Below are 110,629 nucleotides of genomic sequence, written 5' to 3'. Positions count from 1 at the left end.
AGGCCGAACCGATCCAGACGTCCGGCAGGACGGCGTAGTCGACGGTGCCGTCGAGGCCCAGCGACGCCTTCAGCAGCGGGTCGGTCGCGAAGCTCGCGAAGTCACCGGTGGTGGGCGGCAGGATGCTGCTGTCCTTGACGAAGTCGCCGACGGTGGGGTCGGCGTAGAAGCGGGTGACGAGCTGTTTGACCAGGTCGATCTTCTCGGGCGAGGCGCCCTGCTTGGTGATCATGAAGCCGACGCCGGTGAAGCCCTGGTAGGCGGTCGGCTTGGCGTAGGCCCCGCCGCTCGCCGCCGGGAACCCGCCGAGGGTGGTGCGGGTCTCGATGCCGGTGCCGGCCGCCTTCGACTCGGTGTACGCCCACGAGCCCGCCGACATGATCGCGGCCTTGCCCGAGTAGTAGGAGGCGTACATGTCGTCGGCGGACAGGCCCGCGACGTTGTCGACGAAGACCTCGCTGTCGCGCAGGTCGGTGAACAGCTCGATGCCCTTCATGACCGCGGGGGTCGAGCAGTAGCCACCTTCCTGCATGACCTTCTGCATCGACGCGGCGTCGGTGTAGGACTGGGCGATCTGGTAGAAGAGCTTCTGGCCGGTCCAGTCGTTGCCGCCGACGGTGAGCGGGCCGATCCCGGCCGCCCGCAGCTTCTTGGCGGCGTCCTTCAGTTCGTCGGTCGTCTTCGGCGGGGCGGCGACCCCGGCCTTGGTGAGCAGCTCGGTGTTGTACCAGAGCGGCCAGCTGAACCCGGAGTAGGGCAGGCCCTGGGTCTCCCCACCGGCCGACTTCCACTCGTTCAGCGCCTCGGGCTTGATCTTGCCCTCGAGGCCCCAGTCCTTGACGTACTGGTCGACGGGGACGGTGACCCCGGCGTCGAGCCAGCCGACGGTCTTGTCGAAGAGGTTGACGATCACGAGATCGGGCGACTTCCCGGCCGCGACCGAGGTCTCCACCTGGTCGTCGATGGCCTCCAGGCCCTCGGTCAGGTTGATCTTGATCCCGGTCTCGGCGGTGAACGCGTCGAAGACGCGCTTCTGCGCCGCGGCGGCCGAGTTGCCGGCCGTCCAGCGGGTGACGACATCTATGGAACCGCCGCCGGCGGGGGCGCTGCCGCCCGTGGCGGGGGCGGCGGAAGGCTCCTCGGAGGAGGTGCCGCAGGAGGCGAGGGCGAGAACGAGAGCTCCGGCCGCGAAGGCAAAGCGACGCATGGGGCTTCCTTTGCTGATGTCCCCGGAGTTACTCAGGGGTTGCGAAGAGATTGCTGGGGTGTGCTGAACCACAGCAAACAGGACAGGAAGCCCCGGCGTCAATAAGAAAGATTAGTAATCTATTAAATGCTCGACCCTCGGACGACGAGGGCCGCGGGCACCGCCCTGACCACCTTCGCCGAGGTCCCCGAGAGGATCTCCTGCAGCTCCGCCCCGACGAGTTCGCCGAGGGCCTGCACGTCGTGGCTGACCGCGCTCAGCGGGGGTTCGGCGAGCTGGCAGAGGGCGGAGTCGTCCCAGGCGACGAGCGACAGATCACGTGGGACGTTTATACCGATTTTTCCTGATTCCTGCAGCGCGCCCAGGGCCATGACGTCGTTGTCGAAGACCAGCGCGGTCGGCCGGTCGTCCATCTGCGCGAGGGCCGTGACGGCCCGGACGCCGGCCGCCTCGGAGTAGTCGCCGTCGAAGGTGGTCGTCCGGATGCCCTGCTCGGCGGCGACGTCGTCGAACGTCTGCCGCCGGATGATCGTGTGGGCCATCTCGGCCGGGCCCGCGACGTGGCCCAGGTGGCGGTGGCCGCCCGCGATGAGCCGGGCGACGACGTCGCGCATCGCGACCTCGTCCTGCGTCCAGACCGCCGTCAGCCCTCCGGCGGTGACCGGGTCGCCGATCACTATCGCCGGCATGCCGAGTTCGCCGACCAGCTCCACCCGTTCGTCACCCGGCAGCAGGTCGATCAGGATGACCCCCTGCACCTGCCCCTGCGCCGCCCACGCCCGCATGCGTTCGGACGCCTGCGCCACCGTGGCCACGACCTGCAACAACACCGGGACCCCGAGCGGCACGAGGATGCGTTCCATGCCCGCGATGAACTCGTGGAAGAACGGCTCGGCCCCGAGCACCTCGGCGTCCCGCACCAATGCGAGCCCCACCGGTGTGCCCGCGCGCGGACCAGGGAGCATCGATGTCCTCCTCGTGAACTAACCTCGTGCCCAGATGCCGCCGGTGTGGCGGCAAGAATAGAGAGGCGGGTCGAGCGTTGGCCAGGCGAGAGTCCGCGGCTGCGGGACCGGGGAGCCGTGCGCTCGTCGTCGACCTCATCAGGTCGGCCGGCCCGATCAGCAGGGTCGAACTCGTCGAGGCGACCGGGCTGACCCAGCCGACCATCTCCAACATCGTGCGCCGCCTGCTCGACGACGGCGTGGTGCGCGAGACCGGTGACACAGTAGCGACCGGCGGCAAACCACGCACCATGCTGGTGATCAACTCGCGTTCAGCATACGGCGTGGGCATCCGCGTCGGCACCGACGCGTTGACGTGCGTGGTCACCGACACCCGGGGCGGCACCATCGGCCGCGAACTCGTCGCGGTCTCCGACGACCTGGTCGCCCAGCTCGTCGCGCTCTACCAGCACGTCACCGGCGGCCTCGGCCTCGCGCCGCAGAGCGTGGCCGGCCTCGCGGTCGTCGCGCCCGGCCCGGTCGACGTGGCGCGCGGCCGGTTCCTCGGCCTGTCCGGGCTCGAAGAGGTCGACCTGCGCCACGAACTGTCGGCGAGGCTGGGCGTGCCCGTCCTGGTCGACGGCGACGCCGCGGCCGCCGCCGTCGGCGAGTTCTGGGGCCGCCAGGTCTCCCGCGACCGCACCTTCGGCTGCCTCTACATGAACTCGGGCATCGGCTCGGGCGTCGTTCTGGACGGAGCGCTCCAACGCGGCGCGAGCTCCAACGCGGGCGAGATCGGCCACATGTCGGTGGTCCGCGACGGCGGCCCGTGCCGCTGCGGCAACCGCGGCTGCCTGGAGCTCTACGCCGCCCCCTCCGCCCTCGTCGCCCGCGCCCGCGCGACCCCCGGCCTGGCCGACCGCCTCGGCATCCGCCCCGACGACCCCTACTCACGGGCCTTCGACGTGCTCGCCCGAGCCGCCATCTACGGCGACGACCAGGCCCGCGCCCTGATCGACGAGTCGGCCTCCCTACTGGCCGACGGCGCCCTGACCCTGGCGAACCTGTGGGACCTCGACACTCTGGTGCTGGCGGGGCCGGGCTTCGCCGTCGCCGGTTCCCTGTACGTGAGCGAGATCCGCCACCGGCTCGCCACCCGCGCGTTCTCCCGCCGGATCCACCCGGTGCAGGTCGACCTGTCGAGCAACCCACGAGACTCGGCGGCCATCGGCGGCGCGGCCCTCGTCTTGCAGGGCTCGGTCGCGCCGGGCCACGGACCGCAGGTGGCTGTGCAGCCGGTCTGACCTGCTGGCTTGTGGGCGGGTTGAGAGCTCCTAACAACGTGAAGCTAGCTGAACCCGGCGCCGGTGCGGCGAGATGCATCGCCTGCATAGGCGGCACGTGGCAACGGCCAGTGGTCGGGCATCGGAGGACCTCTTAGTCGGTCTGACCTCGCCGCCTTGGGGGCGGGTGTAGCCGGTCAGGAACCTGCCGCCTGCCGCTGGGCCTCCTCCCATGCCCTCTCGGCGGCCGCGGGGTCCTTGAAGTACTCGTAAGCCCGGCTCGTGGCCTTGAGCACTGCGGGTTCGGCCGGTTCCGAGGGCCAGATCTGCAGGTAGTGGTCGTCGATGCCGCAGCGCTCTTCGTCGATGCCGCGCACGTGGTAGCGCAACCGGTAGGTGCCGGGACCGCCGGGGAGCGGCGGAAGTTGACGTGCGTCGTCGTCGCTCCAGTCGAGGGCCCAGCCGCCCATCACCAGCCGGCCCGAAGCCGAGCAGTAGTCGATCTCCACGACGTCGTCATAGCCGTCGAGATCGGCACCCGGATCACGGTCGGCGACGGTCACCGTGAACGGGATGTCGCCCCACTGGGTGGAGATCCAGAAGTCGGCGATGCCGCTGCGCACCTCGACATAGGCGACGTTCTGCTCCCCGTTGGAGGTGTCACCGAGATCATATTCGAGCAGGTGGACCTGGCCGCAGTCTTCGACGTGCAGCTCAAAGCGGAGGGTCTGCATTCCGTCTTCAGTCATGAGCACGGAGCGTAGAGGCCGCCACCGACAAACCCGCCGAGCATATTGTTGGGGTATGTCCACTGATCAGACGGTCTTACTCCAAAGGGAGAATTCCGATGCGACTCCGCTCGGGCTCCGGCCGGGAGAGGAGGCGACGTTCGGCCGGGGAAACGTCGACTTCTCCCTCGACCATCCCGAGGTCTCGCGCCTCGCCGGGGCCATCTCCGCTGTTCAGGACTTCTGGCTGCTGACCAATTACAGTCACGACGCCACACTCGTCGTGGAAAATCCGGAAGGCGGCGGCGAATTCCTCAAAGTCGCCCCCGGAAGGGCCGCCGCCCCCATTCCGTTTGAATTCGCCCGGGTCGTTCTCCCGGTCGCCGTCGGTGAATGCACGTTTCTCGTCTTCGCCTCGCAGCACAGTTTCGTCGACCGCGTCCGCCCGCGCGAAGGCGAGCCGACGCTGTCGATGTTCTCGCTGGACGAGACCGCCAAATACTTCCTCGTGCTGGTCGCCCTCTGCGAGCCCAGGCTGCGCGACTGCGCGTCGTCGGTGATCCCGACCGTGCCGCAGATCCTCGACCGGGTCGGCGCCACCGACCTGACCCGCAGCGCCGTCAACTTCCACATCGACTACCTGGCCCGTACGAAACTCCGCGTCAAGCCACCCGAGGAGACGCGGAAGGCCGACTGGCAGCGGGCCGCGCTCGTGTCGATCGCGCTGCGGTTCGATCTCGTACGTGAGGAGCACCTGAAGCTACTCGACGGCTGAGGCGGGCAGATAGCGGTCCCGCGCCTGCCTGACCTGCTCGATGTGCGCGCGGAACCGCTCGGGGATCCCGCCCTCTTTCCTGACCGTGTCGTCGGAGCTGCGGAACGCCGCCGCCCCGAGCAGCCCCGGATCGCCGGGCACCGACGCGAGGAACCGCAACCGGCTGCACAGATAGCGCCCGACCGCCGGAATCGAGTCCTCCACCGTGAGCGGCGGCGGCAGGACGGTACCGCGCCGGTCGTTCGGCAGGTAGTAGGCCAGCACGGAGGGGGTCCAGCGGGCGATGCCGTATTCGTCCTTGGCCGGGTCGGACAGCGCGGGGTCGAAGCCGCTCTCGGCCTTCAGCATCCCGGCGATCAGCGCCGGGCTCACCCCGGGCTCCTCGCACATCGTGCCCGCTTCGACGATCAGCGCCTTGTACTGCCCGGGGATGTCGGTGGCCGCCGGGTTCAACCATCGGGCGTAGGGGTCGGCGGCGATCTGGACGGTCGAGGCCGCCGTACACCCCAGCACGAACAGCGCCGCCACCAGCGACCTGACGGTTCTGAGCATCGCGGGTGTGACGGGGTCGGGCGCGCCGTTGAGCACCCGCGCCCGGTGCAGCAGCTCGAAGGCGGTCGGCCGCGACCGCACGTCCCGGTCGAGACAGGAGGCGATCCACTCACGCCAGCCGTCGGGGATCGACGCGGGCAGGTCGAGCCCCCGATGCCCCGCGGCGTACTCGGCCGCCGCGACGTAACGCCCGCGCGGGGTCGGCGCCGCGAACGGATAGCGCCCGGTGAACAGCTGGCAGGCCGTCACGCCGAGCGCCCAGATGTCGGCCGACGTGCGCACCGCCTTCCCCCGCACGGTGAGGGGTTCGCTCCAGCGCTCGGGCGGCAGGTGGTCCATCGACCCGATCGGCGGCAGATAGCCGTGGGTGCCGTGGAGTTCGGCGCTGAGCCCGAAGTCGGCCAGCCGCACCGACCCGTCGGCCATCATCAGGATGTTGCTGGGCTTCAGGTCGCCGTGCACCCATTTCTCGGCGTGCATGTGGGCGAGGCCCTCGCAGATCTCGGCCAGGATGCGCGGCGTGTGGCGTACCGGAACCGAGTCCTGGAGCAGGTCGGCCAGGGAGCGCTCGGCCCGTTCGGTGACGAGCACACAGGCCCCGTCGAGCTCGGGACGTGCGGCGTCGTCGACGGTGAGGATCTCGTGCAGGCCGATGAGGCGGTCGTGCCGGAGCTGGTCGTGTAATCGGATCTCGCGCTCGGCCATGTCCTGGAGATGGCGCACCTGGCGGCGGGTGACCGTCCCGGTCGGCAGGAACTTCAGCGCCGACACGCGGCCACAATCGCGCCGGCCTTCGTAGACGCTGGCCCAGCTCCCGGAGGCGATCGGCCGGACGACCTCCCACTCCCCCACGCGATAACCGTCGGGTACCGCGACCGCCCAGGCCTCGTCCACCGTCACCCGGTCAGTGTGCCCCGCGGAGTGGTGCCGGTCCATGTGTGACCGGACCCTGGCACATTCAGGCAACCATGTGTAATTTCTGCGGAAGATCATAGAAAAGCACCATGGGCGGGGGCACATGGCTTTATCCGGGCTGCGCGAAAACAGCCGAACCCGATTATTCACGGCGTTACTGGCCACCGCCGTGGTCGCCGGCGCGGGCTGGGGCTGGGCGCGCGGACACGCCGACGCCTCGGCGCAGCGAGACGAAAGGGTGGCGTATCGGCTCGCGTTCCACTCGGCGGAACTCCGCGACACCGAGCCCCTCCTCTCCAGACGCCTCGCCCACGCGGCATTCGAGATCCATCCCGACGCGGCGACCAGAGCCCGGCTGATCGACCGGCTGATATTCAGCCATGATCTCTCGGGTCTGGCCGGCGAGGTGGCGCTGAGCTCCGACGGGCGAACCGCTCTGATCGATGACGGCTCGACGACCGAGGTCTGGGACCTGACCAACCTGCTCGACCCGGAGAGCCGCCGGGACATCGACCCGCGGGCCGTGTTGAAGGGAGACCCCGACTGGCGAGGCGAGATCGCACTCTCCGCTGACGGCCTGACCGCGATCACCTCGGATGAGCGGAAGAAGGTCGCGATCGTGTGGGACCTCGGCGATGGGACCGAGCCCGTCCGGCTCGCCACCCTGCCCGGCGACGACGACGGCGAGGAGCACACCTCGGCCGTGGACTCGGTGGCGTCGTCCGCCGACGGGCGCAGGGTGCTCCTCAGCCATTCCGACGGTGACCTGTTCGTGTGGGATCTGACCGACCGATCACGACCGGCGCGCGTGTCGGTGACGAAAGCGCACGACACCGTCATCAGCGACATCGGCCTCAGCGCGGACGGTCGCGTGGCCGTCACCGCGGCGGACGACGGCACGGTGCGGACCTGGGATCTCGCCGACCCGGCCAAGCCCGTCAAGTCGGCCGACCTCCTCTACGTCACGGAAAGCACGGCCGACGTGGCGATGAGCGCCGACGGACGGACGGTCCTGGTGGCGACACCCATCGGGCTCGACACGTGGCGTCTCGACGACCGGTCGCCACCCAAGCGCATCGCCCAGGTCGCCCCGCCTCCGGCCCTCTTCGAGGAAATCATGCAGCTGAACACCGTCGCCGCCCTGTCGCTGACCGCCGACGGCACGACCGCCCTGATAGCGGGGAGCACCCCCACCGGTTTCCTCTGGGACCTGTCCGACCCGTCCGCCCCCGTGCACCTGGCACAGGTGAAGGCGGAGGACAGCGAGATCCGCTCGACCGCGATCAGCGGTGACGGGGGCGTCGCACTGACCTCCGGGTCGGAGGGGGTCACGCTGTGGGACCTCCGCGAGCTGGACGAGATCGTCGCCGACCCGGGCGACGTGGCTTGCGACCACAACCCCGGCGCGGACATCAGAAAAGCCGACTGGGCCCGATTCATGGGAGACACCGACTGGTCGGACTACGGACCGACCGACCGTGACTTCCTCCCACTGTGTTTCCTCCGGCCATGAGGAACGTGAGCATGCTGGCGGCGCTCGGAATCCTGCTGGCCGCCATTCCGGTTCTGGGCGTCGGCTGGCTGCGCGAACACGACGCCTCTTCGGCCCGGACGCGCGAGGCGACGGCGTATCGCCTCGCGTTTCACGCGGCGGAGCTGCGTGACACCGATCCCGCCACCGCGAGGGATCTCGCGGCTGCGGCATTCAAGATCCATCCCGACGACCACACCCGGGGCCAGCTGACCGACGTGCTGGTGTGGTGGTGGAACCGGCAGCTGCCCACGGACCTGCCCAGCGGCGTGGCCCTGAGCGCCGACGGCCTGCGCGCCCTGGCCGGGTCCTCCGTCATGGACCTGACCACCTGGCTCGGGGGGAAGTACGAGATGAACGGCCCGATCGCCGCCCTGGAGGATTACCCCTCCGAACTGTCCGCCGACGGCCGGACCGCGACGACCACCGACGACGAAGACCGCGTGACCACGTGGGACCTCAGCGACCCGGCCAAGCCCGTGCGGGGTGGCACCCTGCGAGGCGCACCGGTCGACGCGCTGGCGCTGTCGGGTGACGGGCGGCTGGCGGTGGCCGGTGACAGAGACGGCAACCTGGCCGTATGGGATCTGTCCGACATCTCGCGTCCCGAGCGCCTGTCCGTGACCAAGGCGGGCAATTTCGGCTTCTACGACATCGCCGTCGACTCCGGCGGTACCAAGGCGGTCGTCGCGAACAGAGTGGGCGCGGTCCATGTCTGGAATCTCCGCGATCCGGCCGATCCCGTCGAATCGGCCGACCTCTCCAGTCCCACCGGCACGCAGACCCCGGTGGCGATGACCCCCGACGGGCGGACCGTTCTGGCGGGCCGGAAGAGCGAACTCGACCTGTGGCGCCTCGACGACGGGTCGCCGCCCGTGCAACTCGCCGAGTTCGAGGTGCCGTTGGAGTACGTCGAGAACCTGTCCCTGACCTCGGATGGCAAGACCGCCCTGATCAGCGGTGCGTACAGGTCCGCTTTCGTCTGGGACCTGTCCGACCCGGCCGACCCGGCCCGCCTGCTCGAACTGAACGGAGAGGACCGGGAGATCTCCTCGGCCGCCCTCAGCGCCGACGGCGGCATCGCGCTGACCTCCGGAGCGACCGGGAGCACCCTGTGGGACCTCCGCGATCTGGCCGAGATCGCCGCCGACCCGGGTGAGTGGTTCTGCGAGGGCCCGCGAACCGTCAAGATCGGCCAAGACGACTGGAACCGCTACGTGGGAGACGCCGACCTGCCGGAGTTCCGGTCCTACGACGAGGACGGCTACGAGTTCTGTCATCAGAGCTTCTGATGCAGGGACAGCCACGACAGCCCGTCGCTCGGCCCGTCGGGCCGCCAGGCGATCGGCATCTGGATCAGCACCGACAGACCTCGCCCCGACGACGGCTCGATCTCCACCGTGCCGCCGTGCAGGACCACCTGCTGGTGGATCAAGGTCAGCCCCAGGCCCGTGCCCGGGCTCCCCGCCCGGCGGCTGAAGCGGTTGAAGGCCTCCTGGTGTAGCTCGGGCGGCATCCCCGGCCCGTCGTCGGCCACCCGCAACAATGCCACGGTCCCCTCGACCCGTACCGTCAGATCGACCCGTACCGTCCCCCGGGGCCCGACGCCGTGGACGGCCGCGTTCTCCAGCAGGTTGTCGACGATCATGCGCAGCCCGTCGGGCCACCCCCGGACCATCGCCGATACCGGCAGATGCGCGACGAAGTGGGCGTGCCGGTGCCTGCGGGTCGCCTCCTGGACGGCCACCTCGCTCACCCCCGCCAGGTCGACGTCCTTCAGCGAGTCGGGTTCCATCAGCTCTCCCCGCGCGAGCTGCCGGAGCATGGTGATGAGCCGTTCGACCCGGGCCTGTTCCATCGCCAGGTCGCGGATCACCTCGACCCGCTCCCCGGGCGGGAGGTTCGGGTAGCCGAGCAGGGCGATGTTGCCGCCCATGCTGGTCAGCGGGGTCCGCAGTTCGTGGGCGGCCGTGGCGGCGAAGGCGCGGGCCGTCTCCAGAGCTTCGGCGGTGCGGTGGACGGCCTCGTCGCGGCGGTCGAGCAGGGCGTTGACCAGCCCGGCCAGTTCGTCGATCTCGCGGGCGCGGGTCTTGCGGGTCAGGCGGCCCTTGCCGGCCTTCATGTCCTTGGTGAGGCGGGCCAGCGGGCGGAGGGCGAACCGGCCGAGGGCGAGGCCGGCGAAGGCCCCGGCGGCCAGCGCGATCAGGGTGACGATCAGGAGCTGGTCGTACAGGTCGGAGATCTGGGCTTCGAGAGGGCCCTGCTCCTCGAAGACCCACAGGCGGCCCCGGCGGCCGAGGTCGGTGCTGAGGTAGCGCCAGGTTCCGGCCGTCGCGGGGGACGTGGAGGGGGCCGGCAGCCCGCCAGGCACCGCGCCGACGACCAGCGGCTGGCCGCGTACCGGATCGACGTAGGCGCCTTCGGTCAGGTCGCCCTCGGCGGGGCGGATGCGGACCGGGCGCGTCACGTAGTTGGTGGCGAGCGGGGTGAGCGCCTGGAGGCGCTGGGTCAGGCGCTGGTCGCGGGCGGTGTGCAGGTCTTCCACCGACAGGTGGACGACCAGGAGGCCCGGCAGCCCGACCAGCAGCGGCACCAGCAGGGCGACGCACAGGGCGAACCTGGTCGACAGTTTCATGATCGGATCCGGAGGACGTATCCGACGCCGCGGACCGTCTCCAGGATTCTCGGCTCGCCCTCGGCCTCGAGTTTGCGGCGGAGGTAGCCGATGAAGGTCTCGACCGCGTTGGCGGTCACCGCGAAGTCGTAACCCCAGACTCTTTCGAGCAGGGTCTCGCGGGACAGCACGATGCCGTTGTTCCTGGCCAGGACCTCCAGGAGGTCGAACTCCCGCCGGGTGAGGCCGAGCGGGCGGCCGTGGAAGACGGCGTCGCGGCCGTCGGTGTCGAGGACCAGGCCGCCGACCCGCACGCCCGAGCCGACCGTCGCCGGCCCCGACCGGCGCAGCAGCGCGCGCAGCCGCAGCGCCAGTTCGGTGAGGTCGAACGGCTTGACCATGTAGTCGTCGGCGCCGGCGGTGAGACCGGCGACGCGATCGGCGACCTCGTCGAGCGCCGACAGCATCAGGATCGGGACTTCCGAACCCCGCCGGCGCAGTTCGGCGCACACCTGGATGCCCGTCACGCCCGGCATCGAGACGTCCAGGACGATCGCGTCGACGTGGTCGGCGACCTCCAGTGCGGCCTGGCCGCCGCCGGCCGCCTCCACGGAGAAGCCTTCCAGCGTGAGCCCCCGCCGGAGCACCCTCAGGATGGCCGGGTCATCGTCGACGGCCAGGATCCGGTGTGCGCCCATACCGCATTTACCTCCTGGACCTGGGAGCTTAGGCCCTGCGGTTCACCGTGAAGGGGATGGTGGCCGGGTGGGACTTGGTCTTGCCCAGGTAGACCTTGCCGGTCGGCAGGACCTTGGTGTTGATGGTCAGGCCCGAGACGGTGAGGGTGTCGGCGCAGGAGGTGCGGAAGGAGAAGCCGTCGAGGCGGCCGTGGTTGACGACCTTGAAGGTGACGGTGAGCTTGTCCTCGGACAGCACGACCGAGTCCTGCTTCGACTCGAGCTTGACCCACTTGAAGTCGCGGATCGGGGTGTTCGAGGTGATCGTGCCGGTGTAGACCGTGGCCTTGCGCGGCGCCTTCTGCGTGATCCGCATGTGGAAGCCGTTCTTGTCGTGCCAGAAGTAGTTGCCGGCGCGCGAACCGGCGGTGAGGCCGGCGGGCTTGCCCTGCACCTGGCCGATCCACGGCGCCTTCTCGCACGGGTTGGCGTTGGTGGCGGAGGCCGGAGCGACGCCGACCAGGGTGGCGCCGGCCAGGGCCGCGCCGAGCAGAGCGGGAACGAAGGTGCTACGCCGCATGGGAGGGATTCCCTTTCGTGTGACCGGATGTGGCGATCGGGACGATAGGGACCCTTCTTGGCAAGATCCTGAGATTTCAGTCGACGAGCGAGTTCTCCGCCCGCCAGGTGTTGCAATCGGCCAGGTCACGCGTGGTGAAACCGCCGTTCATCCAGTACGTGGTGTCCTCCGGCGATCCCCAGTGACGCTCCTTGGACCTCTTCGCCACCGCGGCCTTCCAGTCGGCCGACTTACGCGGCATCGAGGCGTAGACACTGCCGGTGAAGGCGGCGGCGAAACAGAGGGACTGCTGGTAGAGGCGGCGGATGATCTCGTCTTCGGTCTCTTCCGCGCCGAGGTCCTCCGAGTCGGGGAGCGCCCGCACCCACGCCTTCTCGATCCCGGCGAGATACTGGACGTGCTCGGAGTAGAGCGTGGCGACCAGCGTGAAGAGCGACAGGTCACCCGGCGTGCGGCCGGTGAGCCGCTTGTCGAGGACGATGGTGATCGTCCGGTTGTCCGCGCAGTAGCCGTAGGACCACTGCTTCTCCCATTTGAGGTCGCAGTCCCAGATGGGATTCTTCGCCAGCAGCCGGAACTTCGGCTTCTTGAACCTGAACTTCGCCTTCCCCAATTGCTTGGCCCAGACCCGGTCGAGGCAACCGGCGACGACCTCGACATAGGCCTTGGCGGTCGGAAAGTGGTTCTTCCGCCTGATCGGCTTCTCCGCGCACTTCGCACGCGGAATCGGCCCCGTCGAATAGAGGGCGTTCTCGGCGAGAACGGGGTCGGAGGAGGGGTGCGCGTTCGCGGGCGCGGAAAGGCCCGTGACGGCGACGGCCGCCACCAGACCGGGAATGAAGATGCGTCTCACAAACCCAAGATCGTGGCGGCCCGCCGTAGGTCGCACAAGACCTTTCACGCCACCAGTCGATCGGAGACGACCCAGGTGTTGCAGTTCTCGGGGTCGCGGGTGTTGAAGCCTCGGTTCATCCAGTAGGCGATGCTCTTGGCCGTCCCGTTGTACCAGCTCGCCTCCCGGCCCTTGATCCGGACGATGAACTTCCAGTCGGCCGAGTTACGCGGCATCGACCGGTAGACGCTACCGGTGAAAGCGCCCGAGAGGCAGAACGACTGCAGGTACAGGCGGCGGACGAAATGGGGGATGATCTTCCTCTCCTCGTTGGGCACGATCTCCCTGAACGCGCCGAGGATCCCCATGTGCCGCTGGACGTGGTTGCCGTAGAGATTGCCCATGAGGGTGAAGATGTAGAGGTCGTCCGGCTTCTTGCTGAGCATTTTCCAGTCGAGGACGATCATGATCGTCCCGGTGCGGTCGCAGTAGGCGAAGATCTGGTTCTTCTGCCAGCCGGCTCCGCAGAACGTGCGGGGATCCTTGGTGACCAGCGAGAGTTTCGGCTTCTTGAAGGTGACGCCGGCCTTGGCGAGCTGTTTCGACCAGACGCGGTCGAGGCAGCGCGCCACGAAGGTGACATAGGCCTTGGCGGTCGGCGCGTGGTTGATCCGGGAGATCGGCTTCTCCGCGCACGTCGAACGGGGAATCGGGCCCGTCTCGTAGAGGGCGTTCTCGGTGAGTCCCACGTCGTCGATGGGGTCGGCGTAGGCGGGGGTGGCCGTCACCAGGGATAAGAGCAGGGCGAAAAGCAGGATGCGTCGCACGGGTCACGCCACCAGTCGGGTCGGAGCGGTCCAGGTGTTGCAGTTCTTCGGGTCGCGGGTGTTGAAGCCGCGGTTCATCCAGTGGGCGATGTTCTCGGCGGAACCCGCCTCCTTGCTTTCGATCGTCGTCCATTCGCCCACGATGTATTTCCACTCCGACAGCCGTCGCGGCGTCGACCGGAAAACGCTCGCGGTGAAGGCACCGGTGAGGCAGTACGTCTGGAGGAAGACGCGGCGGAGGACCTCGTTCTGGGCGGCCTCGTCGTCCGGCCACGCCTTGTCCGTGGCCCGCTGGATTCCGGTGAGGTACTGCACGTGCTCGCCGTATCTGCTGGAGACGGCGGTCCAGATCCACAGGTCGTCGGGGTCGACGTCGAGCAGCGTCCGGCCGAGGACGACCAGGATCTCCTTGTCGCTTTCGCAGTAGTCGTCGTAGGCGCCCTTCTCCCACTTCCACCCGCAGTAGCGCGCCGGGTTCTTCGTGAGGAGTTTGAGCCTGGGTTTGGTGAACCTGATGCCCGCCTTGGCGAGCTGTTTCGACCAGACGCGGTCGAGACACCCGACCAGGAAGGTGACGTAGGCCTTGGCGGCCTTCACGTCGTTGCGTTTTTCCACCGGCTTCTCCGCGCAGGCCGACCGCGGAATCACACCGGTTTTATAGAGGACGTTCCCCGTGAGCCGGGGGTCGGCGGGAGCGGCCGCCACCAGGGATAAGGCGAGAGCGGGGATCAGAATGCGTCGCACAAGATCCATATGGTGCCAGAAAGGGCCCGTGGCGCGTTTCCGCCACGGGCCCTTTTCTGTGTACGACGTCACGCCACCAGCGAGTTCGAGACAATCCAGGTGTTGCAGAATTTGGGATCGCGCGAGGTGAAACCGCGGTTCATCCAATAGGTGATGCTCTTGACGCTCCCGAGGGCCTCACCGTTGAGGAACTTGGCGTGCGCCTTCACGATGGAGTTCCACTCGGAGGTCTTACGCGGCATCGACGGGAAAACGCTGCCCGTGAAGACGCCGGAAAGACAGAAGGCCTGGAGGAAGACGCGGCGGTTGGTCTCGTCGAAGCCGGGCTCGTCCTCCTCCGGCAGGATCTTCCACATCGCCGTCTCGATGCCGGTGAGGTACTGCACGTGCTCGGCGTAGGCGTTGGAGAGCGACGTGAAGATCCACAGGTCGTCGGGGCCGAGGTTGAGGATGGTCCGGTCGAGGACGGCCATCAGTTCCCTGCTGCTCTCGCAGTAGTCGATGTCGCTCGTGTTCGTCCACTTGATCCCGCAGTAGCGGGCGGGGTCCTTGGCGAGCAGCTTGAGCTTGGGCTTCTTGAACTTGATGCCCTTCTTCGCCAACTGCTTCGACCAGATCCGGTCGAGACAACCCACCACGAAAGTGATGTACGCCCGGCCGGCGGCGGCGTTGTTGCGCTGCTTGATCGGCTTCTCGGCGCAGACGGAGCGGGGGAACGCTCCGGTCGAATAGAGGGAGTTCTTGGTGAGCTTGGGGTCGGTGGCGGGGTCGGCCGCCGCCGGGGTGGCCAGTCCCGCGAGGACGGCGACTAACGCCAAGCCGGAAATCAGGGTTCGTCTCACAAGGCCCACATCGTGCCGCTACGGGTGTAAACCGGCAAGTCATGAACGGGACCCGTGGCCCAGGAAGGCCACGGGTCCGCGCTCACCACGTACAGATCAAGGGCTGGTGCAGGTCAGGGTAGGTGTGGCGGCGGTTCCGCCGCCGGTGAAGCCGAACGTCGTGCTCGCGTTCGCGCCGAGGTTGCCGTTGTAGGTCTCGTTCTTCACGATGACGTTCTGACCGCTGCCGGAGCGCACGCCGCCCCACAGCTGGGTGATCGTCTGCGAGCCCGGCCAGGTCCAGGTCACGGTCCAGCCCTGGATGGCGGCGGTCCCGGCTCGTACCGTCACCTGACCCTGGAAGCCCTGCGGCCAGGAGTTGATCTGCTGGTAGGTGGCCGTGCACGCCCCGCCGGGCTCCGGCGACGGCGTGGGGGTCGGAGAAGGCGTCGGAGACGGGCTGGGGGTCGGAGTGGGCGAGGGCGTGGGGGTCGGCGACGGGGTGGGCGTCGGGCTGGGAGGCGGGCCGTCGGTCAGGGTCGGGGTGGTCCAGTCGCGCCAGTCGGCCAGGTTGCCCGACGCGCGCGACGAGACGCGGATCGCGCCCGGGTCGTTGGCCGTCTTCAGCAGGTGCTTGCGCAGGTTCTTGGTGAGCTGGTCACGCCACTCCGAGCGGTTGGCGCAGTGGGTGCCGTCGGCCACGTCCGACCAGTAGGAGATGTTGTCGCCCGCGCCGAGCGCCTTGTAGACCTCGGCGCCGGCCAGGGCCGCGACGCTCGCCGAGCGCGGGCCGAGGTTGGCGATGTGGGGGTTGTCCATCACGTACAGACCACGCGGAGCGATCATCGCCACGACCGAGTGCGTGTCGACGGGGAGCCGCGTCGGGCTGCCGGTGAACGAGGAGAACGCGTCGCCGAACCACGGCTGCTCGCCGTAGGCGCTGCTCAGGCTCTGCGCGCCCTCGCCCGGGACACCCCGCAGGATCGGCACGCCGGCCGTACCCGACTCGATGGGCATGGTCAGCGCGATGCGCTGGTCGAACGCCCCCGCGACGAACGCGCCCTTGCCGAAACGGGAACACCCGGTCACGCCGGTCGCGTCGGCCTTCAGGATGGTGCTCCCGGACGCCTCGATGACGTCGATGATCCGGGAGACGCCCCAGCCCCAGGCGGCCAGCAGACCGGTCTGGCTCTGCGCGCCGTAGATGCTGTAGAAGGCGCCCTGCTTGTTGTTGCGCGGAGTGCCCTCACGCCCGACCGAATAGGGGTCGTACCTGATGACGGCCACCCCGGCGGCCTTGATGGTGTTGATGTCGGCGCCGAATCCGCCATAAACGACCACGACGGGGAACGGCCCGCTACCGGTGGGCACCTCGACCGGCGCCGAGAAGGTCGAGCTGCGCCCCTGGTGGGAGACGTTGACGGTGATGCTCGTGCGGGAGACCGTGCCGGTCACACTCGACGGCTTGCCGGGCTTCTCGCCATAGATGAACCGCTCGGAGAGACGCTTGATCTCCTCGCGGCGGCAACGCCAGTCGGCCTTGCTGGTGATCCGGGTGTTGTTCAGCCGTCTGAAGGGGTCGGGCAGCCGGGAGTTGGTGGGCAGCGATCCGGCGTCGGGCAGGGTCACGGCGCAGTCGGCGCCCTCGTTCTCGACCGTGGAGGCGGCCGAGGCGGGTAACAGGGTGACCGCTCCGGCGACCGTCAGGATGGCCGTCGTCAACACGACGACCATCGAGCGGATGGACACAGGGCTCTCCCTTCGGGAGGGTTGGGTGGCTGGCCCAGTGTGTGAATCCGCCCGAAAGGCGTCAACGAACGAACGAAAACGTTTCAGGTGTTCGCGAAACTGCGACCTCCTGAACTGCTTCGATCTGCCTGTACGTTTCGGAGCTATCGGAAACTAGCTGAAATCATGGCCGCGAACGGTCACGTACCAGAAAGTTTTCGGTGTTCAGGCGACGAGGGACGACGAGACGGTCCACGTGTTGCAGTACTTGGGGTTGCGAGAGTTGAAGCCGCGGTTCATCCAGTAGGTGAGGCTCTTCCCGCTGCCCAGCTGCGGGAAGCGCGGGGGCTTGGAGAGCTGGCGGACCATGGAGGTCCACTCCGACGTCTTGCGCGGCAGCGACCTGTACACACTGGCGGTGAAGGCGCCCGCCAGGCAGTAGGACTGGAGCTGCGCCCGGCGGGCCAGTTCGTTCCAGGCCTCCTCATCGTCTTCGGGCTTGTTGTCGTAGACGGCCGGGGTGATGCGGACCATGTCCTGGACGTACTCGGCGTAGCGGCGCGAGACCTCGATGAAGATCCACAGGTCGTCGGGGTCGCGGGTCAGGATCCGCTTGTCGAGGACGGCGATGATCTGACGGTTGCAGTAGCTCATCACCCGCTCCTCCCAGGCCTGGCCACCGCAGTACTTGGCCGGCATCTTCGTCAGCAGGGTCAGCTTCGGCGCCTTCAGCTTCACGCCCGCCTTGACGAGCTGCTTCGCCCAGACGCGGTTGAGGCAGGTGACCACCGAGGTGACGTAAGCCTTCGCGATCGGCACGTTGTTGGGCTTGCTGATCGGCTTCTCGGCGCAGGTCGAACGCGGGATCGTGCCCACGCCGTAGAGCTTGTTCTTCGTCAGGAGGGGGTCGTCGACCGCGGCGTGGGCCGGGGGTGCGATTAAAGAGAGGGCGAGCGTCAGGAGCAGGCCGGTGACCAGGGTTCGTCTCACAAAGCGGACATTTTTCCCGGCTCTCTGACTGTGGGCAAATCAGCTCTCGTGGAATTCCCAGACCAGCCGCCCGCCGTTCACCTTGGGCTCCCACGGGCCGATCCTGCCGCCCTTCCGCAGGGTGTCGACGGTCGTCCTGAGCACCCACAGATAGGTCGGCGAAGGGCCGGGCATCGACGAGGGCACGAACGTCATCCAGCCGTTGAACTCGAATTCGCCGATGTCGTGGCCGTCCGAGTCGAGGACCAGGTGGCCGATCCGGCCGTCGGTCGCGAAGGGGATCATCTGGCCGTCCCAGCCCTGGCGGCGCGGGTCGGCGTCCTGTTTCCGGTCGGCAAGGCAGAACTGCGTCCACGTCGCCGCGATGCGGTCGGCGGGGAGCAGTGGGTGGCCGAAGAAGGACATGCCGCCGCCGTTGTGCCGGAGCAGCGACGCCCGGAGTTCGCCGGGGAACCGCCTGCCCATGACGTTCTCGGCGGTGGCGATCTGCTCGGGCGTGGCCGGTTCGCCCAGGTCGGCGTAGGTGAGGGGGGCGTTCTCCTTCAGCCACGTCTCCAGGCGCCGCCACTCCCGGTTGATCGCGGCGGTCGTCTTGCGGCCGACCGGGCGGACCTGGAGGTAGGCCGAACTCTGGGCGCAGTCCTCGTCCGGGCCCGGCACGGGATGAACGGGGTTCCGGCAGCCCTCGCCGATGCAGGGGAGGTCCTCGACGGTCTCCACCACGGCGACGAGGTCCTCATCGGAGGTCGGGCCAGGCTCGGGTTCTCCCGGGTCCGAAGCGACCACCCCCGCCGCACCGATCAGAATGACGACGGCAACCCAGCGGCGTACGTTCATGGGGCTGCGCGGATCAGGCCGAGCAGGGTCTCGTGGGTTTCCCGGTCGGCCGAGACCAGCAGGCCCTCCCCCGTCTCGAACGGCTCGCCGTTGAGGTCGGTCACCACGCATCCGGCGGCGCGGCAGATCGCGAGGCCCGCCGCGAAGTGCACGCTGTCCCGTTTGTCCCCATCACTCAGGTACGCCACCCGCCGCCCCGCCGCCACCCACGCCAGTGCCAGCGTGGTCGACAGAACCCGGGGACCGAACCGCGCGCCGAAGCCCGGCGCCGTGAACACCGACAGCAGGGCGTCGAACGGCGGGTCCATGTTCAGGTCGACCAGCTTCGAGTCCGGCGACGGCGTGAGCGGGGAATCGCCCAGGTAGGCGTGGTCGCCGTCGGTCCAGAAGATCTCGCCGCTGATCGGGTCGGCGGACGCGGCGGCGAGGTCCCGCCCCTGGAAGCGCAGGGCCACGTTGACGGCGATCAGCGGGGTCTGGGCGGCGAAGTTCAAGGTGCCGCACAGGGGGTCGACGAGCCAGATCCGGTCGGACGAACCGGTCAGGCCGCCCTCCTCGCCCAGGAAGGCGTCGCCGGGGCGGTGTTCGCGGATGACGTCGAGGATGGCCTGCTCGGCTTCGATGTCGGCGGCCGTGGCGAAGTCGACGGGAGACTTGTCGTACCGGGGCAGCGGCTTGCCGTAAAGAGAGCGGACCACGGCGGCGCCGGCCTCGGCGGCGGCGAGGGCGACTTCTGCATCGGAGAGGGCCATGATCGAAGCGTAATGTGACTTCATGGGCGACTTTCAAGACGTATATCGGCGGAGCCTGGCCGACCCCGAGGCGTTCTGGCTGGACGCCGCCAGGGCCGTCGACTGGGTCACGCCGCCCACCCGGGCGCTCGACGACTCCGCCGCCCCGCTCTACCGGTGGTATCCCGACGGGGAGCTGAACACCGCGTACAACTGCCTCGACCGGCACGTCGCCACGGGACGCGGCGAGCAGACCGCGCTCATCTGGGACAGCGCGATGACGGGTGGGGTGCGGCGGTATACGTACACCAGACTGCTCGACGAGGTCGCCCGGTTCGCGGGCGGCCTCAGGTCACTCGGGGTGGGGCGGGGCGACCGGGTCGTCGTCTACATGCCGATGATCCCCGAGGCGGTGATCGCGATGCTGGCCTGCGCGCGGATCGGCGCGGTCCACTCGGTCGTGTTCGGCGGGTTCGCGCCGCGTGAGCTGGCCGCGCGCATCGACGACGCCGCCCCCACGGCCATCGTGGCCGCTTCGTGTGGTCTTGAGCCGACACGTACCGTCGAATATCGGCCGATCATCGACGAGGCCCTGCGCCTGGCGCGGCACCGCCCCGAGGTGATCGTCATGCTCCAGCGCGACCAGGCGGTCGCCCGCATGGACGAACGCGACGTCGACTGGACCCAGCTCATGTCGACCGCGACCCCGGCCGAGCCGGTGACGATGAAGGCGACCGACCCGCTCTACATCCTCTACACGTCGGGCACGACCGGGCGCCCGAAGGGCGTCGTGCGCGACACCGGCGGCCACGCGGTCGCGCTGGCCTGGTCGATGCTGAACGTCTACGACATCGCGCCGGGCGAGGTCTGGTGGACCGCCTCCGACGTGGGGTGGGTGGTCGGGCACAGCTACATCGTGTACGCCCCGCTCCTCATCGGCGCCACCACGATCCTGTACGAGGGCAAGCCCGTCGGCACCCCCGACGCCGGCGCCTTCTGGCGGGTCATCGCCGAGCACGGCGTGGTGACGCTGTTCACCGCGCCGACGGCACTGCGGGCGATCAAACGCGTCGACCCCGACGGCACGCTGATCGGCGACCTGAAGACCTTCCGCGCCCTCTACCTGGCCGGGGAACGGCTCGACCCCGACACCTACCACTGGGCCCACGATCATCTGGGCGTCCCGGTCGTCGACCACTGGTGGCAGACCGAGACCGGCTGGCCGATCGCCGCCAACCCGCGCGGCCTCACCCCGATGCCGGTCAAACCGGGCTCGGCGACGGTCCCGCTGCCGGGCTGGGACGTCCGCATCCAGGACGACGGCGCGATCACCCTCAAACTCCCGCTGCCCCCGGGCGCCCTGCCGACGCTGTGGCACGACGACGAGCGCTACATCCGCGAATACCTGACCCGCTACCCGGGCCACTACTTGACCGGCGACGGCGGCTTCCTCGACGACGACGGCTACCTGTACGTCATGGGCCGCACCGACGACGTCATCAACGTCGCCGGCCACCGCCTGTCGACCGGGACGATGGAAACGGTCCTGGCCGCCCACCCCGCCGTGGCCGAATGCGCCGTGATCGGCGTCGCCGACCCGCTGAAGGGCCAGATCCCCTTGGGTTTGGTGGTCCTGAAAGCAGGCGCCGACATCTCGCCCGGTCGCCTCCGCGACGACCTGGTCCACGCGGTCAGGCGGGAGATCGGCCCGGTGGCGGCCTTCCGCGACGTCGCGATCGTGGCCGCGTTGCCGAAGACCAGATCGGGCAAGATCCTCCGCCGCTCGATGCGCGCCATGGCCGACGGCCGGGAGGAACCGGTTCCGTCGACGATCGAAGACCCCGCGACCCTGGAGAACCTGCGTGCGGTGCTCCGGCCTGAGGTTTCCTAGGAGAGCGTCTCCGGCAACAGGTGGAATGCGGGGGTGTGACGCGGACGCACCAGACCGAAATCCCGCCGATCCAACGTGGCTATCCGCCTGACACCGAGACGAGCAGATCTAACAAGAGCGGGTGAACCGCTCCGCCAGGACTTCCTCGAGCCGTTCTGCAATGTCGCCCTCGCCGGAAGCGCCGATCCCGGCGAGCGACAGCCGACGCTGCGGAGCGTCAGCGACAGGTCCCTCGACCACGGCGCCAGCGAGTTCGGGGTCGCCTTTCGCCAAAGGTCTTACCGCCCCATCAGCCGATAAAGGCCATAAGCGGCGACGGACGAAGCGTCCGTGATCTCGCCGCCCAGGATCATCTGCTCGAAATCCTCGCGTGACACCCACTTCTGGCGCATGTCCTGTTCGCTGGCCTCCCGCGCGTGCTCACCCTGGGTCAGCCCGGTCGCGACGAAGGCGTGCATCGACTGGTTGCTCAAGCCGTGGGAGTTGTCGAGCCGCCCCAGGAAGCGCATCTTCTCCGCCCGGAGCCCGGTCTCCTCGGCCAGTTCGGTGCGGGCCTCCTCCTCGCGGTCGGCCACCTTGGCCGAGCCCTGCGGGAAGCTCCACGACCTGCGCCTGATCGGGTAGCGGTATTCCTCGACCAGGTGGAAGCCGTCGTTCTCCTCGGGGATCACCAGGACGAAGTCGGCCCGCTCGATGTAGCCGTAGATGCCCGGCGCCCCGCCCGCGTGGATGATCTCGTCTTCCCTGACGGTCATCCAGGCGTTGGAGTAGACGACCCGGCTGGAGATCTGCTCGACCATGGGCACTCACGGTAGTCGATGGAACGTTACGCGTTCTCGGACGCCCTAATAAACCAGTCAGTACGGCAGGTTTCTCCCAGGGAACATATATGACATATCACCGTAACGGATGATCTATAGCGTCCAGCGCAATGCCGGGTTCCTCAAGGAGCACGTGGTGCGCAAAGTCCTGATCTCCCTCATCTCTCTCTCCCTCACCCTGGTCACCCTTCAACCGCAGCCCGCCAGCGCCAAGGTCGAACTCGACCTCGAAACGCTGACCGGTGCCGAGGCCATCTCCCTCATGGCCGCCGGCAAGCTGACCTCGGTCGAGCTGACCAAGGCGTACATCGCCCGGATCGAAGCCCTGAACAAGCGCGGTCCTGGCCTGAACGCCGTCACCGACCTCAACCCGAACGCGTTGAAGGAAGCCGAGGCGTACGACCGGCTTCGCAAGAAGGGCAAGTCGCTCGGCCCGGCCATGGGCCTTCCGATCCTGCTCAAGGACCTGATCGACGTCGAAGGAATGCACACGACGGCGAACAACTGGTCGCTGCGCGAGTCCTATCCGGCGACCGACGCCGGGATCACCAAGAAGCTCAAGGCGAGCGGCGTCGTCATCCTCGGCAAGCTGGGGCTGTCGGAGTTCGCCAACAGCTTCGGATCGCAGCCCTCGGGCTTCGGTAACTACGGTGGCCAGGTCCTCAACGGCATCGACGCCGACCAGAACCCCTCGGGGTCCTCGTCGGGTACCGGCTCGGCCATGGCCGCGGCGATGTCGACGCTGGGCATCGGCACCGAGACCTCCGGGTCGATCATCTCGCCGTCCGGCGCCAACAGCCTCGTCGGCCTGCGGCCGACCGTGGGTCTGGTGCCCGGGTACGGCATCGCGCCGATCTCGGCATCGCAGGACATCGCGGGTCCGATGGTCCGCACGGTCGGCGACGCCGCGCTGACGCTGGCCTCGATCGCCGGGCCCGACCCGGTGGCCGACGCCGGTTACAAGGCCATGTTCGGCGACGACTACATCGAGAAGGGCATCATCCCGCCGCTCCCGGCGACGCTGCCCGACTACACCAAGGCCCTCGACCTCAACTTCGTCCAGGGCAAGAAGATCGGCTACAACGGCACCCTGACCGAGGGCACCCCTCTCAAGATCGCGTACGACGCCCTCGTGGCCGCCGGTGCGATCATGGTGTCCCGGCCGCAGTCGACGATCCCCTCGCTGCCCGCGCTGCCCAGCGGCTACGAGCAGCACAAGAGCATCGACTCCTACTACGAGCGGCTCGGGCCGCAGGCGCCGATCAACTCGCTGATCGAAGAGGTGCAGGTCAACCAGGCCGAGGCGCACCAGGCGCTCAAGTTCGGCAACAGCAACCACCTGAACTCGTCGTTGTCGGACGTCACCCCGGGTGGCGCCAACGAGCAGGCGTACCGGACGAACCTTGCGATCCGTAAGGCCGCCTGGCACAAGGGCATCGACGACATGATGACGTACACCAACTCGAACCCGGCGCAGCCGGCCGACCCGGTGATCGCCATCCTCGGCAGCGCGCCGAGCGCCCCGCAGGCCGGATACCCGTCGGTCACCATCCCGATGGGCTACACCGCGACCCAGCGTCGCGCGCAGAGCGTGCAGATCCACGGTGGCGCCTACGACGAGTACGACCTGATCGGCGTCGCGTACGTCATCGAGCAGGCCACCAAGCTCCGTCAGCAGGCCTCGCTGGTCAACCCGAGCATGTACCGCTGCGCGAAGACGACCCCGGCTCCGCCGTTCGCCGCGCGTGGCGGCTGCAACCCCGACTACGACGCCGTCCTCAAGGTGACCGGCTACGACTCGCGTGACCTCGGCTTCTCCCTGGAGACCGAGACCGCGCAGAGCCTGATCCAGAAGCTCAACAAGGACGAGGTCTCGGCCGAGGAGCTCACCCGCGCCTACCTCGACCGCATCGCGCTGACCAACGCCGAGGGCCCGGCCACCCAGGCCGTCCGCGAGATCAACGCCGACGCGATCAAGGAGGCGAAGAAGCTCGACCAGGAGCGGTACAAGTACCGCACCGGCGAGCCGACCAGCGCCTACGACACCCGCCCGCTGCGTCCCGCCCTCTGGGGCCTGCCGGTGCTGCTGAACGACACCATCGACGCCAAGTCGCTGGCGACCACCGGTGGCTCGATCGCCCTCCAGGGCACCAAGCCCGCCGCCGACGCCGCCCTCGTGGCCAAGCTGAAGGCGGCCGGTGCGATCGTCCTCGGCAAGACCAACGTCACCGAGCTGAACGGCGTCTTCGACGCCAACCTGCCCAAGGGTTACAGCTCGCTCGGCGGCCAGGTCCTGCTCCCGAACGACACCGACAAGACCCCGGCGGGTTCGTCGGCGGGTGCCGCCGCGGCCACCGCCTCGGGCCTGGCCGCGATCACGATCGGCATGGAGACCTCGCTCGACTCGGCGCAGCTCCTCGCCCCGGCCGACGCGGCCGGTGTGGTGGGCCTCAAGCCGACCGTCGGCCTGGTCAGCACCGCCGGTGTCCTGCCGGTCGCCAAGTCGCAGGACGCGGTCGGCCCGATCACCCGCAGCGTCGGCGACGCCGCCACGATCCTCAACGTGATCGACGACGCCGACACCGACTACACCGCGGGGCTCTCCGGAACCGCCCTCCAGGGCAAGAAGATCGCCGTGGTGTCCAGCACGAGCGCGCCCTACCAGGACGCGATCGCCAAGCTCCAGGGCCTCGGCGCGACCGTGACCCAGGTGTCCATCGCCACGCCGGCCGCCGTCGACAGCGTCGTCGGCACCGAGTTCAAGCGTGACCTGAACGCCTACCTGGCCACCACCAAGCCCGGGACGACGCTCCAGAGCATCATCGACTACAACATCGCCAACCCGGTCGAGGGCCTGAAGTACCAGCAGGGTCAGCTCCTCGCCGCCCAGGCGACCGACCTGGCCGACCCGGCCGTCTCGGCGAAGTACACCGCCGACCTGGCGAACGGCAAGGCCGCCAACAAGGCCGTGCTCGACACCGTCCTGAGCGGCTACGACCTCATCCTCGTCCCGAGCGGCAGCAACGTGATCGGCTACGCCGACCGCGCCGGCTACCCCGCGCTCACCATCCCCGCCGGGTATGGCGCGCAGGCCAGCTCCTCGGGCCGCAACCCCATCGGTGTGACCCTCATCGGCGGCGCCTTCTCCGAGGCGAAGCTGCTGGCCGGCGGCTACGCACTGGAGCAGGCGATCGACGACCGCCTCGCCCCCAGCTACACCAACCCCAGCATGTGGCGCTGCGTGCCGGAGAGCACCTTCTTCACTGGCGAGTACTGCGTGACGGGCGACCGCCTCGCACCCCGCTACAAGGGATAACCACTAGAAACTGAGAAGGGCCCGCGTCTCCCACGCGGGCCCTTCTTTTTGTGTCTGTACGACAGCATTGACTTATATAAGATCAGACTGACATAGTCGGGCACGTGAACGCCTTCGACGTGTTGGGCGATCCGGTCCGCCGCCGCATCATCGAGCTGCTCGGTGAGGGTGAACAGAGCTCGGGCGCGATCACCGCGACCGTGCGCGCGGAGTTCGGGATCTCGCATTCGGCCGTGGCCCAGCACCTGCGGGTCCTGCGCGAGAGCGGCTTCGCGACCGTGCGTGCCGAGGGCACCCGGCGCCTCTACGTCGTGGACGCCACCCCGCTCAACGAGGTCGACGTGTGGCTCGACCGTTTCCGCCGCTTCTGGTCGCAGCGCCTCGACGCCCTGGAGACCGAGCTGGCCCGTACGAGGAGGAAGAAATGATCGACATAGGCTGGACCACCCGCGAGGTCACCCGCGACGACGAGACCGTGGCCGTCGTGCTGCGCCGCGACTTCGCCTCGCCCGTCGACGACGTCTGGGACGCCCTGACCGACCCCGAACGCCTCAAGCGCTGGTTCCTCCCGGTCTCCGGCGATCTCCGTCCGGGCGGTACCTTCGCGACCGAAGGCGGCGCGGGTGGCGAGATCCTGACCTGCGAGAAGCCCTTTCTCAAGGTCACCTACGGCGGCGAGACCAGCATCGTCACGGTCGGCCTGACCGGGAAGGACGAGTCGACGACGCTGGAGCTGACCCATTCGGTCCCGGTCGCGATGGCCCAGAGCGGCGCGGGCGCGCTGTGGGTCGGGCCCGGCTGGGACGAGGCCTTCCTGGCGCTGGAGGTCTTCCTGACCGGCGTCGAAGGCAAGGTGACCAAGGAATACGGGCAGGCGACGGTGGCGGCGTGGGTCGCGGCCATCGAGGCGTCGGGCACCGCGACGGCCGAGGAGATCGAGGCAGCGAGGCAGATGGCGATCCAGCAGTACGCGTCGTGAGCCTCTTCGAACGCCTTCCCTCTGCGGCGGCCTGGCGGCACGTCGAGGGCTTCGAGGTCGTCTTCTTCGAGGTCTCGCCCGAGGGGATCCGGGCCCGCGGTTCCACCTCGGCCGTCGAGGACGGCGAACCCTGGTACGTCGAGTACGACATCACGCTCGACGCGTCGTGGCACACCCGCCGGGCCGTCGTGCGCAACCGGTCGTCGCGCGGCGCCGGCGAGGTGCTGATCGAGAGCGACGGCGCCGGTCACTGGACCGTGAACGGGGAACCGGCCCCCCTACTCGACGGCCTCCACGACGTCGACCTGGAGTCGTCCGCGATGACCAACGCGTTCCCGGTGCACCGGGAGTCGGCTGAGGCGTTCGACGCCCCGGCGGTCTACGTGCGGGCGGCCGACCTGCGGGTGGAACGCCTCGAACAGCACTACACCCGGACCGGGGGCACGTCCTTCGACTACGCGTCCCCGGCCTTCGGCACCTTCTGCCGCCTCGACTACGACCCGTCGGGCCTGGTCGTGGACTATCCAGGCATCGCCGTCAGGGTAGGTACGCCGCACGTCTAGCATGATGCTCGTGAGAAGGCTGGACGAACGAGAGTGGCGGGCCCGCCAGGACGCCCACCACGCACGGGTCGACGCGTGGATCGAGCCCCATCTCGAACGCCGCAGACGATCACAGGCCCACCCGGTCGAGGACTTCCTGTTCAGCTACTACGGCTACCGGCCGAGCCGGTTGCGGCGGTGGCATCCGGGGGCGTTCACCGTGCTGGAGGGCGTCTCGGGGTTCGGGACCGGCTATGTCGCGGTGCCCGGCGGCGAGACCCTCGACACGGCCGAACTGATCGACCGGCGGCTCGAATCGATCACGTGGATCGCCGACCTCCTGCGCCGCACGGCCTCGCGCGGCGGTCAGTTCGGCTGCTTCGGCATGCACGAATGGGCCATGGTCTACCGCACCGACGAGATCCGCCACTCCTCCCAGCCGCTGCGGCTCTCCCCCGAACGGGTCGCCGCAGCGGTCGAGGAACGGCCGCTGAAGTGCACCCACTTCGACGCCTACCGCTTCTTCACCGAACCCGCCCGGCCGCTGAACACCGTGACGCTCTCACGCGAACTCCAGCCCGCGACCGAGCAGCCCGGCTGCCTGCACGCCAACATGGACCTCTACAAGTGGGCGGTCAAACTCTCCCCCTTGGTCCCGAGCGAGCTGGTGGCCGACTGCTTCGCGCTGGCCTGGGACATCAGGGCCGTCGACATGCGCGCCAGCCCCTACGACCTCCAGCACCTCGGCTACGCACCGATCCCGATCGAGACCCCCGAGGGCCGGACCGTCTACGCCGCCGCGCAGCGCGAGTTCGCCGCCCGCGCCACGCCGCTGCGCGCCGAACTGATCGCCTGGTGCGACCGGCTCAGCTGACCCGCTGGGCCGGGGCGGTCCAGGTGTTGCAGGCGGCCGGGTTGCGCTTGGTGAAGCCCTGCTTCATCCAGTAGACGATGCTGTCGCTGTTGCCGCGCAGGCGTGGGCCGCCGATCTTGTCGTCGCCGGTCCGCTCCCGCCGTTCCAGCAGCGCCGCCCAGTCTTTGGCCGGACGCTTCAGCGACTTCCACGCACTGCCGATGAACACACCCGACATGCACTCGCGCTGGAGGATCAGCCGCCGGTTGATCTCCTCGTCCTCGGCGTCGGTGAGCTTGGGGATCTGCCCGACGGTCGTGTCGTCGATGCCGACCCCTTCGAGGAACACGTGACCGGCCAGGCCGGACGCCATGTCCATCAGGAAGAGCGGGTCGGACCTCTTCAGCAGAGTCTCGCTCAGCATGATGCCGATCGTGGTGCCGCACAGGTTGCCGATGTAGTCGGTCTGCCAGTCGGTGCCGCAGACGTCCTTCTTGCCCGGGACGGTCATGATGTGGACGGTGGGCCGCTTGTAGGGCAGGCGCTTCTTCTTCGCGTACGGCCCCCACGCCCGGTCGATGCAGGCGAACACCGTGGTCAGGTAGCGCTTCGCCGAGGCGGCGTCGTTCTTCTTGAGGGCGGGCTCCCTGCACACCACGGCGGGCAGCGGACCGGCCTTGTAGAGGGGGTTCTTGACGAGTTTGGCCGGCAGGTCGGAGGGCGCCAGCAGGGTGGCGGCCAGGCCGATGACGAGGGGGGTGCTCATGGGGCAGAACGATATTGCTCAGCTCTGCACGATGACGACGGCGTTCCCCTCGTGCGCGGCCTGGGCGAAGAAGGCCCGCAGGCGCTCGTAGTGATCTCTGATGTAGTCGGCCTCGTCGTCGGTGAGATCGTGGTCGAGCGCCTCCCACGGCGTGGCGGCCAGGAAGTCGGCCGAGGCCCTGACCTGGTCGGGGGTGAGCCGGTCGCCGTCGATGACGTCGTAGGGCGCGTCGGCCAGCAGGTCGGCGAGGTCGTCGCCAGCCTTGTCTATATCGAAGTCGATATCGAAGTCGATGTCGAACCCGAGCTCGGGCACCTCGGCGTCGAGCCGGTCGGCCGGGATGCTCACGTATGCGTTGACGACTCCCACGGAACCGCACCCTAGAAGAGCGCGGCTCCGCGTGGAGAGTGGGTCAGGACCACTTCAGCCGGTCGGCCACGCTTTCGGCCGGGCGGCCGAGCAGGATCTCCAGGTCGGGCGTCTGGCGTTCCATGGCACCCGCGCGGACCAGCCCGTTGAGCCAGGCCATCGGGCCGGGCGCCGCGTCGGGGACCTCTTCGTAGGCGACGCCAAGAGCCTCGGCGACCTGCGGGTAGGTCCACAGCGGGCCGGTCAGGTCGTAGGCGCGGCCCTCGTGGTCGTCGCCGGTCAGGGCGTTGACGGCGGCCTGGGCGAGGTCGGTGCGGAAGGCGGTGTTGAGGCCGCGCCCGGCGGTGCTGCTGCGGATCACGCCGTCGGTGACCTGCGGCAGGAAGGCGTCGCCGTAGAAGGGGTTGCGCAGGAACGTGGCGGCCAGGCCGCTCTCGGTGATCAGCTTCTCGGTGGCGTGGTGGGCCTCGGTGAGGCCGGTCGCGACCGTGTCGGCGCCCAGGAAACTGGTGTAGACGATCGACCGGACACCCGCCGCCACCGCGGCCTCGACGGCGTTGCGGTGGTGGGCGATCCGGCGGGCGGCGTCGAGCTCCGGCGAGGAGATCAGCAGCAGCCGGTCGACCCCGGCGAACGCGGCCCGGAGACCGGCCGGGTCGTCGTAGTCGCCGGGCCTCGCCTCCACTCCCGGGGGGACGCGGGACGGATCCCGGACGACGGCGATCACGTCGCCCTTCAGGCGGTCGAGGATCAGACGGCCGAGATTGCCGGTGGCGGCGGTGACTGCGTACACGCCGGACAGTGAAATCGATTTCCGGCCCGGGGCGCCACTGGTTTTCACTCCGTGGGCGGGATGCGCATCCAGAAGTCGGGCGGGCCGACGACCGCGCGGTCGTCGGTGAGGTGGAGACCGGCGTAGCCGCAGCAGAACGCCTCGGCGTGGCCGTGGTAGAGGAACTTCGGCAGGTTGTCTTCGGTGGTGTCGTCTTCGAAGGGTTCGGCGTAGCCGGGGTGGGTGTCCCAGTCGACGATCTCGCCGTCGACCGCGCAGGCGCCCTGGTTGCCGCTCTTGGGGTTGGCGAACATGGCGTAGCAGCGGGTGCCCTCGCTGACCTTCTTCAGCAGACCAGGGTCGGAGGAGCGGAAGCCGAACGGCTGCATGATCACGCAGCCTCCGGGCACGTCGGTGACGCCGAAGACCCACTCCCATTCGTCGTCGAACCAGTATTCGAAGGGGTCGTCCAGGACCGGTTCCATCTCCTCTTCGGTGACGAGCGTGCCGCCCAATCGGCGCATCGCCTCGGCGGCGGTGACGCCCGCGACGCAGGCGATGCTGTGGCCGTCGTCGTCGATGGACTCGAGAGCGGCGATCACGTCGTGCGACCGGGCCACCGCCGCCGCCTCCTCGGGCGAGAGCGCGGCGTCACCCTGCGGGAACAGGTCGGGCGTCGGCCCGGCCAGGCTCAGTTTCGCCGGCGACCAGCCCGCCATCATCGGACGATACGGGTCGGCCCCCGCCTCGACCAGGACACGGGCGTTGCCGGGCTTGCCGTGGAAGACGGCCGCCCAAAGCGCGGTGTGACCGTTGCAGATCGCATCGACGTCGGCCACCCGGGCAACCAGCTCGGCCACCGCTTCGGGAGTGCCCGTCTCGGCCGCGGCGAAAATCGGTGGTTCGCCGAAGCGCGAGGGCTCGTTGGGATCGACCCCGGCCGCCAGATGGGCCCGGACCTGCTCCACGTCACTCCACGATCGATAGTCCATGTCGGACCGGGTCTCCTCCACTCCAGGGAATTCGAACTCCTGGACGTTAGCAATCACCGCCGACAAATCAGGAGTCACGTCAACCACACCGCTGAGCGGGCCGTCTAAATAAGCCCTGGCGGAATATGAGGAGTGACGGTGCGCGAGCGAGCGGCTTTATTCACGGTCATCGGCTTGTCGGGCCTGCTGTCGTTCTCCGCCCCCGCCCACGCGGCCACCGACGTCGTCGAATATTCGTGCACTCCCAAAGACGGCACCGCGCAGACGGTCCAGATCCAGGTCGAGCTCACCATGCCGGCCAACGCGCGCCCCGGCGAGCAGTTCTCCATCACCCACCGCGCCACCTACTCCGACTCGACGGCGATCACGGCGCCCAACGGCCTGCCCGACGGCGCGAAGATGTACGCCTACGTCTCCATCAGCGGTTTCCCGTCGAACCTGACCTCAGGCACCGGGGTGGGCGACGTCGTCGGGCCCGTGACGGCGGGCAACACGGTCACCCTGCCGACCAGCACCACAGCGGTCCGCTCGACGCCGAGCACGGCCGGCACCGGAACCGTGAAGCCCGGCGACATCACGTTCGGCACGACCCCGCAGGAGCGGCTGATCGACTGCGAGCCGCAGAACAGCGACGCCCTCACGACCTACGAACTCATCGTCACCGGCTCCGGCACGGACGAGACGACCACGCCGGATCCCGACGCGACCGTCACCGAGACGGTCACGACGGAGCCCGAAGAGGACGAGACGATCATCGAAGAGGACATCGACGACAACGGCATGGAGACGCCCGCCGGTGGTGTCGCCACAGGTGGCGGGGGTTCGGTGGGGCCCGACGGGCGGGCGGTCCTGCTCATCGGGGTCACGGTGCTCGCGGCCGCCCTCACGGGGCTGTCGATTCGCCGTCGCGTCTGATGTGGCGGTGATCTCCGCTGGTCGTGGCGTTGTGGGGGGTGCGTGAGCCGTAAAGAAAGAATGCTTTTCTGCTTGTAAAAGAAAAGCCGGGCCGGTCGAATTCGACCGGCCCGGCTCATGAGAACTACGTCAGATCAGAACACGCCAGCGCGTCCGGATCGTCGGCCGCCTGGGGGACCCAGCGGACGTTCGCGAACGATGCCGAGAACGCCCCTTCCGTGTAGACGAGGAACGGGGTGTTGACGTTCTCGAAGTCGAGACCGTTGGTGAAGCAGGACACCGGGATCTTCACCGTCGACTTCCCGTCACCGGCCAGGCCGGTGAACAGGTTGGTCGCGACGACCTCGGCGAAGCACGGGTAGACGCAGTGGGCGCTGATGACGGTCCGAGCGGCGGGGGCCGAGTGGACGATCGTGTCGAAGACCAGCGCGGCGTCGGCGTTGAGGTAGCCGCGCAGGTCGCCGCCGCCCGCCGGGTTCTGGTAGTAGACCTGGCCAGGGCCGGTGCCGGTCCAGGTGACCTTCAGCGCGTCGCCCTGGACGTTCACGTCGGCGGGAACGGTGTTGATCTCCGCGTGGGAGGCGGCGCCGTCGGGGCCGATCTGGGTGCCGCCCCAGTTCTCGGGCGAGCCGATGAAGCTGCGGTAGGGGTCGATGTCGGTGCGGACGAAGATCTCCAGGTCCTCGGTCGCGGTGCCGCCTCCGCCGGTGGAGGTGCACGACGGGAACTCGTGGGAGGTCTCGTCGAGCTGGCCGACATTGGAGGGCTGGCCGTTCTTGAGGCCGTATCCGGCGGCGAAGAGCGGGTTGTCGGCGGGGGTAAGCGGCGACTGGCAGGCGCTCCTGGGCCAGGAGTAGGACAGTTTGCCGGTGAAGTCGTGGCGGCCGAACAGCACGTCGGCCACGCCGCCGCCCTCGGTGCCGGGCAGCCAGGAGGCCACGAAGGCGTCGGAGCGGTTGAGCTCCTTGTTGACGTAGAGGGGACGTCCGGCGACGTAGAGGGTCACCACGGGAGCGCCCTTGCCGGCCACCTTGTCGAGAACGGCCAGGTCACCGGGGTAGAGCTTGGCGGCTTCGAGCGTGCGGCGGGTCAGGTCGCCGACGCCCTCGGCGTAGGGGGTCTCGCCGATGACGGCGATGACGGCGTCGAACTGTGACGGGTCGACCCCGTCGGCGGTCTCGCTGAAGGTCACGTTGGCGGTGCCGAGGGCCTCGCGCAGGGCGGTCAGGATGCTGGTGCCGTCGGGGAAGTCGGCGTTGGTGTTGCCGGTGCCCTGCCAGGTCAGCGACCATCCGCCGGTCTGGTTCTGGAGGTTGTCGGCGCTCTTGCCGACCACCAGGACCTTGGAGTTGCGGGCCAGCGGGAGCACGTTGCCGTTGTTCTTCAGCAGCACCTGCGACTTGCGCACCGCCTCGCGGGCCAGCTTCTCGGCGTCGAGGCGCGACTCGTCTCCGGCGAGCACCCGGGCCGAGGGCTTGCGGCCGTCGAAGATGCCCGCGCGGTACTTCACGCGCAGGATGCGGGTCACCGCGTCGTCGATGCGGGACATCGCGATCTCACCCGACTCGACCTGGGCGATCGTGTTGGCGATGAACGCCTTCCACTCGTTGGGCACCATCACGATGTCCATGCCGGCGTTGATGGCCTGCGCGCAGCTCGCGTTGGTGCAGCCCGCCACCTGGCCGATGCCGTTCCAGTCGGACACGACCAGGCCGTCGAAGCCCATCTTGCCCTTGAGGATGTCGGTGATGGCCTTCTTGCTGCCGTGGAGCTTGCCCTCCTCGTTCCAGCTGTTGAAGGAGACCATCACCGACTGGGCGCCCGCGGCCAGTGCGCCGTAGTAGCCCTGGCCGTGGATGTTGATCATGTCGGCCTCGCTGGCCGTGTTCATGCCCTGGTCGGCGCCGTTGGTCGTGCCGCCGTCGCCGATGAAGTGCTTGGCCGTGGCGATCACGCCACGGTTGCCCATGCGGCGCCAACTGGAATCCTGGAGTCCCTGGACGGCCTCGTATCCGTAGGCGCGGGTGATGTTGGGGTCTTCGGCGTAGCCCTCGTACGTCCGGCCCCAGCGGTCGTCGCGGACGACGGCGAGGGTGGGGGCGAAGGCCCAGTCCTGGCCGGTCACGCGGAGCATCTCGGCGGTGGCCTCGCCGATCTTGCGGATCAGGCACGGGTCGGCGGCGGCGCCCAGGCCGATGTTGTGCGGGAAGATCGTCGAGCCGTAGACGTTGTTGTTGCCGTGGACGGCGTCGATGCCCCAGATCACGGGGATCTTCGTCCGAGTCGTCACGGACGCGTCGTAGTAGGCGTCGGCGAGGCCGAGCCAGTCGCCGACCGCGGCGTGCTTGTTCCCGCCGGGCCACGAGCCGCCGCCGTTCAGCACCGAGCCGATGGAGTACTGCTTCACCTCGGCCGGGGTGATCGCGTTGATCTCGGGCTGGGTCATCTGGCCGACCTTCTCGGCGAGGGTCATGTCGGCGACGAGCCGGGCGACCTTCCGCTCGATGGCCGGGTCTTTCTCGATCTTGCTCTCGACCTTGGGCCAGTCGCTGTAGGTCGGGAGGGTGTCCTCGATCTTCGCGCACCCGTTCTCGAGGGCGGGCGGCCCGGCGACCGGAGGCTCGGCGGCCGTCGCGGGCCCCGGTGAGGCGACGACGGCGCTTAACAGCAGGGACAAACCACTGAGGACGGCGAAGCGTCTCTTTCGCATGGAGGGCTGCACACGCCGAATCCTGACCGTGTTACTGGATCGAGTCAATACGTTCACAAGAGCGCTCTCTCGCATTGAAGGGCCAGTACAACGCCTTGATCAAGGTAACCACATGCCATGAATTAAGTCATTGGGAGAGCGTTCTCCAGCAGGTCGGGCTGACATCGGCATAAGTCCAGGGGCCCGATGGGCGTTTGGGACACGTGATGAACCTGTTATGTACGCCCATCTTCTGAAACCCGCCGGAAACGTTCTATCGTTCCGAGATAACGTTATCTCGACCGGTCCAACCAGGCCGTGAGAGGTCTTTTGCCTGCTCAGGCAGGGGCAGAAAGGCACCCCCCATGAGAACAACCCGAGGCATCCTGGCGGCGGCGGTCGCCGCTTCCCTTCTGACGGCGCTTCCCGCGAACGCGGCGGTCCCCACCGCCGACCAGCAGTGGGCCGAGATCCAGCAGATCGTCGGCGCCGTCAAGGGCCGCTGGACGACGCAGACCTACTCCGGCGCGGTCAGCCGCACCATGCCCGACACCGCCCTCCTCGGCAACGGCGACATCGGCGTGACCTCCGGCGGCAGCCAGGGGACCAAGACCTTCTACATCTCCAAGGGCGACTTCTGGACGGCGGCCGGCAGCCCCTCCCTGGTGGCCCTCGGCAACGTCTCCATCTCCGCCGACACCACGATCACGGCCACCAACCTGGCGCTGGGGTCGACCGCGACGTCGTCCAGCAGCCACCCGTCCTTCCCGCCGTCGCGCGCGGTGTCGGGGGCCTGGGCCTCCGGCTACGAGGGCTGGGTCTCCAACGTGGGCAAGCCGCAGTGGCTGCGCCTCGACCTGGGCTCGGCGAAGACCTTCCGCCGCTACATCCTCAAGCACGACCAGGCCGCCCGGCCGGGTGAGGGCGCCAACAACGGCAAGAACTGGACCGTCGAGACCAGCACCGACGGCCAGACCTGGACGACGATCGACACCGTCACCGGCAACACGGCCGCCACGAGCGACCGCACGTTCGCCCCGGTGACCGCCCGCTACGTGCGGCTCAACCTCACCGAGCCGACCCAGGGCACCACGGCCGACTCGATCAACAACCCCCGCGCCCGCGTCGGCGCCTTCGAGCTGTACGACCAGGAGGGCCCCACCCAGCCCACCGGCACCTTCCTGGAGGAGCAGAACGTCCTCAAGGGTGACGTCGACACGTCCATGCAGCTGGGCGGCGTGCCCGTCACGATGAAGACCTTCACCGGCGCCGACAGCAACGTGGTCGTCACCTCCATCACCTCGCAGGGCACCCAGCCGGTCAGGCTCCGCGCCCAGACCGTCGCCGGCACCCCCGACGCGCGCGGCGGCATGGTGCAGACCTCCGGCGTCCAGGGCGACACCCTGTGGGCCACCCGCCAGACCCCGGCGAGCACCCGCGGCGTCTCCCGGGCGTCCCTGGCCACCCGCGTCATCGGCGGCAACCCCACCGCCGCGAACGGCCGCATCGACTTCGAACTCGCCCCCGGCGAGACCGTCGACGTCGTGACCGCGGTCGCGGGCGGCGGCGTCAACCCGGCCGACCCCGGCCCGGCCGCTCTGGGTCTGGCCGGAGCGCAGACGGCGTCGTCGGTCGACCAGCTCTACACCGAGCACCTCGACTGGTGGAAGAACTACTGGCTGCGCTCCTACGTCGACCTCGACGACGACGTGCTGGAGCGCTTCTACTACAGCTCGCTGTACTTCCTCGGCTCCTCGCTGCGCGAGGGCAAGACCGCTTCGGGCCTGTACGGAATCTGGGCCACGACGGACTTCCCGCAGTGGGGCGGCGACTTCCACCTCAACTACAACTGGCAGGCCAACTACTACGGCGTCTACAGCTCCAACCGCCCGGAGCTGGCGCTCCCCTACTTCGACGCGGTCGACGCCTTCGTCCCTGAGGCCCGCCGCCGCGCGGCCGAGGACCTGCGCCGCGTGAAGCCCGACTACGTCGACGCCCGCTTCCCGAACGGCGGCGTGAAGAGCGGCCTGCTGTTCCCGGTCGGCATCAGCCCGTTCGGCACGGTCAGCGACGACAACTACCACAACCAGGTCGCCAACGCCCTGTTCACGGTGACCCAGCACATCGAGTACTGGAACTACACCCACGACGAAGAATGGCTCCGCGAGACCGGCTACCCCTTCATGAAGGAAGTCGCCGCGTTCTTCGAGAACTGGGTCGAGGAGGACCCCGCCACCGGCGCGCTGTCCTTCTGGGGCGGCCCGCACGAGATCACCTGGGCCAAGAACCCCGGCGCCGACCTCGGCATGCTGAAGCTCCTGCTCACCACGCTGGAGGACACCAGCACCACGCTGGGCGTCGACGCCGACCACCGCTGGGTGTGGGGCAAGATGCTCCGCAACCTCCCCGCGGCTCCGACGACGGTGTACCAGGGCAAGACCGTGTACGCCCTCGGTGAGCCCGGCACGGTCAGCGACAACCGCGCGATCCGCCCCGGCGACAACACCGTCAACCTGGAGTTCATCGCCCCCGGCCGCCAGATCGGCATCGGCTCCCCCGCTACCGAGCGCCAGACGGCGATCGACACGATCAACGCGATGAACTCGTGGGGCCAGGAGAACAGCTTCCCGAAGGTCTTCACCCAGGCCGCCCGCGTGGGCTACCCGGGCCAGACGATCATCGACCGCCTGAAGCAGCAGATCAACCAGCGTCAGGTGGCCAACCTGCGCATCGCCGACGGCAACCACGGCCTGGAGAAGGCGGGGGCCATCGAGGCCCTGAACAACATGCTCCTCCAGAGCTGGGACGGCCTCGTCCAGGTCTTCCCGGTCTGGCCCGCCGGCAAGAGCGGCGCCTTCCACAACCTCCGCGACGAGGGCGGCCTCCTGGTCAGCGCCTCGCGGACGGGTGACGCGGTGGAGTACATCACCGTGAAGAGCGAGCAGGGCGGCGTCTTCGAGATCAAGAACCCGTGGACCGGCACGAAGGTCAACGTCTCGGCCGACAACGGCACGGTGAGCAACGTGGGCGCCGGCAAGGCGACCCTGCGCATCAACGCAGTGAAGGGCGCGACGTACACCTTCACCCCGGCCCAGTAACCGACTGATCGAGAGAGCCCGGCGCAGCCGGCGCCGGGCTCTCTCGCGTATGAGAGGCCGCTCATCCAGGGCTCATGGGTCGCTCACTCCCGGCCTCGAAGCTCTTCTCAGGCGGGCGGAATGCCCGGTTCAGCTGGGGAGGGGTTCCTGTGAACGCGAAGGTTCTGCTGGGTGGGGTCGTGCTGGGTGCGGTTCTCGGTGGGGTCGGGCTGGTGGCGCCGGCCGCCGCCGAGGAGAGGTCGTGCCGGAAGAGCATGCGGGCCGTCACCGTCGACAATCTGCGGGTGCCGTCGGGGGCCACGTGCACGCTGTCCGGGACGAAGGTCAAGGGGACGCTCAAGGTCGAACGCGGTGCCACACTCATCGCGCGGGGGATCAAGGTCGAAGAGAACGTGCAGGCGGAGAACGCCAAGGCCGTCAGTGTGCTCGCCGGATCCCACGTCAAGGGGAGCATCCAGGTCAAGCAGGGTGGGGCGGCGACCGTCACGTCGTCGCGGGTCGACTCGGACATCCAGCTCGACGCCAACCGGCGCTACCTGAAGGTCAACTCGAACCGGGTGGGTGGGTCGATCCAGGTCGTGGGCAACAAGGGCGGGGCGCAGATCAACCGGAACACGATGAAGGGCAACCTTCAGTGCAAGGAGAACTCGCCGCGGCCGACCGGCAACGCGAACAGGGCCGGCGGCAACAAGGAAGACCAGTGCCGCCGCTTCTAGTCAGTAGTCCCTGAGGCGGAACGACGTGTGCACCCGCGCCCCGACGCTCGACGCGGTCAGCAGCCGGACCACGGGGCCCGGGAGGCGGTCGAGCAGGCGGGTTCCGCACATCAGGGTGCGCACGGCCCGGTCGCTTTCTGGGACCAGGCGCCGGGCCGCGCCGACCGCGAAGGTTCTGCTTCTCTGTACGTATTGCGCCAGCTCCCCCTCGTAAGAGGCGAAGGCGTGGGTGGGGTCGGGGAAGCGGGAGAGTTCACCGGCCAGCACGTAGGCGCCGACCATGGCCAGGCTGGTGCTGCCGCCCACGGCGGGGCCGGGGCAGTATCCGGCGTCGCCGACCAGGGTCACTCTGCCCTTCGACCAGGTGTCCATCCGTAACTGGGTGACCGCGTCGAAGTAGAACGCGGGGGTGGTGTCGAGGCGGTCGAGCAGCCACGGCACCTCGTGGCCGAGGCCCGCGTAGTGGTCGCGGACGAGCTGTTTCTGCCGGGTGACGTCGCGGTGGTGGTAGTCGAGCGGGGCCGGAGTGCGGAAGAGGAACAGGCCCCGCTGGTTGGCGGGGTCGTGGTAGATCGCGGCCATCCGGTTCACGTCGACGACGCCGTCGACGCGGCCGGGCGGGCCGGGGTGGTCGGTCAGGGTCATCACCGCGATGTAGGCGCCGATCCACGTCGACCGCTCGGGGCCGAAGACCAGCCCGCGCACGTTGGAGTGCAGGCCGTCGGCGCCGATGACCAGGTCGAACTCCTCGGGAGCGCGGCGGTCGAAGGCGACCGTACGGCCGTGGATGGCGGAGATCGAGTCGCCGAAGACGTAGTCGACGTGGTCGCGGCCCGCTTCGTACAGGATCTCGCTGAGGTCGTCGCGCATGATCTCGACGTGGTCGGCGGTCAGGCGGTCGACGCGGATCTCGGCCGGGCGGGGGTCGCCGGGGCGGCGGAACGACAGCAGTTCGACGTGGGTGCGGCGGTCCCTGATCCGGTCGAGGACGCCGGTGCGGCGGGCGATCTCCACCGCCGGGCTGAACAGGTCGACCGCGTGGCCACCGGCTTTGCGTAGCTCGGGGGCCTTCTCCACGACGGTGACCGCATGGCCGTACCGGGACAGCCAATAGGCGGTGAGCGGCCCCGCCACGCTGGCGCCGGAGATGAGGATGCGCATCGGAAAGCTCCTTACTGAACGGAAGGTAAGTTGCTTACCTAACGGATGGTAAGTCAGGCTGAGTTCCATGGCGAGGCCGACCGACACCCGCGACCGCATCCTGGCCACCGCCAGGGAGCTCTTCCTCGAAAAGGGAGTGCGCGACACCAGCCTGCAGCACATCGCCGACCGGCTCGGGATCACGAAACCGGCGCTCTACTACCACTTCGCCTCGCGCGGCGACCTGCTGCGCACGATCGTCCTGCCGCTGTTCGACGAGCTCGAAGCCTTCCTGGACGACCAGGCCGGAGCCCCTGCCGAGGAGCTGCTGGCGGCCTATTTCGACCTGGCCTGGCGGCGGCGCGACGTGCTGGTGACGATCCTGTCCGACCTGGCCGTGCTGCACGAACTCGACCTGATCGCCCGCATGCTGGGCGTCCGCGACGGGCTCACCACGCTTCTGGTGGGGGCCGGACCGCCGCTCGACGCGCGGGTGCGGGCCACGGTCGCGGTCGGCGGGCTGTCCGACACGGTGGTGCGGTTCGCGCAGGAGCCCTACGAGCAGGTCAAAGCCGCTGCGGTCGGGGCGGCGGTCAGGGCGCTGCGGGGCTGACCTTTCGCCAGACCGAGACGTGCTGAGTGCTCTCGGCGGTGAACGGGGTCTTCGCCCAGTCGGCCCAGCGGTGTTCCAGGCGCATCCCCGCCAGGCGGGCCATCAGGTCGAGTTCCGAGGGCCAGACGTACCGGAAGGGGATGCTCCGGAACGTCGCCTCGCCCTCGCCGGTCGCCTCGACGTAGTTGCTGCTCATGGCCTGGGTCGCCACGTCGTACACGTCATAGGCGATGCCGTCGGCGGCGACCCGGAACGGGATCGCCGTCTGGCCGGGTGGGAGCAGGCGCAGGACCGGCACCCCGACCTCGACCACGAACGCGCCGCCAGGGGGCAGGTGGGCGGCGGCGTTGCGGAAGCAGTCGACCTGGGCGTCCTGCGTGGTCAGGTTCATGATCGTGTTGTAGACGAGGTAGACGAGCGCGAACTCGCCCTCGACGCGGGTGGTGGCGAAGTCGCCGAAGACCACGGGCAGGTCGCCGCCGGGTTTGTCCCGCATCCTGGCCACCATGGCGTGCGAGAGGTCGATGCCGTGGACGTCCACGCCCCGCGCGGCCAGGGGAAGCGCGATGCGGCCGGTGCCGATCGCGAACTCCAGCGCCCTGCCCTCTCCGGCCAGGTCGGCCAGGACGTCGGCGGTGCGGCCGACCGTCTCGGCCTGGAACATCGGGTCGGCGGGGTCGTCGTAGCGGGCGGCGACCTCGTCGCCGAAGTGGTCGTCCATGACTACAACAGTGCCACCACGACGGCGTCGCCGTTCTTGGCGCAGCGGGAGAAGAAGTCCCACAGGTTGGCGTAGTGGTGACGGTAGTAGGGCTCGTCGTCGGTGCCCGGATAGACGTCGGCCATGGCCGCGCCGTCGTAGGTGAGCACGCCCGGGAGTGATTCGGCAGCGATCTGGACCTGTTCCGGGGACAGGTAGCGCGGCTGGCCGTAGGCGAAGTCGTGGCCCGACTCCAGGGGCGTGCCGCCGAAGATGACGTTGACCGGGAGGTCGCCGAGCAGGTGGGCGAGGCCGTCCCAGGACTTGTCGATGTCGAGGGCGCGTTCGACGTCCTCCATCAGCTCGTCGATCCGCTGGGGCCACCGCAGGAGTGTCTCGATCTCCTCGGGCCGCACGTTGAGGTACTGGCACGTGATTCCCATGAGGTCCATGCTCCCGGACGTAGGCTCGCCGAATGGGACGAATCGAAAACGCCAGGACACTGTACGAGCAGGCCGTCTTCGCCGGGACCGAGGGCGCCCTCGACACGGCCGACCTGGAGCTCGACGGCGTGGAGGCCGATCTCATGCTCGCCCGGGGGCGCGTCACCCACGCCCGCTTCCTGAACGGCGAGGGGCCCGGCGACGTCACCGCGTTCGAGCGCGCCGCGGATCTCTACAGCTCTCTGGGTGATGTACGCGGCGAGGCCGAGGCGGTCTTCTGGATCGGCATCTTCCACCAGGTCGTCGGCCATGAGGACGACGTGGCCCTCCCGTTCTTCGAACGCGCCCGCGACCTGGCGACCGGGTGCGGCGACCTGATGACGCTGGCGTACACGCTGCGGCATCTCGCCTTCGCCTCCAAGGGCACCCCGGCCGCAAGAGAGCTCCTGGAGGAGTCGACCCGGCTGCGGCGGGAGCTGGGTTTCCTGCCGGGGGTGGCGGCGAACCTGGTCGGGCTCGCCTACGTGGCGCGCGACGAGGGCCGCGACGACGACGCGGCCGCGCTGATCGCGGAGGCGCGCGAGGTGGCGGAGAAGGCGGGCGCGCGCAAGGTCGTGGAGTGGGCCGAGGAGTTCACCGCATGACGGTTGTCACGGGTGGTCGGTGTTGACGGCTTCTGGTGGCGAAGCGGGGATCCGCTGAACCTGGTCGCATGACGACATCAGCGAATCTCCACGATCGGGACGCCCTTCTGAAGTTCGCCCGCCTGACCTCCGACTCCTGGTCCGACAGCTCGGTCGGGGCCCGTTTCGCGCAGGACCCCCGCGCCACGCTCGCCGAATACGGCGTGATCGTTCCCGCCGGAATGCCCATCCCGCCGCTCCTCGCCCGCCCCACCGACGCGTGCGCCGTCGAGGCACTCGAGAACGCCGCCTCGCCGGACCCGTTCTGCATCGCGACGATCTACTCCATCGGTTCCAGCGGCACCTACGCGTAGATCCGGACGCCCTCGCTCTCTCCGTCGGACAGGAAGGACGCGAGGGCCCGCCCCTCCTCGGCGACCTCGTCGCGTTCCGGCCCGGAGAAGGGGCGCAGCGGGGTGACGGCCACGGTGCCGGCGTCGACGGTCCAGGTCGCGGCGACGCGGCCGTCGACCAGGACGACGCGGATTCCGGCGACCGACACGTTCCGGTGGGCGTCGTCGACGATCCGGCTCCGGTCGTCGTAGCCGAGGAGGGCGTTGTCGAACGCGGGGAGGAAGCGGACCGGGGCGGGGGTGCCGGGGTCGGGGCGCGGGGCGTCGGGCAGGTCGAGGAGTTCCCGGCCACGCGCGTCGCGGAAGGAGACCAGCTCACCGCGTACGGCGGCGACGGCCTTCGGCAGTCCGGCGAGGCCGCACCAGGCGCGGAGGTCGGCGGTGGCGGCGGGGCCGTAGGCGGCCAGATAGCGGCGGACCAGGGTTTCACCGACCGGGTCCGAGCCGTTCGGAGCGGGTGGGGCGGGGTCGCGGCCCAGCCAGAGGGCGATCGGGACGTTGCGGACTCCCCCTTTGGTCCGCCACACGCCACGGGGCGGGATCTGGGCCATCGGGACCAGGGCGGAGATCATCATCTCCCCCAGCGCGCGGGGTTCCGCCGACGGCCAGCGGACGGCCATCGCGCGGGTGAGTTCGGCCATCGAGCGTGGTTCGCCGTCGGCCAGCAGGGTGCGGGCGGCCTGGGCCAGCTCGTCGAGGTCGACGTCGGCGAGGTCCTGGCGGTAGACGCCGAGGACCTTCTGCCGGAGCATGCCGTCGTGCCTGGTCCGCCAGGCGAGGACGTCGTCTGCCGTGAGCAGGTGGACGGTGCGGCGCATCAGATGGGTGCGCACGACGCCCCGGCGTACCAGCAGGTCGGAGAGCGTCGCCGGGTCGAAGGCGCGCAGCCGCGACCAGAGCCCGATGAACGGCTCCTGCGGTTCCTGCGCCTGGAGTCCGCACAGGTGGGCGACGGCGTCGTGGACCGGGAGGTCTGCGCGGTCGAGCAGCAACTGGCGGGCGAGCGTCGCCCGGTTGAGGGCCCGGGTGTCGAGAACGGTCACCTTCTGACGATGTCACCTATTGCGGCCGGAATCTGTCCTCTTCTCTCTCTGGCAGCCACTACATTACACTTGTAATGGAGGTGGAGATGAGAGAACGGTTGCTGCCCGACGCGCGCCGCACCGCGGTCGCCGATGCGGTCGGGAGGCTGCTGATGCGCGGTCACGGCACGTTTCCCGGCATGCGGGAGATCGCCGCGGAGGCGGGGGTGACGACCGGGGCGCTGCAGCATCACTTCAGCACCAAAGAGGAGATGCTGCTGTTCGCGCTGGAGCACCACTGCCGTCGGTGCGCCGACCGGCTCCGGGCCCGGTCGGATGAGGGTGCCCTGTCGCCGCGTCAGATGTTGTCGGCGATCGTGACGGAGCTGCTTCCGCTCGACGAGGAGCGCGCCGCCGAGGCGAGTGTGGCCAAGGCGTTCGTGTCACGGGCCACGACCGATCCGGAGTTCGCCGCGCACTACCGGGCGCAGCGCACGATCCTGCTCGACCTGCTCCGCGAGCAGTTCGAGCGCGTCGGGACGCCGCAGGCCGCGACGGCCGCCGTGATCCTGGCGCAGGTCATCGACGGGATGCGCACCGACTGCCTGCTCCTCGGGCCGGACGCCGTCGACGTCGGCGCCGTTCTCGACCGGCTCCTCCCTCCCTCGTAGCTCCTCGAACCACCGGGACACCGCAATGAGAACCGTCGAGTTCAGCACCACCACGACCCTGCCCGCCCCCGCCGACGTGGTCTTCGACCACCTGGCCGATCCGAGCAACCATCTCGGCCTGTCTCCGGTCAGCGTCGAGGTCCGGGACATCCGCCGGGGCCCCCACGAGGCCCGTTACACGGTGGTCGAGCTGTTCAAGTTCGGGCCGCTGAGCCGCCGCAACGTCATCGACGTGACCCTGCGGCTGGGAGACGGCGTCATCACCGGCGACGTGGTCAGCCCCGGCGGCGTCCGCATCGAGTGGGGGTACCGCTTCGTACCGGTGCCGGGCGGGACCGACCTGGTCGACCACTACCGGCTGTCGGCGCCCTTCGGGCTGCTGCGGTTCTCCATGAGCCAGGCCAAGAAGGTGCAGGTGGCACGGGGTCAGGAGCTGGTACGCCGGTTCCAGGCCTGAAAACGGCGGTGCCGCGCCCGCAGGAGAGGCGGGCGCGGCACCGATTCCGGATCTACAGGGATTCGTTGCGGGTGAAGTGGAACAGGGCGGTGTGCGACGCGGCGGCGCCCTCCCCGGTGTCGACGTGGAGCGTCAGGCACTGGTCGAGGTAGGACTTCGGAGTGCGCCAGACCACCTGGTAACCGCCGTTGCCCAGTATCTGGAGCTGGTCGGCGCCCTCGGCGGGCGTCCGTTCCTGGCTCGTGGGCAGGCCGGTCTGGCAGTCCAGGGCGCTGACGGTCAGCGCGGCCGTGGTGAGGCCGTTGACCGGGGCGCCGAAGGCGTCGGTCAGGCGCCACTTGATCTGGATGCCCTGGCCGGCCTTGGCCTTGTTGACCACGCCGTCGTTCTTGACGGGGGCGGCGAAGCCGGTGAAGACGTACACCACCGAGTAGGTCGCCGTCACCGGCGGGGTGACGTTGCCTTCGTTGTCCTTCGCCCCGGCGCAGGTGGCGGTGTAGACGCCCACCCCGGCAGGGGTTCCGCCGGTCAGGGTCAGGGTGGCCTGGGTGGCCACGCCGGAGCCCCGGTCGACGGTGACGCACTTGGCCGCGGGCACGGCGTGCAGGCGGTAGGTTGCGCCACCGGTCACGCCGGTGACGTTGACCTCCGGGCCGGCCGCGTCAGGGCCGGTCCACTTCACCGCGAGGGTCTTCTCGGTGCCTTCGGCGAGGGCGCGGCCTCCATGGTCCTGGAGCAAACCATCGACCACGACCTTGACCTCGCCGGTCCGCTTCTCGCCGGTGAAGCGGAACGCCATGGCCAGCGTGTCCGACTTCGGAGAGATGGCCGTCCACTGGCCGCCCACGGGTGCGCCGTCGGTGGTGGTGACGGTGAGGGCGCCCGAGAGTGCCTGGGCCAGCTTGATCGGCTGGGTCATGGTGACGGTGAGGCCCTCGCCGTCGGCCTCGATCGTGGAGACCTCGGCCAGGTCGGCGCGGAGCAGGCTGACGTTGACGTCGGTGTGCGGGGGCAGGACCTTCAGGGCCTTGGACTCGGCCGGCAGGTAGCCCTTCTTGGTGTAGACGACCTTCCACCAGCCTTCGGGCACGTCCCAGCCGTAGCGGCCCTCGTCGTCGGTGATCTGCGGGTTCAGGTCGCCGTAGACGGAGGCGTCGTACACCTGCCAGGGGCCCTCGGGGGCGGACGCGCGCATCAGGGTCGCGGTGACACCGGCCACCCGGCGCTCGTCGAGGCCCTCGTATAGGTAGCCCGACGGGTCGAAGCGGTAGTCGATGTCGGCGTCCGGGTAGGAGCGGCGCGGATCGGGATAGATGTCCTGGTTGTCCCAGTCACACCTCGGGTCGCTGTTGATCTGCCGCTGGAGCGCCTCGATGTCGTTGTTCAGCGGGATCTCCAGCGACTTGCCGATGCCCCAGGTCACCGCCCAGAGCGCGACGGTGCCGATGCCGAAGGTCGCCGGGGCGAGCACCAGGCCCGCGGCGGCGGAGACCCCGTTGTAGACGTCGAGCGCGATGGCCCGCGTCAACAGCCGGTCGAGCGCCTGGCGGTAGACGTCGCTCCTGACCTCGTTCATGCACCGGTTGGCCTGGTCGAGCAGCTTGTTGAGCTCGGAGTACTTCTCGAAGCCGGTGGCCGCCGAGTAGAGGGCGTCGGCGTTGCTGATGCGGAAGAACTGGTCGGAGAAGATGAACCGGGCCGGTCCGCTGATGAATCCGGCGGCGCTCAGCGACCTGACCAGCTTGGAGTTCGGCGACTGCTTCGCGAGCTCACCGAGGTCGACGATCGCCGCCACCTCGCTGTTGTAGCGCCCGGTCGCGGCGATCGCGTCGGGGTCGCTCCCCGACAGGACCGGCGCGTAGACGGGCACACCCGAGGCGCGCGAGGCCGCGTCCCCGTCGGCGTCCGGCTCATAGTCGGACAGCGGCTGGACGGTCAGCTTGAAGCGTCCCTGCGCCTCCGGGCCCAGCTTCGGCACGGGGACGGTGAACTCCTGGCTGACGGTGTCGCCCTCGATCACCGGCTCCTCGACGACCGCGGCCTGCGGGTCGAACAGCGCGTCGCCGGGGTCGGGCGCCGGGGGGATCGGCAGCGCCGGCCGGTCCTGCTTCGGCGCGTAGGTGATGGTCAGGTCGCCGACCTCGGTGGCCTTCGTCCTGGTCGTCACGCTGTAGACGTTCTCCTGGCCCGCCACGGGGGTGAGGGTCAGGTCGATCGCCCCGAGCCAGGCGTGCGGGCCGCTGACCGGGCCGCTGAACTCGGCCCGGACGGTGACGTCGTTGGCCGGGTTCCACACCCAGGGGAACCGCGCCACGCCTTCGGTCGGGTGGAAGGTCCTGGTCACGCCCTTCTGGGACATGATCACCGTCTCCAGCACGCTGGCGAACGGGTCGACGGTCACGGTCACCGGCTCGGACGTGAGCCCGGCGGCGGAGGCCCGCAGGGTGTGCCGGACCGCTTCCGCTCCGGCGCCGAGGTCCACGATCGCGTTCCACCGGCCACCGTCACCGGCGTCGGCCTCCGCGACCACGGTGTCGCCGTCGCGGACGACGACGTGGGCACCGGCGGGCGCCAGGCCCGAAGCGGTGAACCGCCCGGTCTTGCTGGAGGCCGGGGCCAGCAGCGAGACCATCCCCACCCGGATCCCGGCCGATCCCAGCTGTTCGGTGAGCTCGCCGGACGACACCGACAGGGAGAACGGGAGGTCTCCCCCGGTGGTCTGCGGCACCCGGACGTACACGTCGACGGTTCGGGCCCGCGCGGCCGGGAGCGGGATCACGACGGCGTTCGCCTCGCGGGTGAACGCCACCGGCTTCCCGTCCCGCAGCACCGCGTCGTCGGGAACGGTGACGCCCGGGGGAAGCGCCAGCCGGGTGCTGCCGCTCAGCGAGGAGTTCAGGTATTCGATGTCGGCGCGCAGGTGGGCAAGCCCGCCGGGCAGCACGGCGTCGGTGACGGCGTCGAAGCCGCTGCGCTCGCCGCGGATGAGCGTGAGCGGCGGGGCGAGCCGCAGGTCGCCCAGGTTGAGCTCCTCGCCCGCCGCGACGGTCACGACCCGGTTGATCGAACCGCTGAGCGTGTCCTTGCAGGCGATCACGGAGAGCACGTACGTGCCCGCGGCCGGCGCGGAGACCCGCAGCTGCGAATCGGAGAAGTTCGAGGTCGCCGTGGTGTCCTTGCCGTCGATCCGGGCGCAGGTGCGGCCGATGTGCGGGGTGCCGTCGGGGTTGAGGATGCGCGCGACGATCCTGGAGGTCTCGTGGATCTCCACGGTCACCGGGATGTCGGCCGCGTCCCCCGCGACGACGTCGGCGCACGCCTTGGTCAGGCCCCGGTAGGCGCCATCGACGCAGAAGGTCACCGTGGTGCCCGGGGGCACGTCGATCGGCACCTCGTTCTGCCAGACGAAGATCCGCTTGCCGCCGGCCAGGACCTCGGGCTTGAACGGGCCGCCCGTCTCGGTGTCGAAGGTCTGCTCGGTACGCTCACCGTCGATCGAGACCGTGATCAGCTTGGGCCGTACGACATAGCCGGACACGTCGGGGAAGACCAGGTCGACCGGGCCGGTGCCGGCCTCGACCTCGGCCGTCGTCTGCTGGGCGCGGGTGGCCGACACGACGGTCTTGGTGCCGCCGCCGAACACCTGGGCCGACCAGGTGCCGTCGGCGGCCGACTCGGCGCGCGTGGGCACGCCGACGCCGCCGACCGTCTGCCGCACCGTGACCGCCGCGCGGAGCGGGCGGCCGTCGGCGTCCTTGACGGTGCCGTGCACGGTCACCTTGGGCAGCGCCTCGGCGGTCACCGCGACCGCGTTGTCGCCGGGCACCAGGGTCACCGTCTTGTCGGGCACGGCGGCCAGGCCGTAGGTGGCGAGGGTCTGCGCGGGCACGGTGATCTTGGCGGTGACGTCGGTGGCCGCATCCAGCGTGCCGAACGTCACCCGCCCGTCCCCGTCGGTACGGCCCGACTGCGGACCGGTCCGGGTGGTGAGCACGACCGGAACCCCGGCCAGCACCACGTTGCCCGCCCGGCGCAGCGACAGGGTGAGCTCCGCGGGGGCGTGCGGCGCGACGGTCACGTCCACCGCCTGGCCGGAGGCGACGGGGACGGTCTTCGGCGGGGTGCCGTCGAGGCCGTCGGAGCGCCGGGTGGTGATGGTGTGGTCGGCGGCCGGGACGACCGGCACGTTGAGGGTGCCGTTGGCCTTGAGCTGGGTCACGTAGCCCGTGCGGGTGGTGTCGCTCCATACCTGGAGGCGGACCCCGTCGGGCTCCCCGCCGGGAACGGTGACGCCGACCCTGACCAGTCCGCCGACCGTGGCGGGCAGGCCGGTGACCGGCCGGGACACCGAGTGCCCGGCGCCGTCGGCGATCTTGACGGTGCCCGAGACGATCTCGGTGACGCCCTCGGGCAGCGGCCAGGAGCCCCGGTAGCGTCCGGCGGGCTCCTCCTTCAGCTCCACGGTCACCGGCTTGGCCGGGTCGTCGGCGGTGCGCACGACGAGATCGGCTGAGGCGGTGAATCCGGGGGCGCCGACCAGCGCGAACGTGGCCTCGCGGCCCAGGGCGAGCACGGTCGAACCGGCGACCTTGGGCAGGTTGGCGGCCGTCTCGGTGACGGTCATCGTGTCGATGCGCACCTGCGCGTCCTTGGTCAGGCGGATCTGCTCGGCGCCGCGCAGCACGGCGATCGCGTAGGTGTACTCGGTGTCGGCGGCGACCTTCACATCGTCATAGGTGGTGACGTCGGGAGCCAGGTCGGCCAGTTTCACACCGTCGCGCAACACCCGGTAGCCGGTCGCGGCGGCTGCTTCCCAGGTCAGCCGCACCCGCGCGCCGGGGCCGGACACCGCGGAGAGCGGCGCCTCACCCGGGGGCACGTCACCTTGCAGGGTGACGCTCTTGGTCAGCGGGGCCGAGGCGCGGCCGTCGGCGTCCCTGGCGACGACGGCGAGGTCGACGGTCGAGCCCGCGGTGAGGCCGGTCAGTACGGTCTGGGTGGTGGTGACCGTGGTGACCTTCGTGCCGTTGACGCTGACGTCGTAGGTCCGCGCGGTGGCGCTCGCGGCGGGCCAGGAGAGGTTCACGCTGGTCGTGCCCGGTTCGGCGGTCAGCGCGGCGCCTTCCGGCCAGGTGGGCGCGGGGGCGTCGGCGGGGACGGCCCGGTAGAGGTGGGAGGGCCGCGGCTCGTCCGTGCGCGGCTCGGTGAAGGCGGTGCTCCTGGACATGAAGGCCAGGCCGTTCGTGCTCATCGCGTACGAGTTCACGAAGTCGGGGAAGATCGTCTGCTCGCCGAGGACGGGGTCGGCGATGCGGCCGTCCAGGCCGGGGCTGGCCAGCACGGGCGCCTTGCCCGCCTGGGCAGGCTGCGTCCACAGGGCGCCCGAGCGGCGGAAGGCGACGCTGCCGCCGTCGGCGCTGATCCGGGCGGCGGCGGGCAGGTCATCCCCGCCGAAGTCGCCATCGCCGGAAACGTACGGCGCCTTGGCCGAGGCGTCCAGCGTCACGTCGGCCGACGGGCCGGTGACGAGGTCGGCCACGACCACGCCGGCGCCCAGACCGCCGAAAGCGGTGTGGCGGCCCGACTGGTCGAGGTTGGGGAGCCAGGCCCGGTGCTGGGGCTGGGTCAGTGCGCGCTCGCCGGGCAGCCGGTCGCCCGAGTCGGCGTCGAAGCGCAGCAGCACCCGCTGGGCGCCGTTCAGCACGTTGACCGCCAGGACCTTCCCGTCACCGGACAGCGCGAAGTTCTCCACGTTGGGCCGCTCGCCCACGAGGTCCTCGGGGCGGACGACGTGCGTCACCGGCGCGGCGTCGGCGGGCAGCGTGACCAGCAGCACGCCCTTCGGCGAGCCGATGTGGTCGTATTCGGGCAGCGGCAGCGAGATCCCCACGGCCAGCCGCTTGCCGTCGGCGCTCATGGCCAGGCCCCTGAGCGTGTGGTGCGACACCGGAATGCCGAGGTCGGGGACCTGCACCCAGGTGGTGGCACCGGTGAGCCGGTCCCGTACGAAGATCGCCTGCCGCAGGAAGGGGTCGGCGCTCGCCGGGAGCCGCAGGTCGGCCGCGTCGGTGCCGTCGGCCAGGAAGGCGACCGTCCGCCCGTCGCCGCTGATCGCGATGTCCGTCGCCTGCCGCACGGTCTGGTCTTCGAGGTCGAGGCCGACGACCTCCTCACCGCCGTCGCGCAGGTCGGTGGCGACCAGGACCGGTGGATCGTCCCCTCGTGGCGACAGATGTAACGCCGTCTCACCGTCGGCCGACAGCTCGATCTCTCCGACGTTCATTTCGAGGTCGGGCACCTCGGTCACGCGGTCGACCCGGTAGGCCCTGGGCAGCGGGTCGGCGGGCTGCGCCGCTTGAGCCGCCTGCGGCACCATTCCGAGCTGGACGACCACGCTGGCCACCAGCGTCATCGCGAGAAGTGGCAGAGTACGAAAGGGCTTTCGCACGGGAATCTCCTTTAATTGGCGATCACCGGGACGATGTCAACCAGCCCTTGGTGCGGATTTGGACGCCACTTGGCGTCCTCTAGAGGCCCGTCCCTAGGATGCCGTGATGATCGACTTCGACGCACTGCGCACCGGCGGCTCCTGGCGGCTCACCTGGTCGGGCGACCGGCTCGACGAGGCCGTCTTCCGGCTGGAACCCGGCGCGGCACAACCGGAGTCCTCGCTGATCGAGGCGCTGCTCACCGACCCGGCCTCGGCCGGGCTGAGCCGCTTGGAGCTGCATCTCACCGACGTCCATCTCTCCGCGACCGCCGCCGCGCGAGCGCTGGCCACTTGGAAGCGGGAACGGCTGACCAGCCTGTACTTCGGCCACGACTTCACCTACCTCTACGAGCACTTCACCACCTCGTCCGGGGAGAAGTTCGACCCGCTGAGCCGCCTGCACGAGGGCTTCGCCGACGACACGAGCCACCGCCTGTGGGACGCGCTACCGGCGCTCCAAGAGCTGACCGCCGAGGGCGGGCTGCTGTTCGACGACATCGACGGCGACGCGATGCCCGCCCTCACCGACCTGCGGCTGCGCGGCGCGGTGCTCGCCGAGGGCGCCGTCTTCCCCCGGCGGGCCCCCGGCGTCGTCACGCTCGCTCTGGAGACCGGCCATGACATCTTCGGCTCCGTGTGTCCCGTCGAGCAGCTCGAAGAACTCACCCCCGGCGGCTATCCCGCCCTGCGCCACCTCGACCTGGGCCTCGCCGAGTTCGACGCCGACGACCTCGACATCCTCGAAACGCTGGCGGCGTCCCCGGTCCTCCCGCAGCTGGAGACCCTGGAGGCCAGGAACCTGCTGGTCGACGACGTGGCGGCGCTGACCAGGCTGGCCCCCGCCTTCGCCCACCTGTCCCTTTCCGTGTACGGGGACCTCGACGACGCCGCGGCCGATGTGCTGGGCGTCCAGGCTTAGAGGGATTTCGCCAGGTGGCCGAGGGTCTCGGCCAGCTCGGTGCGGCCGGTCAGGAGGCGGTCGCCCACGTGCCGGAGGATGTCGCGCTGCTCTGCGTCGTACAGGCCGACCAGTTCCGCGGCGATCTGGGGCGGGAGACCGCCGTCCACCATCGCGGCGGCCCAGCCGGGCTGTGGGATCGTGACGACTTGGAGCGGCCGGCCGAGGATCGCCGACAGCTCCTCCGCCACTTGGCGTTCGGTGTAGGACGGTCCGTCGAGGTCGACGGTCTCGGAGGCGCCGCCGGGGGCGAGGAGCAGGTCGGCGACGGTGTCACCGATGTCCCGGGTCGCGACCATCGGCGTCGGCACGTCGGCCGACTCGGCGAAGACCGGGTAGACGCCCGCCTGCACGGCGCCGAGGAGCAGTTCGGCCTTCTCCTGGAAGTGGGTCGCGCGGAGCGCGGTGACCCGGGTGCCGGTCGCGCGCAGCGCGTTCTCCAAGTGGTGCAGCCAGCGGATCGGCCCGGTGCCGTCGGCCAGGTCGGCGCCGATCGACGACAGCACCACCACGTGGGGCACCCCGCTCTCCCGCACCGCGTCGGCGATCGCGTCGGCCGTCGCGCGGTGGGCGGCGTCCGGATCGGCCGCGGCCATGTCGGTCGGCAGCAGCACGAACGCCCCCGCGCAGCCGCGGAACGCCGCCGCCAGCGCCTCCGGGTCGCCGAGATCGGCCACGGCCACCTCGGGCCAGCCGTCGCCCTTGGCGGGGTCGCGGACGACCGCCCGCACCGGCGCTCCCCGGCGCAGCAGCTCCCGCGCCGCCGCCCCACCCACATGGCCGGTCACTCCCGTGATCGCGTACATCGGAACCTCCGTGTTGTCTTTGTCGGTACGACCAAGTACACGCGGATTGAGTGAGACGATCCATGTTCGTTCCGCTTGAATCCATGTCCGTTCGTCTAACCTGAAGATGTGGACCCCTTAGCCGACCTCCTCCAGGGCGTACGCGCCCACAGCGCGGCCTTCTGCAAGGCGATCCTCCAGCCGCCGTGGGCCCTGCGCATCGCCGACGGCGCCAGGCTCGCCCTCGCCTCCGCCCTGCGCGGGCACGCCTGGATCGTCCCCGACCACGGCGAGCCGGTGCTGCTCAACACCGGTGACGTCGCCATCGTCAAGGGCCCCGCCCCCTACACCGTCGGCGACGACCCGACGACCGCACCCGACATCGTCGTCGGTCCGGGCAACCGGCTGACGACACTCGACGGCGTCGACGTCACCGAGGGCCTGCGCCTCGCGCCCAACACCAGCGGGGTCTCCCCCGACGGGTCGACGACCGTGGCGAGCGGCACCTACCAGGTCGACGGCGAGATCGGCGACCGGCTGCTGAACGCGCTCCCGGAGATCGTGGTGGTGCGCCGGTCCGACCTGCCGTCCCCGATCATGGACCTGCTCGCGGAGGAGGTCAGCGGCGAGGGTCCGGGCCAGCAGATCGTCCTCGACCGCCTCCTCGACCTGGCGCTGATCGCGACCCTGCGCGCCTGGTTCGCCCGCCCCGAGGCGCGGGCGCCGGGCTGGTACAGGGCGCAGAGCGACCCGCTGATCGGCCCCGCGCTGCGCCTGATCCACGACGCGCCGGCCCATCCGTGGACGGTCGCCTCGATGGCCGGGAAGGTGGGCGCCTCCCGGGCGACCTTCGCCCGCCGCTTCGCCGACCTCGTGGGCGAGCCGCCTCTGACCTACCTGACCGGCTGGCGCATCACCCTGGCCGCCGACCTGCTCCGCCGCTCCGACAGCACGATCGACTCGGTGGCCCGCCAGGTCGGCTACGCCAACGCGTTCGCGCTGAGCGTCGCCTTCAAACGCGTCCGCGGCGTCTCCCCCAGCCATCACCGTCAACAGAGGGTTGACGATCCAGGAGGCGTCAACCTACTGTTGACGCATGAGTGATTCCTCTCCAGTGGTCCGGCTGGACGATCTCATCGCCGGGATCAAGTCCGCCAACCCCAACGTGCTCGAACAGCTCTCCGGCGCCGTGCTCATGGCCGAGCACATGAGCGACGTCGCCGACAGCCTCATCGGCCACTTCGTCGACCAGGCCCGCAAGTCGGGCGCCTCCTGGACCGACATCGGCCGCAGCATGGGCGTCACCAAACAGGCCGCCCAGAAGCGGTTCGTCCCCAAGCTCGACGACCCGCAGCAGCAGTTCTCCCGCTTCACGATGCGCGCCAAGCAGGCCATCTTCGAGGCCCAGCGCATCGCGAAGGAGTCGGGCCACCCCGAGGCGGGCCAGAACCACCTGCTCGCCGCCATCCTCCTCGACGCCGACGGGCTGGCGACGCGCGCCGTGGTCAACCTCGGCGTCGACCTCGCCGCCGCCCGGGACGCCGCGACCGCCGCCCTGCCCGAAACCGCCGAGGCGCTGACCGCCAACAGCGAACTCGGCGAGGACAACAAGCGCCTCCTGGAACTCACGTTCAACGAGGCCCTGCGCATGGGCCACAACTACATCGGCACCGAACACATGGTCCTCGCCCTCCTCCAGGTCGAGAACCCGGTGCTCGGCGACCTCGGGGTGACCAAGGAACGCTTCGAGGAGGCGGTGACCGCCTTCCTCAGAGGCTTCACGGGAAAGTGACGCCGTCGAGGTCGGGCGCCTGATCCGTCCACCCCGACCTGGTGAGCGCCGACCACTGCCGCAGCCGCTCCTCCCCCTTCGGCCCGACGAGGGTCCGGATGGCGAGCAGCCCCGCGGAGTCCTCGTCGAACATGACCTGGGTCACCTCACATCCGGCGTCGTGGCAGGAGGACTCGGCGACCACGGTCGCCGGGCGGCCGAGCGGGTCGGTCATCCGCCCGAGCGCCTGCACACCGGGCATGTCGGCCAGCATGCGGAACAGTCCGGCGCGCGCACCGGCACTCGCGGGCAGATACATGAGGATGTCGGAAGCCTGGGCGAACACGGCCTCGTCGGATCCGTCGGTCCATCCGCCCAGGGTGTCCCGCAGGTCGCCGGGGTCGGTGGGCAGATCCTGGAGATCGGCGGCGGAGACGGCCCCGCCGTTCTCCACGGGCCAGACGGAACCCCCCAGAGTGTGGATGCCAGCCTTGATCTCGAAGGCCTGAGGTCCGGCCTCATGAGTCCCCGACCAGCGCCTTCCCTGGGGACAGATCCACGCGAACCCATGGGGACGGGGGTTGGGCACCCGCATCCAGGTGCGCACCATCCACCAGCTGCGGTCCTGGGGCCGGCCGGCCGCCCAGACCTCATGCCGGCAGACGCCGACCCCTCCCACCTGCCAGTTCTCGCTTTTGGCATACCAGTAGCGGCCGTTCCCCGGCGGTGACTTCTCGGCCGTCTCGGCGGCGGCCATCAGGACCGCCCGTGCCGGGCCCGGCTCGGGACGATCCGGCACCAGCACCACTGTGGCCGCCGCGACGGCGAAGAGGGCCACCGCCAGTGGCCACCGCCGGGCCCTCGCCCGGGGAGCGGTGAACTCCGGAATCCGTCCGGGGTCGAGCGCGGCCGGGCGGGCCTCGGTCAGCAGTTTCAGCACGTCCGTCATCGCACCCGCTCCTTCGGTAGCGCCTTCTCCAGGCGTCGGCGTGCCCGGTGGAGTTTCACGAAGTAGGTCGCCGTGGTGCAGCCGAGCACCTCGGCGGCCTCCGCCGGTGTCAGCCCCTGCCACGCCACCAGTGTCAGCAGCTCACGGTCGCCGTCGCTCAGGCCGGCGAGCCCGCGCAGCACCGCCGCGCGTTCGGTCACCCCGTCGGCGACGTCCTCCTCGGCGCGCACCCAGCGCGCCATCTCCTCTTCCAGCGCCCTGCGGCGCACCTCTTCCCGGTACGTCTCCCGCACCACGTTCCGCGCCACCCCCAGCAGCCAAGGGAGCGGCCGGTCGGGTAACCGGTCGAACTTCCGCCACGCCACCAGGAAGGTCTCGTGCGCGACCTCCTCGGCCAGGCCGCGCCCGACCCTGGTCACGGCGTAGGCGTGCACCCGTGGATAGAGCCCCTCGTAGAGTTCGGTGAACCGCCCCTCGGGGTCGGCCATGTGTCCTCCTTCGCCTGCCTGCACAGGGAAGCGAGTGATCCGGCCGTCTTCTTACGCGAGCGGGCCAATCCGTCACAAGACCCAACCGCGCGGGGTGTGATGACGTCCAATGGGGTTGTGACTATGGCATTGCGGGCCGGGGATCCCCGGTCGATCGGGCCCTACATGGTGGTTTCTCGGCTCGGGGAAGGTGGTCAGGGGGTCGTCTACCTGGCCGAATGGGGTGGAGAGCCGGTCGCGATCAAGGTGTTGCGGCGGGGTGGGGACGATGCGGTGATCCGGGAGGTGAACTCCACCCGGCAGGTCGCGGGGTTCTGCACCGCGCGGATCATCGATGTGGTGCTCGATCACGATCCGGCATACATCGTCAGTGAGTACGTCGCGGGGACGCCGCTCGATCGGGTGCCGCCGCGCCGGGGCGCGGAGTTACAGCGGGTCGCCATCGGGACCGCCACGGCGCTGGTGGCGATCCATCGGGCGGGGGTGATCCATCGGGACTTCAAGCCGGGCAACGTGCTGCTGGCTCCCGACGGGCCCCGGGTGATCGATTTCGGGATCTCCCGGCTGGTCCACAGCGAGACGACCGGGCGCGCGATCGGCAGTCCGCCCTACATGGCCCCGGAGCAGTACTCCGGGGAGCGGGTCACCGCCGCCGCCGACGTGTTCGCGTGGGGCGCGACGATCGTGTTCGCCGCGACCGGGCGAGTGCCGTTCGGCGGGGACAGCATCGCGGCGGTGGCCTACCGGGTGCTGCACTCCGAGCCCGACCTGACCGGGGTGCCCCCGGCGTTGCTTCCTCTGGTACGCCGCTGCCTCGCCAAGGCGCCGGCCGAGCGGCCCACCTCGAAGGAGGTGCTGCTCACCCTCCTCGGGCACGACGACGAAGACGACCTCAAGGTTCTGGCGTCGGGTCAGGCCGAGGCCACCCGGCCGGTGACGCGGCGGCGCGTTCCGTGGGCAGGGGTGGCGGCGCTGGTCGTCGCGGCGCTGGTCGCCGGGTTCTTCTTCTGGCCGCGAGGCGACCGGCCGCCCGAGACGCAGGCCGAGCTCGCGGCGATGCTGTCGGAGGTCTACCGGAAGACGCCGACCGCCACCTTCGCCGGCGAGGGCGGGATGGGCGAGGGCGACACCTTCACGACGTCGGCGGGCACCGTGACCGTCACCGGGGCGTCCGAGCTGCCGCACGACGACTTCGTCGCCGACATCACCTACGGCAGCGAGAAGACGAAGCGCTACACAATCAGGGACCGCACGGTGATGGAGTCGGGCGCGTCGCTCGGGGAGTTCGGCGACGGGGCCAACGAGCCGCCGATCCTGGTCATGGCGACGGCCGGACTGACCGTGATCCGGTCGCTCGTCGTGCAGGCCAACGTGACGTTCGAGCGCGACGGGCGGGTCTACCGGGGGATCGTCCCGGCGAACCTGACCGGGGACACGCTGAAGCTGCTGCTCCTCGAATACGCCGGAGACGCCCTCGACCGGTCGATCGTCACCTACACGCTGACGATCGACGAGGAGAACCGGCCGGTGTCCTTCAAGCTCGACTTCGGCCGGCCGCTCGGCGACGCGGGGCTGTACACGACGACGTTCCGGTCGACGTACACCGACTTCAGGAGTCCGTGAGCGCGGCCGAGGTGTTGACGACGGCCTGGAGGTGGCGGCGCATGGCCAGCGCGGCCATCTCGGCGTCGCCCTCCTTGATGGCCTCGAAGATGGCGCGGTGCTCGGCCCTCGCCTGGGCCGCCCGGCCCGGGGAGGCGCTCACCGCCAGCGCCTGGTCCTGGAGGACGGCACGCAGGTCTTCGACCAGCCGGGAGAACAGCGGGTTGCCGGTGGCCTGCGCGATCGCGATGTGGAACAGGGCGTCGATCTTGTTGCGCTCGGCCGGGTCGTCGTTCACCTCGAAGGCGGCGACCAGTTCGGCGAGGCCGTCGAGGTCCTCCGGGGTGCGGCGTTCGGCCGCCAGCCGGGCCGCCGGGACCTCCAGGTAGCGCCGCACCTCGTTGAGCTGCGACGGGAGGTACTGCCCGCTGAGCAGGTGCGACTGGACGCGGGTCGCGGCGACGAAGGTGCCCTTCCCCGCGTACGACTTGGTCAGCCCCAACGCGTTCAGGCTGTGCAGGGCCTCCCTGATGACCGAGCGGCTGACCCCGAACGACGACGCGAGCTCCGCCTCTGAGGGGAGGCGGTCGTCGACCGCGAAGTGGCGCGACTCGATCAGTTCGATGAGCTGCGTGCGGACGTGTTCCGCCGCGCTCTTCTGCTCGACGGGGACAACCTTCATTACAGGCAGGTCCTTCTTCATCTGGGCGCCAGAGTTCTCGTCTCCCACCGTGCCACGCAGGGTCGCCCCGCGGCGATATGCATCGTACGGCCGGACACGTCCATGATCACACCGGCGATCGTCGCGGTTCGCTCACGTTCGTGCATGTCCTCGTTCGGGTGCTGGCAGACGCTCGACGGGAGGTCCCGATGGTCGGCGAGCACCTTCTTGAGGTCGTCGACCGACAGGCCGGACCGGTCGTTCAGGCTCTCGGTGACGTTGCGCAGCCGCGTGTACGTGTGGGGCTTGCGGCGCGCGTACAGATCCTCGCCTGTCAGGTCCGTCGATCGGAAGTGGTTGGAGTGGGTGATCTGGCCGTCTTCCGGTGTCAGTACCCTCACCCCGTCGGCGCGGGGGGCCGTTTCGAGGTCGGCCGCGAAGCCGGTGTCGTCGGCGAGCAGGTAGTTGGCCGACAGGGCGCGCTCGGCGCCGATGATCGTCTGGGCGGCCTCGGCGCCAGACCTGCTGTCGAGGGCGGCCCGCAGCAGCACGTGGTAGGGCACCCCCAACCGGCCCTCGTCGCCATCGCTGACCAGCGTGTTCGTGCACAGTCCGACGCCTGCGTCGTTCATGCCGACCTTGGCGAGCAGCCCGGCCTCGACGAGCGTGATGAACGACGGGCCGTCGTCGCGGGTCACCTCGAGGAGCATCGCGGTGTCCATCGAGTGGAGCAGCCAGTCCCAGTTCTGCGCGATGAGCGTGGTGCCGGTGGCCGAGCGGTCGGGCAGCAGCGTCAGTGACGTGCACTCGTGCGGGATGTCCTTGTTGCCCGCGTGGAACATGATCTCGCTGCGGGTGTTGAGGGCGAGGATCTCCTCCACGTCGACCCCCGCGCCTTCGGCGATGCCCCGCATCTCGGTCAGCGACGACGGCGCGAAGTCGCCGACGACGTCGCGGTAGCCGGCCGCGTGCGCGCGCACGGTGGCCCAGTCCCATCCGGCGTAGTGCTCGAAGACCCGCTGGTAGGCGGTGATCGAACGGTGGATCCGGGTGCGGGCCAGCGTGCCGTACTGCTTGCCGCGTTCGGCGGGTGGCCCGGCTACCCGGACCACGGGGTACATCGGGTGCATGGAACAGGCCGCTCCCTCACATGAGGCCTGACACCGTCCAGGGTGCCTGGCTGTCAGACATGTTGATTGTGGGAGTGCACGTCCAAAAGTGTCAACTAGCGGCTTTTTCGGGCATAACGCCTTGCCAGAACTCAAAACACAGGTTCATGATGTCAGGCAGCCCTACAGGTTGGAGTTGTGGTGACATCTGTGCTGATAGCCGGTGGCGCGAGCGGCATCGGGGCCGCCACCGCGGCCCGGCTGCGCGCGGCCGGCGCCGACGTGCACGTGGCCGACATCGACGCGGCGGGCGCCGCCGAGGTCGTGAAGGCCCTGGACACCCACCCCGGTTCGGGGACGGCGAGCCATGTCGACCTGGCCACGGCCGACGGACCCGCCCAGGCGGTCGCCGACGCGGTGGACGCGCACGGCCGCCTTGATGCCATCGTCTTCTGCGCGGGCCTCCTCGTCGAGACCGAATTGGCAAATTTCTCCGCGTCCGAATGGGACCGGACGATGGCCCTCAACCTCCGCGCCCCGTTCCTGACCACCCAGGCCGCAGCTCCTTTTTTGAAGGACTCACCACACGGCCGGGTGGTGCTCACCGGCTCGACCGCCGCCTTCCGCGGCGGCGGCGGAAGTTTCGCGTACGCGGCCTCCAAGGGCGGTCTCGTCGCGCTGACCAGGTCACTCGCCGTCGCAATGGGCCCCGACGGCATCTGCGTCACCTGCGTGTGCCCCGGCTGGATCGACACCCCGTTCAACGACCCTTACTGGAAGCGCGTCGGCGGCAAGGACGACCGGACACTCACGAATCTGGAGTCGCGCATCCCCCTCGGCGGCCAGGGGATTCCGGACGACGTCGCCGCCGTCATCGAGTTCCTCGTCTCCCCCGGTTCCCGCTACCTGACCGGCCAGGCCGTCGTCGTCGACGGCGGCCTCCTCGCCTCGTAAGGCCACACACATGATCCGCGCCGAATCCGTCGTCACCCTCGAACTGGCCCAGCGACTCACTCTCGCCGCCCAGGCGGCGGCCGAGAAACCCATGGCCATCGCCATCACCGACCGCCACGGCGAGCTGATCCTTGCCACCCGGATGGACGGCGCCTCGCGCGTCGCCCTCGTCTTGGCCATCGACAAGGCGTTCACCGCCGCCGCGTTCAACGCGCCCACCGACGCCTGGGGTGAGGTCACCAAGCCCGGCGCGGCCGACTGGGGTCTGACCTCGGCGCTCGCGGGGCGCATCGTCGTCATCGCCGGCGGGTTCCCGTTGCGGTCCGACGGCGAGCTGATCGGCGCGATCGGCGTCAGCGGCGCCGCGCCGCACGTCGACAACGGGGTGGCGCTCGCCGCGCTGCGGGCCTGTGCCGACGTCCTCGACTCTTTTGCCTCATCCCATCCCGCCGAATAATCTCCACCCGGACAAAACAGACATGGAGTCTCAATGTCGCTGGCCCAGCAGAAGGTCGTGGTCCTCGCGTACCCCGGCTATCAGGAGCTCGACTTCTGGTATCCGGTGCTGCGCAGCCGCGAGGAGGGCGCGACCGTGCACATCGTGGCCGCAGCGCAGGGTGCGGAGAGCATCCTCGGCTACCCCGTCATCCCCGACACCGACGCCGCCGACCTCGACCCCGCCTCCGTCGCGGTGATCATCGCCCCGGGGGTCGCCCCGTGGGACCTGCCCGCACCGACCGGCGAGCAGATCGCCCTGGTCACGGCCGTACACGCGGCCGGAGGGCACGTCGCCTCCGTCGGCAACGGCGCCTCCGTGATCGCGAAAGCCATCGGAGACGACGCCGAGCGGGTCGTCGCCGTCGAAGGCACCAACGACCTCGCCGAGTTCTTCGCCACCCTTCGCAGAGGAGTCTGACCACCGATGGAAGTCTTCAGGACCGTTCTGGGCGACGTCTCGCCGGAGACGTCAGGCCGGTTCCTCACCCACGAGCACCTCCTCTACGGCTACCCGGGCGCCGAGCTCGACCACCGGACCGTGCTCGACTACGAGAACAACGTCGCGTTCATCGCCAAGCAGGTCGCCGACGGCATGAAGGACTGGGGCTTCGGCACGCTGGTCGACATGACCCCGCCGGAGGTCGGCCGCCACCCCGAGCTGATGGCCGAGGTCGCCCGCCGGACCGGCATGAACGTCATCGCGATCACCGGCTTCTTCCCCGAGCGCATGGGCGTCCCTTACTACTGGCGACGGCAGACCGTCGAGGAGCTGACCGACTTCTTCGTGAAGGACCTGACCGAGGGCATGGTCTTCGCGTGGCAGCAGACGCCGTACAAGGCGGGCGCCATCAAGATCGCCACCGGGCAGGAGAGCGTCACGCCGCTGCCGAGCCCGATCGGGCCGAACGGCCGCCGCATCCACGAGGTCGAGGACAAGGTGATCAGGGCCGCCGGGCGGGCCTCGCGCATCGTCGGCTGCGCGATCAACACGCACACCGACCCGATGGACTACCGCGTCACCAACCCCGGCATCGAGCAGCTCGACATCCTCGAAGAGGAGGGCGCCGACCCGGCGAAGGTCATCATCGGGCACGCCTTCGTCGAGCCGAACGAGGGTCAGCTGCACGAGATCCTCGACCGGGGCGCCAACCTCCAGCTCGACCACATCGGCATCCCGTGGCGGGTCGACACCGTCGAAGAACTCGACGAGCGCATGGCCGAGGCGTTCGTCGGCCTGATCAAGGAGGGGTACACGAGCCAGCTCGTGCTCTCCTACGACCGCTGGTTCTACAACCCCCGCTCCGACGTGACGGAGTCGGACCCGCAGCTCGCCAACGAGCGCGTCGACCTCGGTTACATGTGGACCTCGTTCATCCCGCGCCTGAAGAGCAAGGGCGTGACCGACGATCAGATCGACGCGATCACCCGCGACAACGCCAGCCGCATCTTCTCCATCAAGGTCTGAGGAACATCGTGGAACTCTCACAGGCACGGATCGTCGTGCTGGTCGAAAACCTCTACCAGGAGCTGGAGCTCTGGTATCCGGTCCTGCGCTTCCGCGAGGACGGCGCGCAGGTGCGGGTCGTCGGTCCATCGACGGAAGAGGTGTACGCCAGCAAGATCGGCTACCCCGCCCGCGCCGACCTGATCCCGTCGGACATCGATCTCGACTCGGTCGACGCCGTGATCATCCCGGGCGGCTTCTCGCCCGAGTACCTGCGGCGCAACCCCGAGATGGTCAAGCTCGTCCGGGACGCCGACGCGAAGAACCTGGTCGTGGCGGCCATCTGTCACGCGGGCTGGATGCTGGCCACCGCCGGGATCGTGGCCGGACGCGACGCGACGTGCGTGGCGACCATCAAGGACGACGTCATCAACGCCGGCGCGAACTTCAAGGACGAACCGGTCGTGGTGGACGGCAACCTCATCACCTCGCGCCTGCCCAACGACCTGCCGGAGTTCTGCGCGGCGATCAAGGACGCCCTCGAAGCACGGGAACCCGCCAAGGGCGGCCCGCTGCCCGAGCTCGCGTCCCCGCCGAACTCCTCCCCCGCCTACACCGCCACGGCGATCATGAAGAACCGCGCGGCGGGCCCCGGCTCGTCCAACTACCGGGCCTACGCGGTCCTCGACTCCTAGCCATGCGCGTCGACGTCCACCACCACGCGATCTTCCCGGCGTACGCCGAGGTCCTCAGCGGTCTGGGGATCGGGGCGCAGCCGGGCATCGGCCTGCCGGAATGGTCGGTCGGCGCCTCGCTGGCGATGATGAACGACCTGGACATCGACCTGGCCGTCCTGTCGGCCGGGTCGCCCGGGTTCTTCTTCGACGACGACCAGCCGCTCGCCCGTGAGCTGTGCGAACAGACCAACGCCGACCTGGCGAAGACGGTCGCGGACCATCCGGAGAGGTTCCGAGCGTTCGTGGCCGTGCCGCTGCCGTCGGTGGGCGACGCGCTGCACGCGATCGAGCGGTGGGCCGACCACGACGCGTTCGTGGGGGTCGGGCTGCTGACCAACTACGCGGGACGGTATCTCGGCGACCCGGCCTTCGAGCCGGTGCTGGCGGAGCTGGACCGGCGGGAGGCGGTGGTGCACGTCCACCCCCAGCTGCCGGTCCACTATCCGGCCGCCGAGATCGACCTGCGGCCCTCACTGATCGAGTACGTCTTCGACACCACCCGCGCCATCGTCAACCTGACCTTGAACGGCGCCCACGACCGCTATCCCGGCATCACGTGGATCTTCTCCCACTGCGGCGGCACCGCCCCCTACCTGGCCGGACGCCTCGCCATCGCCGAACCGCTGCCGGAGTTGCAGCAGGTCGGCGAAGGCGGCATCTACCGGGCGCTGCGACGGTTCCACTACGACTTCGCCCTCGCGACCACCCCCTACGCGCTCGGTTCGGCGCTGGAGCTGGCCGGTCCGGAACGGTTCCTGATCGGCTCGGACTTCCCGTTCGTCGACGCGAACACCTTCCGGTCGTGTCTCGCGGAGGCCGCCGAGATGCTGGGCGGCGACCTGACCACCGTGGCCACCGGCAATCCCGCCCGGCTCTTCCCGACCCTGAAGGGGTGAGAACGTGCCGCAATTCGACCTCCCACTCGCCCAACTGCGCGAATACCGCTACCCGGAGCCGGAACCGGCCGACTTCGACGCCTTCTGGGCCAGGACGCTCCAAGATCAACCCGAACCAACGGTCACCTTCGAGCCCTACGACGCCGGTCTGACCACCGTCGACACCTGGGACGTCACGTTCACCGGTTACGGCGGCGACCCCATCAAGGCGTGGCTGCTGCTGCCCGCGAACCGGTCAGGCCCCGTTCCGACGGCGGTCGAATATCTCGGGTACGGCAGCGGGCGCGGCATCCCGATCGAATCCCTGGCCTATGTGTCGTCGGGTTTCGGTCACTTCATCATGGACACCCGGGGTCAGGGCAGTTCGTGGCGGGCGGGCGACACCGGCGACCCTTCGGCCACCGGCCCGGCCGTGCCCGGCTACATGACGCGGGGCATCCTCGATCCGGCCGACTACTACTACCGCCGCCTCTACACGGATGCGGTGAGAGCGGTCGACGCAGCCAAAAAGCACGAACACGTCGCCGATGTGGCCGTCACCGGCAGATCCCAGGGCGGCGCGTTGTCGCTGGTCGTGGCCGGTCTGCGCGACGACGTCGCGGGGGCGGTCCCGCACGTGCCGTTCCTGTCGGCGTTCCGCCGGGGCACCGCGATCACCGAGCGGGAGCCCTACGCCGAGATCGTCCGATGGTGCTCGATCCACCGCACGAAGTGGGAGCGGGCGTTCGCCACGCTCGCCTATTTCGACGCGACCGCCTTCGCCGCCCGCGCGACGTGCCGGGGCTCGTTCTCGGTCGCGCTGATGGACGGCGTCTGCCCGCCCTCGACCGTGTACGCCGCTTTCAACGCCTACCACGGCCCGAAGGACATGACGGTCTGGCCGTACAACAACCACGAGGGCGGCGGGCCGGAAGACCAGCTCAGGACCGTCCGCGTGCTGCGCGAACTATTCCAATAACACCAAATCGTGACAAACGGAGCCTTGTTCGGCTCTGTAACACCAGGCAACATTTCAAACCTGCCAGACAAGCAGACAGCCTGACCGGCTGCTGAGAAAGGGGTCGGCGTGAAATCAGCTCTGCTGTACGGCCACAACGACCTGCGCGTCGAAGAGGTGGCCGACCCGGTCGCGGGCGAAGGCCAGGCCGTCATCAGGATTCACGCCTCGGGGGTGTGCCCCAGCGACATCCGCAGCTACACCGCCGCCACGGCCGCCAAGCGCGACCCGTGGACGCCCGGCCACGAGATCGCCGGTGTCGTGACCGAACTCGGGAGCGGCGACACCGGAGACCTCCAGGTCGGCGACCGGGTCGCGGTCGACTGGCGCGGGGTGTGCGGGCACTGCCACCAGTGCGCGCGGGGCGCCGCCAACTTCTGCGAGAACCTCGTCAAATATCCGATCGCCGGTTTCGCCGACGCGACCGTGATGCCGGTCCGGCAGCTCACCAAGCTCGCCGACGGCGTCGGCTTCGAGGCCGCGAGCTTCGCCGAACCGCTGGCCTGCGTGCTCAACGCCCACCGCGCCCTGCCGCTGCCCCTCACCGAGAACGTGCTGGTCGTCGGCGCCGGGCCGATCGGCCTGCTGCACACCCAGGTCGCCAAAGCGCGCGGCGGCCGGGTCATCGTCACCGACATGAAGGCCGACCGGCTGAAGGTGGCGCAGGAACTCGGCGCCCACGACGTGGTCGACGCCTCGGCCGGTCAGCGGGAAGCGGTCCTCGACCTCACCGACGGACGCGGCGCCGACGTCGTCGTCGTCACGGTCGGCATCCCCGCCGTCATCGAGGCCGCGTTCGGCCTGGTCGCCAAGAACGGCGTGGTCAACCTCTTCGCCGGCACCCACCCGAAGGGAAACCTCGCCCTCAACCCGGACGTGCCGCACTACGACCAGGTGTCCATCAACGGCAGCCACGACTTCATCCCCAACGACTTCGCGACCGCCCTGCGCCTGCTCCGCTTCGGCCAGGTCGACGTCGCCCCGCTGATCAGCCACCGGTTCCCGCTCGACGCGGTCGCCGAGGCGTTCGAAACCACCAAGCAGCAGCTCGGCCTGAAGTCCCTGGTCGTCGCAGAAGGAGAGTCATGAGCACCCACTGGCCCCGCCGTCGCATGCACCACGTCTTCGCCCCCGACGGGCGAGCCGTGATCGCCGCCATGGACGCCGGGATCACCAAGGGCGTCGCCCCCGGCCTTGAGCGGGGCCGCGAAGCGGTCAGGCGCATCGTCGACGGAGGTGTCGACGCGATCCTGGCCACCATCGGCCTGGCCCGCGCCGCCGCCGACGAACTGGGCGGCACCGGCCTCATCCTGGCCCTCGACAGCGAGATCCCCTCGGCCCAGTACGGCGTCGAGCAGGCGGTCCGCTGGGGTGCCGACGCCCTGGAGCTGAAGGTGTTCCCGGGCAACCCCGAGGTCACCAAGATGGGTGAGCTGCGCGAACTCTGCGCCGAGGCCGACCGCTGGGGAATGCCGGTGATGGCCGAGCCGATCCCGATCGGCTTCAAGGCCCTCGAAGCCCACACCCTGCCCAACATCGCCCACGGCGCGCGGGTGTCCGCCGAGGCGGGCGCCGACTTCGTGAAGGCCCAATACGCCGGCACGCCGGAGGACTACGCCGAGGTCGTCCAGGGCTGCCTGGTCCCGGTGCTCGCGCTCGGCGGGCCGATGAAGCCGACCCCGCTGCACGCGCTCCAGATGGCGCACGACGCGATCCAGGCCGGGGCCAGCGGCATCGTCTACGGCCGCAACATCGTCGAGGCCGAGCGTCCCGACCGGATGGTCGCGGCCCTGGTCGAGATCGTCCACGGCGGCGCGAGCGTCGACGTCGCCGCCAAGCACCTGAACATCCCCCTGTAAGCGAAGGAGCCCGAGAGATGATGCGTGCCGCCGTCTTCCACGGCGGCCGGGACATCCGGATCGAGGAGATGGCGATCCCGGCGCCCGGCCCCGGTGAGGTGCTGGTCCGGGTCGGCGCGGCCGGGGTCTGCGGCAGCGACGTGCTGGCCTTCCGAGGTCAGGGCCCGTGGCAGCACACCGCCGACAAGCCCGGCCGCGACGGTCACGAGCTGGCCGGCGAGATCGCCGCGATCGGCGCCGGCGTCACCGGCCTCACCCAAGGTCAGCGGGTCGCCGTCGAACCCAAGCACCTCATCGCCTGCGGCCAGTGCCCGCCCTGCCTGAACGACAGGTCGCACCTGTGCCGCCGGAGGGGCTACGTCGGCGACGTCCACGTGACGAGCGAGGGGTTCGCCGAGTACGACCTGGCCCCCGCCGAACGGGTCCACGTGTTGCCGGACTCGGTCTCCCTCGCGGCGGGGGCCATCCTCGATTGCTACGCGTGCGGCGTGCACACCTACAACCTGGTCAAGACCCCCGCCGGAAGCCGGGCGGTCGTCCTGGGCAGCGGCACCATGGGCCTGACCATGGGCCAGGTGCTGCGCGCCCACGGGGTGAAGGTCCTGCTCACGGGCACCGCGAAGGAGTTCCTCGACCTGGCGCTCGAAGCGGGCGCCGCCGACGAAGTGGCCTTCGCGGCCGAGGCCAAGCAGGCGATCGAGGACTTCACCGAGGGCAAGGGCGCCGACCTGGTCGTCGACGCCGTCGCCATCCCGAACGTGACGCTCCAGCAGGCGGTCGAGTCGGTCGCCGAAGGTTCCCCGGTCTGCGTGCTGGGCGTCTATCCGACCCCGCCGCGCCTCGAACCGCACGTCGCCTACGTGCGGGAGGTCTCCATCCACTGGTCCAACAGCTACGGCCCCGGCGCGTACGCCGAGGCGCTGCGGCTGGTCGCGGAGGGCGGGGTCGCGGCCGATCCGCTGATCACGCACCGGTTCCCGCTCGACCGGATCGTCGAGGCGTTCACCGCCGCCGACGAGAAGGAGCGGTCGCTGGCGATGAAGGTCCTGATCGAGCCCTAGAAGGGGGGTGACCGGCATGCACGTCCTGGCGATCGACCAGGGGTCGAGCGGCGCGAAGGCCGCCGTCGTCGACGGCGAGGGCCGCATCGTCGCCATGACCTCACGGCGCACGCCGGTCGACCATCCCGAGACGACCGCCGCGCAGGCCGACCCGGAGATGTGGTGGCAGGCGCTGGTGTCGTGCGTCTCCCGGCTGCCGGTGGAGAACGTGCAGGCCGTCGCGATCTCCGGCTTCATGCACACGGTCGTGCCGGTCACCGACGAGGGCAAGGTTCTGGGGCCCGCGCTGCTGTGGCCCGACCAGCGTCCGGCCGGGCCGAGCGCCGCCGACCGGGTGGCGTGGTGGGCCGGGCACGACCCGCTGGCCGCGCTGACCCGGTGGTATCTGCCGGTCAAGGACTTCCTGCGGATGCGGCTGACCGGCGCGGTCGCCACCGACCGCTACGAGGCGGGCGGCACCGGGTTCCTCCGCGACGGCGCCTGGTCTCCGGCCGTGGCCACCCACGCGGGCGTCTCCGTCGACCGGCTGCCGCCGATCGGCGAACCGACCGACATCGCCGGGGCCGTCACCCACGAGGCCGCCGCCGCGACCGGGCTTCCCGAAGGAACGCTCGTCGTCATGGGCACCGGCGACTGGATGGCCACCCTGCTCGGCGCGCAGGCCGTCTTGCCCAGGCGGGCCTGCGTCTATCTCGGCACGGCCGGCGCGGTCGGGGGTTTCGCCTCTCCGGAGGCCGCCCGCGCGCTGACCGAGCCCCTGTGTTTCGCCGCCGCGACCTCGACGGGGTCGGCGCTCGACTGGATCGGCGGGCTGACCGGCAAAGGAGCCCCCGAAACGGTCGCGGCGGCGGAGTCCGTCCCGCCGGGGGCACGAGGAGTCTTCTTCCTGCCCCACCTGATGGGCGAGCGCGGCCGGGGCCACGACCCGGCCGCCAGGGGGTCTGTGCACGGTCTGACCCTCGCCCATGGCGCTCCGGATCTGGCGAGAGCCGTACTGGAAGGAACCGCTTTCTGGCTCCGGGCCATCGCCGGAGCCGCACTCGACGAACACGGCCCGGACGAGCTGGTCGCGGTCGGCGGCGGTGCGCGCAGTGACCTCTGGCTGCGGATTCTCGCGGCCGTACTGAAGCGGGACCTGACGGTCCCCGAGACGACCGAGGCCGGGATCCTCGGCACGGCGATGATCGCCGACCGAGCTCTGACCGGAGAGGTCTCCCACGAGCGGTGGGCACGGACTGCCAGGACCGTGCCCGCCGATCCCCACCTGGCGACGAAGTATGACCCGCTCTTCGAGGAGTTCCTCCGGCTGGAGGAACGCCACCGGTAGCCCTCGGGCTGCTCGACCCAAGGAAATCTCAGCGCACTTCGGGGGGCGCTCATACCTCGCTATCGCGACCGCCATTGCCAGGAGAAGAAATGCAACGACCGTGGAAAAGCGCACTGAAGATCATCACCGCCACGTCGGCGGCGGCCGCACTCATGCTCGCCTCGGCATGCGGCGGGGACGACGAGGCCCCCGCGGCCTCAGGTGAGGTCACCGGCGCCATCGACGTCTGGATGGGCGACCCGATCGGCGCCACCCAGCAGCCGACGATCATCCAGCTCGCCAAGGACTACGAGACCGCCCACCCCGGCACCAAGGTCAACCTCAGGTTCCTCGGCGCCGACGCGCACAAGACCTACCTGACCAGCATCGCCGGTGGCACCGTGCCCTGTGTCGCCCTCATCGGCAACACGTGGAGCCCGGAGTTCGCCGGTCTCCAGGCCCTCGAACCGATCGCCCAGGACCCGGCGGCGATGAAGGGCGTCTACACCCAGAGCATGATCGACTCGACCGTGCTCGACGGCGTCTCGTACGCGGTGCCCTACGACACCGGTGTCCGGGCGCTCATCTACCGCAAGGACCTGTTCGACAAGGCCGGCCTCCAGGCGCCCAAGACCTGGGACGAGGTGCTGAGCTCGGCGACGCAGGTCCAGAAGGACAACCCCGGCGTCAACGGCTTCGGCATCATCGGCGGCAACCAGTGGTACTGGCTGCCGATGGTCTGGAACTGGGGCGGCGAGATCGCCACCCAGGAGGGCGGCGCGTGGAAGGCCAAGGTCGACTCGCCCGAGGCGGTCGCGGCGTTCACCTTCTACGCCGACCTGCTGACCAAGCACAAGCTGGCCCCGGCGGGCTCGGCCACCTGGCAGGGCGCCGACGCGTCCAAGGCGTTCGCGCTCGGGCAGATCGGCATGATGGTCGGCGGTTCGTGGGACCTGAAGACGATCCTCGCGCAGAACCCCGGGATGGAGCAGCAGCTCGCCACCGCGCCGCTGCCCGCGGGCCCCGGCGGCAACAACGACACCTTCGCGGGCGGCAGCAACCTGGCCATCTTCAAGGGGTGTGACAACAAGGCCACCGCCAAGAGCTTCGTGGACTTCCTGATGAAGACCGACAACCTCGTGCCGGTCACCACCAAGATCGGTCTCCTCCCGGCGACCGTCGAGGCCCTGGAGAAGGAGCGCACCAGCGGTTCGTTCTCCACCCCCCTGCTGAAGGCCTACGCCGAGCAGGCGCCCAGCACCCGGTCGATCCCGCCCGTGTCCACGTGGGGCAAGGTCGAGGGCACCGGAGCCATCGTCAACGCGATGCAGGCGATCATGAACGGGCAGCAGACGCCCGAAGCGGCCATGAAGGAACTGGCCTCGCAGATTGACGCCGCGATCGGACAGCAATGACCTCTACCACCACCGGGCGGGCGCGGCACTCGGCCGCGCCCGCCCGGGCCGGGCTGAGGTGGGACCGCTTCGGACTCCCCAGCCTGCTGCTCGCCCCGCTCCTGGCCGTGATCCTGGGAGTGGTCGGCTACCCCATCGTCCGGACCGTATGGCTCTCCTTCCACGAGGGCGAATACCTGATGACCGGCGCCTTCAACGGCGTCGACAACTACACGGAGATCTTCGGCGACCCCTACTTCCTGGCCGCGCTCCTGCGCACCACGATCTTCGCCGTCGTCTGCGTGGTCTGCACGCTGCTGATCAGCCTGGCGATCGCGCTGGTCCTGGACGCCGGTTCGTGGGTGGCCAGGATCGTGACGGTGATCGTGCTGCTGCCCTGGGCGATGCCCCGGGTGGCCAGCGGCATCATCTTCAAGTGGATGTTCAACGACCAGTACGGCATCGCCAACTGGTTGCTGGTCTCCCTCGGGTTCGAGCAGTTCAAGGGCTACGCCTGGTTCAACGACGGGTTCGCCTCGCTGGTGGCCATCACGATCGCCGTCGTCTGGCATTCGGTGCCGTTCATCGCGATCTCGATGCTGGCCGGGCTGCGCGCCACGCGCGGTGAGGTGCTGGAAGCGGCGCGGGTCGACGGCGCGAGTTTCTGGCAGCAGCTGATCAGGGTGCGGCTGCCCATGATGAAGCCGCTGCTCACGATCCTCGGCGTGATGTCGACGATCTTCGCCTACCAGTCGTTCGACCACTTCCTGGTGATGACCACGCCGCCCGGCGGGCCGAGCCACAGCACCGAGGTGCTGTCGCTGCTGACCTGGCTGCAGGCGTTCACCGTGCTCGACCAGGGGGTCGCCGCCGCGATGGCGGTCGTCACGTTCGTGCTGCTGGCCGGGATCACCGCGATCTACGTGAAGCTGTCGAAGGAGGGCACATGACCCGGAAGCTGATCGTCTATCCGGCGATGGTGGTCATCTCCCTGGTGGCGCTGTTCCCCTTCTTCTGGATGATCATCACGTCGCTGAAGCCGGACACCGAGATCTTCACGGTGACGCCGCAGTTCATCCCGCACGAGCCGATCCTGTCGCGCTACACCGAGCTGTTCTCCGGGGCGATCCCGCGCCAGTTCCTCAACTCGCTGCTGGTCGCCGGGGCCACCACGCTCATCACCGGGCTGATCGCGCTGCTGGCGGGCTACGCGCTGGCCCGGTTCAAGATCCCGATGAAGCGCTATCTGCTGATCGTGATCCTGTCGATCCAGATGCTGCCGCAGACGGTGCTGGTCATCCCGCTGTTCACGGTGCTGCGCACCACCGATCTGCTCGGTACGTACCAGGGGCTCGTGCTGTCGCATCTGGCGCTGACGGTGGGGCTGGCGACGTACATGCTGCGGAGTTTCTTCATGGACATCCCGGTCTCCCTGGAGGAGTCGGCGATGGTCGACGGGGCCTCGCGGATGAAGGCCGTGCGGCTGGTCGTGTTCCCGCTGGTCTGGCCGGGGCTGGCGGCCAGTTCGATCTACGGGTTCATCACGTCGTGGAACGAGCTGATGTTCTCGGCGACGTACATGCAGCAGTCGTCCAGGGAGACGCTCCCGGTCGCGCTGCAGCAGTTCTTCTCCAGCTACTACTCCGACTGGGGCGGCGTGATGGCGGCCAGTGTGATCTTCACGATCCCGGTCGTCGTGTTCTTCCTGCTGGTCCAGAAGCGCCTCATGCAGGGCATGGTCGCGGGCGCGGTCAAGGGTTGAGAAAGGGTTTGGTCTGATGTTGAAGCTCGGGGTCCTCGGGGTCGGCGCGATCGCGACGGTCGGTTACGGGGTGCTGCCCAACCTGCACCACATCGCCGACAAGGTGGAGCTGGTCGCGCTCTGCGATCCGGTGGAGGAGCGCACCGCCGCGGCGGCCAAGGAGTTCGGGGCGCGCGAGACCTACGCGACCCTCGACGCGATGCTCGACGAGTCGGACATCGACCTGGTCCTCAACCTGACGCCCATCCCGGCCCACGGCGCGACGTCGCTGAAGATCCTGGAGGCGGGCAAGCACCTGGCGACCGAGAAGCCGCTGGCCACGACGATGGAGGACGCCGACGCGCTCATCGCGACGGCCTCGGATAAGGGTCTGAAGATCGTCTGCTCGCCGCCGAACATGCTCTACCCGAGCCGCATCGAGGCCGCCCGGCTGATCCGTGAGGGCGTCATCGGCAAGGTCGCGTTCGCGAAGGTCCGGGCCAGCCACGGCGGTCCCGCCTCGATGATGAACTGGCCGACCGACCCGTCGTGGTTCTACCAGGAGGGTTCGGGGCCGCTGTTCGACGTCGGCGTCTACGGCATCCACGAGATGCTCGGCCTGCTCGGCCCGGCCAAGCGCGTGACCGCGTTCTCCGGCATCACCGAGCCGACCAGGACCGTGCGCTCCGGCCCCTACGCCGGCAAGGAGATCACCGTCACGACCGACGACAACACGCTGATCATGCTCGACTTCGGCGGCGGCACCTTCGCGGTCGTCGACGGCACCTTCAACGTGAACGCCGCCAAGGGCCCCCGCCTGGAGGTCTTCGGCCGCGAGGGCACCCTGAACCTGCCCAACAACCTTCCCGTGAACGGCGGCCGGGGCATCGACCTGTTCCTGCTGGAGGCCGCCGCCGGGCTGAGCGGCTGGGTCGAGCTCGACCTCGCCCACCTGGAGCCCGCGCAGCAGCGCGTCGACAAGCTGCGCCGCGCGCTCCTGGTCGACCACCTGGCCGACGTGGTGAACGGCACCGCCGAGGAGGTCATGGGCGGCGACGTCGCCCGGCACGCCCTGGAGATCATGCTGAAGGCGCACGAGTCGGCCCGCACCGGCCAGGCCCTGGAGCTGACGACCACTTTCAGCTGGTAGTGACCGCCAGCAGGGCGATGTCGTCTTCGTGGGCGCGGACGTCGACCAGCTCCTCGACGAGCCGGTCGGCGACCGCGTCGAGATCCGCCAGCTCTCTGGTGTCCTGCCAGACGTCCTTGAGCGCGGCCATCCCGGCGTCGATCGCCCGTTCGCGGCGCTCCACCAGGCCGTCGGTGTAGAGGAGCAGGCGCGACCCGGCCGGCAGGGGTGTCTCGTGTTCGACGTAGTCGTAGTCGATCACGCCCAGCGGCGGCCCGGCGCCGTCGTCGAGGAAGCGGTAGGGGCCGCCGGGCACGTCGAGCAGCATCGGGAGCTGGCCGGCGTTGGCCCAGGTCAGGGTGGCGGTGCGGGCGTCGTAGACGGCGAGGCAGCAGGTCACCAGACGGGCCTGGTCGGCGTTCCTGAGCACCACGGCCGACTGGCGCAGGATCTCGCCCGGCGGCATGTGGCTGACCGCCAGCGCCCGCACGGCCGTGCGCATCTGGCCCATCACGGCGGCGGCCTGGATGCCCTTGCCCATGACGTCGCCGACCACGAGCGCGACCCGGCCCTCGTCGATCGGGATCAGGTCGACCCAGTCGCCGCCGACGTCGATGCCGCGCGCCGGGTAGTAGCGCCAGGCGTGCCGCACGCCGTCGACCTGCGGCAACGGGGAGAGCAGGCTGCGCTGGAGCTCCACGGCGGCGTCGCGGTGGCGCTGGTAGAGGCGGGCGTTGTCCATGGCGACGGCGGCCTGAGCGGCCACGCCGGAGGCGAGCTGCTCGTGGCGGCCGGTGAACATGCCCACCTCGGGGTGGCCGAAGAAGAACCCGCCGAGCACCTCGCCCGACGGTGAGATCACCGGCACCGCCAGATAGCTGCGCACGTCGAGGTGGCCCTCGGGCATGCCGTGGTAGGGCGGGTTCTGGCCGTAGCGGGGGTCCTGGGTGACGTCGTGGATGCGGATGACGCCCTCGCCCTGGAACGTGGGGTCGAAGACCTTCGTGTTCCGGGGCATCGGGAAGCGTTCGAACGCCTCGCGGGGGGCACCGGACAGCACGTACAGGTAGTAGCTCTGCCCCTGCATGTCGTAGACGTTGTAGAAGAACGAGCCGAAGGCGGCGCCGGTGAGCGAGGTCGCGGCGTCGCAGGCGGTCTGCACGATCCTCGGGAGGTCGAGGTCGGCGGCCAGCGCGCGGCCGACCTCGTGGAGCGTCTCGACCAGCCGGGTCTCCTCCTGGAGCCGGGCGATCAGGTCGTCGAGTTCGTTCGTCATGATCCGGCCCGATGCTCGGACAGGAGGTTCAACGCCTCCTCAGCGCTGCCGCAGACGGCCAGCACGGTCAGGCTCCCGGTCAGCCGGAGCAGCCGGTCGATCGGCCCGGTCACCCCGGCCAGCACCAGCAGCCCGCCCAGGTCACGGGCGGCCACGGTGGAGACGAGCAGCACCCGCAGCCCGCTGGAGTCGCAGAACCCGACCCCCGACAGATCGGCCGCGATGAACGGGCGGCCGGAGGCCAGCAGATCGTTGACCACCGCCTGGAGCTGCGGCGAGGTGATCGCGTCGAGATCGCCCGACACCGTCACCAGCGGCCCGGCGGGCAGGTGGGTGACGGCCACGCCGAGGCGCTGCTGGGCGCCGCCGCGAGGCTTGATCCCGTCGCCTTCGTGGACGTTCATGCGCATCTCCACCCGGGAGCCGCCGTCGCCCTGCTCGATCGTGAGCTGGTCGCAGACCTCGCTCATCAGCCACAGGCCGAAGCCGCGGCGACCGTCGAGCGAGGGCCGGGAGGGGCTGAGGTGGGCGGGGGTGAGCCGACCGGCCTGGTCGGTCACCTCGACGATGACCTGGCCGTTCTCCTGCCAGATCCGGACGGTGCCACGCCCGCCGCCGTGTTCGATGACGTTGACGACGGCCTCGTTCGCGGCGAACACGAGATCGTGGAGCCGGGGCCCGACAAGCCCGGCGCCCGAGGCGAAGGCGTCGATGCGGTCGCGCATCGACCCGACGTCGTCGGTGATCGGCCAGGCCCCGGGAAGATTCATGGGCACCTCAACGAGCATCGCACCATTTCTTGAGGGTATCGCGCGCTTCGTTACCGCACCTGAATCCCTGTCAGGACGATGGTCGCCAAGTCGTCGGCGAACCTGTCGGGAACGCCGCCCCGCTGCCGCACGGTGACCTCGTGACACGCCCCGATGATCATGGTCGCGGCGGCCTCGGCGAGGGGGTCAGCCACCCGCCGCCTCCGGAGATACGCCGCGAGCTGCTCGCGCAGCCCCAGCCCCCCGGCGGCGGGATTGCCGAGCGCCACGAACCGTTCGAGCACCTCGGGCGCCAGGTTCACGAACGCGGGCACGATCCCCTTGTGCAGCTCAAGAGCCCTTTTCGTGTACGCCACCAGCGCCACCTCGACCGCCTCCTCATCGGAGGGCAGCGGCGGCAGATCCCGCTCGACGGCCTGGACGTGACCGTGCAGCCCGAGCGCGATCAGCTCCTCCTTGTCGGCGAAGTGGTTGTAGAGCACCCCCGTCGCCACCCGCGCCTCCTTGGCGATCTCCCGCACGGTCAGCCCGGCCGTGCCCCGGCGGGCGATCAGCCGGGTGGCGGTCTCGACCAGGTGATCGCGCAACTCCCGGCCATCACCCACACCCTCGGCCCGACGCGGCGACATCACGGCCGCACCGCACTGACCAGCGGCACTCGGCCGTCTCCTGCGGCCCGGCAGGAGGACATCACGACCGCACCGCACTGACCAGCAGCGCCTCGCCGTTGAGCAGCACCCCGTCGGGGGTCTCGAAGGCCTGTAGCGCGGGATGCATCAGCTCGGCCGCCGCCTCTCCGGCGTTGTGGCGGATCGGGCCCCACGCGGCCAGGAAGGAGGCCGCGTCTGCGGCGTCGGCGCCCCAGTTCTGCGGTGCGTCGACCGGCCGGGAGACGATGTCGGTGAATCCGGCCTCCGTCAGGACGCGCTCGACGGTCGCGGGCTCGCCCAGCGCGAGTGGCCCGGCGCCGGGCGGCGATTCGGGGAAGCCCAGGGCCGCGACCACCTGAGCCAGATCGCCGTAGCCGCGCAGCGACAGGAGGGCCAGCCGCCCGCCGGGGGCCAGGGCCCGGCCGATGTTGGTGAAGGCGGCGACCGGGTCGCCGAAGAACATGATGCCGAACCTGCTGATGGCCAGGTCGAAGGCCGCATCGGGGAACGGGTGGACCTGGGCGTCGCCGTGCGTGAAGGTGACGTTGTCCTCCGAGGTCAGCTCGCGGGCCCTGGCCAGCATCGGTTCCGACAGGTCGATGCCCTCGGCGGAGACGGCCTTCCCGGCGGCGAGCCGGGTGGTGCGCCCGGTGCCGCAGCCGAGGTCGAGAACTCGATCCCCCGGCCTGACGGCGTCGAGGAGGAACGGGTTGAAGGCGTCGTTCACGCCGTTGTAGCGATCATGGTGGGCCGCCCAGTGGGCGCCCTCGTAGCCGTTCCACGCCTCGGCCTGGTGGGTGTTGACGATCGATGGTGAACGCATGTTCATGAACGTACGTTCACGATGAGGTCCCGGTCAAGTGATATGACATATCGCCATGACGACGGTGAAGACCGAGGCGCCGGTGAGGTCGCGCACGTGGCGGCGGCCCGAGCCCGTGGTCGCCGTCGTCGCGTTGGTCATCGGGCTGTGGAACGTGTGGGTGCCGTCGTTCTGGCGGGACGAGTCGGTCTCGGCGCTGGCCGCCTCGCGGCCCATCGGCGAACTGTGGGAGTTCCTCGGCCAGATGGACCGGGTGCACGCCCTCTACTACCTGCTGCTCCGCCCGGTGGCGTGGATCTCCACCTCGGAGTTCGCCCTCCGACTGCCCTCGGTGCTGGCGATGGCCGCCGCCGCCTGGGGAGTCGCGGCGATCGGCCGGCATCTGGCGTCGGCCAGAGTGGGCCTGCTGGCGGGGCTCGTGTTCGCGGTCCTGCCCATGGTCACGCGCTACGCGCAGGAGGTCAGGTCGTACGCGATCGTGACCGCGCTGGCCGTGCTGGCGACGTGGTTGCTGGTGACCAGGAAGAACCACGTCCTGTACGCCGTCGTGATCGTCCTGCTCGGGTGGTCCCACGTCTACGGGCTGCTGCTCGTGGTGGCCCACGTGTTCGTCGCGCCGGATCGACGCAGGTTCGCGCAGGCCATGGGGGTCGCGGCCGTCGGGCTGGTGCCGCTCGCGATCCTGGCGGCCGGGCAGCGGGGCGTCCAGCTCGGGTGGTTGCACTCACCCACGTGGGCGGCGCTGCCGGAGTTCGCCCAGGAGGTCATGGGCAGCAGGTGGGGCCTGGTCCCGCTGCTGGCGCTGGCGGTCTTCGGCGCGCGCGGGGCGCTGGGCCGGGTGGCCGGGGCGTGGGCGCTGATGATCCCGCTGTCGATGCTGGTCTCGCTGGTCTATCCGATCTACAGCCCCCGGTACGTCCTGTTCGCACTCCCCGGGCTCGCCCTGCTGGCCGGGGCGGGGCTCGACCGGCTGCGGCCGAAACCGCTGGCCTGGGCGGGGCTGATCCTGGTCACGGCGCTGACCGTGCCCAAGCACCTGTGGCTGAGGGCCCCCGACCACCGCCCCGACGACCTGCGGTCGATGGCCGCCGCCCTGCTCGAACGGCAGCGCCCCGGCGACGCGGTGCTGTACGTCGACCGGAACAACAAGTGGTTCGCCGCGGTCTACGACGAGGCGTACACGAACCTGATCGACCTCACCCGCACACCCGGGCGTTACGAACGGGTCTGGGTCGTGTCCGGCGGCCGCGAGCACCAGAACAGTGCCTTCGTGGAGACCGACGAGAGCTATCTGGCCCTGCAGAAAACGTACAAGGCCCGGTATTTCAAGGACTTCGGCTACTCCTGGTTCGCCCTCTACGTACCGGAATAGAAAAGGGCGCCTCCCACCGGGGAGGCGCCCTTCGCACTGAGAGCTAGACGACCGCGCGGCGGCGGCGCATCAGCATGGTGGTGCCACCGGCGGCGGCGAGGCCGAGGGCCAGGTAGAGACCGGCGCCCGAGGCGAGCGGGACCGGGTCCGGCGGGTCAAGGGTGGCCGGGCCACAGGTGGACGAGCTCAGGATGATGTCGCCGACACCCGACAGGGCGATCACGTGCATGCCGTGCACGGTCAGGCTGCCGTTCGGGTTGTTGATCTGCTCGTTGAGGCGGACCTCGATGAGCGGCAGCAGCGGCGGGAACAGGATCGTCGTGTTCGGCGCCGGGTTGGCGGCCAGGGCGGTGCCGAGGACCTGCGCGTTGGCCAGCGACGTCGAGCCGGTCGTGGGCAGGCCGGTGGTCGCCGTGCACTCCGACTGGATCGCGCCGGCGCTGATGCCGATGCCGAGCAGCGTGGCGCTCAGGCCGTCGACCGACGCACGCGCCGCCTCGGTCCCGATCGTGGTGTTCTGCTCGACCTCCACGCCGATGACGCCGGTCGACACGGTGCCGACGTTGAGCGACGCGAGCGACGCGGTCGGGGTGCCGAGGTTGGCGACCGGCGCGGGGCCGAAGGTGATGCCCAGCGGCAGGCTGATCTGCGCGCCGAAGGCGTTGACGCCTGTGCTTTTCGCGTGGGTGGTGCTCGTCATCCCCATCAGCAGCGTTGATACCGCCGCTATGGAAACAGCGAAAGTACGGCCGAGAAACATATGCACACCCTCCGCGGGCTTCCTATATCAGTCGATGCCGCTCCAAGTTATGTGCGCGCCGAGCGGGAATCGGTAAGGGACCTGTCAGTTCACTCCAGAGAGTGAGTGTCGTGGTCCCGGTCCGGCGCGATTCGCTCGTTACATTGGGCTTCGAAGAACAGGAGCATCAATGGGGACACGCGGAGCTGTCCGCCGGGAAACGTGCCAGATAGTCATCGTCGACGAGGGGCCGCTGGCGCATCTCGCGTTGCACGCCTTTTTCCGGCAGGCCCCGGCATTCGCGGTCGCCGCTTCCGCCACGACCGGAACGGAAGGCCGCCGGCTCATTTCCCGGATAATTCCGGAAATAGTGATATGCGAGACACGGATCGGCGACGACTGCGGTCTGGAGTTGTGCCGCTGGCTCGGGGTCGAGCACCCCGAGGTGATGCCCGTGGTGCTCACCTCGGTCGACGACGTCAACCTGGCTCGCGCCGCGCTCGACGCGGGCGCGCACGCCTACCTGCTGAAGTCCTCACCGCTCGAAGACCTGCTGTTCCACCTGGAGCGGGTGGCCGAGGGCCAGATCATCGTCGACGACCGGCTCGGCCGGTCGGCCGCCGGGCGCGGTGGCCACCGCACCCGGTTCGACCTGAGCCCGCGCGAACACGAAGTGCTGGAGGAGATCATCCTGGGCCTCGACAACCGGGCCATCGCCGGGCGGCTGTGCATCGCCCACGAGACGGTGAAGACCCACGTCAAGTCGATCCTGCGCAAGATCGGCGCCCGCGACCGGGCGCACGCCATCGCGGTCGTGCTCGGCGACGCCCGCGCCGGGAGCGGCTGGTGAGGCGCGCCTGCGTGGTCGTCGGCACCCGGCCCGAGGCGATCAAGCTCGGCCCGGTGATCCCGGCGCTGCGGGCGTTCTTCGACGTCGAGGTGGTCTCCACCGGGCAGCACGGCGCGGTGGTGGCCGAGGTGCTGGAGCTGTTCGGCGCTCGCGTCGATCTCGATCTGCGCAGGTCGGGGGCTTCGCTGGCGGCGCTGACCTCGTCGGTGGTGCTCGGGCTCGACGAGGTGTTCGTCTCCGCCAGGCCCGATCTCGTGGTGGTTCAGGGCGACACCACCTCGGCGTTCGGGGGTGCGCTGGCGGCGTACCTGCGGCAGATCCCGGTCGCCCACGTCGAGGCGGGGCTGCGCAGCTACCAGGCGACGCCGTTCCCCGAGGAGGCCAACCGGCGGCTGATCGCGCCGCTGGCCGACCTGCACCTCGCGCCGACCCCCCGGGCCAGGGACAACCTGCTCGCCGAGCGGGTTCCGGCCGAGCGGGTGCTGGTAACCGGGAACACCGTGGTCGACGCGCTGGCCGCCGTGCTCACCGACCGGCCCTCCCCCCGGGAGCGGCCGGTGGTGGTGATCACCGCGCACCGGCGCGAGTCGTGGGGTGAGCCCATGCGGCGCATCGCCCGCGTCGCCGACCGGCTCGCCGCCGAGCATCCCGGCGTCGACTTCGTCGTCGCCACCCATCTCAATCCGGCGGTACGCGAGGTGTTCGACCAGGTCGTCCGGCCCAGGGACAACATCCGGTGCGTGCCGCCGATGGCCTACCGGGAGTTCGCCGGGCTGCTGGCCGTCAGCGCCCTGGCGATCACCGACTCGGGCGGCATCCAGGAGGAGGCCGCCGCGCTCGGCCTGCCCGTGCTGGTCATGCGCGAGTCGACCGAGCGGGTCGAGGCCCTCGACGGCGGCGGCGCCCACCTGGTCGGCACCGACGAGGACCTGGTCGCCAAGACCGCCGGGCTGTTCCTCCAGTCGGCCGTGGCCGGCCGGGTCAGGCACGTCGCCCCCTGCCACTACGGCGACGGCCACGCCGCGGCGCGGGTGGCCCGCGCATGTGCGGAGCTTTTTTCTACGAGAACCGAGGTGTGATTGTGTACGGATCCTGGGGACACGGCCCGCGCTGGCAGACCGGTGTCCCACTCGCCGTTCTGCCCTTCACCGGAATTCCCCTTCTGGTGATCGTCGCACTGGCGGTCGTGCTCATCGTCGGCGGAGCGTTGCTGTTCCGCATGCACCATGTGAGGTAATTCGTTCCGGTGGCCCGGGAATTCACATCTCCCGGGCCACGGGCGTTCCCGCGACATGCGTTTCGGCGTTTCTCCGGGTTTTCGCCCAGCCGCTTCTGCCGCGCAGCACCCGCCAGAAGGCGCGCCATGACGTGATGTAGAAATTGTAAATGTAGAAGGCGTAGGCGACGCCGTACAGCAGGCTTTTACCGAGGCCGATCCCGGGTTCGCAGCGCCACCAGTAAAGTGGTCCCCAAACGAGGAACGGCAGAATGCCGAAGGTGCCGTAGATGGCGAAGAGAATCCAGCCGCCGTCGACCAGCCACCACGACATCCCCGCCGGGTCGGCGAGCAGCCGGCTGCCCAGATAGATCATCGGGATCGGGTAGATGAGCGTCCCGAGGAGCTGCATCCACGGCTGCGACAGGTAGTAGAGCACTTCGAGCGCGCCGAGGCTGCTGAACTTGGCCGACCGCCAGATCTCCGGCAGATACTTGGCGCACTGCATGGTCCCCTGCCCCCAGCGGGTCCGCTGGGTGATGAGCCGCCGGAACGACCAGAGGCCCTCCTGCTCGACCCACGTGTCGGGGGTGTACTCATTGCGCTCCCCTGCCAGCAGCAGCTGCACGCCGAGCTCGAAGTCCTCCAGCAGCGAGCCGCCCCACGGCCGCCGCTCCTCGCCCGCGATCTTCTCCAGCGCGCTCAGCCGCGTGAGCTGCCCGTTCCCGCCCATCGCGACGGTACCGCTGCGGCGCCGCCCGAGCTGGATCGCCGAGATCGGCCCCCGGAACTCCAGGTCCTGCATCCGGACCAGCAGGCGCCCGAACGCGTTCTTGAATCGCCCCCGCTCCGGGCACGGGTTCCGGTCGTCGCGGTTGACCATCCACACGTCGACCTGCACGGCCCCGATCGCGGGATCGGCGAACAGCTTCTCGCCCGCGCACACGCTCAGCATGTTCGGGGCGGGCCGCCCGTCGGCGTCCAGGACGCAGACCACGTGACGGGTCCGGTCGGTGTCGGGCGAGAGGAAGTCGTCGAGCGCGCGGTAGGCGGCGTTGAGCGCGTCGCCCTTGCCGGTGCGCGCCTCCGGGCTCTTGCGGCTGACCAGGTGCACCCGCGCGTCTTGCAGGGCGATCTCCTCGACGATCCGGGCGGTGTCGTCGTCGGAGGCGTCGTCGACCACCCAGATGTTGACGTGGGAGAACCGTTCGCGCAGGTAGTGCAGGGTCGCCCCGATGACGGCGGCCTCGTCGCGGCACGGGATGAAGACGTGCCACTCGAACGCCGCCGGGTTACCGGCCGGGTCGGGCCGCTGCCGCAGATAGGGCCGGACGATCGTGAGGACGTACGTGAGGAAGGTGACACTGAGGAACAGCGCGAACGCCTGGGTCAGCCCCAGCAGATAGCCCATCAGCTTTTGTCCCGCTGCCGCACACCGCGCATCGTCAGCAGCGTGTACGCCACCAGCGCCACCCCGATGCCGAACACACTGATCACCGACCCGACCATGGTGTGCCCCCAGTAGTAACCGGGCTCGAAGCCCAGCCCCTTGATCAGCACCACCACGGCGAGAATCCTGACCTGGTTGCTCGCGAACAGCACCGCGACCGCGACGGCCAGCGCGACCAGCGGCCAGACGCTCACCCTCTTGGTCAGCCAGAGGATCAGGATCGTCACCCCCAGCAGCGGCACGACCAGAAACCCCGACGTGCACTCGGGCGAGATCCACAACCCGTGCGCGTCCCCCGTCTCCTCGTTGAACGACACGATCGCCATCACCGAGTTGACCGCCGTCTCGGTCCGCGCGAACAGCGCGACCACATGAGAGGCCAGCACCGCCTCCCAGCCCCGCACCTGGTCGTCGACCAGCAGCACGGCCCCCAGCAGCAGGCCAAGCACCCCCGAAAGGGCCACCCGAAAGGCCATGTTCCCCCCTCCTGAACGACCTGCAACGTAGCCGCGCACGGGGTTCCCACCTCTGAAACGCGCCCGGCGCCTCACTCCGCAGGGTCAGAGACCGCGCGTCCTCCGGGTCCTGCCGGGTGCCCGCTTGTTACCGTGCCGCGAGTTTTCTCTACGCCCCAGAGGAGGTCCCGTGGGCACGACCCGGCTTCTCTGGGGCGGATCCGCAGCTCTCGCGCTTCTGCTGCTCTGCGCGACGGGATGCGGCGCCCCGGCGACCACGCACCCGAGCGCCTCCATGCCCGTCGGCAGCTGCCACGTGATGTCCCAGCCCGAGGAGTTGTACGCCCTGAGCGACGTGCGGCCCCCCGTCCCGTGCAGCGAGCCCCACCAGAGCGAGACCTACCTGGTGACCCAGATGACGGGCCCCCTGACCGAGGCCCCGGTCCGCCCGCCCCACGAACTCCTGGTCCCCCTGGTGACGGCTGGCTGCGACTACCGCCCGATCCGCCCCTACCTGGCCGCCGGCCCGCACGACGCCCAGTGGGGCGTGTCGGTGTGGGGCAAGGTCCCGACCCCTGACGAGTGGGCCGCCGGCGACCGCACCCTGCGCTGCGACCTGCTGGTCCCCACGACCCACCCGAACGGCGGCCCCCTGCTCACGGCCCCGCTGCGCGGCATCATGACGAGGCCGGAGTCGGCCGCGATCCGCCGCTGCCACCTGGAGGGCCGCGACGTCCAGTGCGCGGCCCCGCACGAGTGGGAGTGGGTCGAACCCCAGGGCTTGACCCGCAACCGCTGCCGCGCGAACGCGGCGATGTTCGCGGGCGGCCTGCGAGGAATCCGCGTCCGCCTGGGCCGCGACCGATCGTGCTGGGTCGGCCAGGAACGCCACCGCATCTCGGTCGGAACCCTGCGCGACGGAGTGATGGCATGACCCTCGACCAACACGACTCCCCAACGTGGGGCGACCGCTTCCCGGAACCCCCGAGCGCGGCCCCCAGCCGCCGCCGGGCCTGGTTCGGCTCACGCACGGGCAGCCACCAGCCGACCTCCAACGCTTCCGAAGTCGGCACACGCATGAGCAGGCGGACCTGGTTCACCTCCAGCGCTTCCAAGCCCGCCCCTGACTCCCGCACACGCGAACGTCGCCGACCCTGGCTCACCTCCAGCGCTTCCGAGCCCGGTCCTGACTCCCGCACGGGCATGCATCGCCGGACCTGGTTCGCCTCCGGCGCTTCCAAGCTCGGCCCTGACTCCCGCGCAGGCGAGCGCGGCCGGACCTTGTTCGGCTCACGCGCGCAGACGCGCCCCCAGGACCATCCGGCCTCCGGCTCTGGCACGGGCAAGCACCAGCCGGTCAGGTCCGATGCGCAGACCCGGCTCGCTCCCGGTTCTCGGCGAGGGCGGAAGCGGGTGGGGGTTCGGCGGTATCCGCTTTGGACGGTGGTCACCGGGGTTCTGTGGGCTGTGGTCATGCAGGTTCGGCTGTTCGCGGGGGGGCATGTCGGGCTTGCCGGGTTCGGGGAGAATCTGCCCTGTCAGCTCGGGCTGGCCAACTTCCGGAATCGGGCGCTGGCGGGGTGGGAGTTCGTACAGCCGATCTGGACCTCGCACTCGTGGACGGGTGAGACCTGCCCGCCTGAACCCTCGACGGCGCTGCTCGCGCAGGCCGCGGGCAAATGGCTGACGCCGCTGCTCGGGTATCCGGGCGCGCTCGATCTGCGGGCGCTCGGGGTGATGTTCGGGGTGCTCGTCGGGGTGATCTGCGGGCTGCTCGTGACCGTCGTGCCGGGGAGGCCGGTGGTCCGGGTGGTGTTCGCTTCGGCGGTGGGGCTCGTTTATGCCGATGCCGCGTTCGCCGGATATCTGATCTCGCCCTATGCGGAACCGGTCGCGCTGGTCGCCGCCGGGTTCCTCCTCGTCGCGCTGCTGTTCGTGTGGGAGCGGCCGACGGTACCGCGGGTGCTGGCGACGGTCGCTCCGGCGCTGCTGGTGGTCGGGGCGCGGCCCGAGTATGTGACGTTCGTGCCGGTGATCGCGTTCGCGCTGCTCTGGGTGCGGGGGCGCCGGGTGGTGGCGCTGATGGTCGCGACGTGGCTGGCCGGGATCGGGATCTTCCACACCGTCACCGAGGCGCGGTTCGACCCGCATGAGATCGTCTTCCAGACCATCCTGTACGACAACCCCACCGCTCGCGCCGACCTCACCTCACTCGGCCTGGACCCGAAACTCGCCCCGGCCGCCGGGCTGGCGAAGACCGGCGAGAACTGGGTGACCTTCGCGGACAAGTACCACCGCACCGCCCACCCCTCACCGCTGCGGATCGCCGGGTTCTACGCGACCCATCCGTGGCACGCCATTCGTACCGTCGGATGGGGTTTCCAGGGAGTCGCCGGGTTCAGCCCCCACTACCTGGGCTCCTACCCCGAGGGCGCGGGCCACGCCGAGGGCGAGCGCGAGCACCGCGTCGCCGTCTACTCGACGATCTGGGAGATGCTCAAGAGGGGCCCGCTGCTGGTGCTGGTGCTCTGGCTGGCGACGCTCGGCGCCGGTCTCCTGGTGGTCCGCCGCCGTTCGCTGACCGCCTCGGAGAAGACCCTGGGACGTCTGGCCGTGATCCTCCCGCTGGCCGCGATGGCCCAGTTCGCCGTGATCATCCTGGTGCACGGCCGGGTCGAGACGGTCCGGCACATGGCCATGACGAGCTGGCTCACCGCCCTGTGCGTCCCGGCCGTGGCCATGGCCGTCACGCTCGTCATGACCCGGCTTCGCCCGACCCCGCGTTGGCAGCACGCCGACTAATTCATGCGCATCGATTTTTTCTCAATTGCACGAAATAAAACGTTGATGCTCCGCCTCATCCCGTATGTGAGAAACTATCGGACGTCTCCCTCATAGGTGGAAAACCCAATGCCGTCCTAGAGCGAGGGCGTCATCGCGTTTCGCTCTCGGAGGTCATGAGAAATGGCACAGACGTCACTGCGTCCGCAGAAGACGGCCATGCTGGTCGCGCAGCGCATCGTGGCGGACATCAACCGCCGCGGCAACACCGTCGGCGACCGCCTCCCACCCGAACGCGCCATGCTCGACACCTATGAAGTCGGCCGCGGCACCCTCCGCGAATCGCTGCGTTTCCTCGAACTCCAGGGCGTCCTGGCCCTCAAGCCCGGCCCCGGCGGCGGCCCGGTCGTCCAGCAACCCGACGCGACCAGCCTCGTCACCACGCTGACCCTGCTCCTGCAGTTCGAGAACGCCCCGTTCCGCACGGTCGCCGAGGCCCGCGGCGCACTGGAACCGATGCTGGCCAGGCTCGCCGCCGAGAGAATCGCCGACGAACAACTCGCCGAGCTCAAGTCGAGCGTCGACAACATGCGCGCCCATCTCGCCGACCAGAGCGTCTTCCTGGCCGAGAACAAACGATTCCACGACATCATCGCCCGCAGCTCGGGCAACACCATGTTCGGCTACCTGATCGACGCGCTACTCGGAATCCTCGACTCTTCGGCCATCGGAATCGACTATCCGGAAGTGCGCCGTTCGGCCGCGCATCGCGCCCACGTGAAGATTTACGAGGCCCTCGCCGACCGTTCCCCGGAAGCGTCGGCGGCCGCCATGACCACGCACATCGAAGAGTATGTGAAATACGCCGAACGAAAATTCCCCGAGGTTCTGGACGCCCCGATCGTGTGGGGCACGGTCTAATGCACGCCGATCTACAGCCGTGAGATCCGCCCGGAGGTATCGAGCCCGAACCGGTAGTCGAGCTCGACCGGGCTCCCGGGGAAGTTCCCCTCGACCCGGCAGATGACCGTGGTGCCCTCACCCCCGATCGGGGTCGAGGTGTAGTCGAACTCGGCGGACGTCCGCCCCAGCCACTCCCTGATCTCTGCGTGACCGTGGTGGTCGCGCCCGTCATCGGTGACGTGGGCGTCGTCGGCGAACGCGACCACGGCGGCGGCCGGGTCGTCGCCGGTGGAGAGGGCGAAATAGGCGCGTACGGCGTCGGGATGCATCTGCGTCCTTTCAGAGGGTGGGAACGGTGCCGCCGTCGACCACGTAGTCGGCACCGACGACGCTGGCGGCGGCGTCGGACACGAGGAAGCCCACGACCTCGGCCACCTCGTGGGGTTCGGCGAACCTCCCCAACGGGATGCCGCCGAGGGAGTCGTACAGAGAAGCCCAGGCGGCATCGAGATCCCCGCCGAACTGGGCGGAGAGCCGGGCGGCCAGGCGATCGGCCGACGGAGTGTGGATCCCGCCGGGCGAGACCGTGTTGACCCGCACGCCGCGCGGGGCCAGTTCGTTGGCCAGGCCGAGGCTGTAGGCGCGCAGGGCGGCCTTCGCGGCGGCGTACCCGAGAGTGCCGTTCCAGAGCGGCATGCGCGCCTGGATCGAAGAGACGTGCACGACCGCGCCCCGGCCCTTCGCCAGCATGCCCGGCACGAGTGCCCGGTCGAGCCGCACCGCCGCCAGCAGGTTGAGATCGAGCTCCTGCCGCCAGGTGGCGTCGTCGAGCGCCGCGAACCCCCCGCCCGGCGCACTCGACCCACCGGCGACGTGCACCAGGATGTCGGGCGCCGGAACCTGTGCCGCGATCTCGTCCGCCGCCCCGGGCGCGGCCAGATCGGCGACGACGACGCGATCGGCCGCACTGCCCGGCGGGGCTGAGCGTGCCACGGCGACCACCTCGGCCCCGGCGGCCTTCAGCCGGTCGACGACGGCGGCGCCGGTGCCCTTGGTGCCTCCGGCGACCAGGGCCAGACGTCCGTCGAGAGAGAACGATGGCGGGTACGTCATGAGTTGCTTCTAACTTAGAAGTGACTGGGTCAGTGCTAACATAGCAGTCATGGTGAGCAAGGTCAGGCTGGAAGACCGCGAGTGCCCGCTGTCGGCCACGATGAGCATCGTCGGCGAGTGGTGGACGGTCCTGATCCTCCACGACTGTTTCGACGGCTACACGCGCTTCGACGACTTCCAGGCCAACATCGGCCTGTCATCGAGCATGCTGACCAGCCGCCTGAAGATGCTGGTCGACCGGGGCATCCTGACCCGGCGGCCCTACCAGGACCGGCCGGTGCGCCACGAATACGTCCTCACCGACCTGGGCCGCTCATTGCGACCGGTCCTGCTCGCGATGGCCGCCTGGCGCAACGCCCAACTCGGCCCGGACGACCGCGCGATGATCCTCGTCGACAGGAGAACCGGCCTCGAGGCCGAGCCGGTGGTCGTCGACGCGGTCACGGGCGAACCCGCCGACGGAGATCACTACGTCTTCGCGGCCGGCCCGGCGGCAGGCCCGATCATGCGCCAGCGCTACGAGGGAGTCACTCACTCTCCGAGTGCGAGCTGGCCTGGGTAGGGCTTCTTCGGCGTTGCCTCGTTGCCCGCTTGGGAGCGGGTTCCCGATTTCACGTAAACGACCTTCGCTCCTCGGCGAGGGCTGTCGGGGGCGAAGTCGATCAACCCTTTCCGCCGCAACCTGGTCAGCCGGTTCCTGGCGATCGCGTTGTCGCAGTCGAGATAGTTCCGGACGTCCTCGTTGGAGATGCGCCCATGCCGTTCGAGATGGCGCATCAGCTTGGTGTCCTCGGCGTCGATCGTGTCGACCCGGTAACTGATCGCGGCCCGCATCCCGGCAACGGACGCCGGCGTCAGCGTGTATTTCGGGGACTGGTTGCGCGCGGTCCCCTTGGTCGGCTGGACCAGGCCGACCTCGCTCATACGATGCAGGATCCGGTCGACATCCCCCACGTTCCGCTGAAGGCGACCCGACAGTGCGGTGGAGTTCATGCTCTTCGTGTGCCTGAGCGCGGTGAGGATCATCAGGACGTCCAGGTCACCGGAGAGATTCGCCGGGAAGCCCGGACCGTTGATGAACCGTGCGAACGCCTCGTCGCCGCGGCCTCCCGGCAGGGCCACCCGAAATCGAGGACCGTCTTCCAGGATCGGCGGTTCCTTCCCCAGCCGGGCGATCTCACGGAACGCCCGGTCCAGACCCAAGCCCGCCATCTCGGCCAGCCTGAGGCGGGACATGTTCTCGGCCAGCAGCCTGTTGCGGGGCGCCGAGGCGTCGTGAAGCAACCGGTCGACGCGCAACGTCGGCAGGAGCCCTCCGGGGCTGGTGACCACCAGCTCGTCCGGAGAGTGGATCACCTCCACCACGCCCGGAGCCTCCCAATCCCGGTGCACGAACGCGTTGGCGAACACTTCGCGCAGCGCGTCAGGTGGGTAGTCGACCAGTTCCACCTGCGCCGCGCCGACGCGGATGGTGTTCACCTTGGACAGGACCCGGACCCCCGCGATCAGTCCCTCCAGCAGGGTGACCAGCGGCTGGTCGGAGTGGGATTCCGTATGACGGATGAGGATCGTCGGCTCGCTACCCGGAGACTCTCTGGTCTGCAGAGTGACGCCCCACCCCGGAGCTGGTGGCGTGCAGGGCGTCCGGTCTGCCATAGAGCAGAATCGCCGCCCGCGTGATCTGGCCGTCTCTCAGCAGCCCGGTGGCGCGGAGGAACGCCTCCGGATCGACCTCGGCCAGGTCGGCCAGGTCGGCGTGACCGGAACGGCGGAGCAGCATGGCGCCCCGCTCCAGAGCCGCCGGAGACAAGGACTCGATCCCCACCCCCGACGGTTCGGCGGTCCAGTCGTAGTGCTCGCGCAGCGCGCGAAGCCCCTTCAGCTGATCACCCGCCAGCGGCATGCACTTGTCGTGGAGCCGGATCTTGTAGACACCTTTGCGGGTGCTGTGCACCCCCGCCCCCTTGGGCACGACCAGGATGAAGACGCGCTTGCCGGTGATTTCGCGGACCTGAGGACGTACCGTGATCGCGGGCGCGGTGTTCTCGAAGATCGACCGAACCAGCTCTTCGATTTCGTAGACGGACGGCACCCCGGCGATCGCCGATTCGACGGTGGCGGCCCGGTTCTTCACCCCGACGACGATCGCCCCGCCCTCGCCGTTGGCGAGGCAGACGGCGGTTTCGGCGAGCATCTCCCGGAAGTTCTTTCTCGCTCCCGGAGACCTGTCGTTCGCGGTGTCCGGCGTCTCCTTGAAGTCGACATTGCCCGATTCGACCGCGTCCGCGTCCCAATCGTCACCGATCAGCAGTCCATATGATGCGGCGCTACATGTCGCAGCGCATCATATGGCGCATCATATGAACGCCCTCCGGAAAACCGAACCGGGCCGGTCCATGTGGACCGGCCCGGCGGGGAAAATCAGCGTCAGACCAGGTCGTAGCGGTCGAGGTTCATGACCTTGACCCAGGCCTTCACGAAGTCGGCCGCGAACTTCTCGGCGGCGTCGTCGCTCGCGTAGACCTCGGCCAGCGCCCGGAGCTCGGAGTTCGAGCCGAACACCAGGTCCGCCCGGCTCCCCGTCCACTTCACCTCGCCGGTCGTGGCGTCGCGGCCCTCGAAGGCGGTCTGGTCTTCCGAGGTCGCCTTCCAGGTCGTCCCCAGGTCGAGGAGGTTGACGAAGAAGTCGTTGGTCAGGGTCCCCGGACGGGTCGTCAGGACACCCTGGGCCGACTGGCCCGTGTTGGCGCCGAGCACGCGCAGGCCGCCCACCAGCACGGTCATCTCGGGCGCGCTCAGGGTCAGCAGGTTGGCGCGGTCGAGCAGGAGGTACTCGGCCGGGTAGCGGTGGTTGCCCTTGCCGACGTAGTTGCGGAAGCCGTCGGCCGCGGGCTCCAGGGCCGCGAACGACTCCACATCGGTCTGCTCGGCCGTGGCGTCGACGCGGCCCGGGGTGAACGGGACCTCGATCTCGACGCCCGCGTCGCGGGCGGCCTGCTCGACGGCGGCGGAGCCGGCCAGGACGATCAGGTCGGCCAGGGACACGGCCTTGCCGAACGACGCCTGGATGCCCTCCAGGGTCGACAGCACGCTGGCGAGCTGGTCGGGGTCGTTGACCTCCCAGCCGATCTGCGGCTGGAGGCGGATGCGGGCGCCGTTGGCGCCGCCGCGCTTGTCGCTGCCGCGGAAGGAGGAGGCCGAGGCCCACGCCGCCGAGACGAGCTGCGGGATCGACAGGCCCGAGTCGAGGATCTGCGCCTTCAGGGCGGCGATGTCGTCGGCGGAGAGCGTGTCACCCGTGAAGGCGGGCAGCGGGTCCTGCCAGATCAGGACCTCGCTCGGGACCTCCGGGCCGAGGTAGCGGACGACCGGGCCCATGTCGCGGTGGGTCAGCTTGAACCAGGCGCGGGCGAAGGCGTCGGCGAACTCGGCCGGGTTCGCAAGGAAGCGGCGGGAGATCTGCTCGTAGATCGGGTCGATGCGCAGGGCCAGGTCGGTGGTGAGCATGGTCGGCGCGACCTTCTTGGACGGGTCGTGCGCGTCGGGCACGGTGCCCGCGCCGGCGCCGTCCTTCGGACGCCACTGGTTGGCGCCCGCCGGGCTCTTGAACAGCTCCCACTCGTAGCCGAAGAGGATCTCGAAGAAGTCGTTGGACCACTGGGTGGGCTTGGTCGTCCAGATGCCTTCGAGACCCGAGGTGATCGCGTCGGCGCCCTTGCCGGTGCCGAAGGTGTTGCGCCAGCCGAGGCCCTGCTCCTCGATCGAGGCGGCCTCGGGGTCGGCGCCCACGTGGTCGGCGGGGCCGGCGCCGTGGGTCTTGCCGAAGGTGTGGCCACCGGCGATGAGGGCGACGGTCTCCTCGTCGTTCATCGCCATGCGGCGGAAGGTCTCGCGGATGTCGCGGGCCGAGGCCAGCGGGTCGGGGTTGCCGTTGGGGCCCTCGGGGTTGACGTAGATGAGGCCCATCTGGACGGCGCCGAGCGGGCTCTCGAGGTCGCGGTCACCGGTGTAGCGCTGGTCGTCGAGCCAGACCGACTCGGGGCCCCAGTAGACGTCCTCTTCGGGCTCCCACACGTCGGCGCGGCCACCGGCGAAGCCGAAGGTCTCGAAGCCCATCGACTCGAGGGCGACGTTGCCGGTGAGGATCATCAGGTCGGCCCACGAGAGCGCCTGGCCGTACTTCTTCTTGACCGGCCACAGCAGGCGGCGGGCCTTGTCGAGGTTGCCGTTGTCGGGCCAGCTGTTCAGCGGCGCGAAGCGCTGCTGGCCGGCGCCGGCGCCGCCGCGGCCGTCGCTGATGCGGTAGGTCCCGGCGCTGTGCCAGGCCATGCGGATCATGAAGGGGCCGTAGTGGCCGAAGTCGGCGGGCCACCAGTCCTGCGAGGTGGTGAGCACCTCGGCGATGTCGCTCTTGACGGCCGCGAGGTCGAGGCCGTCGAAGGCGGCGGCGTAGTCGAAGTCGTCGCCGAGCGGGTTGGCGACGGCGGGGTTCTTGGCGAGGATCTTCAGGTTGAGCCGCTCCGGCCACCACTGGCGGTTGCCGCCGCCCTGGGTCGGGTGGGCCGCGCGCACGTGCGCGACCGGGCAGACGCCTTCTTCCTTCGCGTCGGTGACGATGGCGTCGTGGTTCTCGGACATCGAAATCCTTCCGGACTATCTCAGCTCACAGTGGTGGCGGAACAGTCGGGGCAGCGGCCCCAGTAAATGACCTCGGCCTCGTCGATCTGGAAGCCGTGGGCATCGGACGCGGTCAGGCAGGGCACCTCACCCACGGCGCAGTCGACGTCGGCGACGACGCCGCACGACCTGCACACAACGTGGTGGTGGTTGTCTCCGACGCGTCCCTCGAACCGGGCCGGACTCCCGGCCGGCTCGATCCGGCGGACCAGCCCCGCGGCGGTCAGCGCGTGCAGGGCTTCGTATACGGCTTGAAGTGAGACGTGACCGACGCGGTCACGGATGCCCGTGGCGATGTCTTCGACGCCGAGGTGGTTGCCACCCCGGACGGTCTCCAGCAACGCGACGCGGGCCGCCGTCACCCGCAGTCCCGCCCCGCGCAACTCCTCCGCGATGGTCTGACCAGTGGGTGCCGTCATGCGTCCAACCTATCGCTCTAAACACGAACGATACAAGTTAGCGAATCACCCAAGTCTGGGCATCCGTTAGCATCCGGGCTCATGTCCCGTCTCCGCTTCCTGATCGCGCTCGCCCTGCTCACGGGCTGCGCCGTGGCACCCGACAGCCCTCTGGCCGACCAGTGCGACACCGTCCCGCCCGGGGCCGAACGTGTCACGCTCCTGGCCGACGACGGCATCCGGCTGGGCGCCGCGGTGGTCGGCCCGGCGACGGCGACGGCCGGGGTGGCCGTCGCCCACGGCGCCGGTCACACGCTCTGCGACTGGCTGCCCGAGATGTCGGCCCTCGCGGGGAAGCTGAACGTACGAGTGATCATCCCCGACCGCCGGGGCAAGGGCTCCAGCGAGGGCGAGGAGGAGGTCGCCGCGCTGGCCGGAGACCTCCACAAGGCCCTGACCTGGCTGCGCGACGACGGCGCCACCAAACTGGCCGCCCTCGGCAGCTCCTACGGCGGCCCGATCGCCGTGCTGGCCACCCAGCGGGCGACCGCCCTGCCGATGTGCACGGCCATCGCGGTCTCCCCGCTCACCGGCATCGAGGGTGGCGTCGCCCCCCTCGCCGAGAACAGACCGGTTCCGAGCCTGTGGACGGTGGCCGAGACCGCCTTCGCCGCCAACGCGACCGCCCTCTTCGAACGCATCCCCCAGACCACGAAGGGCCAGATCAAGATCCTCCCGGTCGGCGACCACAGCCTCGGCCTGCTGAGGCAACACCCCGAAGCGATGACCTTCGTCGAAGAGGCCATCCGCAGCTGCTGACCAGCGCATATACGGCGGCGATACGGCTCCTGTACGGCGCTCCGGCAGGCTCATCCCCAGCGATCAACGAGATGGGGGCATCATGAAGAAGATCGTCCAGGCCGTCGCCGTAACGGGGACTCTCATCGCCGGGCTCGGCCTCGCCGCCGCGCCCGCGCAGGCGGCGGTCAAGTGCATCAACAAGTCGGTTCCCGACAAGAACTACCCGGCGACCGGGTCGCCGAAGGCGCAGGCGCGCAGCATCGTGGCGCGGTTCTGCCACGACCCGAGCGACGGGACCCGCTACGTCACCGTCTCGGCGCAGCTCCGCGACTCGGGGGCGGGCGACGGCTGGTGCGCGCGACTCGCCGTCAGCGCCCACCTCAACAGCGGCGCCTCCCAGGGGTCGACCACCTGGAGCGAGTGCAACGGCGTCTGGGCCGGCAAGTCGTGGACGCTGAGCAAGACCGTCGACCGGATCTTCTTCAACCTCTACACGTCGAACATCCAGTCGGCCACGGAGTGGAACATCCCCCGGCCGTCGGGCTACTGAGGTGAGCCCCCTGCCCAGCGAGGTTGGGCAGGGGGCTACTCATGTGGACCGTGCCAAAAGAGCCGAGCCTGGTCTCATCCGATCCCCTTCCAGACAACGGGAGAGACCATGTTCCGCAATCTCGTCCGCGCCGGTGCGGCGTTCGCCGCCGTCACCGGGCTCGCCCTCGCGACGGTTCCGGCCGCGCAGGCGGCGACCGGCTACTACGTCCAGAACCAGCAGACCGGGCTGTGCGCCACCATCGCCGGCGGGGTGTCCACCGCCAACAACGTCGAGGCCGTGCAGTACTACTGCGACAGCCACGGGTCGCGGCGGTGGAACCTCGCCCCCGGCGTCGGCGGCGGCGTCAAGCTGCAGAACGTCTACACCGGCAAGTGCCTGTCACCGGCCGGTGGCGTGTCGACCGACAACAACCTGCCGATCGTCCAGTTCGACTGCGACAACCACAACTCGCGGTCGTGGCTGCTCAGCTACACCGGGACGCCGGGCCTCTACAAGCTCCAGAACGTGCAGACGGGCAAGTGCCTGACGGTGGCGGGCGGGGTCTCCACCGCGCCGAACATCAGGCTCGTGCAGTTCACCTGCGACTCTCACCCGTCGCGCGCCTGGTGGGTGTACTGACGGCGGCTACCAGCCCACGGCGATCAGCAGCCACTGCGGGTTCTGGCGGGACACGAACGAACTCTGGTCGGCGTAGTCGTCGTACGGGAACCCGTAGGACAGCTTCGAGATCGAGTGGTCGTGCCAGAACTTCGAGTAGTAGTTGGCCGGGGCGGTCTGGTAGAAGGTCGCCGGGTTCGACTGCTGCGCGGGCGGCACGTGCCGGTTGATCGCGGCGCACAGCTGCGGCGCCTCCGACAGCGGCCCGGCGCAGCCGAACACGTCGCTGGTCTGGGCGTTCACGCCCTGCGAGGCGGCGTAGGCGGTCATGTAGTTCGCATATTGCCCGCCCGCGCGGAACTGCGGGCTGTTGCCGGGTGAGGGGATCCGGTACGGCGCCTGAACCGTCCCCAGGTGCTTGAACTCGGCCGGGACGGCGTCGACGAACCTCTGGAACGTCACCGCCCGGTCTTCGGCGAAGGTCGCCTGGTCCTCACCGACGGCGACGTCGTAACCGTCGGCGGCCTTGAGCCTCATGGCCAGCTTGAGGCCGAAGGCGTCCACCCGGGTCGTGTTGCCGTTGAAGACGTTCGGCCCGACGGTGAACTCGATGAAGTCCTGGTACTGGCTGTTCGGCGAGCCGAGGTAGAAGTACATGCGCCCGGCGGTGTTGACCGGCATGTCGAAGTAGGGCTGCTCGGCGATCGACCGGGTGATCCCGTTGTAGCTCCAGTAGACCTGGCTGTCGGGGTAGCGGCCGTTGGTCCGGTTGAGGATCTTCAGCATGACGACGTTCTGCTTCGGCGGGATCGTCGTGGTGTCGCCCCAGAATCCCGCCGGGTCGGGCGACGGGCTGGGCGAGGGCGACGGTGAGGGCGAGGCCGGTCCTCCGACGGTCCGGACGGCCAGTTCCCACAGCGAGTAGCCGTAGGGGGTGGCCCGGGTCGTGCCGAGGACGCGCAGGTAGCGGCCGGTTCCTGGGGCGCTCAGCGTCTGGGTGCCGCCGGTGCCCGTGGTCGTCGCGTAGGCGGTGGTCCAGGTCGTGCCGTTGGCGGAGAGCTGGATCTGGAAGGCGCTCGCGTACGCCGCCTCCCAGGTCAGCGCCACCTGGCAGACCGTGACCGAGGAACCGAGGTCGACCTGGATCCACTGGGGGTCGGCGAACAGCGACGACCAGCGGGTGCCCGGGTTGCCGTCGACCGCCGCCGACGCGCCCATCGCGGCCGACTCGGCCGAGGACGCGGTGGCCGGCCGTCCCTGGGCCGCGTTGCCGCCGCCGCAGCCGGGCGGGTTGCCGATGCCGATGGTGCCGTACACCTGGAACTCCCAGAGGGAGTACCCCCAGGCGGTGCCGCGCTGTGTCGCGTACACGCGCACATAGCGGCCCGAGCCCGAGACCGGGATGGTCTGCGTGCCGCCGGTCCCGGTGGTGGTCGAGTAGACGCTGGTCCAGGTGGTGCCGTTGGCGGAGACCTGGATCTGGAAGGACCGCGCGTACGCGGCCTCCCAGTTCAGCACCACCGAGCCGACCGTGGCGGTCTGCCCGAGGTCGACCTGGATCCACTGCGGGTCGCTGAACAGCGACGACCAGCGGGTGCCGGCCTGCCCGTCGACGGCCGCCGCCGCGCCGGTGGCGGCGCCCTCCTGGGAGGAGGCGGTGGCGGGCCGTCCCTGGGACAGCAGCGTGTCGGCGGCCTGGGCGGGGAGCGTCACGACGGCCGCGTAGGCCGCCGTCACGATCGCCAACAGAGCGATGAGCCTTCTGCGTAAGGGCATGCGTCATCCAGACGTGTGCGAGGGGTCAACGCACGGCGCCGGACGAGCCCCGACCCGGGGGAACAGAGGATGAGAGAGCGCTCTCAGAGCAGAATGCTCCGCCTCCTCCGCCCCTCCGTCAAGCCACGCGCGCTCTGCTCGCACTCCAGGTGTTGCACGACCCCGGGCTCGCCGACTTCCAGCCCCGGTTCAGCCAGAACGAGTTGTTCGGGCCGCTGCCGTGGTCGGGCGGGCCGCCGGCCTCGTCGCCGCCGTTCTTCTTGTACCAGTCGAGCTCGTACGCCCAGTTCTCCGCGATGCCGCGCACCGAGCCGCTGATGCTCCGCAGGAACGCCCCGGAGAAGCACTGCGCCTGGAGTTCGAGGCGGCGGGAGGTCTCGTTGCCCGGCACCTGGAGCGAGTAGCCCCGGATCCCGGCCAGGCCCTGGATGTGGTGACCGTATTCGTGCGCCAGCAGTTCGGCGCCCCACAGCGGGTAGCCGTTCTTGATGGGCGTGTTCCACATGTAGATGTAGATCGTCTCGGAGTTGTAGCAGTAGTAGCCCACGAACCGAGAGGGGAACTTGCCGCAGGACGTGTTGCCCCGCTTGTTCACCAGCACCAGTTTCGGCGCCCGGAATTTCTTGCCCGCCTGGGCGAACGACTTGCGCCAGGCGGTCGCCAGGCAGGTGTTCACCTTGGTGAGGAAGGTCCGGTAGGAGGTCCGGCTGCCGGCCGTCGGCGAGCCGGCGCCGCAGTTGACCGTGCCGAACCTCGTCTTGTACAGCGGGTTCGCCGTCGCCACCGACTTGGGCACCTTGGCGGCGGCCTCGGCCCGCGCGGGGGCCGCCAGCACCGCCCCCGCCGTGATCAATATGGCCGCGACAACGATATAGCGAGTAATTCTCGTCACGAGTCCGAAATGGTAGGGCTTACAGCAATGATCACAAATGTGAACGGGTCAACCTGACACATCCAGAACAGCCCCGACGATCGCGTCGGCGTCGATCCCGTGGTAGCGGTAGACCGATTCGAGGTCGCCCGACTGCCCGAACCGGGTCACCCCGAGGTGCATCGCCTTCACGTTGTTGATCCCGGCGAGGAACGCCAGCGTGTGCGGGTGACCGTCGAGCACGGTGACCATCGGCGCGGCCCGGTGGGCCGGGAAGGCGACGTCGAGCACCCACGTCGCGCCGTCCTGGCGGCCTGCCTTGGCCTGCGTGGCGGTGAACAGCAGCCCCGGGCTGGTGACGCAGACGACGTCGGCGCGGATGCCGAGGCGCTGGAGGCGTTCGGTCGCGGAGAGCGCTTCCGGGACGGTCGCGCCCATCGCGACGATCGTCACCGCGGGGTCTCCTGGGGCCTTCCGCAGCAGGTACGCCCCCGCCACCGCCTGGCGCCGCCGCCGTTCGCGGGCCGCCGGATCTGCGGGCACCTCGGCCAGCGACTGGTCGACCGGCCGGGTCGACAGCCGCAGGTAGGCGGAGCTGCCGTCGGGACGGCCGAGCCGGGCCAGCGAGGCGAGCAGGGTCCACTCGACGTCGAGGGCGAACGCGGGCTCGTACGTGACGCACCCCGGCTGTTCCAGCCCCAGCGACGGCGTGGTGATCGACTGGTGCGCGCCGCCCTCGGGCGCCAGCGAGACCCCCGACGGCGTGCCGACCAGGATCGACTGGCCACCGGCGTAGATGCCGAACGACCACGGCTCGTGCGCCCGCTGGACGAACGGGTCGTAGAGCACCCCGATCGGCAGCAGCGGCTGCCCCCACCGCGACCACGTGGCGCCGAGTTCGCCGAGCAGCCCGACGAGGTTGGTCTCGGCGATGCCGAGCTCCATGTGCTGGCCGGTGGGCCGCTCGCGCCAGTGCAGGATCGTCTCGGGGTCGTCGGCGAACCAGTCGACCTGCTCGGTCGCCGACCAGACGCCGACCTTGTTGACCCAGCCGCCGAGGTTGGTCGACGAACTCACGTCGGGGCTGAGCGTGACCACCCGCCGGGCCGCGTCGGGGGCCGAGCGGGTCAGGTCGAGGAGGGTCCGGCCGAGCGCGGCCTGCGTGGTCGCGGTGCCCGACGGGGTGCGGCCGAAGTCGGTCGGCACCTGCGGCGGGAACATCGTGGCGACCGGCGGGCGCTTCAGCCCGGCGCCGACGTCGGCGCAGAACCGCGCCTCGGGCGAGTCCTCCGCGAACGGCGCCCAGGGGTCGCCGGGGTCGGCGCCGACCTGCGCGGCCAGCTCGGCCAGCTGCTCCACGGTGAGCAGGGAGCTGTGGTTCTGCGGGTGGCCCTCGACGGCCAGCCCGTGGCCCTTGACGGTGTAGGCGAAGATCACCGTCGGGCGGGTGTCGTCGATCTCGGCGAAGGCCTGGTTGAGGGCGGTGAAGTCGTGGCCGCCCAGGTTCCTGATCGCGCGGGTCAGTGTGGTGTCGTCCAGGCCCTGAAGGAGTTCTTCGATCTCCGGGTCGCCGGCCGGGAGGCGCTCGCGGAGCTGGGCGGCGTCGCAGCGCAGCAGCCGCTGGTATTCGGGGTTGGGCATGGCGTCGATGCGCCCGCGCAGCGCCTCGCCGCCCTTCTCGTGGAAGAGCGATTCGAGCAGGTCGCCGTATTTGACGGTGATGACCTGCCAGCCCGCCGCCGCGAACATGCCCTGGAGGCGCGGGGTGCCCAGCGCCGGAACGACCCGGTCGAGCGACTGCCGGTTGAGGTCGACGATCCAGACGATCTCCCCCAGGCCCGAGACCATGGGGTCGCCGATCGCCTCCCAGACCGCGCCCTCGTCGAGTTCGGCGTCGCCGACGAGGGAGTACTGCCTGCCCTGGGTGGCGCCGCCGGTCATCGAGTCGACGTAGCGGCGGGCCAGCGCGCCCCAGATCGGGGCGGTGGCGCCGATGCCGACCGAGCCGGTCGAGTAGTCGACCTGGTCGGGGTCCTTGGCGCGGCTGGGGTAGGACTGGAGGCCGCCGAACTCGCGCAGCGTCGAGAGGTAGCGCCGGTCGAGGTCGCCCAGCAGGTAGTTGATGGCGTGCAGCACCGGCGAGGCGTGCGGCTTGACCGACACGCGGTCTTCCGGGCGCAGGTGCCGGAACCAGAGCTCGGTCATGATCGAGACCATCGAGGCCGAAGACGCCTGATGGCCGCCCACCTTGAGGCCCGTGGGGTTGGGGCGGACCCGGTTGGCATGGTGGACGATCGCCATGGAGAGCCAGAGAACTCGACGTTCCACGGCTTTCAGGACATCGGTGTCGTTAGGCCCCAATTCTCGCTGCACGGGCGAAACTATGGCATCAACCTGCATAAACGTCTAATCCCCGCGCAGATCAGCGGGAACCGTGCGGCACCCGCTCCAGCGCCTCGCGGGACTCCTTCAGCGTGATGGCGCTCTCGACCAGAGAGATCGTGGAGGAGACCATCACCTCGAACAGCTCACCGGGCGAGACCCCCCGGGCTCCGCGCGCCGCCGCCAGGCCCGACTTCGTGACGTCGGGGGCGACCATCGCCTTCGCCCCGACCTCCTGAAGCGCGCTCGTGACGGCGAGCAGTTCGAGGCTCTCGATCAGCGGTGCGATCACCCCGGGCGAGACGCCCTCACGCTGTAATCGGGCCACGCACTGTTCGGCCTCCGGGGTCCCGATGCCGAGGGAGGCCCGGCGTAACATCACCGGAATCAATCCCGGATGGGCCACGAGGGCGGCCCGCGTCCGATAAGCGGTCAACGGCAGCCAGACGCGCCAGTTCGACTCGTCGGGCAGCGGGAAGTCGACGCTCTCCAACGCCAGTTGGGTGACCCCGTCAAGGATCTCGTCCTTGTTGCGGAAGTGATGGTAGAGGGATGCCCCGTTGACGTTCAGGGCCTCGCCCAACCGGCGGATGCTGAGCGCGTCGAGCCCCTCGTCGTCGACGATCGCCAGCGCCGTTTCCAGGACCTTTCTCCGGGAGATCAGCGGGACCTTGGGCCGGGCCATGGCACCTCTTCTGCTCTGTGTACTTATTGTCTTAAAGGGTAACGCCCAACGGCGTTAGACAATGGCCAGTCCCTTTTTCGGTACGCCCTATTGCAGAACGCCGGAGAAAGAACATTCTCATGGCCCGCCACCTGCGGATTCGAGTGTGGCCGACACGTTCGGTAAGCAACAGGACCGGATTTAACGATATCCATAACGCCCCCGGCCAACCCGCCCGTCATCACGGGGTTAGGTAGCTGGTGATCACGGTACGTCACCAGGTAACGCCGTTCACCCCGGCGCGAAGACACGAAAGAGGCGACATGAAACCCTACGGCGTTTGGGCAAGGGAGTTCCGGACCGACAACCCGGCCGAGGTCGGGCAGGCGGCGGCCGAGCTGGAGAAACTCGGCTACGGCGCCCTGTGGGTGCCCGGCGGGACCGACAGCGGCCTCGACACCGCCGAGAAGATCCTGTCCGCCACGACCGACGTCACCGTCGCCACCGGCATCACCAACATCTGGTCCACGCCGTCGAGGGAGGCCGCCGAGCGCACCCGCGCGCTGGCCGGCGCCCACCACGGCCGCTTCCTGCTCGGCCTGGGCGTCAGCCACGAGTCGATGGTCGAGCGGTTCCGCCCGGGGGCCTACCAGAAGCCCCTCACGGCCATGACGACCTACCTCGACGAGCTCGACAAAGAGGGCGTGACCCCCGACCGCCGGGTGCTGGCCGCCCTCGGTCCGAAGATGGTCGAAGTGGCGAAGAACCGGGCGGCGGGCGCCCACCCCTACCTCGTGACCCCCGAGCAGACCGCCGCGATCCGCTCGGCGATCGGCCCCGGCCGCCTGGTCGCGCCCGAGCAGGGCGTCATCCTGGAGACCGACTCGGCCCGCGCCCGGCAGCTCGCCCGCGAGGCGCTCCACCCCTACCTGGCCATGCCCAACTACGTGAACAACTGGCTGCGCGGCGGCTTCACCGCCGACGACGTGAGCGGCCGGGGCAGCGACCGCCTGATCGACGCGCTGTTCGTGTGGGGCGCCCCCGACCAGTGCGCGGTGCGCCTCAACCAGCACCGCGACGCGGGCGCCGACCACGTGTGCCTCCAGGTGCTCGGCACCCCGGCGGGCGAACTGCCGCTCACGCAGTGGCGGGAACTGGCGACGGTCCTCTTCTAGAAACCCAACACCGCCTGGCGCACGTACATGACCGCCACCTGCGGGTCGCGTATCTGCGCCAGCTCCACGGCCGTCAGCCACCGTGTGGTCGCCTCACTGTCGTGGACGGTGCCGTCGCCGAGCGGTTCTCCCGGCGTCCGCCCGGTGACGTCGACCGCGTAGAGCGTGTAGACGGTGTCGGCCGATTTGGACGCGTACGACTCCCCCAGCGGGATCAGATCGGCCTCGGAGACGGCGTAGCCGGTCTCCTCTTCGAGCTCCCTGACGGCGTCGTCGGCGATCCTGCCGCCCTCGTATCCCCCGGTCACCGCCGACAGGACGGGCTCCGGCCCCCAGCACGGCGTGATCTCCGACCGCACCAGGAACTCCCGGCCGCCGGGCGTCTCGCGATAGGGCAGCACCGCCACGATGCGCCCCTGGCAGCGGGTCTCGTGTGAGTAGACGTAGCCGTCGGCCTCCAGCAGCGACAGCCAGGGGTTCTCGTAAAGGATCACAGGCGTCAACATAACTGACTGGGATCCCACCTTACTGGTCAGAGAGCCGCGCAAAGGTGACTATGGGCTGAGACGGTGACTACCGAGCGAAAGGGAACGTGCATGCACCTGACGGTCGACATCACCGACATCGGTCCAGAAATCGTGCTGATGACTCTGGTGGGGGAACTCGACATGTTCACCCAGCCGGTCGTCGAGGCCACTCTGATCGGCCTGCACGCCCGGGGCGTGACACGTGTCGTCGTCGCCGCAGCGGGCCTGACCTTCACCGATCTCGGCGGCCTGCTCACGCTGTGCCGGGCCGACGAGGAGCTCCGCCGCCGCGGCGGCGGTCTCACCCTGGCCGCGCCCGCGCGGCAGGTCCTGCGCGTCAACGGCCTGCTCGCCGCAGAAGGGCTGCAGGTCAGCCGCTCGGTCTCCGAAGCCCTCGGCGTACGCCACGGTCACGCGCGCCACACCCACCGCACCCACCGGGGTTAGGAGACCTCCACGACCACATTGGTCGACTTGATCACTGCCACCGCGACCGCCCCCGGCTCCAGCCCCATCTCGTCGGCGGCCTGACGGCTCATCAGCGACACCACCCTGAACGGCCCGGCGGCGATCTCCACCTGGGCCATCACGGTGTCGCGCACGACCTCGGTGACGATCCCCCTGAACCGGTTGCGGGCCGACGAGGTGGCCCCGCCGCTCTCGCCGGAGATCTGGGTGCGGGCGAAGGCGGCCAGGTCGGGCCCCTCGATGAGCCGCCGCCCGTGCTCGTCGCGACTGGCGGCGAGCCGCCCGGAGTCGACCCAGCGGCGTACGGTGTCGGCGCTCACGCCGAGGATTGCCGCGGCCTCACTGATCCTGAACGTGGCCACGGGGCACAGCCTATTCCGGGTGGGCGTGCAGGCGTCGCAGCGCGAAGGCCAGCTGGAGCCGGAAGCGGCCGTCGGGACTGCGTACCTCCCAGCCCAGCAGGTGTTCGGCCCGGCCCAGCCGGTCGACCAGCGTCGAGTGGTGCAGGTTCATCCCGGTCGCGGCGGTCCGCAGGCTGGTGGCCGCGCCGACGGCGTGCAGCGTCTCCAGCGCCCACGAGGGCAGCCCGCCGAGTGTGACCACATCGGGCGAGGGCGTGGTGCCGGGCCCGATCGCGGCGGCGACGGCGGCCAGCCCGCCCAGCTCGTCGAAGTGGACGACCTCCGGCCCGAACGTGTCGTCGGCGAACCGCAGCGCGATCTTCGCCTCGGCGTAGGACTTCGGCAGCTTGGCGACCGCCACGGCCGGACCGACGCCGGCCCGCGATCCGCCCAGCTCATGACGGGTCTCGGGGTGGGGCTCAACCAGAACTCCCCCGTCGGGCAGCGCGATGGCGCGGGCCCGCTCGCCCAGCCGGAGCCGCTTGGCGGCGTGGAGCCGGGCCGCCTCGCTCGCGGAGGCGTCCACCACCAGCTCGACCAATGCGGGATCGGGCGCCCGCCCCCGGGTGCGGTCGAGGACGTCACGGGCCAGCGCGACCCCGCGCTCCAGCACCATCAGATCGACCGGCGAGGGCGGCCCGGCCTTCTCCAGCACCAGCTCGACGTCCCCGGTCCGCCGGCGGGGCCAGTCGTCGGAGTCGGGGTCCGGATGATCGTCGCGGTGCCCGTCGGCCAGCACCCGCAAGAAGACGCCGCGCTCCTCGTCGGTCAGCCGCGCCGCGCACCCGGCCAGCACCGCCACCCCGCGCACGGTGGCCTCCAGCCCCGCCCGCCCTTCGGCGAGCCGGTCGAAGTAGGCGATGACCTGCACGGCGGCACTGGCATCCGGATCAAGCGCGGCCAGCCGCCCGACGAGCTCCCGCATCCGTCCAGTCTCCTCCCTAACGGCCGAGCAGTCTCCGCAGCCAGTCGAGGCGGGCCTGCTTGGCGCTCTGGGAGAGCGCGGCTTGCGGCACCATCATGTCGAAGCCGTGGAACCCGCCCGGCCACACGTGCAGTTCGGCCTGTCCGCCCGACCGCCAGATCGCCGTGGCGTAGGCGACGTCCTCGTCGCGGAAGGTCTCGGCCGAGCCGACGTCGATGAAGGCCGGCGGCAGCCCCGACAGGTCGGTGGCCCGCGCCGGGGCGGCGTAGATCGACACGTCGGGGCCGCCCCTGCGGTCGCCGAGGAGGGCCGACCAGCCGGTCTCGTTGGACGTCCGGTCCCATATTCCGAGCCCGGCCATCTGCTGCCCGGAGACGGTGTCGTTGCGGTCGTCGAGCATCGGGCAGACCAGCACCTGGCCGAACACCTCGGGCCCGCTCCGGTCGCGGGCCAGCAGGACCGTCCCCGCCGCCAGCCCGCCCCCGGCGCTGCCGCCGGCCACGATGATCCGGGTGGGGTCGATGCCCAGGTCGGCGGCGTGCTCGGCGACGTACACGAGACCTCGGTAGCAGTCTTCGACCGGCGCGGGATCGGGATGCTCCGGCGCGAGCCGGTAGTCGACCGAGACGACGACGAGACCGAGCTCCACCGCCCACGAGAGAGGATCGCCGAGCCCGGTGCGATGATCGCCCAGGATCATGCCCCCGCCGTGGATCCAGTAGACGACCGGCGCGGGCGTGGGCGCCGCGACCGGGCGGCAGACGACCACCGACACGCCGTCGCCGAGATCGATGTCGCTGAGTGTCACGATGCCACCGAGAGTGAGATCCTCGGAGGGGGCCAAGCCCTGGCGGAGCAACGGGATCATGTCGGGTGTGAGCGACGGCGGCAGGTTCTGCGATATCACGGAGAGTGCTGCGGCGAGTTCGGGATCGAACGGTACGACTTTCATGTCTCACATCCTGATGAGGCGTCCCGTGAGCCCCAAGCGCCAAGCGGTGGGCGATTCCCGACACGTGGCGGATCACGTGGCGGATATTGAGTAGGCGTACTCATTCCACCGACCCCGAATATGCGGATATTGGCGATATGAGTGCTGATTTGCTGAAATTTACACGCGAACGCCCCGAGGTAAGGAAGATCATCGCCGCCGGGGTGGTCGGCGCGGCCCTGCCCGCGGTCATGCTCGGCGCCGCCCGCCTGCTCGACTCCATAGGAGTCTTCTCCCTCCTCTGCTCAGGGGGCCTGGAGTGCATCTTCGACTACCTCGTCGCCTCGGTCGTGGTGGGCTGGGCCGTCGCCTGGGTCGCGTTGCTGCTGCTGCGGGTCGCGTGGGCCTGGCTCGTGGTCATCGGCGGGTCGATCGTGGCGTACCTGATCGGCTGGACCGCCTCGGCGTCCGCCACCCCCGGCTTCCTGGCCATCTCACTGATCTCCGCGACCGGCTTCGCCGTGGTGGCCATGGCCCCGATGCGGCACCTGGGCCGGGCACGCTGGATCGCCGCCGCGGTCGCCCTCGCCACCGTCTGCGCGATCGCCGCCGTCCTCTAGCCCCACGAATAGCGCAGGATCTGCCCGATGTTCCGGAACCCCGGCAGGTGAGCCATGATCCACATGGCCACCCGCCCCGACGTCGGATAGTCCTCGACCCCCGGCATGTCGACCACGCTCTGCGCCTCTTGGAGCGTCAGCCCCGGATGCCACGCCTCCAGCTCACGCGGATCGTCGATCGCCCAGTGGAGGGTGGCACCCGTCTGCCGCACCGGCCTGTTGAGCTTCTGCAACCGGATCCCGGTCGAGTTCTGACAGTCGAAGATGAGCGCCCCACTCGGAAAGCGCCCGGTCAGCCGCTCGATCAGGCGGCGCCCGTCGTCTTCCCGCAGATACATCGACAGCCCCTCGAACACCACCGCCGTCGGCCGGTCGTCCGGCACCGACGCCAGCCACCGCTCACTCGTCACCGACGACGCGATGGAGTGGTAGTCGCCGTCGGGCCGATCGATCACCCGGTCGCGCAACTCCAGCACCTCGGGATAGTCGAGATCGATCCACCTCACCAGAGGCCCCGGATCGAGCCGCTGCACCCGGGTGTCGAGCCCGCAGGCGAGATGAAGCACCGTGGCGGAGGGATGCTCTGTCAGAAAGTCGCGCGTCCATTCGTCGATCCGCAGCCCACGCAACGCCACCCCGGCGGCGGTCATGGGCGTGATCCCGGTCTTGGCGAAGTCGTAGTCGATCCGCTCGACGGCCCGCTGCGCGGCGCCGTCGTTGAGAAAAGAGCGAGGGGAGCGACTGTCGAGAGCTCGGCTCCACAGGGTGGCGAGCATCGTCTCCTGGGCGCCGGCGAGCGTGATCTTCTCGCGGTCCATCACTCCATTGTGGCCGGGGGGACGACCCCCCGAGCCCCCCGATGCGAAGGGGCTATCGCCCCCTCGCGCTCCCCCTGGCCGCTTGTCGCGTCCCGGCGTCGCTGACGCTCCGGGTCGCTCCGCTCCGTGGGAGGGCGCTCCGCCCCTCCCGCTCCCAGGCAGGGCCTCGCTCCGCTCGGAAAGCCCTCGCTCCGCTCGTCAAAAACTTTCTTTCTTTACGGCTCCGCCCACCCTGCCACCCGATCGGACATTATTGCCACTTTTAACCTTTAACACACAAAAACCGCTGCCCAGAAGAAGGGTTTCGCTTGACGAATTCGGCCTCGCGGGTGACTCTCGCCAGAGTGCAAATCTGCGCACACGAGCGACGCAGGAGGCAATCAATGGCACTACGGTTCCTTGGCAAGGACCCCGAGTCGCCGGTCAACGATTCGCCCACCATCTGGGAAGACGGCGACTGTTACGTGATCCAGGGCTGGCGGATCACCGACGACGCGACGCTGGCGGAGATCGGCACCATTCCCGGGCATGAGACGGTCCTACGGTTGCCCAAACGGATGATGCAGTTCTTCCCGGAGGTGAACGGCACGAATGGAACCGTCGTTTGACGAACTGCTCGCGTCGGCGAAGCAGTCCGCTCTCCACCTTGAGATGCGCGACGGCTACATGCGCGACGACCCGGCGTTCATCGCATGGCAGGCCGGAGCTCGGATCGATCCGGTGGATTACTGGCCGGCCTGGCGTCGCATCCTGGGTCCTGCGATCACCAGAGGCGTCGAAGTCCGGCGCCTGCGCATCGTTTCCGAGCCGGTGAGTGATTACATCCGATTCGAATACGACATCACCGAAGGGCTGAACCTCGCCGCAGGCGAACAGGTCAGATGGCTGCCGCGCAGGCGGGCCTCAGACCTGGCCTTTCCGGGCAACGACTTCTGGGTGTTCGACGACACGGCGGTCCAGTGGATTCACTTCAACGGCGACGGCGTGGTGGTCGCCCGCGAAGTAAGCGAAGATCCCGCCTCGGTCGAGTTGTGCGTCTCGTCGTTCGCCGCCGCTTGGGAACGGGCGACCGACCATGCGGAGTATCGGCCCGCGTAGGCGTCGGTGAACATGCGTACCCCGCCGTCTTCGAGCGTCCAGCAGGCCAGGCAGGCCATCGCCGACCGGTTGAGAGACATCCGCCTGAGCGCGGAACTCTCGGCACGCGCGGTCGCCAGGGCGGCGGGATGGCATGAGTCGAAATGCTCGAGAATCGAGCACGCCCGCACGTCTCCCTCCGATGCCGACATTCGAATCTGGTGCCGCATCTGCGGCGCCGAAGAACTCATCCCCGAACTGATCGCCGCATCGCGATCGGCGGGCACCATGTATGTCGAGTGGCGCCGCTTGGAGCGCGCCGGGCTGAAACAGGCGCAGGAATCGGCTCGGCCCCTGTTCGAACGGACCCGCCGCTTTCACGCCTACTCGACGTGGTTGATTCCCGGGCCTCTCCAGACGGCCACGTACACCCGAGCCATCCTGAAGGCCACGGCCGCACGCAGGGGACTTTCCTCAGACGTCGAAGGGGCGGTGGCCGTTCGCATGGAACGGCAGCGTGTTCTCTACGAAGGAGATCACACATTCGCGATCCTGATAGAGGAGGCCACCCTCCGCATGCTGATCGGCGGCCCTGATGTGATGGCGGGCCAGCTCGGACACCTTCTCGAGGTCTCCGCACTGCCGAGTGTCAGCCTCGGCATCCTTCCCTCCTCCGTGGACCGAAGCGCCATGCGGCCAGTAGAGGATTTCTGGATCTTCGACGAGGCTCAGGTGAATGTGGAACTGGTCTCGGCGTGGCTGACGATCACGCAGCCGAAAGAGATCGAAATGTATATGCGAGTATTCACCGACCTCGCCCGCCTCGCGGTATATGGACCTCCCGCCCGGAGCCTGATCACGGCGGCGATCAACGCTCTCGCCTGAGCGTGCAAGTACGCGCACACTCGTTGAGCCACTGAATGGCCTCCTCTTACGGTCACTCCATGGACCTTTGATCTGAGGGAAGAAAGGGGGTGCATATGAGCATTTACGACGCCGATCTCTCCGGCGCGAGCTTCCGCCGTTTCTGCGGCGGATACACCGGCGACGACGGGGAGGCGTGTGTGGAGGTCGCGGCCATTCCGGGGCGGCCCGGCACGTTCGCCGTGCGGGACAGCAAGAATCCCGGCGCGGGAACGCTACGGTTCACGCGCGGTGAACTCGCCGGCTTCGCCGCCGAAATAGGGACGCTGTAACGGAAAAGGCCCCCGCGCGTCCTCACGTGGGGGCCACCCAGCCACGAGGAAAGAGATGCCGGAACATTTCCATGCATTCCAGTGGATCGGCTACGCGTCGGCGTTGGACAAGTCGAGCGGTGTCCGCACCCCACCGCCCCCACCGACGTCTCCGGAGGAATTCCGCAACTCTCCCCTTCCGCCTTTCCGGATGTGCGATTGGCTGCTCAAGCCCCAGAGCCACATCAAGGCGACCGGTGACCTGGAAGCGGCCCTTTCCTGGCTGTCCGATCAGTGGCGGCAGCTGGAGCCGAACTTCGCCCTCCCCCACCAGGAGCGGCTCATGGGCGGGCGTCTCCAGTACGCCCGCGACGCCCTGACGCACTGCGGCAGCATGGCGTGGGGCCACTGGCTGAAAGGCGAACGCTACGGCCACACATCGGTGGTCGGCTGTCCCGACTTCCACGCCCCTCACTACCCGTGCCCTGCTAGTGCAGGTGCGGTGGTTTCGCGCCCCCAATGAAGTTTCAGACCACTCGACGGCCTCCTGAGCTGCCGCGTCGTCACCGTCGGGCAAGAAGATCTCGCGGTCCGTTACTCCGTTGTGTACGTTCGATTCGTGGCGGATCGTCTGGGTGTGTGGACAGTGGAGATGGACGGCGAGCTGGAAGTCGCCTTCCACCCCGACGTCACCGACGAGGAACGCGCCGCCGCAGGCCGCGAGACCACCGCCCAGCGCCGCCAGTCGCTCATCGCCGTCAACAAGACCCGGGCCGCCGAGAACTGGACGGCCGAGCTGCCGTCCGAAGCCGAGATCGAGCGCGTGTGGACGCCGCGCGACCCCGCCGCCCTGCGCGCCCGCCTCGGGGCCGACGAGCTGGCCGTCTGGGCGGAGGACGACGTGCTGAACATCCTCTGGCGCGGTGACGGTGAGCCCTACCGGCTCCTCAGCGGGGTGCAGTGCGTGCTGTGGCCGGTGGAGGGCGATCTCTGGGAGGCCTCGGTCCGGGTCCGGCGGCTCGACGAGGCGGTGATCACGGTGACCGTCGCGTCGCGGTCGGGGGTGGCCGAGAAGGTCTGGCGGGGGCCCCGGGCGATCCCGGCGCTGCCCGAGGCCGGGGAGCTCAAGGGCACCTTCGAAGAGCACGACCTCCCTTTTCTGGACGGCCACCGCAAGGTCCACCTCTACGTCCCGCCCGGGGTCGAAGGGCTCGTCCCGGCCGTCTGCGTGGCCGACGGCCAGATGTTGCCGGGGATCGTGCCGGTGGTCGAGGCGGCCGTGCTGGCGGGGAACTGCCCGCCGGTGGCCATGGTCGGGGTCGCCTCCGCCGACGGGGCCGGTGACCCGAGGTCGCACGAATACCTGCCGTCGATGGACCCCTCGCGGTTCGCCGCCCATCTCGCCTTCGTCATCGACGAGGTGCTCCCGTGGGCCGACGAACGCTTCCCCGCCTCCGGTGCCTGGCTGACCGCCGGGATGTCGAGCGGCGCCGTCTGGGCGCTCAACGCGGCCCAGCGGCGGCCCGACGTCTTCTCCGGTGCGCTCGGCCTCAGCCCTGGCATCCACCCGGAGACCGAGTTACATGCTCTGACCAGGACGTACGTCGGAGGCGGCACGCTCGAAGCGGGCTTCCGGTGGGCCGCCGGTGAGTGGGCGACCAAGCTGACGGCGGCGGGTGCGGAGGTCCGGCACGTCGACTGGGTCGGCGGGCACGACGGCTACTGGTGGGCGCAACACTTTCCGCCAGCTCTAACCTGGTTGACCGTACGCCCAGAGTGAACTTCGCCAATCGCGTATTTGGTATCCATCACTCGGAATAGCGCGTTCTATGGAGTAACAGGGCCCCCCGGACTCCATGGAGCGGCGAGAGATGTTCGAAAGGTTCACCGACCGAGCGCGGCGGGTGGTCGTCCTGGCCCAAGAAGAGGCCCGGATGCTCAACCACAACTACATCGGCACCGAGCACATCCTGCTTGGCCTCATCCACGAGGGCGAAGGCGTCGCCGCCAAGGCCCTCGAAAGCCTGGGCATCAGCCTCGAAGGCGTCCGCCAGCAGGTCGAGGAGATCATCGGCCAGGGCCAGTCGGCGCCCTCCGGCCACATCCCCTTCACCCCGCGTGCCAAGAAGGTCCTTGAGCTGTCCCTCCGTGAGGCGCTTCAGCTCGGACACAACTACATCGGCACCGAGCACATCCTGCTCGGTCTCATCCGTGAGGGCGAGGGTGTCGCCGCCCAGGTCCTCGTCAAGCTGGGCGCCGACCTCAACCGGGTCCGCCAGCAGGTCATCCAGCTTCTCCACGGCTACCAGGGCGGCAAGGAGGCCGCGGCCTCCGGTGGTCCGCAGGAGACCGCTCCTTCGACGTCGCTCGTCCTCGACCAGTTCGGCCGCAACCTCACGCAGGCCGCACGCGAGGGCAAGCTCGACCCGGTGATCGGGCGCGAGAAGGA

At 69.6% G+C, this 110,629-nt stretch carries 111 protein-coding genes (1 of these 111 cut by a window edge); 58 read left to right on the top strand and 53 right to left on the bottom strand.

The annotated features are described in order from the left end of the window. Window positions 1–1,207, bottom strand: the 5' portion of a protein-coding gene (locus ACYQ78_RS30015) for an ABC transporter substrate-binding protein (RefSeq protein WP_459804316.1). It extends 92 nt beyond the left edge of the window; 1,207 of the gene's 1,299 nt are visible here — the first part of the coding sequence; the start codon lies at window positions 1,205–1,207; its stop codon lies off the left edge, out of view. A gap of 122 nt (window positions 1,208–1,329) precedes the next feature. Further along, window positions 1,330–2,172 carry a LacI family DNA-binding transcriptional regulator gene (locus ACYQ78_RS30010; protein WP_459804315.1) on the bottom strand — a complete coding sequence of 281 codons (843 nt, stop codon included), beginning with the start codon at window positions 2,170–2,172 and terminating at the stop codon, window positions 1,330–1,332. Window positions 2,173–2,249: 77 nt separating this feature from the next. Here ACYQ78_RS30010 and ACYQ78_RS30005 point away from each other — a divergent pair, with 77 nt between their 5' ends. Further along, entirely contained in the window at window positions 2,250–3,455 is a 1,206-nt protein-coding gene (locus tag ACYQ78_RS30005; RefSeq protein ID WP_459804314.1) for an ROK family transcriptional regulator, read from the top strand. A 176-nt stretch (window positions 3,456–3,631) separates the two neighbouring features. Here ACYQ78_RS30005 and ACYQ78_RS30000 read toward each other — a convergent pair whose 3' ends face one another. Then, window positions 3,632–4,183, bottom strand: a complete 552-nt coding sequence (locus ACYQ78_RS30000) for a hypothetical protein (protein WP_459804313.1) — start codon at window positions 4,181–4,183, stop codon at window positions 3,632–3,634. A gap of 55 nt (window positions 4,184–4,238) precedes the next feature. Here ACYQ78_RS30000 and ACYQ78_RS29995 point away from each other — a divergent pair, with 55 nt between their 5' ends. Continuing rightward, window positions 4,239–4,937 carry a hypothetical protein gene (locus ACYQ78_RS29995; RefSeq protein ID WP_459804312.1) on the top strand — a complete coding sequence of 233 codons (699 nt, stop codon included), beginning with the start codon at window positions 4,239–4,241 and terminating at the stop codon, window positions 4,935–4,937. Here ACYQ78_RS29995 and ACYQ78_RS29990 read toward each other — a convergent pair. Further along, window positions 4,923–6,389, bottom strand: a complete 1,467-nt coding sequence (locus ACYQ78_RS29990; protein ID WP_459804311.1) for a protein kinase domain-containing protein — start codon at window positions 6,387–6,389, stop codon at window positions 4,923–4,925. The two genes, ACYQ78_RS29995 and ACYQ78_RS29990, sit on opposite strands and share 15 nt — an antisense overlap. 118 nt (window positions 6,390–6,507) lie before the next feature. Between ACYQ78_RS29990 and ACYQ78_RS29985 the strand changes: the two genes are divergently transcribed. Beyond that, window positions 6,508–7,917: a WD40 repeat domain-containing protein gene (locus ACYQ78_RS29985; RefSeq protein WP_459804310.1), complete on the top strand. Its 1,410-nt coding sequence runs from the start codon at window positions 6,508–6,510 to the stop codon at window positions 7,915–7,917. Then, a complete protein-coding gene (locus tag ACYQ78_RS29980) occupies window positions 7,914–9,227 on the top strand; it encodes a WD40 repeat domain-containing protein (protein ID WP_459804309.1) in 1,314 nt (437 codons plus the stop codon). Before ACYQ78_RS29985 ends, ACYQ78_RS29980 begins: the two co-directional genes overlap by 4 nt. Here ACYQ78_RS29980 and ACYQ78_RS29975 read toward each other — a convergent pair. The 11 genes from ACYQ78_RS29975 to ACYQ78_RS29925 form a co-directional block, all read right to left on the bottom strand. Then, a complete protein-coding gene (locus ACYQ78_RS29975; protein WP_459804308.1) occupies window positions 9,215–10,570 on the bottom strand; it encodes a sensor histidine kinase in 1,356 nt (451 codons plus the stop codon). The two genes, ACYQ78_RS29980 and ACYQ78_RS29975, sit on opposite strands and share 13 nt — an antisense overlap. Further along, window positions 10,567–11,247 (bottom strand): response regulator transcription factor, encoded by a 681-nt coding sequence (locus ACYQ78_RS29970; RefSeq protein ID WP_459804307.1) that lies wholly within the window; start codon window positions 11,245–11,247, stop codon window positions 10,567–10,569. Before ACYQ78_RS29970 ends, ACYQ78_RS29975 begins: the two co-directional genes overlap by 4 nt. Before the next feature lie 28 nt (window positions 11,248–11,275). Then, window positions 11,276–11,806, bottom strand: coding sequence for a hypothetical protein (locus tag ACYQ78_RS29965; RefSeq protein WP_459804306.1), 531 nt, complete (start codon window positions 11,804–11,806; stop codon window positions 11,276–11,278). A 76-nt stretch (window positions 11,807–11,882) separates the two neighbouring features. After that, window positions 11,883–12,659 (bottom strand): hypothetical protein, encoded by a 777-nt coding sequence (locus ACYQ78_RS29960; protein WP_459804305.1) that lies wholly within the window; start codon window positions 12,657–12,659, stop codon window positions 11,883–11,885. A gap of 44 nt (window positions 12,660–12,703) precedes the next feature. After that, window positions 12,704–13,465, bottom strand: a complete 762-nt coding sequence (locus ACYQ78_RS29955; protein WP_459804304.1) for a neutral zinc metallopeptidase — start codon at window positions 13,463–13,465, stop codon at window positions 12,704–12,706. Window positions 13,466–13,468: 3 nt separating this feature from the next. After that, complete coding sequence (locus tag ACYQ78_RS29950; RefSeq protein ID WP_459804303.1) at window positions 13,469–14,209, bottom strand: neutral zinc metallopeptidase; 741 nt, start codon at window positions 14,207–14,209, stop codon at window positions 13,469–13,471. 68 nt (window positions 14,210–14,277) lie between these two features. Then, window positions 14,278–15,027, bottom strand: coding sequence for a hypothetical protein (locus ACYQ78_RS29945; RefSeq protein WP_459804302.1), 750 nt, complete (start codon window positions 15,025–15,027; stop codon window positions 14,278–14,280). A gap of 120 nt (window positions 15,028–15,147) precedes the next feature. Continuing rightward, window positions 15,148–16,779, bottom strand: coding sequence for a glucuronyl esterase domain-containing protein (locus tag ACYQ78_RS29940; protein WP_459804301.1), 1,632 nt, complete (start codon window positions 16,777–16,779; stop codon window positions 15,148–15,150). A 204-nt stretch (window positions 16,780–16,983) separates the two neighbouring features. After that, complete coding sequence (locus ACYQ78_RS29935) at window positions 16,984–17,748, bottom strand: neutral zinc metallopeptidase (RefSeq protein WP_459804300.1); 765 nt, start codon at window positions 17,746–17,748, stop codon at window positions 16,984–16,986. A gap of 39 nt (window positions 17,749–17,787) precedes the next feature. After that, window positions 17,788–18,585, bottom strand: a complete 798-nt coding sequence (locus tag ACYQ78_RS29930) for an SMI1/KNR4 family protein (protein WP_459804299.1) — start codon at window positions 18,583–18,585, stop codon at window positions 17,788–17,790. Next, window positions 18,582–19,337, bottom strand: a complete 756-nt coding sequence (locus ACYQ78_RS29925) for an inositol monophosphatase family protein (protein ID WP_459804298.1) — start codon at window positions 19,335–19,337, stop codon at window positions 18,582–18,584. Before ACYQ78_RS29925 ends, ACYQ78_RS29930 begins: the two co-directional genes overlap by 4 nt. A gap of 22 nt (window positions 19,338–19,359) precedes the next feature. On the opposite strand from ACYQ78_RS29925, the gene ACYQ78_RS29920 reads away from it, so the two are divergent. Further along, on the top strand, window positions 19,360–21,207 hold the full coding sequence (locus ACYQ78_RS29920) for an AMP-binding protein (protein ID WP_459804297.1): 1,848 nt from the start codon (window positions 19,360–19,362) through the stop codon (window positions 21,205–21,207). Window positions 21,208–21,485: 278 nt separating this feature from the next. On the opposite strand, the gene ACYQ78_RS29915 is transcribed toward ACYQ78_RS29920, so the two are convergent. Next, window positions 21,486–22,007 (bottom strand): NUDIX domain-containing protein, encoded by a 522-nt coding sequence (locus ACYQ78_RS29915; protein WP_459804296.1) that lies wholly within the window; start codon window positions 22,005–22,007, stop codon window positions 21,486–21,488. Window positions 22,008–22,164: 157 nt separating this feature from the next. Here ACYQ78_RS29915 and ACYQ78_RS29910 point away from each other — a divergent pair, with 157 nt between their 5' ends. From ACYQ78_RS29910 to ACYQ78_RS29890, 5 genes are all read left to right on the top strand, one after another. Then, window positions 22,165–25,344, top strand: coding sequence for an amidase family protein (locus ACYQ78_RS29910; RefSeq protein WP_459804295.1), 3,180 nt, complete (start codon window positions 22,165–22,167; stop codon window positions 25,342–25,344). Between the two features lie 104 nt (window positions 25,345–25,448). Continuing rightward, window positions 25,449–25,772, top strand: coding sequence for an ArsR/SmtB family transcription factor (locus tag ACYQ78_RS29905; RefSeq protein WP_459804294.1), 324 nt, complete (start codon window positions 25,449–25,451; stop codon window positions 25,770–25,772). Beyond that, complete coding sequence (locus tag ACYQ78_RS29900; protein ID WP_459804293.1) at window positions 25,769–26,323, top strand: SRPBCC domain-containing protein; 555 nt, start codon at window positions 25,769–25,771, stop codon at window positions 26,321–26,323. Before ACYQ78_RS29905 ends, ACYQ78_RS29900 begins: the two co-directional genes overlap by 4 nt. Next, window positions 26,320–26,886, top strand: a complete 567-nt coding sequence (locus ACYQ78_RS29895) for a putative glycolipid-binding domain-containing protein (RefSeq protein WP_459804292.1) — start codon at window positions 26,320–26,322, stop codon at window positions 26,884–26,886. The genes ACYQ78_RS29900 and ACYQ78_RS29895 overlap by 4 nt, the downstream gene beginning before the upstream one ends. A 4-nt stretch (window positions 26,887–26,890) precedes the next feature. Next, complete coding sequence (locus ACYQ78_RS29890; RefSeq protein ID WP_459804291.1) at window positions 26,891–27,739, top strand: 3-methyladenine DNA glycosylase; 849 nt, start codon at window positions 26,891–26,893, stop codon at window positions 27,737–27,739. Here the strand turns inward: ACYQ78_RS29890 and ACYQ78_RS29885 are convergent. Genes ACYQ78_RS29885 through ACYQ78_RS29870 form a run of 4 tightly spaced genes read right to left on the bottom strand, consistent with a single transcriptional unit; the run spans window position 27,732 to window position 30,617 of the window. After that, on the bottom strand, window positions 27,732–28,484 hold the full coding sequence (locus ACYQ78_RS29885) for a hypothetical protein (protein WP_459804290.1): 753 nt from the start codon (window positions 28,482–28,484) through the stop codon (window positions 27,732–27,734). The two genes, ACYQ78_RS29890 and ACYQ78_RS29885, sit on opposite strands and share 8 nt — an antisense overlap. An 18-nt stretch (window positions 28,485–28,502) precedes the next feature. Beyond that, a complete protein-coding gene (locus ACYQ78_RS29880) occupies window positions 28,503–28,853 on the bottom strand; it encodes a DUF1877 family protein (RefSeq protein WP_459804289.1) in 351 nt (116 codons plus the stop codon). 43 nt (window positions 28,854–28,896) lie between these two features. Then, complete coding sequence (locus ACYQ78_RS29875; RefSeq protein ID WP_459804288.1) at window positions 28,897–29,646, bottom strand: NAD(P)H-binding protein; 750 nt, start codon at window positions 29,644–29,646, stop codon at window positions 28,897–28,899. A 44-nt stretch (window positions 29,647–29,690) separates the two neighbouring features. Next, window positions 29,691–30,617 carry an ankyrin repeat domain-containing protein gene (locus ACYQ78_RS29870; protein WP_459804287.1) on the bottom strand — a complete coding sequence of 309 codons (927 nt, stop codon included), beginning with the start codon at window positions 30,615–30,617 and terminating at the stop codon, window positions 29,691–29,693. Between the two features lie 138 nt (window positions 30,618–30,755). Here ACYQ78_RS29870 and ACYQ78_RS29865 point away from each other — a divergent pair, with 138 nt between their 5' ends. After that, window positions 30,756–31,532 (top strand): hypothetical protein, encoded by a 777-nt coding sequence (locus tag ACYQ78_RS29865; protein WP_459804286.1) that lies wholly within the window; start codon window positions 30,756–30,758, stop codon window positions 31,530–31,532. A 124-nt stretch (window positions 31,533–31,656) separates the two neighbouring features. Here the strand turns inward: ACYQ78_RS29865 and ACYQ78_RS29860 are convergent, their stop codons facing one another. Next, window positions 31,657–34,242, bottom strand: a complete 2,586-nt coding sequence (locus ACYQ78_RS29860) for a glycoside hydrolase family 3 N-terminal domain-containing protein (RefSeq protein WP_459804285.1) — start codon at window positions 34,240–34,242, stop codon at window positions 31,657–31,659. A gap of 344 nt (window positions 34,243–34,586) precedes the next feature. Here ACYQ78_RS29860 and ACYQ78_RS29855 point away from each other — a divergent pair, with 344 nt between their 5' ends. After that, complete coding sequence (locus tag ACYQ78_RS29855) at window positions 34,587–37,319, top strand: discoidin domain-containing protein (protein WP_459804284.1); 2,733 nt, start codon at window positions 34,587–34,589, stop codon at window positions 37,317–37,319. Between the two features lie 149 nt (window positions 37,320–37,468). Then, on the top strand, window positions 37,469–38,035 hold the full coding sequence (locus tag ACYQ78_RS29850; protein ID WP_459804283.1) for a hypothetical protein: 567 nt from the start codon (window positions 37,469–37,471) through the stop codon (window positions 38,033–38,035). On the opposite strand, the gene ACYQ78_RS29845 is transcribed toward ACYQ78_RS29850, so the two are convergent. Then, complete coding sequence (locus ACYQ78_RS29845) at window positions 38,036–39,196, bottom strand: FAD-dependent monooxygenase (protein WP_459804282.1); 1,161 nt, start codon at window positions 39,194–39,196, stop codon at window positions 38,036–38,038. A 67-nt stretch (window positions 39,197–39,263) separates the two neighbouring features. On the opposite strand from ACYQ78_RS29845, the gene ACYQ78_RS29840 reads away from it, so the two are divergent. Beyond that, on the top strand, window positions 39,264–39,788 hold the full coding sequence (locus ACYQ78_RS29840; RefSeq protein ID WP_459804281.1) for a TetR/AcrR family transcriptional regulator: 525 nt from the start codon (window positions 39,264–39,266) through the stop codon (window positions 39,786–39,788). On the opposite strand, the gene ACYQ78_RS29835 is transcribed toward ACYQ78_RS29840, so the two are convergent. After that, complete coding sequence (locus tag ACYQ78_RS29835) at window positions 39,769–40,509, bottom strand: class I SAM-dependent DNA methyltransferase (protein ID WP_459804280.1); 741 nt, start codon at window positions 40,507–40,509, stop codon at window positions 39,769–39,771. The genes ACYQ78_RS29840 and ACYQ78_RS29835 overlap by 20 nt on opposite strands. 2 nt (window positions 40,510–40,511) lie before the next feature. Then, window positions 40,512–40,931 (bottom strand): YfbM family protein, encoded by a 420-nt coding sequence (locus ACYQ78_RS29830; RefSeq protein ID WP_459804279.1) that lies wholly within the window; start codon window positions 40,929–40,931, stop codon window positions 40,512–40,514. A 32-nt stretch (window positions 40,932–40,963) separates the two neighbouring features. On the opposite strand from ACYQ78_RS29830, the gene ACYQ78_RS29825 reads away from it, so the two are divergent. Both ACYQ78_RS29825 and ACYQ78_RS29820 read left to right on the top strand, forming a co-directional pair. Then, window positions 40,964–41,575, top strand: coding sequence for a hypothetical protein (locus ACYQ78_RS29825; protein ID WP_459804278.1), 612 nt, complete (start codon window positions 40,964–40,966; stop codon window positions 41,573–41,575). A 68-nt stretch (window positions 41,576–41,643) separates the two neighbouring features. Further along, a complete protein-coding gene (locus ACYQ78_RS29820) occupies window positions 41,644–41,928 on the top strand; it encodes a hypothetical protein (protein WP_459804277.1) in 285 nt (94 codons plus the stop codon). Here ACYQ78_RS29820 and ACYQ78_RS29815 read toward each other — a convergent pair. Then, window positions 41,919–43,010: a winged helix DNA-binding domain-containing protein gene (locus ACYQ78_RS29815; protein WP_459804276.1), complete on the bottom strand. Its 1,092-nt coding sequence runs from the start codon at window positions 43,008–43,010 to the stop codon at window positions 41,919–41,921. The two genes, ACYQ78_RS29820 and ACYQ78_RS29815, sit on opposite strands and share 10 nt — an antisense overlap. A gap of 86 nt (window positions 43,011–43,096) precedes the next feature. Here ACYQ78_RS29815 and ACYQ78_RS29810 point away from each other — a divergent pair, with 86 nt between their 5' ends. Both ACYQ78_RS29810 and ACYQ78_RS29805 read left to right on the top strand, forming a co-directional pair. Beyond that, complete coding sequence (locus ACYQ78_RS29810) at window positions 43,097–43,660, top strand: TetR/AcrR family transcriptional regulator (RefSeq protein ID WP_459804275.1); 564 nt, start codon at window positions 43,097–43,099, stop codon at window positions 43,658–43,660. Window positions 43,661–43,685: 25 nt separating this feature from the next. Then, window positions 43,686–44,117, top strand: a complete 432-nt coding sequence (locus ACYQ78_RS29805; protein WP_459804274.1) for an SRPBCC family protein — start codon at window positions 43,686–43,688, stop codon at window positions 44,115–44,117. 52 nt (window positions 44,118–44,169) lie between these two features. On the opposite strand, the gene ACYQ78_RS29800 is transcribed toward ACYQ78_RS29805, so the two are convergent. Continuing rightward, window positions 44,170–50,565, bottom strand: a complete 6,396-nt coding sequence (locus ACYQ78_RS29800; protein WP_459804273.1) for a PxKF domain-containing protein — start codon at window positions 50,563–50,565, stop codon at window positions 44,170–44,172. A 106-nt stretch (window positions 50,566–50,671) separates the two neighbouring features. Here ACYQ78_RS29800 and ACYQ78_RS29795 point away from each other — a divergent pair, with 106 nt between their 5' ends. Then, window positions 50,672–51,526 carry a hypothetical protein gene (locus ACYQ78_RS29795; protein WP_459804272.1) on the top strand — a complete coding sequence of 285 codons (855 nt, stop codon included), beginning with the start codon at window positions 50,672–50,674 and terminating at the stop codon, window positions 51,524–51,526. Here ACYQ78_RS29795 and ACYQ78_RS29790 read toward each other — a convergent pair. After that, on the bottom strand, window positions 51,523–52,371 hold the full coding sequence (locus ACYQ78_RS29790) for an NAD(P)H-binding protein (RefSeq protein WP_459804271.1): 849 nt from the start codon (window positions 52,369–52,371) through the stop codon (window positions 51,523–51,525). The genes ACYQ78_RS29795 and ACYQ78_RS29790 overlap by 4 nt on opposite strands. A gap of 108 nt (window positions 52,372–52,479) precedes the next feature. Between ACYQ78_RS29790 and ACYQ78_RS29785 the strand changes: the two genes are divergently transcribed. Further along, on the top strand, window positions 52,480–53,454 hold the full coding sequence (locus ACYQ78_RS29785; protein ID WP_459804270.1) for an AraC family transcriptional regulator: 975 nt from the start codon (window positions 52,480–52,482) through the stop codon (window positions 53,452–53,454). After that, window positions 53,447–54,142: a Clp protease N-terminal domain-containing protein gene (locus tag ACYQ78_RS29780; RefSeq protein WP_459804269.1), complete on the top strand. Its 696-nt coding sequence runs from the start codon at window positions 53,447–53,449 to the stop codon at window positions 54,140–54,142. The genes ACYQ78_RS29785 and ACYQ78_RS29780 overlap by 8 nt, the downstream gene beginning before the upstream one ends. On the opposite strand, the gene ACYQ78_RS29775 is transcribed toward ACYQ78_RS29780, so the two are convergent. Beyond that, complete coding sequence (locus ACYQ78_RS29775; protein ID WP_459804268.1) at window positions 54,129–55,070, bottom strand: CU044_5270 family protein; 942 nt, start codon at window positions 55,068–55,070, stop codon at window positions 54,129–54,131. The genes ACYQ78_RS29780 and ACYQ78_RS29775 overlap by 14 nt on opposite strands. Beyond that, window positions 55,067–55,558, bottom strand: a complete 492-nt coding sequence (locus ACYQ78_RS29770; protein ID WP_459804267.1) for an RNA polymerase sigma factor — start codon at window positions 55,556–55,558, stop codon at window positions 55,067–55,069. The genes ACYQ78_RS29775 and ACYQ78_RS29770 overlap by 4 nt, the downstream gene beginning before the upstream one ends. A 123-nt stretch (window positions 55,559–55,681) precedes the next feature. On the opposite strand from ACYQ78_RS29770, the gene ACYQ78_RS29765 reads away from it, so the two are divergent. Further along, window positions 55,682–57,181, top strand: a complete 1,500-nt coding sequence (locus ACYQ78_RS29765; RefSeq protein ID WP_459804266.1) for a serine/threonine-protein kinase — start codon at window positions 55,682–55,684, stop codon at window positions 57,179–57,181. Here ACYQ78_RS29765 and ACYQ78_RS29760 read toward each other — a convergent pair. Both ACYQ78_RS29760 and ACYQ78_RS29755 read right to left on the bottom strand, forming a co-directional pair. Further along, window positions 57,168–57,842 (bottom strand): FadR/GntR family transcriptional regulator, encoded by a 675-nt coding sequence (locus tag ACYQ78_RS29760; RefSeq protein WP_459804265.1) that lies wholly within the window; start codon window positions 57,840–57,842, stop codon window positions 57,168–57,170. The two genes, ACYQ78_RS29765 and ACYQ78_RS29760, sit on opposite strands and share 14 nt — an antisense overlap. 17 nt (window positions 57,843–57,859) lie before the next feature. After that, the gene (locus tag ACYQ78_RS29755; protein WP_459804264.1) at window positions 57,860–58,942 is read right to left on the bottom strand and encodes a C45 family autoproteolytic acyltransferase/hydolase; all 1,083 of its coding nucleotides are present in this window, start codon (window positions 58,940–58,942) and stop codon (window positions 57,860–57,862) included. A gap of 189 nt (window positions 58,943–59,131) precedes the next feature. Between ACYQ78_RS29755 and ACYQ78_RS29750 the strand changes: the two genes are divergently transcribed. The 15 genes from ACYQ78_RS29750 (at window position 59,132) to ACYQ78_RS29680 (ending at window position 72,967) form a co-directional block, all read left to right on the top strand. Then, window positions 59,132–59,884, top strand: coding sequence for an SDR family NAD(P)-dependent oxidoreductase (locus ACYQ78_RS29750; RefSeq protein ID WP_459804263.1), 753 nt, complete (start codon window positions 59,132–59,134; stop codon window positions 59,882–59,884). Between the two features lie 10 nt (window positions 59,885–59,894). Continuing rightward, window positions 59,895–60,341, top strand: a complete 447-nt coding sequence (locus ACYQ78_RS29745; RefSeq protein WP_459804262.1) for a GlcG/HbpS family heme-binding protein — start codon at window positions 59,895–59,897, stop codon at window positions 60,339–60,341. A 33-nt stretch (window positions 60,342–60,374) separates the two neighbouring features. Beyond that, window positions 60,375–60,800, top strand: a complete 426-nt coding sequence (locus tag ACYQ78_RS29740) for a DJ-1/PfpI family protein (RefSeq protein ID WP_459804261.1) — start codon at window positions 60,375–60,377, stop codon at window positions 60,798–60,800. Window positions 60,801–60,806: 6 nt separating this feature from the next. Further along, on the top strand, window positions 60,807–61,847 hold the full coding sequence (locus ACYQ78_RS29735; RefSeq protein WP_459804260.1) for a phosphotriesterase family protein: 1,041 nt from the start codon (window positions 60,807–60,809) through the stop codon (window positions 61,845–61,847). Window positions 61,848–61,855: 8 nt separating this feature from the next. Continuing rightward, the gene (locus ACYQ78_RS29730) at window positions 61,856–62,521 is read left to right on the top strand and encodes a type 1 glutamine amidotransferase domain-containing protein (protein WP_459804259.1); all 666 of its coding nucleotides are present in this window, start codon (window positions 61,856–61,858) and stop codon (window positions 62,519–62,521) included. A 2-nt stretch (window positions 62,522–62,523) separates the two neighbouring features. Next, a complete protein-coding gene (locus ACYQ78_RS29725) occupies window positions 62,524–63,459 on the top strand; it encodes an amidohydrolase family protein (RefSeq protein ID WP_459804258.1) in 936 nt (311 codons plus the stop codon). A gap of 4 nt (window positions 63,460–63,463) precedes the next feature. Next, a complete protein-coding gene (locus ACYQ78_RS29720) occupies window positions 63,464–64,417 on the top strand; it encodes an acetylxylan esterase (protein ID WP_459804257.1) in 954 nt (317 codons plus the stop codon). A 108-nt stretch (window positions 64,418–64,525) separates the two neighbouring features. After that, the gene (locus tag ACYQ78_RS29715) at window positions 64,526–65,545 is read left to right on the top strand and encodes a zinc-dependent alcohol dehydrogenase (RefSeq protein WP_459804256.1); all 1,020 of its coding nucleotides are present in this window, start codon (window positions 64,526–64,528) and stop codon (window positions 65,543–65,545) included. After that, window positions 65,542–66,315: a class I fructose-bisphosphate aldolase gene (locus ACYQ78_RS29710; RefSeq protein WP_459804255.1), complete on the top strand. Its 774-nt coding sequence runs from the start codon at window positions 65,542–65,544 to the stop codon at window positions 66,313–66,315. Before ACYQ78_RS29715 ends, ACYQ78_RS29710 begins: the two co-directional genes overlap by 4 nt. A gap of 17 nt (window positions 66,316–66,332) precedes the next feature. Continuing rightward, window positions 66,333–67,376 (top strand): zinc-dependent alcohol dehydrogenase, encoded by a 1,044-nt coding sequence (locus ACYQ78_RS29705; RefSeq protein WP_459804254.1) that lies wholly within the window; start codon window positions 66,333–66,335, stop codon window positions 67,374–67,376. A 16-nt stretch (window positions 67,377–67,392) separates the two neighbouring features. Continuing rightward, window positions 67,393–68,703, top strand: a complete 1,311-nt coding sequence (locus ACYQ78_RS29700) for a xylulokinase (protein ID WP_459804253.1) — start codon at window positions 67,393–67,395, stop codon at window positions 68,701–68,703. Window positions 68,704–68,792: 89 nt separating this feature from the next. Next, window positions 68,793–70,097 (top strand): extracellular solute-binding protein, encoded by a 1,305-nt coding sequence (locus ACYQ78_RS29695; RefSeq protein ID WP_459804252.1) that lies wholly within the window; start codon window positions 68,793–68,795, stop codon window positions 70,095–70,097. Next, window positions 70,094–71,026 carry a carbohydrate ABC transporter permease gene (locus ACYQ78_RS29690; protein ID WP_459804251.1) on the top strand — a complete coding sequence of 311 codons (933 nt, stop codon included), beginning with the start codon at window positions 70,094–70,096 and terminating at the stop codon, window positions 71,024–71,026. The genes ACYQ78_RS29695 and ACYQ78_RS29690 overlap by 4 nt, the downstream gene beginning before the upstream one ends. Continuing rightward, window positions 71,023–71,838 carry a carbohydrate ABC transporter permease gene (locus ACYQ78_RS29685; RefSeq protein ID WP_459804250.1) on the top strand — a complete coding sequence of 272 codons (816 nt, stop codon included), beginning with the start codon at window positions 71,023–71,025 and terminating at the stop codon, window positions 71,836–71,838. Before ACYQ78_RS29690 ends, ACYQ78_RS29685 begins: the two co-directional genes overlap by 4 nt. Before the next feature lie 16 nt (window positions 71,839–71,854). Next, complete coding sequence (locus tag ACYQ78_RS29680; RefSeq protein WP_459804249.1) at window positions 71,855–72,967, top strand: Gfo/Idh/MocA family protein; 1,113 nt, start codon at window positions 71,855–71,857, stop codon at window positions 72,965–72,967. Here the strand turns inward: ACYQ78_RS29680 and ACYQ78_RS29675 are convergent. The 4 genes from ACYQ78_RS29675 to ACYQ78_RS29660 all read right to left on the bottom strand — a co-directional run bounded on the left by ACYQ78_RS29675 (window position 72,957) and on the right by ACYQ78_RS29660 (window position 76,465). Further along, window positions 72,957–74,222 carry a PP2C family protein-serine/threonine phosphatase gene (locus tag ACYQ78_RS29675; RefSeq protein WP_459804248.1) on the bottom strand — a complete coding sequence of 422 codons (1,266 nt, stop codon included), beginning with the start codon at window positions 74,220–74,222 and terminating at the stop codon, window positions 72,957–72,959. The two genes, ACYQ78_RS29680 and ACYQ78_RS29675, sit on opposite strands and share 11 nt — an antisense overlap. Continuing rightward, on the bottom strand, window positions 74,219–74,992 hold the full coding sequence (locus ACYQ78_RS29670) for an anti-sigma factor antagonist (RefSeq protein ID WP_459804247.1): 774 nt from the start codon (window positions 74,990–74,992) through the stop codon (window positions 74,219–74,221). Before ACYQ78_RS29670 ends, ACYQ78_RS29675 begins: the two co-directional genes overlap by 4 nt. A 50-nt stretch (window positions 74,993–75,042) precedes the next feature. Beyond that, on the bottom strand, window positions 75,043–75,621 hold the full coding sequence (locus tag ACYQ78_RS29665; protein WP_459804246.1) for a TetR/AcrR family transcriptional regulator: 579 nt from the start codon (window positions 75,619–75,621) through the stop codon (window positions 75,043–75,045). A 61-nt stretch (window positions 75,622–75,682) separates the two neighbouring features. Then, entirely contained in the window at window positions 75,683–76,465 is a 783-nt protein-coding gene (locus tag ACYQ78_RS29660; RefSeq protein WP_459804245.1) for a class I SAM-dependent methyltransferase, read from the bottom strand. A gap of 55 nt (window positions 76,466–76,520) precedes the next feature. On the opposite strand from ACYQ78_RS29660, the gene ACYQ78_RS29655 reads away from it, so the two are divergent. Further along, the gene (locus tag ACYQ78_RS29655; protein WP_459804244.1) at window positions 76,521–77,837 is read left to right on the top strand and encodes a glycosyltransferase family 39 protein; all 1,317 of its coding nucleotides are present in this window, start codon (window positions 76,521–76,523) and stop codon (window positions 77,835–77,837) included. A gap of 43 nt (window positions 77,838–77,880) precedes the next feature. Here the strand turns inward: ACYQ78_RS29655 and ACYQ78_RS29650 are convergent, their stop codons facing one another. Beyond that, window positions 77,881–78,537 (bottom strand): choice-of-anchor P family protein, encoded by a 657-nt coding sequence (locus ACYQ78_RS29650; protein ID WP_459804243.1) that lies wholly within the window; start codon window positions 78,535–78,537, stop codon window positions 77,881–77,883. Window positions 78,538–78,766: 229 nt separating this feature from the next. Here ACYQ78_RS29650 and ACYQ78_RS29645 point away from each other — a divergent pair, with 229 nt between their 5' ends. Genes ACYQ78_RS29645 through ACYQ78_RS29635 form a run of 3 tightly spaced genes read left to right on the top strand, consistent with a single transcriptional unit; the run spans window position 78,767 to window position 80,663 of the window. After that, window positions 78,767–79,426, top strand: coding sequence for a LuxR C-terminal-related transcriptional regulator (locus ACYQ78_RS29645; RefSeq protein ID WP_459804242.1), 660 nt, complete (start codon window positions 78,767–78,769; stop codon window positions 79,424–79,426). Then, the gene (gene wecB / locus ACYQ78_RS29640) at window positions 79,423–80,505 is read left to right on the top strand and encodes a non-hydrolyzing UDP-N-acetylglucosamine 2-epimerase (protein WP_459804241.1); all 1,083 of its coding nucleotides are present in this window, start codon (window positions 79,423–79,425) and stop codon (window positions 80,503–80,505) included. The genes ACYQ78_RS29645 and wecB overlap by 4 nt, the downstream gene beginning before the upstream one ends. A gap of 2 nt (window positions 80,506–80,507) precedes the next feature. After that, window positions 80,508–80,663: a hypothetical protein gene (locus tag ACYQ78_RS29635; RefSeq protein ID WP_459804240.1), complete on the top strand. Its 156-nt coding sequence runs from the start codon at window positions 80,508–80,510 to the stop codon at window positions 80,661–80,663. Window positions 80,664–80,685: 22 nt separating this feature from the next. On the opposite strand, the gene ACYQ78_RS29630 is transcribed toward ACYQ78_RS29635, so the two are convergent. Next, entirely contained in the window at window positions 80,686–82,053 is a 1,368-nt protein-coding gene (locus tag ACYQ78_RS29630; RefSeq protein ID WP_459804239.1) for a glycosyltransferase family 2 protein, read from the bottom strand. Continuing rightward, window positions 82,053–82,568 carry a hypothetical protein gene (locus ACYQ78_RS29625; protein WP_459804238.1) on the bottom strand — a complete coding sequence of 172 codons (516 nt, stop codon included), beginning with the start codon at window positions 82,566–82,568 and terminating at the stop codon, window positions 82,053–82,055. The genes ACYQ78_RS29630 and ACYQ78_RS29625 overlap by 1 nt, the downstream gene beginning before the upstream one ends. A 169-nt stretch (window positions 82,569–82,737) precedes the next feature. Here ACYQ78_RS29625 and ACYQ78_RS29620 point away from each other — a divergent pair, with 169 nt between their 5' ends. The 3 genes from ACYQ78_RS29620 to ACYQ78_RS29610 all read left to right on the top strand — a co-directional run bounded on the left by ACYQ78_RS29620 (window position 82,738) and on the right by ACYQ78_RS29610 (window position 86,249). After that, window positions 82,738–83,481, top strand: coding sequence for a septum formation family protein (locus ACYQ78_RS29620; RefSeq protein WP_459804237.1), 744 nt, complete (start codon window positions 82,738–82,740; stop codon window positions 83,479–83,481). Then, on the top strand, window positions 83,478–85,349 hold the full coding sequence (gene wsfD, locus ACYQ78_RS29615) for a glycan biosynthesis hexose transferase WsfD (RefSeq protein WP_459804236.1): 1,872 nt from the start codon (window positions 83,478–83,480) through the stop codon (window positions 85,347–85,349). The genes ACYQ78_RS29620 and wsfD overlap by 4 nt, the downstream gene beginning before the upstream one ends. A gap of 162 nt (window positions 85,350–85,511) precedes the next feature. Further along, on the top strand, window positions 85,512–86,249 hold the full coding sequence (locus ACYQ78_RS29610) for a FadR/GntR family transcriptional regulator (RefSeq protein WP_459804235.1): 738 nt from the start codon (window positions 85,512–85,514) through the stop codon (window positions 86,247–86,249). A gap of 11 nt (window positions 86,250–86,260) precedes the next feature. Here ACYQ78_RS29610 and ACYQ78_RS29605 read toward each other — a convergent pair whose 3' ends face one another. Together ACYQ78_RS29605 and ACYQ78_RS29600 are read right to left on the bottom strand one after the other, a co-directional pair. After that, on the bottom strand, window positions 86,261–86,560 hold the full coding sequence (locus ACYQ78_RS29605) for a nuclear transport factor 2 family protein (protein ID WP_459804234.1): 300 nt from the start codon (window positions 86,558–86,560) through the stop codon (window positions 86,261–86,263). Between the two features lie 10 nt (window positions 86,561–86,570). Next, a complete protein-coding gene (locus ACYQ78_RS29600; RefSeq protein ID WP_459804233.1) occupies window positions 86,571–87,344 on the bottom strand; it encodes an oxidoreductase in 774 nt (257 codons plus the stop codon). A gap of 49 nt (window positions 87,345–87,393) precedes the next feature. Between ACYQ78_RS29600 and ACYQ78_RS29595 the strand changes: the two genes are divergently transcribed. After that, the gene (locus ACYQ78_RS29595) at window positions 87,394–87,906 is read left to right on the top strand and encodes a winged helix-turn-helix transcriptional regulator (RefSeq protein WP_459804232.1); all 513 of its coding nucleotides are present in this window, start codon (window positions 87,394–87,396) and stop codon (window positions 87,904–87,906) included. Here the strand turns inward: ACYQ78_RS29595 and ACYQ78_RS29590 are convergent. The 4 genes from ACYQ78_RS29590 to ACYQ78_RS29575 all read right to left on the bottom strand — a co-directional run bounded on the left by ACYQ78_RS29590 (window position 87,876) and on the right by ACYQ78_RS29575 (window position 92,440). Beyond that, window positions 87,876–89,000, bottom strand: a complete 1,125-nt coding sequence (locus tag ACYQ78_RS29590) for an ATP-binding protein (protein WP_459804231.1) — start codon at window positions 88,998–89,000, stop codon at window positions 87,876–87,878. The genes ACYQ78_RS29595 and ACYQ78_RS29590 overlap by 31 nt on opposite strands. Beyond that, window positions 88,924–89,649 carry an AlbA family DNA-binding domain-containing protein gene (locus ACYQ78_RS29585; RefSeq protein ID WP_459804566.1) on the bottom strand — a complete coding sequence of 242 codons (726 nt, stop codon included), beginning with the start codon at window positions 89,647–89,649 and terminating at the stop codon, window positions 88,924–88,926. The genes ACYQ78_RS29590 and ACYQ78_RS29585 overlap by 77 nt, the downstream gene beginning before the upstream one ends. A gap of 122 nt (window positions 89,650–89,771) precedes the next feature. Continuing rightward, window positions 89,772–91,982, bottom strand: a complete 2,211-nt coding sequence (gene katG, locus ACYQ78_RS29580) for a catalase/peroxidase HPI (protein ID WP_459804230.1) — start codon at window positions 91,980–91,982, stop codon at window positions 89,772–89,774. Between the two features lie 20 nt (window positions 91,983–92,002). Then, complete coding sequence (locus tag ACYQ78_RS29575) at window positions 92,003–92,440, bottom strand: Fur family transcriptional regulator (protein ID WP_459804229.1); 438 nt, start codon at window positions 92,438–92,440, stop codon at window positions 92,003–92,005. Window positions 92,441–92,521: 81 nt separating this feature from the next. Here ACYQ78_RS29575 and ACYQ78_RS29570 point away from each other — a divergent pair, with 81 nt between their 5' ends. From ACYQ78_RS29570 to ACYQ78_RS29560, 3 genes are all read left to right on the top strand, one after another. Then, complete coding sequence (locus ACYQ78_RS29570) at window positions 92,522–93,238, top strand: alpha/beta fold hydrolase (protein ID WP_459804228.1); 717 nt, start codon at window positions 92,522–92,524, stop codon at window positions 93,236–93,238. A gap of 82 nt (window positions 93,239–93,320) precedes the next feature. Next, complete coding sequence (locus ACYQ78_RS29565) at window positions 93,321–93,770, top strand: hypothetical protein (RefSeq protein ID WP_459804227.1); 450 nt, start codon at window positions 93,321–93,323, stop codon at window positions 93,768–93,770. A 108-nt stretch (window positions 93,771–93,878) separates the two neighbouring features. Next, window positions 93,879–94,391, top strand: a complete 513-nt coding sequence (locus ACYQ78_RS29560) for an RICIN domain-containing protein (RefSeq protein WP_459804226.1) — start codon at window positions 93,879–93,881, stop codon at window positions 94,389–94,391. 6 nt (window positions 94,392–94,397) lie between these two features. On the opposite strand, the gene ACYQ78_RS29555 is transcribed toward ACYQ78_RS29560, so the two are convergent. From ACYQ78_RS29555 to ACYQ78_RS29540, 4 genes are all read right to left on the bottom strand, one after another. Continuing rightward, window positions 94,398–96,146, bottom strand: a complete 1,749-nt coding sequence (locus ACYQ78_RS29555; protein WP_459804225.1) for a discoidin domain-containing protein — start codon at window positions 96,144–96,146, stop codon at window positions 94,398–94,400. Between the two features lie 118 nt (window positions 96,147–96,264). After that, window positions 96,265–97,038: a neutral zinc metallopeptidase gene (locus tag ACYQ78_RS29550; RefSeq protein WP_459804224.1), complete on the bottom strand. Its 774-nt coding sequence runs from the start codon at window positions 97,036–97,038 to the stop codon at window positions 96,265–96,267. 48 nt (window positions 97,039–97,086) lie between these two features. After that, entirely contained in the window at window positions 97,087–99,345 is a 2,259-nt protein-coding gene (locus ACYQ78_RS29545; RefSeq protein ID WP_459804223.1) for a transketolase-like TK C-terminal-containing protein, read from the bottom strand. 94 nt (window positions 99,346–99,439) lie between these two features. Then, window positions 99,440–100,084 carry a TetR/AcrR family transcriptional regulator gene (locus tag ACYQ78_RS29540; protein ID WP_459804222.1) on the bottom strand — a complete coding sequence of 215 codons (645 nt, stop codon included), beginning with the start codon at window positions 100,082–100,084 and terminating at the stop codon, window positions 99,440–99,442. A gap of 302 nt (window positions 100,085–100,386) precedes the next feature. Here ACYQ78_RS29540 and ACYQ78_RS29535 point away from each other — a divergent pair, with 302 nt between their 5' ends. Next, window positions 100,387–101,238, top strand: a complete 852-nt coding sequence (locus tag ACYQ78_RS29535) for an LLM class F420-dependent oxidoreductase (RefSeq protein WP_459804221.1) — start codon at window positions 100,387–100,389, stop codon at window positions 101,236–101,238. On the opposite strand, the gene ACYQ78_RS29530 is transcribed toward ACYQ78_RS29535, so the two are convergent. After that, complete coding sequence (locus ACYQ78_RS29530; protein WP_459804220.1) at window positions 101,235–101,732, bottom strand: NUDIX domain-containing protein; 498 nt, start codon at window positions 101,730–101,732, stop codon at window positions 101,235–101,237. The two genes, ACYQ78_RS29535 and ACYQ78_RS29530, sit on opposite strands and share 4 nt — an antisense overlap. 102 nt (window positions 101,733–101,834) lie before the next feature. On the opposite strand from ACYQ78_RS29530, the gene ACYQ78_RS29525 reads away from it, so the two are divergent. Next, window positions 101,835–102,212, top strand: coding sequence for an STAS domain-containing protein (locus ACYQ78_RS29525; protein ID WP_459804219.1), 378 nt, complete (start codon window positions 101,835–101,837; stop codon window positions 102,210–102,212). Here ACYQ78_RS29525 and ACYQ78_RS29520 read toward each other — a convergent pair. The 3 genes from ACYQ78_RS29520 to ACYQ78_RS29510 are packed head-to-tail and all read right to left on the bottom strand — an operon-like array spanning window position 102,209 to window position 104,511. Next, window positions 102,209–102,595: a TOBE domain-containing protein gene (locus ACYQ78_RS29520; protein WP_459804218.1), complete on the bottom strand. Its 387-nt coding sequence runs from the start codon at window positions 102,593–102,595 to the stop codon at window positions 102,209–102,211. The two genes, ACYQ78_RS29525 and ACYQ78_RS29520, sit on opposite strands and share 4 nt — an antisense overlap. Window positions 102,596–102,605: 10 nt before the next feature. Next, on the bottom strand, window positions 102,606–103,559 hold the full coding sequence (locus ACYQ78_RS29515) for a helix-turn-helix domain-containing protein (RefSeq protein WP_459804217.1): 954 nt from the start codon (window positions 103,557–103,559) through the stop codon (window positions 102,606–102,608). A 16-nt stretch (window positions 103,560–103,575) separates the two neighbouring features. Continuing rightward, window positions 103,576–104,511, bottom strand: coding sequence for an alpha/beta hydrolase (locus ACYQ78_RS29510; RefSeq protein ID WP_459804216.1), 936 nt, complete (start codon window positions 104,509–104,511; stop codon window positions 103,576–103,578). A 137-nt stretch (window positions 104,512–104,648) separates the two neighbouring features. Between ACYQ78_RS29510 and ACYQ78_RS29505 the strand changes: the two genes are divergently transcribed. Continuing rightward, the gene (locus tag ACYQ78_RS29505; RefSeq protein ID WP_459804215.1) at window positions 104,649–105,110 is read left to right on the top strand and encodes a hypothetical protein; all 462 of its coding nucleotides are present in this window, start codon (window positions 104,649–104,651) and stop codon (window positions 105,108–105,110) included. On the opposite strand, the gene ACYQ78_RS29500 is transcribed toward ACYQ78_RS29505, so the two are convergent. Then, window positions 105,107–105,928 carry a class I SAM-dependent methyltransferase gene (locus ACYQ78_RS29500; RefSeq protein ID WP_459804214.1) on the bottom strand — a complete coding sequence of 274 codons (822 nt, stop codon included), beginning with the start codon at window positions 105,926–105,928 and terminating at the stop codon, window positions 105,107–105,109. The two genes, ACYQ78_RS29505 and ACYQ78_RS29500, sit on opposite strands and share 4 nt — an antisense overlap. A 383-nt stretch (window positions 105,929–106,311) precedes the next feature. Here ACYQ78_RS29500 and ACYQ78_RS29495 point away from each other — a divergent pair, with 383 nt between their 5' ends. The 7 genes from ACYQ78_RS29495 to ACYQ78_RS29465 form a co-directional block, all read left to right on the top strand. Continuing rightward, window positions 106,312–106,536 carry a hypothetical protein gene (locus tag ACYQ78_RS29495; RefSeq protein ID WP_459804213.1) on the top strand — a complete coding sequence of 75 codons (225 nt, stop codon included), beginning with the start codon at window positions 106,312–106,314 and terminating at the stop codon, window positions 106,534–106,536. After that, window positions 106,520–107,026: a DUF6879 family protein gene (locus tag ACYQ78_RS29490; protein ID WP_459804212.1), complete on the top strand. Its 507-nt coding sequence runs from the start codon at window positions 106,520–106,522 to the stop codon at window positions 107,024–107,026. The genes ACYQ78_RS29495 and ACYQ78_RS29490 overlap by 17 nt, the downstream gene beginning before the upstream one ends. 12 nt (window positions 107,027–107,038) lie before the next feature. Beyond that, the gene (locus ACYQ78_RS29485) at window positions 107,039–107,890 is read left to right on the top strand and encodes a helix-turn-helix domain-containing protein (protein WP_459804565.1); all 852 of its coding nucleotides are present in this window, start codon (window positions 107,039–107,041) and stop codon (window positions 107,888–107,890) included. A 95-nt stretch (window positions 107,891–107,985) separates the two neighbouring features. Then, on the top strand, window positions 107,986–108,201 hold the full coding sequence (locus ACYQ78_RS29480; protein ID WP_459804211.1) for a DUF397 domain-containing protein: 216 nt from the start codon (window positions 107,986–107,988) through the stop codon (window positions 108,199–108,201). A gap of 190 nt (window positions 108,202–108,391) precedes the next feature. After that, window positions 108,392–108,703 carry a hypothetical protein gene (locus tag ACYQ78_RS29475; protein ID WP_459804210.1) on the top strand — a complete coding sequence of 104 codons (312 nt, stop codon included), beginning with the start codon at window positions 108,392–108,394 and terminating at the stop codon, window positions 108,701–108,703. Between the two features lie 96 nt (window positions 108,704–108,799). Beyond that, window positions 108,800–109,960: an alpha/beta hydrolase gene (locus ACYQ78_RS29470; protein ID WP_459804209.1), complete on the top strand. Its 1,161-nt coding sequence runs from the start codon at window positions 108,800–108,802 to the stop codon at window positions 109,958–109,960. 91 nt (window positions 109,961–110,051) lie between these two features. Then, a partial coding sequence (locus ACYQ78_RS29465; protein WP_459804208.1) for a Clp protease N-terminal domain-containing protein occupies window positions 110,052–110,629 on the top strand: 578 nt, incomplete at its 3' end.

The sequence above is a fragment of the Herbidospora sp. RD11066 genome (assembly GCF_054661255.1).
The sequence above is the reverse complement of the archived record's forward strand: the minus strand, read 5'-3'. Positions and strand labels throughout refer to the sequence as shown.

What these genes read in the sequence shown, in the direction of transcription:
- ACYQ78_RS30010 (WP_459804315.1), bottom strand. Translation starts at nt 2,172, where the DNA reads ATGCTCCCTGGTCCGCGCGCGGGCACACCGGTGGGGCTCGCATTGGTG.
- ACYQ78_RS30000 (WP_459804313.1), bottom strand. Translation starts at nt 4,183, where the DNA reads ATGACTGAAGACGGAATGCAGACCCTCCGCTTTGAGCTGCACGTCGAA.
- ACYQ78_RS29995 (WP_459804312.1), top strand. Translation starts at nt 4,239, where the DNA reads ATGTCCACTGATCAGACGGTCTTACTCCAAAGGGAGAATTCCGATGCG.
- ACYQ78_RS29985 (WP_459804310.1), top strand. Translation starts at nt 6,508, where the DNA reads ATGGCTTTATCCGGGCTGCGCGAAAACAGCCGAACCCGATTATTCACG.
- ACYQ78_RS29980 (WP_459804309.1), top strand. Translation starts at nt 7,914, where the DNA reads ATGAGGAACGTGAGCATGCTGGCGGCGCTCGGAATCCTGCTGGCCGCC.
- ACYQ78_RS29975 (WP_459804308.1), bottom strand. Translation starts at nt 10,570, where the DNA reads ATGAAACTGTCGACCAGGTTCGCCCTGTGCGTCGCCCTGCTGGTGCCG.
- ACYQ78_RS29970 (WP_459804307.1), bottom strand. Translation starts at nt 11,247, where the DNA reads ATGGGCGCACACCGGATCCTGGCCGTCGACGATGACCCGGCCATCCTG.
- ACYQ78_RS29965 (WP_459804306.1), bottom strand. Translation starts at nt 11,806, where the DNA reads ATGCGGCGTAGCACCTTCGTTCCCGCTCTGCTCGGCGCGGCCCTGGCC.
- ACYQ78_RS29930 (WP_459804299.1), bottom strand. Translation starts at nt 18,585, where the DNA reads ATGAACGTACGCCGCTGGGTTGCCGTCGTCATTCTGATCGGTGCGGCG.
- ACYQ78_RS29925 (WP_459804298.1), bottom strand. Translation starts at nt 19,337, where the DNA reads ATGGCCCTCTCCGATGCAGAAGTCGCCCTCGCCGCCGCCGAGGCCGGC.
- ACYQ78_RS29920 (WP_459804297.1), top strand. Translation starts at nt 19,360, where the DNA reads ATGGGCGACTTTCAAGACGTATATCGGCGGAGCCTGGCCGACCCCGAG.
- ACYQ78_RS29915 (WP_459804296.1), bottom strand. Translation starts at nt 22,007, where the DNA reads ATGGTCGAGCAGATCTCCAGCCGGGTCGTCTACTCCAACGCCTGGATG.
- ACYQ78_RS29900 (WP_459804293.1), top strand. Translation starts at nt 25,769, where the DNA reads ATGATCGACATAGGCTGGACCACCCGCGAGGTCACCCGCGACGACGAG.
- ACYQ78_RS29890 (WP_459804291.1), top strand. Translation starts at nt 26,891, where the DNA reads ATGCTCGTGAGAAGGCTGGACGAACGAGAGTGGCGGGCCCGCCAGGAC.
- ACYQ78_RS29885 (WP_459804290.1), bottom strand. Translation starts at nt 28,484, where the DNA reads ATGAGCACCCCCCTCGTCATCGGCCTGGCCGCCACCCTGCTGGCGCCC.
- ACYQ78_RS29870 (WP_459804287.1), bottom strand. Translation starts at nt 30,617, where the DNA reads ATGGACTATCGATCGTGGAGTGACGTGGAGCAGGTCCGGGCCCATCTG.
- ACYQ78_RS29860 (WP_459804285.1), bottom strand. Translation starts at nt 34,242, where the DNA reads ATGCGAAAGAGACGCTTCGCCGTCCTCAGTGGTTTGTCCCTGCTGTTA.
- ACYQ78_RS29855 (WP_459804284.1), top strand. Translation starts at nt 34,587, where the DNA reads ATGAGAACAACCCGAGGCATCCTGGCGGCGGCGGTCGCCGCTTCCCTT.
- ACYQ78_RS29845 (WP_459804282.1), bottom strand. Translation starts at nt 39,196, where the DNA reads ATGCGCATCCTCATCTCCGGCGCCAGCGTGGCGGGGCCGCTCACCGCC.
- ACYQ78_RS29840 (WP_459804281.1), top strand. Translation starts at nt 39,264, where the DNA reads ATGGCGAGGCCGACCGACACCCGCGACCGCATCCTGGCCACCGCCAGG.
- ACYQ78_RS29835 (WP_459804280.1), bottom strand. Translation starts at nt 40,509, where the DNA reads ATGGACGACCACTTCGGCGACGAGGTCGCCGCCCGCTACGACGACCCC.
- ACYQ78_RS29830 (WP_459804279.1), bottom strand. Translation starts at nt 40,931, where the DNA reads ATGGGAATCACGTGCCAGTACCTCAACGTGCGGCCCGAGGAGATCGAG.
- ACYQ78_RS29825 (WP_459804278.1), top strand. Translation starts at nt 40,964, where the DNA reads ATGGGACGAATCGAAAACGCCAGGACACTGTACGAGCAGGCCGTCTTC.
- ACYQ78_RS29820 (WP_459804277.1), top strand. Translation starts at nt 41,644, where the DNA reads ATGACGACATCAGCGAATCTCCACGATCGGGACGCCCTTCTGAAGTTC.
- ACYQ78_RS29810 (WP_459804275.1), top strand. Translation starts at nt 43,097, where the DNA reads ATGAGAGAACGGTTGCTGCCCGACGCGCGCCGCACCGCGGTCGCCGAT.
- ACYQ78_RS29805 (WP_459804274.1), top strand. Translation starts at nt 43,686, where the DNA reads ATGAGAACCGTCGAGTTCAGCACCACCACGACCCTGCCCGCCCCCGCC.
- ACYQ78_RS29795 (WP_459804272.1), top strand. Translation starts at nt 50,672, where the DNA reads ATGATCGACTTCGACGCACTGCGCACCGGCGGCTCCTGGCGGCTCACC.
- ACYQ78_RS29790 (WP_459804271.1), bottom strand. Translation starts at nt 52,371, where the DNA reads ATGTACGCGATCACGGGAGTGACCGGCCATGTGGGTGGGGCGGCGGCG.
- ACYQ78_RS29780 (WP_459804269.1), top strand. Translation starts at nt 53,447, where the DNA reads ATGAGTGATTCCTCTCCAGTGGTCCGGCTGGACGATCTCATCGCCGGG.
- ACYQ78_RS29775 (WP_459804268.1), bottom strand. Translation starts at nt 55,070, where the DNA reads ATGACGGACGTGCTGAAACTGCTGACCGAGGCCCGCCCGGCCGCGCTC.
- ACYQ78_RS29770 (WP_459804267.1), bottom strand. Translation starts at nt 55,558, where the DNA reads ATGGCCGACCCCGAGGGGCGGTTCACCGAACTCTACGAGGGGCTCTAT.
- ACYQ78_RS29765 (WP_459804266.1), top strand. Translation starts at nt 55,682, where the DNA reads ATGGCATTGCGGGCCGGGGATCCCCGGTCGATCGGGCCCTACATGGTG.
- ACYQ78_RS29760 (WP_459804265.1), bottom strand. Translation starts at nt 57,842, where the DNA reads ATGAAGGTTGTCCCCGTCGAGCAGAAGAGCGCGGCGGAACACGTCCGC.
- ACYQ78_RS29755 (WP_459804264.1), bottom strand. Translation starts at nt 58,942, where the DNA reads ATGTACCCCGTGGTCCGGGTAGCCGGGCCACCCGCCGAACGCGGCAAG.
- ACYQ78_RS29745 (WP_459804262.1), top strand. Translation starts at nt 59,895, where the DNA reads ATGATCCGCGCCGAATCCGTCGTCACCCTCGAACTGGCCCAGCGACTC.
- ACYQ78_RS29740 (WP_459804261.1), top strand. Translation starts at nt 60,375, where the DNA reads ATGTCGCTGGCCCAGCAGAAGGTCGTGGTCCTCGCGTACCCCGGCTAT.
- ACYQ78_RS29735 (WP_459804260.1), top strand. Translation starts at nt 60,807, where the DNA reads ATGGAAGTCTTCAGGACCGTTCTGGGCGACGTCTCGCCGGAGACGTCA.
- ACYQ78_RS29725 (WP_459804258.1), top strand. Translation starts at nt 62,524, where the DNA reads ATGCGCGTCGACGTCCACCACCACGCGATCTTCCCGGCGTACGCCGAG.
- ACYQ78_RS29710 (WP_459804255.1), top strand. Translation starts at nt 65,542, where the DNA reads ATGAGCACCCACTGGCCCCGCCGTCGCATGCACCACGTCTTCGCCCCC.
- ACYQ78_RS29705 (WP_459804254.1), top strand. Translation starts at nt 66,333, where the DNA reads ATGATGCGTGCCGCCGTCTTCCACGGCGGCCGGGACATCCGGATCGAG.
- ACYQ78_RS29700 (WP_459804253.1), top strand. Translation starts at nt 67,393, where the DNA reads ATGCACGTCCTGGCGATCGACCAGGGGTCGAGCGGCGCGAAGGCCGCC.
- ACYQ78_RS29695 (WP_459804252.1), top strand. Translation starts at nt 68,793, where the DNA reads ATGCAACGACCGTGGAAAAGCGCACTGAAGATCATCACCGCCACGTCG.
- ACYQ78_RS29690 (WP_459804251.1), top strand. Translation starts at nt 70,094, where the DNA reads ATGACCTCTACCACCACCGGGCGGGCGCGGCACTCGGCCGCGCCCGCC.
- ACYQ78_RS29685 (WP_459804250.1), top strand. Translation starts at nt 71,023, where the DNA reads ATGACCCGGAAGCTGATCGTCTATCCGGCGATGGTGGTCATCTCCCTG.
- ACYQ78_RS29680 (WP_459804249.1), top strand. Translation starts at nt 71,855, where the DNA reads ATGTTGAAGCTCGGGGTCCTCGGGGTCGGCGCGATCGCGACGGTCGGT.
- ACYQ78_RS29675 (WP_459804248.1), bottom strand. Translation starts at nt 74,222, where the DNA reads ATGACGAACGAACTCGACGACCTGATCGCCCGGCTCCAGGAGGAGACC.
- ACYQ78_RS29670 (WP_459804247.1), bottom strand. Translation starts at nt 74,992, where the DNA reads ATGAATCTTCCCGGGGCCTGGCCGATCACCGACGACGTCGGGTCGATG.
- ACYQ78_RS29665 (WP_459804246.1), bottom strand. Translation starts at nt 75,621, where the DNA reads ATGTCGCCGCGTCGGGCCGAGGGTGTGGGTGATGGCCGGGAGTTGCGC.
- ACYQ78_RS29660 (WP_459804245.1), bottom strand. Translation starts at nt 76,465, where the DNA reads ATGCGTTCACCATCGATCGTCAACACCCACCAGGCCGAGGCGTGGAAC.
- ACYQ78_RS29655 (WP_459804244.1), top strand. Translation starts at nt 76,521, where the DNA reads ATGACGACGGTGAAGACCGAGGCGCCGGTGAGGTCGCGCACGTGGCGG.
- ACYQ78_RS29650 (WP_459804243.1), bottom strand. Translation starts at nt 78,537, where the DNA reads ATGACGAGCACCACCCACGCGAAAAGCACAGGCGTCAACGCCTTCGGC.
- ACYQ78_RS29645 (WP_459804242.1), top strand. Translation starts at nt 78,767, where the DNA reads ATGGGGACACGCGGAGCTGTCCGCCGGGAAACGTGCCAGATAGTCATC.
- ACYQ78_RS29630 (WP_459804239.1), bottom strand. Translation starts at nt 82,053, where the DNA reads ATGGGCTATCTGCTGGGGCTGACCCAGGCGTTCGCGCTGTTCCTCAGT.
- ACYQ78_RS29625 (WP_459804238.1), bottom strand. Translation starts at nt 82,568, where the DNA reads ATGGCCTTTCGGGTGGCCCTTTCGGGGGTGCTTGGCCTGCTGCTGGGG.
- wsfD (WP_459804236.1), top strand. Translation starts at nt 83,478, where the DNA reads ATGACCCTCGACCAACACGACTCCCCAACGTGGGGCGACCGCTTCCCG.
- ACYQ78_RS29610 (WP_459804235.1), top strand. Translation starts at nt 85,512, where the DNA reads ATGGCACAGACGTCACTGCGTCCGCAGAAGACGGCCATGCTGGTCGCG.
- ACYQ78_RS29605 (WP_459804234.1), bottom strand. Translation starts at nt 86,560, where the DNA reads ATGCATCCCGACGCCGTACGCGCCTATTTCGCCCTCTCCACCGGCGAC.
- ACYQ78_RS29600 (WP_459804233.1), bottom strand. Translation starts at nt 87,344, where the DNA reads ATGACGTACCCGCCATCGTTCTCTCTCGACGGACGTCTGGCCCTGGTC.
- ACYQ78_RS29595 (WP_459804232.1), top strand. Translation starts at nt 87,394, where the DNA reads ATGGTGAGCAAGGTCAGGCTGGAAGACCGCGAGTGCCCGCTGTCGGCC.
- ACYQ78_RS29590 (WP_459804231.1), bottom strand. Translation starts at nt 89,000, where the DNA reads ATGGCAGACCGGACGCCCTGCACGCCACCAGCTCCGGGGTGGGGCGTC.
- katG (WP_459804230.1), bottom strand. Translation starts at nt 91,982, where the DNA reads ATGTCCGAGAACCACGACGCCATCGTCACCGACGCGAAGGAAGAAGGC.
- ACYQ78_RS29575 (WP_459804229.1), bottom strand. Translation starts at nt 92,440, where the DNA reads ATGACGGCACCCACTGGTCAGACCATCGCGGAGGAGTTGCGCGGGGCG.
- ACYQ78_RS29570 (WP_459804228.1), top strand. Translation starts at nt 92,522, where the DNA reads ATGTCCCGTCTCCGCTTCCTGATCGCGCTCGCCCTGCTCACGGGCTGC.
- ACYQ78_RS29565 (WP_459804227.1), top strand. Translation starts at nt 93,321, where the DNA reads ATGAAGAAGATCGTCCAGGCCGTCGCCGTAACGGGGACTCTCATCGCC.
- ACYQ78_RS29560 (WP_459804226.1), top strand. Translation starts at nt 93,879, where the DNA reads ATGTTCCGCAATCTCGTCCGCGCCGGTGCGGCGTTCGCCGCCGTCACC.
- ACYQ78_RS29555 (WP_459804225.1), bottom strand. Translation starts at nt 96,146, where the DNA reads ATGCCCTTACGCAGAAGGCTCATCGCTCTGTTGGCGATCGTGACGGCG.
- ACYQ78_RS29540 (WP_459804222.1), bottom strand. Translation starts at nt 100,084, where the DNA reads ATGGCCCGGCCCAAGGTCCCGCTGATCTCCCGGAGAAAGGTCCTGGAA.
- ACYQ78_RS29535 (WP_459804221.1), top strand. Translation starts at nt 100,387, where the DNA reads ATGAAACCCTACGGCGTTTGGGCAAGGGAGTTCCGGACCGACAACCCG.
- ACYQ78_RS29525 (WP_459804219.1), top strand. Translation starts at nt 101,835, where the DNA reads ATGCACCTGACGGTCGACATCACCGACATCGGTCCAGAAATCGTGCTG.
- ACYQ78_RS29515 (WP_459804217.1), bottom strand. Translation starts at nt 103,559, where the DNA reads ATGCGGGAGCTCGTCGGGCGGCTGGCCGCGCTTGATCCGGATGCCAGT.
- ACYQ78_RS29510 (WP_459804216.1), bottom strand. Translation starts at nt 104,511, where the DNA reads ATGAAAGTCGTACCGTTCGATCCCGAACTCGCCGCAGCACTCTCCGTG.
- ACYQ78_RS29505 (WP_459804215.1), top strand. Translation starts at nt 104,649, where the DNA reads ATGAGTGCTGATTTGCTGAAATTTACACGCGAACGCCCCGAGGTAAGG.
- ACYQ78_RS29500 (WP_459804214.1), bottom strand. Translation starts at nt 105,928, where the DNA reads ATGGACCGCGAGAAGATCACGCTCGCCGGCGCCCAGGAGACGATGCTC.
- ACYQ78_RS29495 (WP_459804213.1), top strand. Translation starts at nt 106,312, where the DNA reads ATGGCACTACGGTTCCTTGGCAAGGACCCCGAGTCGCCGGTCAACGAT.
- ACYQ78_RS29490 (WP_459804212.1), top strand. Translation starts at nt 106,520, where the DNA reads ATGGAACCGTCGTTTGACGAACTGCTCGCGTCGGCGAAGCAGTCCGCT.
- ACYQ78_RS29485 (WP_459804565.1), top strand. Translation starts at nt 107,039, where the DNA reads ATGCGTACCCCGCCGTCTTCGAGCGTCCAGCAGGCCAGGCAGGCCATC.
- ACYQ78_RS29480 (WP_459804211.1), top strand. Translation starts at nt 107,986, where the DNA reads ATGAGCATTTACGACGCCGATCTCTCCGGCGCGAGCTTCCGCCGTTTC.
- ACYQ78_RS29475 (WP_459804210.1), top strand. Translation starts at nt 108,392, where the DNA reads ATGTGCGATTGGCTGCTCAAGCCCCAGAGCCACATCAAGGCGACCGGT.